This is a genomic window from Acidovorax sp. JHL-3, from assembly GCF_000526295.1.
GTDB lineage: Bacteria > Pseudomonadota > Gammaproteobacteria > Burkholderiales > Burkholderiaceae_C > Acidovorax > Acidovorax defluvii.
The window spans coordinates 2,040,001-2,155,343 of the sequence record NZ_JAFU01000001.1 but is presented as its reverse complement, the minus strand read 5'-3'; the positions used below and the strand labels follow the sequence as shown (position 1 = coordinate 2,155,343).

Here is a 115,343-nt window from a genome sequence, read left to right as displayed (position 1 = left end):
CCCGCCATGTGCAAAGCGTCGTCCTGGCGCCCCTGCACCCGTATCACCGGCAACGGCGAACCACATCCGCAGGGCCCGGCCTGCAGCGTGACCTGGTCGCCCAGGTCGTAGCGGATGAGGGGCTGAACGGTGTTGGCCAGGTTGGTCAGCAGCACGCTGCACGAGGGCTGGCCTGGGGGCACGGGGCGTTGGTGCTCGTCCACCGGCTCCAGGATCACCCAGTCGGCGTTCAGGTGCATGTGGCCATGGGCGCACTCCCAGCCCATGGTGAAAAACTCTGAAGCGCCATAGCTGTTGCGCACCGGGCAGTCCAGCCCCTGCGCGATGTGCGCGCGCACGGTGGGGCTCAGCGTTTCACCACCGGTCCACACCTCTCGCGGTGCGATGCGCAAGGCGCCGCTGCCCGCCTCGTCGGCCAGCAGCGCCGCTGCAGTGGGGTAAGTGGCCAGCACCGTGGGTGCGAAGTCGTTGAGGGCAGCCACCAGCTCGGGCGTGGGCACCTGGATGGAGAAGCTGCGCGTGTTGCCCGCCAGCCAGGGGTTGAGCGCGCGCAGCCGCTGCACCGAGACATAGCTGGCGAAATGCCCGCTGGTCGCGCCCACAAAGGCAATGCGCTCGGCCAGGCTCAGCGGGTCCAGCCAGCGCGCCAGCGGGCGCGGTGCGCAGCGGCGCAGCGCCTCCAGCGCGTCGTACACGGCCATGGCCTGCGCGTCCTGCACAAAAATGCCCGGCTGGCCACTGGTGCCCGAGCTTTCCCACACCATGTAGCGGCCCTGCCAGGGCTGGGCGATGCGCGACGGGTCGGCAGTGAAGGCGCGCAGCGCATCCAGCGTGAGGCAGGGGTCGGTCACCCAGTCATCAAAGCGATCCATCAGCTGCCCGCGCGTCACCACCGGCAAGTCCTGCAGCGGTGTGCGGGCCGTGGTGCGGGCGGCCAGCAGCTGCCGGTATAGGCGCGAGCCGGCCAGAGCCGCATCCAGCAGCAACGCCAGCCGCGCCTGCTGGCGCCGCGCCACGCCCTGGGCCGAATCACGGTTGACCGCCATCACATCCAGCGACACCGCCGACATGCGCAGCGGGTCGAACACGGTGGTCATTGCGGTGCCGCTCCGGCGGGCCAGCCCACGGTCTGCGCCAGCAACACCTGCTGGTTGGTTCCAAGCCCCATGGCCTGCGCCAGCGCAGGGCGGTCGAGCCAGGCCCGGATGACGGTGGCAAGCCCCGCAGAGGCCGCCTGCAGATAGACGTTTTGCGCCATGGCACCCGCAGCAGCCGCGGCATAGGTGCTGCGCTGCTCGGCCGGCACCAGCTTCATGCGCGCATGGTCGGCCACATAGACGAGATCGAGCGGCGCGCTGTCCACAAAATCCTGGTACCCCGTGACACGCCGCGCATCGGCGGCCACCGTGCGCTGCAACGCGTGGGCATGGGGGTCATAGAGGTACAGGCCTTCGGGCAGGGCCACATACAGGTCCACCTCTTGTGCGTTCATGGCGCTGGGCGCGGTGCGCCCACCACTGTCGGGCCGGTTGACGCCCGCTGCAGCCCACAGCAGGTCCGACAGCACCGGCAGCGGCAGGGCCACGGGGTCGAATTCGCGCTGCGACTGGCGCCGGGCCAGCGCCTGCATCAGCGGCAGGCCGCCACCCTGCCGTGGCGGCGGCAGTGCCAGCACGGGGCTGCCATCGCCCGTGGGGGGCTCGGGGCGCAACTGCCCGATCAGCCCCAGCGCCATCTTGGTCAGCGGGTTCATGTTCACTCCTTTGCAGAGGACCACCAGCCACCATCAGAACACAGCACCGACAGCCTGCCTACCCGAATCGCGCAAGCCTGCGCCACCGGTGGGTGGATCACACGCCAGGGGTTTCAGGTAAAAATCGCCTCCAGCCCTTTATCCATGAGCGCGAGAAGCTATTATTTTCATAGCATTAGACGCAACGCTGGCAGGGCATACCTGCCGGATCTGGTCGAGAACTTCAGCGGCGCCCCAGGGCCTGTTCTACGCCGCGGTTGGCCAGGGCATCGGCGTGCTCGTTGCCCGGGTCACCCGAGTGCCCGCGCACCCAGCGCCAGTCAATGCGGTGCCCGGCGTTGGTGACCAGCGCATCCAGCCGCTGCCACAACTCGACGTTTTTCACGGGTTGCTTGGCGGCGGTGCGCCAGCCCCGCGCTTTCCAGCCGTGAATCCACTCGGTGATGCCTTTGCGCACGTATTCGCTGTCGAGGTACAGCGTCACCGCGCAAGGCCGCTTGAGCGCAGACAGTGCCTCGATGACGGCCATCAGTTCCATGCGGTTGTTGGTGGTGCCAAGCTCCCCGCCAAAGAGTTCTTTTTCGATGGTGCCCGAGCGCAGCACAACGCCCCAGCCGCCGGGACCCGGATTGCCCTTGCAGGCGCCATCGGTGTATATCTCGATCTGATTCAAACTTTTTTCCTGTCTGTGGTGCCCGCCACTGCGGCGGGTACCAGGCTGGTGCGTTGAGAGGGTTTTTGGGTGGTGGCCCGGTTGGTCACGGGCACCGACGCGGCAGAGCGCTGCGGTGCCGTGCGCCAGGCAGGTTCAAGCAGGCGCATGCCATGCACGCGCTTGACGGCCACCAGAAAGTACGCGGCCCCGAGTATCGGCCACCAATGCTCACCCAGGCGGTCCATCCAGGCAAATCTTTCCAGCCAGTGGTTGCTGCGCACGGCAGGCCGGTAGCAGCCAAAGCGCGCCGACTCCACCTCGAAGCTCAGCAACCGCAGCCAGTCGCGCAGACGGTGGTAGCCGATGAACTCGCCCGCATCCGGCAGATACAGCCGGCCTCGTCCCATGCGCTGGTAAAGGCGCGCCCGGTGCTGGCGCAATGCCCACAGGCTGACCGGATTGAGCCCGCTGATCACCACCCGCCCCTCGGGCACCAGCACCCGCTCCACCTCGCGCAGCGCGGCATGCGGGTCCAGGCTCTGCTCCAGCGTGTGGGGCAGCAGGACGAGGTCCAGGCTGTTGTCCGCAAAGGGCAGCGCCACCGGGTCGGCCAGCAGGGCCAGAAGGCGCAGGGAATCGGGCCCGGCCACGGCATCGGTGGTCGGCCGGGATGCAACGCCAGCACCCGGCAACATGGCCAGGCCTTCTTCGCCCAGGGCCAGCCAGTGGTGCGGCATGCGGTTGGCGCGCAGGCCGTCCAGCATCGGAATGCCCAGCTGCAGGCCGTGGAAGCCAAAGATGTCCACCACCGCCTCGTCAAAGCGCTCTTGCTCCCACGCCAGCAGGTAGCGGCCAGGCGGGGAGTCGAACCAGTGGTGCAAACCTATAATTTGATTGCTCATGAACTTGCTGCCGCTGCCCGCCTTTACCGACAACTACATCTGGATGCTGCACAACGCGCGGCAGGCCATTGTGGTGGATCCCGGAGACGCCACGCCCGTGCTGCAAACACTGCAGGCACAGGGACTGCAACTGCAGGCCATTCTAGTCACGCACCACCATGCCGATCACGTCGGCGGCGTGGATGCCTTGCGCGCGGCCACCGGCGCCCAGGTGTTCGGCCCGGCGCGCGAACGCATCCCCGAGCCGCTGATGCGCCTGGCGCAGGGCGACACCGTGGAGGTGCTGGGACTGCGGTTTTCGGTGCTGGATGTTCCGGGCCACACGGCCGGCCACATCGCCTATTACTGCCCCGACATGCAGGGCGCACCCCTGCTTTTTTGCGGCGACACCCTTTTCTCGGGAGGTTGCGGACGCCTTTTTGAGGGCACGCCCGCGCAAATGCTGGCGTCCCTCGACCAGCTCGCCGCCCTGCCGGGTGACACCCGCGTATGCTGCACCCACGAATACACGCTCTCCAACCTGCGATTTGCGCGTGCGGTGGAACCTGGCAACCAGGCGCTGCTCCATTACAGCAGCCACTGCGAAAGCCTGCGTGCCCGGCAACTGCCCACGCTGCCCTCGCGCATGGCGCTGGAGCGTGACATCAACCCCTTTCTGCGGGTCCGCGAAACTGCGGTCGCTGCAGCCGCCCAGGGCTTTGATGCCCGGGTCCCACAACAAGACGCCGTGGCGGTGTTTGCCGCCCTGCGCCAATGGAAAAACGACTTCTGATGAAAATTCTGCACTTCGCCTGCCTGGCAGGTCTGCTCTGGCTGACCGGCTGCGCAACCAATGGCACCCCAGGTACCTCTGGCAACGGCCCGTTCAACAACGAATCTTCATCAGGCGCTACCAACCACACCCCCGTCATCCCCAACGGGCCTTTGCGCCCGATCACGGCCGGCCAGGCCGCAGGCAGCGAAGTGGCCTCGCTGTCCACCCCCGCCGACATGTGGGACCGCATTCGCCGGGGCTTTGCCATGCCCGACCTGCAGCACGAACTGGTGCAGGACCGCGAGCAGTGGTATGCCAGCCGCCCCGATTACATGCAGCGCATGACCGAGCGCTCCAGCAAATACCTGTTCCACATTGTTGAAGAGCTCGAACTGCGGGGCATGCCCACCGAACTGGCGCTGCTGCCCTACATCGAGAGTGCCTTCAACCCACAGGCGGTGTCCAGCGCCAAGGCCGCCGGCATGTGGCAGTTCATGCCCGCCACCGGCAATTATTTCGACCTCAAGCAAAACGCCTTTCGCGACGACCGCCGCGATGTGCTCGCCTCGACCCGCGCCGCGCTCGACTACCTGCAAAAACTCCATCGCATGTTTGGCGACTGGCACCTGGCCCTGGCTGCCTACAACTGGGGCGAAGGCAGCGTGGGTCGGGCCATTGCCCGCAACAAGAAAGCAGGACTGGGCACCCGCTACACCGACCTGAACATGCCGGCCGAAACCCGCATGTATGTGCCCAAGCTGCAGGCCGTGAAGAACATCGTGGCCAACCCTGACGCGTTTCGCACCGAGTTGCCGCTGATTGAAAACCACCCCTATTTCCAGACGGTGGACATCACCCACGACATCGATGTAGCGCTGGTGGCCCAGCTGGCCGGTGTGCGCGAAGCAGACTTTCGTGCGCTGAACCCCTCGTTTCACCGGCCCACCATTTTTGCCGCAGGAACCCCCCAGATCCTGCTGCCATGGGACAACGCACGGGTGTTCCAGCGCAACCTGGAAGCCAAAAACCAGGGGCAATACGCCAGCTGGACGGTGTGGACGGTGCCCACCACCATGAGCGTGGCCGACGCCTCCCAGCGCACGGGCATGAGCGAAAACGACCTGCGCAGCCTCAACAACATTCCGCCACGCATGCTGATCAAGGCGGGATCGGCGCTGATGGTGCCGCGCACCACCACCACCCGCCAGGACGTATCGGCCCACCTGGCAGACAACGGACAGATTGCCCTCACGCCCGAAATAGTCACCCGCCGCGCCACCGTGCGCGCCGGCAAGCGCGACACCGTGCGCAGCATTGCAAAGCGCTACCGGGTGAGCGCCGACAATGTGGCGGACTGGAACGATGTGAAGGCCAGCGCGGCTTTCAAGGCGGGCCAGCAGGTGGTGGTTTACCTGCCAGTGCGCATGGGCAAGGGCCCGTCGGCAAGCCGCTCGACCAATCGCATGGCCGGCAAAAAAGCACCCGCCCCCACGCGCAAGGGCGGCAAGCCCGCCAGAAAGCGCCGCTGAGCGAGTGCGCGCCGCACCGTGCTGCGGCGCTGCACTAAGCACTTACAAGCGCAGGCTGTGCATGCCCAGCAACCCCAGCACACCGATCACGATCAGGTAAAGCGCCACGATGGTGCTGAGCAGACGCGGCATGACCAGGATGAGGATGCCGGCGATCAGGGAGACGAGGGGGCCGATGCTGAGACTCAGCGACATGAGAAAGTCCTTTGAAACACAGTGAAAGGAAATGGCAGGCGCCGCGTTCAACCACGGCGCCCTGCATTCTCACCCACCGCGCAACGTGCGCAGGACAAGAGCGGTCGGCACAACGCAGTCTGTGACCGCCCGCCATCCCCACCCCGCACCGCCATGGCGTGCCAGATGGCACGCACGGTTTACACCCCAAATTTTTGCCGCGCCTTGCGGGCCAGGTCATCGGTAAAAGTGCGCGGCAGGCTGACCCGTGGGCTGGCCATGTGCGGATATGCCTGGGCCAATGCCCGCAGGGCTGTTGCCGGGCCATCCTCGGGCATGAGCCCATTGGGCGAAAAAGTCTCGCGCACCCGATTGAACGCGGCCAGATAGACGGCCCTGTCACCCAGAACATAGCTCGCTGGCACCGCCTTGATCAGATCGGCCGGCGAAGCGGTCTGCAGCCACTTGAGCGCATGCACGATGGCGTTGGTCAGCGCTTGCGCCACCATGGGCTCCTTGTGCAGAAATGCCTGGGGTGCGTACAGGCAGCTGGCGGGCATGGCCCCGCCAAACACCTCCTGCGCGGCAGTGAGCGTGCGCAGGTCACTGACCAGGCGCACCTCGCCGCGGTGCTCCAGCAGGGACATGATGGGATCGGCATGGCACAACGCATGAACGCGACCCGTGCGCAGGGCCGCCACGGCGGTAGCGCCCGTTCCAACGCCCACAAAAGACACCTCGCGCGCATCCACACCCGCTCGCGCCAGCAGCACACTGGCCATCACCTGGGTGGACGAGCCCGGTGCCGAAACACCGATGCGCCGCCCACGCAGATCGGCCGGCCGGCGATAGCCCGGCTGTGCCCGCACCGACACACCCAGCGCCTGCTGCGGCGCCCGACCCTGCACCACGAAGGCGCGGAAATCATGGCCCTGGCTTTGCTGGAGAAGGGTATGCTCATAGGCCCCCGAGCAGACATGGGCCGCGCCGTCGTGCACCGCCTGCAACGCCAGCGCGCCACCAGCGAAGTCCCGCACGTGCACATCCAGCCCCTCGGCCTGAAAAAAACCCAGCCGGTCTGCAATGGTCAGGGGCAGGTGGTAAAGCACCGCCTGCCCACCCACCGCAATGGTGATGCGCCCACCAGTGGAACCTGGCGCCTGCGCCCACGATGCGCCCGTGCACGCCGCCACTGCCGACAAAGCAGACAGGGCGCCAAAGGCTCGGCGGCTGACAGGAGGAAAAACCATGGGAATCGAAAGAAAGGGCGTATTGCTGCAATGCAACAATCGTGCCGCAACCCCCGCATGGGCGCATCAGGGTCTACCCCCTGGGATTTCTACGTACCCCGGTGCGGGCCGCAGCCCGCACGCTTTACCGGTAGCCGATGAAGAAAATGGCGATGTTCACCATGAAGCCCGCGCCCCAGACCATGCTGCGGGCCTTGGGCATGTCGGAGACATACATCATGATGTAGAAAATGCGCAGCATGACGAACAAGAACGCCAGGATATCGAGCAAGGTCTGCCCTGCCCTCAACTGGTGCGCAATGATGACGGCGCCCATAAAAAACGGCAGCGCCTCGAAACTGTTGGCCTGGGCTGCGTTGGCGCGGGCATGCCAATCGGTCTGGCGGGCCATCCAGGCACGCGGGTCGTGGTTGTCATAGCCACCCTCGCGGCGCGGCTTGCCAAAGCCGCCGCTCTTGGCCAGCCAGGCGCACACCAGGGGCAGCAGCACGGCGACGAAAACGCACCAGTAGGCCACCGTGAAACGCGCCACATGCAAGGAATTCATTTTTGCCCTTAGACGGATCTAGCGCAGCACCGACAAGCGCTGTCCGCTATTAATTCGGGAGTATTCTAGCGACCAAAGGGCTATCGGCGGTCTACCAGTGCATGGGCGATGGTGCCCAGGTCGACATACTCGAGTTCGCTGCCCACGGGCACGCCCCGTGCCAGCCGCGTGACATGCAGGCCCCGGCTCTTGAGCGTCTCACTGATCACATGGGCCGTGGCCTCGCCCTCAGCGTTGAAGTTGGTGGCAAGGATCACCTCCTGCACCACGCCGTTGGAGGCGCGCTCCATGAGCTTGTGCAAGCCAATTTCCTTGGGACCGATACCGTCAAGCGGGCTGAGCCGCCCCATCAACACAAAATACAGCCCCTTGAAGGCGCCCGTGCGCTCCAGCGCCGACTGGTCCGCCGGTGTCTCGACCACGCACAGCCGCGTCGCATCCCGCTCCGGGTCCAGGCAGGTGCTGCAGATATCGTCTTCGGTGAACGTGTGGCAGCGTGCACAGTGATGCACGTTCTGCACCGCATGGTGCAGCGCCATCGACAAGGCCTCTGCCCCATCGCGGTCATGCTGCATCAAATGAAACGCCATGCGCTGCGCAGATTTGACCCCCACCCCCGGCAAACGGCGCAGCGCCTGGATCAAGACTTCAAGGGCGTTGGTGGAGGACATGGGTGGGCAGGCAATCCGGGTGACATTGGGAGGTGTATGCGGAACCAGGCTCCGACAAGCTCAGCCCGACCGATGGAGTGTTGCAGCCCCGGCTTGATTCAGCCCGAACGAGAGTGAGAAAAAAATCTCCCCGCCTTCACACCCCACCCTCAAGGGCGTAGCGAGCGGGATGAGCTGCTAGGCGGCCGGAGCGCAGCCACCGGAACGTACTTCCTGTACGTGAGGATGGCGAGCACCGCCCAACGACGCAGATCGCCCGCTCGGTAGCCAGCCTCAGAACGGGAATTTCATGCCGCCGGGGAGGCCTGGCATGCCTTGCGTGAGCTTGCCCATCTTCTCCTGCGAAGTCTCCTCGGCCTTGCGCACCGCTGCATTGAACGCAGCCGCCACCAGGTCTTCCAGCATGTCCTTGTCTTCGGCCAGCAGGCTGGGGTCGATGGTGATGCGCTTGACATCGTGCTTACAGGTCATCAGCACCTTCACCAGGCCAGCGCCCGATTCGCCTTCCACCTCGATGAAGGCCAGTTCGTCCTGGGCCTTCTTGAGATTGTCCTGCATGGCCTGGGCTTGCTTCATGAGGCCGGCGAGTTGTCCCTTGTTGAACATGGTGTGGTTTCCTTTTCAGTTTCTGTTGAATGGGTTGAATGGTGGTCGGTCATGCAGGCTTGATGCTGCCCGGCACGATTTTCGCGCCGTAGTCGCGCACCAGCGACTGCACGTAGGGGTCGTTCATCACGATGTCTTCGGCCACACGCTGGCGCTCGGCGGCGGCGGCGGCGTTGCGGCGGGCGGGGCTGTCAATCACCACGCCCAGTTCCACACTGATCTGGCTGGCATGGCCCGCAGCCTCCAGTGCGGCGCGCAGGCGTTCGCGGGCCTGCGGCTGGTTGAGCGATTCGCGCTCGACGCGCAGCAGCCAGTGCCCGGCATCGCGCGCCACCAGCTGGGACTGCAAGGCCAGTTCGCGCACCAGGGCAGAAATGGCCTCGGCCGCCACGAGCTGCTGCACCGCGCTGTGCCACACCTCGCCTTCTTCGGTGGGGGTGTAGCGTGCAGAGACGGGGATGGGCGCAGAGAGCGGCAGCGGTTGCAGCCGCTCGCCGGGCTCGGGCGATTCACGCACCGGGATAGCTACAAATTCAGGAGCACTTTGCGCTTGTACTGATTGCGTTGAGCGTTGATTTTGTTCAAATCTTCCAGTTGTCCGCACCGGCAGCGCTGTGGTGACTGACGCAGTGGACGCCGAAGCGCCCGGCTCGTCCGAGCCCGGCCAGGGAGGCGGCTCAGAGGAGTCGGCAGACTTGGAGGATGTGTCTTGCACCAATGACGGCGCCCGCTCTGAGGCCGTTGCTGCTGGAAGCGTTTGCGCCGCAGGCACAGGTGCTGCGGCTGCCGCAAGAGCCTGCGGTGCAGGAGCCGTCACCGTTCGGACCAAATGCGTTGTCAAGGCGGCGGCAACGGTTGCGGGCACCGCCAAGACCGCCGGTGTCGGGCCGGAACGAGCCGTCTCAGGCCGCGTCAGAGTTTTTTTTTCAGCCGGTTCGCCCTGGGGCTTGAATGCCAGCAGACGCAGCAGCACCATGGTCAGCGCTGCGTATTCATCGGGCGCCAGGCCCAGCTCGCCGCGCCCATGCAGGCACAGGCTGTAGAGCAGCTGGGTTTCATCGGCTGGCATCAGGGCTGCGAGGCGCGCGGTTTCTGCCGCTTCGGGGTCATCGGCGTCCACCGCGCCCGCCATCTGCGGCACGGCCTGGTAAACGGCCATGCGCTGGAGCACGGCGCTCATCTCTTCCAGCGTGGAGGCGGCCGACAGGCCATTGAGGCGCAGCGTGTCCGAGGTTTCCACCACGGTTTTGCCATCGCCCTGGGCCAGCGCATCGATGAGCCGGAACACATACGAGCGGTCCACCGCCCCCAGCATCTGGCGCACGGCGGCTTCCTGCAACTGGCCGCTGCCAAAGGCAATGGCCTGGTCGGTGAGCGACAGCGCATCGCGCATGGAGCCCCGCGCCGCGCGCGAGAGCAGGCGCAGGGCTTGGGGCTCGGCGGATACGTTCTCGGAGGCCAGCACCTGCGTGAGGTGCGACAGCACGGTTTCGGGCGCCATGGGGCGCAGGTTGAACTGGAGGCAGCGGCTCAGCACCGTGACTGGCACCTTTTGTGGGTCGGTCGTGGCGAGCACGAACTTGAGGTATTCCGGCGGCTCTTCGAGCGTCTTGAGCATGGCGTTGAACGCCGTGTTCGTGAGCATGTGCACTTCGTCGATCATGAAGACCTTGAAGCGGCCCTGCACCGGCTTGTAGACCGCCTGCTCCAGCAGGCTCTGCACTTCGTCCACGCCCCGGTTCGATGCGGCATCGAGCTCGGTGTAATCGGGAAAGCGGCCACTGTCGATGTCCGTGCACGCCGAGCACACGCCACACGGCGTGGCCGTGATGCCGCCCTGCCCGTCCGGTCCCTGGCAGTTGAGCGACTTGGCAAGGATGCGCGACACCGTCGTCTTGCCCACACCGCGCGTGCCGGTGAACAGATAGGCGTGGTGCAGGCGCTGCTGCGTGAGCGCGTTGGTGAGGGCCTGCACCACATGCTCCTGCCCCACCATTTCGGTGAAATTGCGGGGGCGGTACTTGCGGGCGAGCACGATGTAGGACATGCCGGCGATTCTACGGCCCATGACCAGTTGGGTTTTGGTACGGCTCCCCGCAACCTCTTACGCCTTCCGCCACCCGACACTGGCGCGCAATATGCAAGGGATGCCGCGTATGGGCCGCCTCGCCGCGGCGACTTCGTCCCCCTTCCCCTGCGAAGCGCGAGAGAAAGGGCTGAAGACTGCGGCCCTGAGCCTGCCTGGACAGATTGAAGATCCCCGCCTCTGGCGGCGGGCACCGAACGGCGCAGCCATTCAGGGGGTAGAATCTCATCCTGACGGGCCTCCCCGCATGGTGAAGCGGCCAACCGGGTCAGGTGGGGAACCAAGCAGCCCTAACTGTGGAGCCAGTGCCGGGGGTAAGGCTCGTCAACTTATTTCAGATAATGCGACAGGCAGGGTTGCCCAAACCCTGAAGCCACCACACAACCGACGAGGTGCCCGTGTTCGCAGACAACTTCAATCCCCTGGCGGCCCTGGCCGTTGCCAAGTGCCCCCGCTGCCACGCCACAGGGCTGGTGGAAATCGACGGAGAAGCCCATGACAAGGCGCCGGAGACCGACAAGCATCAAGCCAAGTTTCACGTCAATGCCAGTCTCTACGCACAGTGTCCGGCCTGCGGCCTGGTCGGCGAGTGGCCCGGAATGAGTGACCATTGACAACGATGCGTCGTGTTTGCAGCCCCTTGCTGGTTATTTCGTCCGCCTTGCCCCGCTGCCCTGGAACCCCTGCGAATCTGTGCACAGCGTTGCTGGCGCTATGGCTGGCAGTGTTCCCCCCCATGCTGGGCGCCACACCCTGGCTGGTGGATGGGCGCCCCGCGCCCGCCGCGCAGCAGGCCGTGAACATGCTGGCGGCGGCCGCCGCCGAAGGTCTTCAACCCGAGGATTACCAGGCCGCATGGCTGGCACAGGCCGTGGCGGGGGCGGCCCAGGGCCCCGCGTTGGGTGCTGACGCTGCGCTGCAGCTCGAAGACGCGCTCACCACCGCCGTGCAGAGCTACCTCAGTGACCTGCGCTCGGGTCGGATCGATCCGCGCCAGATTCACCAGAACTACACCCCCACAGCGCTCCCGGTCTCCGCGCCCGCCACTGCCGTGCAGGAAGCTATCGCACCGCCCCCCGCACTGGCCGATGCCGTGCGTGCGGCCACACCCAAGGTGCCGCTGTATGCCAGCCTGCGCGGCGAGCTGGCCCGCTACCGGGCCCTGAGCAATCCTGCCGCCTGGGACACGCCCCTGCCGCCGCTGCCAGGCCGCAAGCTCGAACCAGGCCAGGCCTGGGCGGGCCTTGCGCAGTTGACGCAGCGCCTGGTGGTGCTGGGCGACCTGCCACCGGACGCACAGGCCCCCGCCCTCTACGACGAAGCATTGCAAAACGGCGTAAAGGCCTTTCAGGAGCGCCACGCCCTGGCCACCGACGGCGTGATCGGCAAGGGCACGCTGGATGCACTGGCCGTTTCGCCCGCAGCCCGCGCACACCAGATTGCGCTGGCCATGGAGCGCCTGCGCTGGACGCCCCTGCTGCGCGGTCCACGCATGATCGTGGTCAACATCCCCGAGTTCATGCTGCGCGCCTACGAGGTGCAAGACGGCCGGGTATCGCTGCAACTGGCCATGAAGGTGATCGTGGGCAAGGCCCTGGACACCCGCACGCCCCTGTTTGACGAGGACATGCGCTTCATCGAATTCAGCCCCTACTGGAACATTCCGCCGTCCATCGCGCGCAGCGAAACCATTCCCCGGCTGCGGCGCGACCCCGGCTATCTTCAGCAGCAAGGCATGGAGTTTGTGGGCGCCAATGGGCAGGTGCACACCACGCTGGCAGCCGAGCACCTGGACGCCGTGCTGCGCGGGCAGATGCGCATCCGCCAGCGTCCCGGGCCAAAAAACGCGCTGGGCGACATCAAGTTCGTGTTTCCCAACAACAACCATATTTACCTGCACCACACGCCCGCGCCGCTGCTGTTCCAGCGCGACCGGCGGGATTTCAGCCATGGCTGCATCCGCATCGAAGACCCTGTGGCGCTCGCCCGGTTTGTGTTGCACAACGATCCTGCCTGGCCCGAACCACGCATCCGCGAGGCCATGGCCCGCGGCCAGTCGGCCACGCTGCGCCTGGCCGATCCGCTGCCTGTGGTGATTGCCTACAGCACCGCCATCGTCAAGCAGGGAAAGACACACTTCTTTGCCGACCTGTACGGCCAGGACAAGTTGCTCGACCGGGCCCTGCGCCAGCAGTCCGAACAGCGTCGCCTGCGCGCCAGGCCCGGCCTGTGAGCCACTGCACAATGTACAAACAGGTTTCACCGATTTTTTGGGACATGCCATGACACAGCCTCTTGCCCCCCTGAAACCCGGCCGTCGCCGTTTTCTGGGCACGGGCGGCCGCTGGCTGATGACCGGGGCCCTGCTGCCGCTGGCGCAGCCCGCCCTGGCCAGCCTGCCCGGTGCGCGCAGCCTGGCGTTTGACCACACCCACACCAGCGAACGCCTGGCCCTCGTGTATGCCCTGGGCGAGCAGTTTCTGCCCGAGGCGTTGACCAGTCTCAACCACTTCCTGCGCGACCATTACAGTGGCGAGGCGGGCCTGATGGACCCCCGGTTGTTCCACCTGCTGCACCAGATCCGCCAGGAATTGCGGGTGCAGCAGCCGTTCCAGGTGATCTCCGGCTACCGCAGCCCTGCGACCAACCACACCCTGCGCACCACGCGGGGCGGTGGTGTGGCCAAGCGCAGCCTGCACATGGACGGCAAGGCCATCGACGTGCGCCTGCCCGGCGTGCCGCTGGCCGACTTGCGCGATGCGGCGCTGTCGCTGGGCATGGGCGGCGTGGGGTTTTACCCGCGCGAGCAGTTCGTGCATGTGGACACGGGCCCGGTGCGCCGCTGGTAGGCCTGGTCGCCAGCCCCATCAACGGCTCAACGCGGTCATGTCAGGTGCGAGGTGACTGCGCCTGCGATGGGCCCGTCCGGCACCGGTGCGGGCGCATCGTCTGCCCCCGCATCGAATGCTATATTTTTTATAGCTATTAGCGCTTTACCATCAAGCGCCAGAGCCCAAAAATGCCAAAACTCCGCGCCCTGCCTGCACGCCGCTGGCCAGACTGGCTGTGAGCAGGTAACCACCGGTGGGCGCCTCCCAGTCGAGCATTTCGCCGGCGCAGAACACGCCGGGCGCGGCAGTGGCCATCAGGTGCTCATCCAGCGCCTCGAACGCCACACCGCCCGCCGTGCTGATGGCCTCGTCCAGCGGACGGGTGGCCACCACGGTGATGGGCAATGCCTTGATCGCGTGGGCCAGCGCCACCGGGTCGTTCATGCCGTCCTTGCCCAGGTGTTCGTACAAAACGCCCGCCTTGATGCCATCCAGCCCCAGACGGCTCTTGAGGTGGCTGGACAGCGAGCGTGAGCCACGCGGGTGGCGCACCTCGACCAGCACACGCTCGGGGCTGTGGTCGGGCAACAGATCCAGATGGAACGTGGCGTGGCCATGGGCCTCGATCTCGTCGCGCAGCAACTGCGATGCGGCATAGACCAGGCTGCCCTCCACCCCCGTGGCCGTAACGACAAACTCGCCCCGCCGGTTGAAGCTGCGGCCCTGGCTGTCGGTGAAGCTGAGCGCCACGGTCTTGAAAGGCTGGCCGACAAAACGCTCGGCAAAATGCGGCGACCAGCCCACTGCGGGTGTGGGCGTGCGGCCGATCAGCTCCTGAAAAAACGCACGGCGGGTTTCACCCACGGGCGCATCAGCCCGCAACACATCAAAGCCACAGTTGGACGGACGCAGCGGCGCCACGGCCACGCCGCGCTGTGCCAGCAGCGGCACCCAGGCGCCGTCGGACCCCAGGCGTGCCCAGCTGCCACCGCCCAGCGCCAGCACCACCGCCCTGGCCGTCACCTGCACCTCGCCTGCAGACGCGGCAAAACGCAACGCACCGCCATCGGCCCAACCCAGCCAGCGGTGGCGCATGTGGAACTGCACACCCTGCGCGCGCAGGCGCTGCAGCCAGGCGCGCAGCAGGGGCGCGGCCTTCATGTCGGCCGGGAACACGCGGCCCGATGTGCCCACGAAGGTTTCCACCCCCAGCCCCTGCGCCCAGGCCCGCACCTCGGGGCCACCAAACGCCCGGATCAGCGGCTCGATCTGCGGCTGGCGCCCGGCATAGCGGCTGGCAAAAGGCTCATGCGGCTCGGAATGCGTGAGATTGAGCCCGCCCTTGCCCGCCAGCAAAAACTTGCGGCCCACCGAGGGCATGGCATCGAACAGGTGCACGGCCACACCGGCCTGCGCCAGCACCTCGGCCGCCATCAGCCCTCCCGGGCCGCCGCCCACGATGGCGACGTCGCAGCGCAGATGGGAGGCCACATCAGGAGTCAGGTCGGAAGGAGCATTCATGAGAAAACCTTTGAATCATTCGAAAACGCGCAGCGTTCAGAACAGCGAGCCCTGAACAGCGCTCTGAGATGGGCCACCACCTGCGCCGTCCATGCCGGGCGCGGCCGGTGGCGCGTGTGTGGATGCCGCCGCAGTGGACTGCGCAGCGGGGGCGAGAGTATGCCGCACGCTCCCCGCCCCCTGCCCGGTGCCCGCCACCAGGGCACCCTCGTCGGCGGGGCCGGCATCGCCATGCACGCGCACCATGCGCCCGTCGCCCGTCAGAAAGGCTGCCCACACGCGCTCGCCAGGAACTTGCCCCGACACCGCCGCACGGTAGCGCTGCAACTGGGCCATCAAAGCGGGCTGGCGCTCGGGCTCGGCGGCACTTTTGTAGTCCAGCACCCACCAGCCCGCGCGCTCGGGCGGCTGGTGGCAGTGCACCAGGCGGTCGATGCGCAGGCTTTGGCCCTGGTAGCGCAGCGGAGCTTCGTTGATGGTGGTGTCCACCATGGTGGCATCCCAGGCCCAAGCGCCCTCGCCCGCCAGAATGCGCTGGGCGGTCTGGGCGGCAGTGCGCGCGGCGCCCGCCGTGATGTCAAAGTCCTGCGCCAGCCGCGCCACGCGGGCCGCTGGCCAGCCCTGGCTGCGCAGGTCGGCCAGCGGGGCCCCCGCTACACCGGCCTGCTCCAGCAACTGGTGCATGGCCTCGCCCAGGCGTGATGATGGGGTGGACAGGGATGCCCCGGAGTCGGCCGCATCCAAGCCTTCGTCCACACCCTCGGCCACGGCACGGGGTGCGGCACGCAAGTGCGCCGGGAGCACGGGCAGTTCGGCCAGGGTGAAATGGTCGTGCGCCCCGCTCGCAACCGCATCACCGTCGCCGCCAGGCACCTCAGCCGCGCCCGCCACGCCCAGCACCTGCGCATCCGCCAGCAGCGGCTCCAGCCGGTTCCACCAACTGCCCGGCGCTGACACGCTGGGCAACACGGACGACAGCGCCAGGCAGTGTTTGGCGCGCGTCATGGCCACGTAGAGCATGTTGAGTTCTTCGCGCTGGCGGGCTTGCTGCTCAGCGGCCAGGGCGGCTTCGGCGCTGGGCGGCGGGCTGGATTCGCTGGCCAGAAAGACAAAGCCTGCGGGTTCGGTCTTTTCGCCGGGCCAATCGACCAGCACGCCCATGGTCTCGGCCTTTTGCGGGCGGGTGTCGGTGTCCAGCAGCAGCACGCAGCGCGCCTCCAGCCCCTTGGCGCCGTGCACGGTGAGCAGGCGCACGGCCTGCGCATCCACCCGGCCGGGCGCGCGCACGCCACCTTTTTTCATGGCGCGCACGAAGGCGTAGGGCGTGAGGTAGCGGCCGCCATCGTGCTGCAGCGCGGCTGACAGCAGCGCGCGCAGATTGGCCAGCACCGCCATGCGCTGCGCCGCCGGGGCGGCGGCGGCAAAGCGGGCCAGCACGTCGCCATGCTGGTAGATGGTGTGCAGTGCGTCGTGCGGCGGCAGGGTATCCACCCAGGCCTTGTATTGAGCCAAATTGGCCGCTAGCGCTTGCGTATCAAGCGCTAGTAGCTCACTTTTTAGAAGCAAGTCAAACCAACTGCTGCCTGCGTGCTCAGGCTGGCGGCGCAGCGCGGCCAGCGCCACGAGGGCGTCGTCGCCTAGGCCGAACAGCGGCGACTTGAGCGCGCGGGCCAGCGACAGGTCGTGCCCGGTGGACACCAGCGCATCGAGCAGCGCCACGATGTCCTGCACCTCGGGCGCGTCGAACAAATCGGCCTTTTCGGGTTGCACGCAGGGAAGGTGAAGCGCGCGCAAGGCATCCTGCATGGCGGCGAGCCGGTCGCGCTTGCGGGCCAGCACCAGCACTTCGTTGGGCGGCGTGCCGGCGGCGATTTGCGCGGCCACCCAGGCGGCGGCCTGTGTGCATTCACGCATGCGCTGGGTTTCTTCGGGCTCATGGCGCGGCTCTGTCAGGCTGTCGCGCCAGGCCAACGGGTCGGCGCTGCCACCACCGGCGCTATCCGGGGGCAGGATGGCGGGCAGGCGCAGCAACACGCCGGGGTCTTTGGATTCGGTGGTGTGATCGCGGAACCCGCTGGTCTCGCCCTGCGCCTGGGCCGCGCCCATCACGTGGTTCACGGCGGCGATCACGCCCGTCGCGTTGCGGCGCGTGTGGTCACAGCTGAGCAGGTCGCCACCCAGCCCGTCACGCACAAAAGCCTGTGCGGCAATGAACACCTGTGGCTCGGCACGGCGAAAGCGGTAGATGCTCTGCTTGGGATCGCCCACGATGAACACACTGGGCGGCTTCTGGCCACTGGCGCCGCCGCCCGAGCCCGCATAGCCAGACAGCCACGCATGCAGCGCCTGCCATTGCAGCGGGTTGGTGTCCTGAAACTCATCCACCAGCAGGTGGCGGATGCGCGCATCCAGCCGTTCTTGCACCCAGCCCGAGAGGATCGGGTCAGCCAGCATGACCAGCGCGGTGCGCTCCACATCGTTCATGTCCACCCAGCCATGCTGTTGCTTGACGGCGGCAAACTCTGCAATCAGGCAGCGCGCGAGCCGGGCCATGCGCTGCTGGTGCTGCCAGGCGTCGTGCTGGCGGCGCGCGGTGAGCAGGCGCTGCAGCTCGGGCTCGGCCTCCTGCGCGGCGGGGAATTTTTCGAGGTTCTTGGAAAGGCGGTCTTCCTTGGCGACGAACATGGCTTTGCGCAGCATGTCCAGGCGCTGGTTCAGGTCGCCGCAGGCCAGCGCATCGATGATGGCGTCGGCCGCCTTCTGCGGTGTCTTGTTGGCCTCGGCCCCCAGCGCCTTGGCGCGGGCCAGCCAGCGCTGGTGGCAGGCGTCGCTCTGCAGCGCGTCGGCGGGCTCGTTGAAAGCCCCCAGTTCCGGGCAGTGCACCTGGAACGGCGGCACCGAGGCATCGACCACACCCGCCCCATCGGCCAGGTCAAACTCCACCCGCTTGGACAGCGCCGCTGCCAGCGCCTTGTGCATTTGCGACCGGCCATGGCGGGCCACCACGGCCTCGTAGTCGGCGCGCAGGCTGGCGCTGGTGGCAACGGCGTGCAGGAACGACCCCCACACCTCGCGCACGGCCTCGGCATCGTCTTCGAGCAGCTCAAAGTTGGCGGGCAGGCCCTGCGCCTGCAGCAGCGCCAGCGGGGCCGTGCCGAGCAGCGCGGCAAACCAGCTGTGGAAGGTGCGGATCTGCACCGGGCGGCCGCTGGCCAGCATCTGGCGGTATAAATTTTGTAGCGCCTCGCGCTTATCCAGAGCGCGCTGGGGGCTGATTCCCCTTGCAACCAGCTCACGCGTCAGCTCATCCAGCGGCGCTTCAGCAAAGGCCTCCAGCCATTCCTGCAGGCGCTGGCGCATTTCGCCCGCCGCCTTCTTGGTGAAGGTGATGGCCAGAATCTCGTGCGGCGCGGCACCGTCGAGCAAGGCCCGCAGCATGCGCGAGACCAGCATCCAGGTCTTGCCCGCGCCCGCGCAAGCCTCCACCGCCACGCTGCGCGCGGGGTCGCAGGCGATGGCGTAAAACGCCTCGCGTGAGACGGGCTGGCCGTTGTGTTCGTACGCGGCTTGTTCAGTCATTCCAGAAGTCTTTTCGGCAAAGGCCGCGCGCGGCGCAGTAGTCGCACACGGCGCCCTCGCCCAGGGCGGGCATCGGTGCACCTGCTGCAATGCGAGCGAAGTCGTGCTGGATGCCTTCGACCAGCAGGTCGCGCAGGTGCACCACCTCGTCCTGTTCGTGCATCTGCGTCTCGCCGCGTTCACCCACATTCACATAGGCGGCGCGCAGCGTGTCGTGGCTCAGCAAGGCGGCGTAGAACGCGAGCTGGGTGTCTTCAGCGCCCGCGCCAATGCGTTTGCGCGTGACGGTATCGTTCTCGGTCTTGTAGTCGATGACCAGCGGCGTGGGCTCACCGGTGGACGAGACGGCATCGATGCGGTCGATGGTGCCCACCAGCTGCAGGGCGCCCAGCGGCTGGGTGGTCTGCACCTCGGCCTGCCGGAAATGCCCCCCGGCCTGCTCATGCTGCGCAAGCCAGCGCAAATAGCCATCGCGCACCTGCGGCCAGCCTGCGGCGAACGGCAAGAAATCGCCCTCTCCCAGGCCTTGCTGCCGCGTGACGGCTTGCGCCGCGCTGTCCATGCGGGCCACGCGGGTGGCAGCGTCGTCCGTCGGGTGGGCCAGCAGTTCCTCATGAAAGTGCTGCAGCACCGCGTGCAGCCAGTTGCCAAAGTCGCGCTTGTCCACTTCAGCCGCCAGTTCGTCGGCCTCTTGCAGGCCCAGCTGGCGCAGTGCAAAAAAGCGGTAGGGGCAATGCCGCAGGTCGGAGTACGCGGTGGACGACAGGCGCACCACCGGCAGCGCGCTGCCATCAGGCAAGGGCCGCGCTGTGGGGTGGGCCACGACCGCGCGCTGGCTGCGGCCATCCGCGCCCTTGCTGACCGTGCCATCGAGGTGCAGCGCCAGCACCAGCGCGCTGGCCAGCAAGGGCTCACCGCCTTCGTCGCCCGTGCGCCAAAGCACATCCACCGCCGGTGTCTGCAGCGCGTACTGCCACGCGGCGCGCTGGGCGGCTTCCAGCGATTCGCGCGTGGGCAGGCCCCAGGCCTGGCGCTGCGCCTGGGTCCAGTCGCCCAGGGGCTCGGGCGAGGGCTGCAGGCGTTTTTCATCGCAGCCAGGCAGCACCAGAGCGGCAAATGGCCGGGCCAGCAACTGGGGCATGGGCAGAACAATGACCAGCGCGTCCCCGTCCAGGGCGGGGACAAAACGCGCAGCCTCCAGCACCTCGTTGGCCCAGCGGGTGAACTCGGCAAGCGACATGCGGCGTCCCGCGCTACTCCAGTCCTCCAGCTCGGCCTCCTGGCCCGTCTGCAGGCGCAGCGCCGTCAGCACACGGGCGCCTGCGGCATCCGCCTCCAGCAACGGCCATTGGCCACTGGCCATCAACAGGGCACGCAAGGCCTGCAGCCACTGCGCCAGAGGGCGCGGCGCACGCAGGCCCTCGCGCCAGCCCTGGGCCAGTTCCACGCAGGCGGCCAGGGCGGGTTTGTCCGCCCAGTCGCGCGCAGCAGCGCCCGTCCACGAGGCCACTGCGGTCTTGCGCAGCGCACGCTCCAGGGCATTGAGGGTCGACGACTCGATCACCGGCGTGTGCTTGAGCCAGTCCAGAACCTCATCGGCCGATGCATTCCAGGCGCAGGCCTTGAGCGCGGCCATCAATTGCGAGGCCGCCCGCGTGGTGGAAAGCGTCCAGCCGTTTTCATCACGCACCGCCACGCCACTGCTGGCCAGGTGCGCGCCAATGCGGCGCGTGAGGGCGCGGTCGTTGGCCGCCAGCGCCACCGGGGTGCGGCCGGCCACCACATGGGCCAGCACACAGGCAGCGGCGCACTGGGCTTCGTCTTCGGCATCCTGCGCCGCGTGCAGGGCGATGTGGGCGGAAACCGCGCCATCCGTTGCCGCAGGCGGCAACGCCAGGGCCACCGCCTTGTCGCCCCAATGGGCCTGCAGAGTCTGCGCCAGCGGCTCCACCTGAAAGCCTTGCAGCACCACCAGGGCATCGACCGACTGGCGCACGCCGGGCTCGAACAGCACATCGGTGGCATGGCGCGAGGCCAGCACCCATTCCAGCGCAATGCGGGCCACCACGGCCTCGAAACGCAGGGTGCTGCCTTCGTCGGGCTCTGGCAAGAGGCTGCGTGCCTGGATGCCCCAGGCCTCGCGCTGCGCAGGCGCAACGGCCGCCACTGCAGCCGCCAGCTGGGTGGCCGCCTCTTGCAACGGCACTGCCAGCACATCGCGCTGCGCGGCCAGGCCGGCACGATCGAGCAAGGTGCGGGCAGTGAGGGTGTCGCGTGCCACATCCCCGGCCAGATCATCGCCCTGCGGCACAAAGGCGGCCAACTGGCGGGCCCAGTTGCGCGTGGTTTCAAAGCGGGGCGCAAATCCGTCGGCGTGGTGCAAGGCCCAGTAACGCTGCGCCCATGGCATGAGCTGGGCATAGGGAACCAGCACCACCGTGCGCGCAGGATGGGCCGCCAGCCCGTGCAGGTGCGCCTGCACCTGTGCCAGCACGCGCAGCCACAACGCCGCGCATTGATCGCTTTTCGCTATGACTGTCATAGCGTCGCAAGGCCCGGCCACACCGGTGAACGTGGGATTGGTTTCTGTCACAATGCCCAGACTTTAAACGTACACCGGTCGCAACCCGCTCAAAATCAAGGAATCCGCAATGGCCAGCGAACTCATCAAACATCTCTCTGACGCCAGCTTCGAAGCCGATGTGCTCAAGGCCAGCACCCCGGTGCTGGTGGACTACTGGGCCGAATGGTGTGGCCCCTGCAAGATGATTGCCCCCATCCTGGACGAAGTGGCAGGCACCTACCAGGGCAAGCTGCAAATCGCCAAGATGAATGTGGACGAGAACCGCGAGATTCCCGCCAAGTTCGGCATCCGTGGCATCCCCACGCTGATGCTGTTCAAGGACGGACAGCTCGCCGCCACCAAGGTGGGCGCCATGAGCAAGGCCCAGCTCACCGCATTCATTGATCAGCAACTGGCCTGATTCCGGACTGCCTGCCAGCGCCCTGGTTTCGGGGTCGCTGGCCAGGTCAAGGCCCTGTTTGTTTTTTGCCTGACACCGCCATCGTTGTGCATCGCGGTCGGCACGGATTTTTTTCCTGTCATAATTTCACCAGATCACCGGCTTGCACGCATTGGCAACCGGTTCGAGATCCCCAGGCAAGCCGGGGCTGCAAACAGCGGCTCTCCCAGCTTCCGCCTCTCCCCCAAGATTCACACCAGCTCCGCCAAGGAGTCACTCCATGCACTTAAACGAACTCAAGGCACTGCATGTGTCTGAAGTCCTGAAGCAAGCCGAAGAACTCGAAATCGAAAACACGGGCCGCATGCGCAAGCAGGAGCTGATGTTTGCGATCATCAAGAAGCGGGCCAAGACCGGGGAACAAATCATTGCCGACGGCGTGCTGGAAATTCTGCCCGACGGTTTCGGCTTTCTGCGCAGCCCCGACACGAGCTTCACGGCAAGCACGGACGATATCTACATCAGTCCCAGCCAGGTGCGTCGTTTCAACCTGCACACCGGCGACATGATCGAAGGTGAAGTCCGTACACCCAAAGACGGTGAACGTTACTTCGCACTGAACAAACTCGACTCCGTCAACGGCGGCTCACCGGAGCAGAACAAGCACAAGGTGATGTTCGAAAACCTGACGCCCCTATTCCCCAAGGAGCAGATGCGCCTGGAGCGCGACGTCAAGAGCGAAGAGAACATCACCGGCCGCATCATTGACATCATTGCCCCCATCGGCCGTGGCCAGCGCGCACTGATCGTCGCTCCGCCCAAAAGCGGCAAGACGGTGATGATGCAGCACATCGCCCACGCCATCACGGCCAACAACCCCGACGTGCACCTGATGGTGCTGCTGGTGGATGAGCGCCCTGAAGAAGTGACCGAAATGCAGCGCACGGTGAAGGGCGAGATCATCGCCTCCACCTTCGACGAGCCCGCTGCACGCCACGTGCACGTGGCCGAGATGGTGATCGAGCGTGCAAAGCGCCTCGTCGAGTTGAAAAAAGACGTGGTGATCCTGCTGGACTCCATCACCCGCCTTGCCCGCGCCTACAACAACGTGGTGCCGTCATCCGGCAAAGTGCTGTCGGGTGGTGTGGACGCCGCCGCACTGCAGCGCCCCAAGCGCTTCTTTGGCGCGGCGCGCAAGGTCGAAGAAGGCGGTTCGCTCACCATCATCGCCACGGCGCTGGTCGATACCGGCAGCCGCATGGACGAAGTGATCTTTGAAGAATTCAAGGGCACTGGCAACTGCGAAATCCACCTGAACCGCCGCCTGTACGAAAAACGCGTGTTCCCCGCCATCGAACTCAACAAGAGCGGCACGCGCCGCGAAGAGCTGCTGCTGGCGCCAGAGATTCTGCAGAAGACCCGCATCCTGCGCCAGTTCATGTACAACATGGACGAGATCGAGTCGATGGAACTGATGATCAAGAACATGAAGGCCACCAAGAGCAATGTCGAGTTTTTCGACATGATGCGAAGAGGCGGGTAAGCCCCCTGAGCCGCCACCGGCGTCATCCCCCCAGGGGGGGCGCCACCGGTGGCCTGGCAGAGCCAGTTCCACGGTGGCAGTGGCATGAGCGCGGCTCGGAGTTAAGCGCCACGGGAAAAGTGGCGCAGCAATCCACCCAAAATGACGTCAACCGCGTCTATGCCATAATCGTGGGCTTTTTCTGCGGAAAGTACGCTGGATGTTTCACGAGGCAAAGGTTGCCTCGGGTCCCGCACGGCTCCCGCACTTGACAAGGATTGATCATGAAAGAAGGCATTCACCCCAACTACCGCGAAGTTCTGTTCGTGGACCTGTCCAACGGTTTCAAGTTTGTGACCCGCTCTTGCGCGAACACCAAGGAAATGGGCAAGACCGACGACGGTCGTGAGCTTCCCATGTTCAAGCTGGACACCTCCAGCGAATCGCATCCTTTCTATACCGGTACGCAAAAGTCCGTGGACAACATGGGCGGCCGCGTGGAGCGTTTCCGCAACCGTTTCGGCAAGACTGCAGCCAAGTAATTCGCCGCATTTCCGCCAAGAAGGCAGCACGGGCAACCGCGCTGCCTTTTTGTTTGGATTTGCCTTTATTCTCGGCAGTCAGCCATTGCCCTTCCTCTGACGCGTGAACTCTCCCACCCCCGCCATCGTTACCCAGAACGCCGCTCGCCCGCTTCCCCGCTGGGCCTTGCTGTTGCTGTGCCTGGCTTATGTCGTGCCGGGCTTTGTGGGCAGGGGCCCCTGGAAGAACGCCGATGTTGCGGCTTTTGGCTACATGCAAGAGCTGGCGCACGGGCACACCGCATGGCTGCGGCCACTACTGGGCGGCATGCCCCCCGAAACCGACGGTCTGCTGCCGTATTGGCTGGGCGCCTGGGCCATCCAGATCACACCCGATTGGCTGATGCCCCCCGAAATGGCGGCGCGACTGCCGTTCATGGCGCTGCTGGTGCTGACGCTGGCAGCAACCTGGTACGGCGTTTACTACCTGGCGCGCAGTCCGGGTGCCCAGCCGGTGGCGTTTGCCTTTGGCGGCGAGGCCAAGCCCTCGGACTACTCCCGCGCCATCGCCGATGGCGCCTTGCTGGCCCTGATTGCCTGCCTGGGTCTGGCACAGCTTTCGCACGAAGCCACGGGCTATCTGGCACAGCTTGCATGCGCAACATTGATCTTCTTTGCCGTGGCCACCCTGCCCTATCACACCGTGGCACCGGCCGTGGCCATGGTGGCGGGCATGGCGGGGCTCACACTGGCCGGCGCGCCCGCACTCGCCACCTTGCTGGGCGTGGGCAGCATCGCGCTGGTGGCTTTTGCTCCGGCCACCCCCTCTGAGCGGCGTCTGCGCTGGGCGGTGATGCTGGCCATCGTCACGGTGCTGGCGGCCATGCTGGCGTGGCAACTGGATTTGTGGCGCTGGCGCCTGCTCGACACGGCCACCCAGGGCAAAGAGTTCAAAAGCCTGGCGCGGCTGCTGCTGTGGTTCGGGTGGCCTGCATGGCCCATGGCCGCCTGGACGCTGTGGCGCTGGCGCAAACAGCTGTTCAACCGCCAGGTGCACCGCCACCTGTGGCTCCCCCTGTGGTTCTCAATTGTTTCGGTGGGCGCCACGCTCACCACACAACCGGCAGACCGGGCCCTGCTGGTGGGCTTGCCGGCCATCGCCACACTGGCGGCATTTGCGCTGCCCACATTCCGCAGCAGCATGGCGGCGCTGATCGACTGGTTCACTTTGCTGTTCTTCAGCATCTCGGCCCTGGCCATCTGGGTGATCTGGTTTGCCATGCAGACAGGCGTGCCGTCGAAGCCCGCAGCCAACGTGGCCAAGCTTGCTCCGGGGTTCACGCCCGAGTTCTCATGGCTCGCGCTGGCGGTGGCACTGGCGGCATCGCTGGCCTGGTGCAGGCTGGTGTGGTGGCGCGCGGCGCGCAACCGCGCCGCCATCTGGAAAAGCCTGGTATTGCCTGCCAGCGGGGCGGCGCTGGGCTGGCTGTTGCTGACCACCCTGTGGCTTCCGCTGCTGGACTACGCCCGCAGCTATGCCCCCCAGGCGAGCCAACTCGCATCCGCACTGGGCCCCGAACCGAGCTGCGTGCAGATGGTTGGCCTGAGCAGGGCCCAGGTGGCCGCGCTGCAATACCACGCCAAGCTGCGCCTGCAGCCGGCCAGCAGGAACACCGACTGCCCCTGGCTGGTGGCAGACAACGAAGCATGGCCAGCGCCCGAAAATCTGGTGAACCCTGACCTCTGGACACGGGAAGCCACCATCGGTCGCCCCACCGACAGGAAAGAGTTCATCTTGCTGTTCCGGAGAGCAGCATCGCCCGACTGATGTCGGAGTCGTCCACCATTTCCCGCCACGCCCTGACCGTGCTGACGGGGCAACTGGCCGTAATGGCCTTTGGCGTGACCGACACCGTCGTGGCCGGACGCCATGGCGAAGCCTCCCTGGCGGCTCTGTCGGTGGGCTCGGCAATCTTCATCAGCGTCTATGTTGCACTGATGGGGATCTTGCAGGCCCTTTTGCCCGTCTGGGCCGAACAGCGGGGCGCGCGCAACCCCGGTGCCATCGGAAAATCGCTGCGCCAGGCACTTTACCTGTGTGCTGTGGCATCGGCAGTGGGCATGTTCATCCTGCTGTCGCCCGGTCCGCTGTTGCGCTGGACCGAGGTGCCACAGGCATTGCGCACCGATGTGGGGCGATACCTGGCGGTGCTCGCCCTGGCGCTGCCGCCCGCACTGCTCTTTCGCATTTACAGCACACTGAACCAGGCCATTGGTCGCCCGCAACTGGTGACCTGGCTTCAGGTGGGCTCGCTGTTCATCAAATTGCCGCTGTCGATATGGTTCACCTTTGGGGGCGCAGGCCTGCCGGCGCAAGGCGTTGTGGGCTGTGCATGGGCCACATTGGTGGTCAATGTCAGCATGCTGGTGCTGGCGTTCTGGCTGCTGCGCACCCAGGACCTCTACGCACCACTGCGCATCTGGCAACGCATGGAACGCCCCCATTGGCCCACCATCCTCGGCTTTGCCCGACTGGGCGTTCCTGCGGGGCTTGCCATCCTGGTAGAAGTGACTTCGTTCACATTGATGGCCCTGTTCATTGCGCGCCAGGGCACCGTGGCCACCGCAGCACACCAGATCGCGGCCAACGTGGCGGCCGTACTGTACATGGTGCCACTGTCGCTGGCCATTGCCACCAGTGCGCGGGTGAGCTATTGGCTGGGGGCTGGCAACACAGCCCAGGCCCGCGGCGTCGTTTTTATAGGTTTTAGGCTTTCAGCCCTTATGGGTGTTGCGCTAACAGCTATATTATTAATAGCAAACGAGGCCTTGGCAGGCCTGTATTCCAGTAGCGCCGCCGTGGTGGGCGTCACCGGCGGGCTGCTGCTGTGGGTTGCGGCCTACCACGCTGCCGACGCCGTGCAGACCCTGTGTGTCTTTGTGCTGCGCAGTTATCGCGTCACCATCGCACCCCTGGTGGTGTATTGCCTGTTGCTGTGGGGTGCCGGACTGGGCGGTGGCTATGTGCTGGCGTACCACGGGTTTGGCCCATGGGCGCCCATGGGGTCTCCGGCGCCGTTCTGGGCGGCCAGCGCGCTGGCGCTGGCCATCACGGCAGGGCTGTTTGTGCTGATGCTGTGGGTTGCAATCCGTCCGGCAGCGCAGGGCGACGAAGCCGGTTCGCGGGAAACGTGACCGAGAAGACCGATCCCTTGCCGAGCGCACTGGTGATATCGAGCGTGGCGCCATGGCGCTGCACTGCATGTTTGACGATGGCAAGCCCCAGGCCTGTGCCACCCGTTTCCCGAGACCGGCTGCGGTCCACGCGGTAGAACCGCTCGGTGATGCGCGGAATATGCTCTGGCGCAATGCCTGGCCCGGTGTCGCTCACGGAAAAAATGGCGTTGCCGTCGGCCGTGTAGCGCCACTGCACGGTGATGGTGCCCCCTGCAGGTGTGTAGCGCACGGCATTGCTGATGAGATTGGACAGCGCGCTTTGCAACTCGGACGGCACGCCGGCAATATCGCCCGCGGCACGCAAATCCTGCGCAGCAGGAAACTGGAGCACATGGTGACGCTGGTGGTTTTGCGTCAACACGGCCGAAAGGGCCCGACTCTCTTCTTCACAACGCTGCATCAGGGCCTGCACCGGCGTCCATTCGGACATGCCCGGCAAGGGGCTGCCCTCCAGGCGCGAGAGCGTCAGCAGATCGTGCACCACGCTTTGCATGCGCGCCGCCTGCTGGGCCATCATCGCCAGATACCTGGCACGCTCTTCTGCGTCCAGTTGCAGGGTTTGCAGGGTTTCCACAAAACCGGTGAGCACCGTGAGCGGCGTGCGGATTTCGTGCGAGACATTGGCCACGAAATCACGGCGCATGGCGTCGGCCTGCTCCAGGGCCGTGACATCCCGGGTCAGCAGCAGCTTGCGGCCATCGCCATACGGATGCAGGTGTACCGAAATGCGCACAGGCCGCGATGGCGTGCTGTCCCGCCCCGGCAGCACCACCTCGTGGGTGAAATCCTGGGCGGCATAGTAAGCACTGAAATCGGGGTCGCGCACCAGGTTGCCAATGGACTGCATGACATCGCGCTGGGCATCGAACCCGAGCTGCGCCGCCGCAATCTGGTTACACCACTCAATGCGCCCCTCGGCGTCCAGCAAGACAACGCCGTTGGGCGTGGCCTGAAGCGCCGCCAGAATTTCCTGCAGGCGCTGATCGCTGTCCCTGACCTGCGCCTGGTGCTGGCGCAGCAGGCGCCGCGCCCGGTCCGTGGCCTCACCCCACATGCCAAATATGGACGGCACCGCTGACAGGTTACCCGAACGCAGCCACTGCAGCACACGCGCGCCCCGCCACAAATCGCCGCCAAACCAGAACCAGGCGGCCACCGCAGCCCCTGCCGCAGCGCCCCAGGGGCCCTCCAGCCACCAGCCGAGCGCCCCCCCGGCAAGCTGCAAGGCCAGAAAATACCCAAAACGCCAGAATATGCGCACTCACTCTTTCCCGGTAGTCACAGAGGCCGTTGCGCCCCCGCTTGAAACAGTCAGGCCCGTAACAGTGCAGGCGGCTGCGCCGTGAGGCGATAACCCGCGCCGCGCACGGTTTCCACCATCACGCCAGCGGCTCCCAGGGCCTCGCGCAGCCGCTTCACATGCACGTCCACCGTCCGCTCCTCGATGAAAACATGGTCACCCCAAACCTTGTCGAGCAGCTGCGAGCGGCTGTGCACGCGCTCGGAATGCTTCATGAAGAAATGGAGCAACTTGAACTCGGTAGGCCCCACCTTGAGTGGCTGCCCCTGAAAGGTGACACGGTAGGTGCCCGCATCCAGCGCCAGATCTCCGATGGTGACGCTGTCACTCACCTGCTCGGGTGCACGGCGCCGCAGCACCGCCCGGATGCGTGCCAGAAGCTCTTGGGTGGAAAACGGTTTGGTGATGTAGTCGTCCGCCCCGGCGTCAAGCCCCGCCACCTTGTCGGGCTCGTCCCCCCGCGCTGTCAGCATCAGGATGGGAATGGGTTTGGTGCGGCTGTCCGCACGCCACTTGCGCGCCAACACAAGGCCGCTTTGGCTTGGCAGCATCCAGTCCAGCAGGATTACGTCGGGCAGAACGGCATCGAGCTCGCGCTGGGCCGATTCGCCGTCTTCGGACCAGATCGGCTGAAAACCGTTGTGGCGCAGGTTGACGGCAATCAGCTCGGCAATTGCCGGCTCGTCCTCGACAATCAATACGCGGGGTAGCTTTTTCATGTCAACGCCAATCGGTCACAAAAGCACAGCAGATTCAATTTCATCCATCGTCGTATGCCGCACGTCTTTGCCTTTGACGAGGTAAATGACGAGCTCGGCAACGTTCTTGGAATGGTCGCCAATGCGCTCGATAGCCTTGGCCAGGAACAGCAGATCCAGGCTGGCAGAGATCGTGCGGGGGTCTTCCATCATGTAGGTGATGAGCTTGCGCACAAAGCCATCGAACTCCTTGTCGATAAGGTCGTCCTCCTTGAGGATGGCCAGCGCCGCCTTGGTGTCCAGCCGTGCGAAAGCATCCAGCGCCTTGCGCAGCAGGCCCGAGGCCATGTCGGCGGCAACGCGCAGGTCACTCGATGGCAGCGAACGGGCGGCACCACTTTCAATAATCGACTTCACCATGCGGGCCATCTTGTTGGCCTCGTCACCCATGCGCTCCAGATTGGCGGTGGCCTTGGAAATCGACAGCAGCAGCCGCAGATCGCGGGCTGTGGGCTGGCGCCGGCCAATGATGGATGCGAGTTCGTGGTCGATCTCGACTTCCATACCATTTACGCGCTGCTCAATCAAACCTACCTGCTCTACTGCTTCGAGGCTGAAATGCGAAAGGGCGTAAATGGCCTGGCGAATTTGCGACTCCACCAGGCCGCCCAGTTCCATGACGCGGGCAGAAACGCCGTTGAGTTCGCTGTCGAACTGCGATGAAAGGTGTTTATCAGCCATCTATTTGCCTCCTCAGCCGAAACGGCCGGTAATGTAGTCTTCGGTTTCCTTGCGCTGGGGCTTGAAGAACATCTGTTCTGTTTCCCCGAACTCCACCAGGTCTCCCAGATACATGTACGCGGTGTAGTCGCTGCATCGTGCCGCCTGCTGCATGTTGTGCGTGACGATGACCACCGTGTAGTCTTCCTTCAGCTCTGCAATCAGTTCTTCGATCTTGGCAGTAGAGATCGGATCAAGGGCCGAGCACGGCTCGTCTAGCAACAGCACCTCCGGCTTGATGGCGATGCCGCGGGCAATGCACAGACGCTGCTGCTGCCCGCCTGACAGGCTGGAACCGCTCTGGTTGAGCTTGTCCTTGACCTCATTCCACAGCGCTGCCTTGCGCAAGGCCCACTCCACGCGGTCATCCATGTCGGTGGCACTGAGGCTTTCAAACAGCTTCACACCAAAGGCGATGTTGTCGTAGATGGACATGGGGAAAGGCGTGGGTTTCTGGAACACCATACCGATCTTGGCCCGAACCAGCGCCACATCCTGTTTGGTGGTCAGCAGGTTTTCCCCATCCAGCACGATCTGGCCCTCGGCGCGCTGCTCGGGATACAACTCGAACATGCGGTTGAAAGTGCGCAGCAGGGTGGATTTTCCGCAACCCGACGGGCCAATGAAGGCCGTCACCTTGTTCTGGGGAATATCCAGGTTGATGGACTTGAGGGCATGGAACTTGCCGTAGTAGAAGTTCAGGTCACGTACCGTGATCTTGGAAGGTCCGGGGGGCGAGTTCTTGAGATTGGAGGGCATGAAAGTCTTCCTTGCTTATTTCTGCCGGGTCAAAACCCGTGCGAGGATATTGAGTCCGAGAACGGCCACAGTGATCAGGAACACTCCCGCCCAGGCCAGGTGTTGCCAGTTCTCGTAGGGGCTCATGGCAAATTTGAAAATGGTGACAGGCAAGCTGGCCATGGGCTTGGACAAATCCGAGTTCCAGAACTGGTTGCTCAAAGCCGTGAACAGCAAAGGCGCCGTCTCACCGGCAATGCGCGCCACTGCCAGCAATATCCCCGTGATCACACCAGCCCGAGCCGCCCGCAGGGTCACCATGGTGATCACGCGCCACTTGGGCGTACCCAGGGCATAAGCGGCCTCACGCAGGCTGGCTGGCACCAGGATCAGCATGTTTTCGGTGGTCCGGATAACGACTGGAATCACGATCAATGCAAGTGCAAAAATCCCGGCGTAGGCCGAAAAGCTCTTGAAGCGTGCCACCACGACGGCATAGACAAAAAGGCCGATCACGATGCTGGGCGCCGACAGCAGAATGTCGTTCACGAAGCGTGTGGTGGATGCCAGCCAGCTGCGCACGTCGTACTCCGCCAGGTAAATGCCCGCCATGATGCCGATGGGGGTGCCCACGAAGGTGGCCAAAAACACCATCACCAGCGACCCGTAGATGGCATTCGCGATGCCCCCGGCTTCGTTGGGCGGCGGCGTCGATTCGGTGAAGAGCGCCAGGTTCAGCCCACCCACCCCCAGGCGCACGGTTTCCCACAAAATCCACACCAGCCAGAACAGGCCAAACGCCATGGCGGCCAGCGACAAGGTCAGGGCAATCTGGTTGACCCGCTTGCGACTGTTGTAGCGAGCCTGCCGCGCCTGATTGACATCAGCCGCCGAAATAAGACGCTGCGAGGTGGTCATGTGCGGGCTCCTTCATTCTTTTGAAGGCGTGACAGCAATATCTTGGACAAGGTCAACACCACAAAGGTGATGAAGAAAAGCACCAGCCCCAGATAAATCAGGGATGCTTGATGGAGGCCTTCGCCAGCCTCTGCAAATTCATTCGCAAGTGCCGACGTGATGCTGTTGGCGGCCTCAAACATGGACAGCGAATCGAGTTGGTTCATGTTGCCAATGACGAACGTCACCGCCATGGTCTCACCCAGTGCGCGCCCCAGTCCCAGCATGATGCCGCCGAGCACGCCCGTCTTGGTGTAGGGCAGCACAACTTTCCACATCACCTCCCAGGTCGTGGAACCCAGACCATAGGCCGATTCTTTGAGCAGCGCCGGCGTAACGTCGAAAACATCGCGCATCACGGACGCGATGAACGGAATGATCATGATGGCCAAAATAATGCCCGCAGACAAAATACCAATGCCAACCGGAGGCCCGGAAACAAACGCTCCCAGGTAAGGGATGTCAGCGAACATGGCCTGCAAGGGCTGCTGCACAAAGCGTGCGAGGATGGGGCCAAACACCATCAGACCCCACATGCCATAAACAATTGAGGGCACAGCGGCCAACAATTCAATTGCAGTCCCCAGGGGCCGTTTCAGCCACGCAGGAGACAGCTCTGTGAGAAACAGCGCGATACCAAAGCTCACGGGCACGGCAATCAACAGCGCAATGAATGACGTGGCCAGCGTGCCATAAATCATGACCAGGCCGCCGTATTCGTCCTGAACGGGGTCCCAAACGCTGCGCGTGAGGAAGCTCAGGCCGTAGTGGGAAATGGAGGGCCATGCCCCCGCCACCAGCGAAGCCAGGATACCGAACAGCAACAGCAAGGTAAGAATGGCAGCGCCACGCGCCAGCCATCCAAAAATACGGTCCGCCAACATGCCCGATATCAACGAATTTTTAGGTGGAGGTGTGGTCCGTTGGGTACCAGAGGCCACCTCGGAGGGTGGGCTCTGGCGGACCGGCATCGTAGTGGACACGTTGGTAGCCTTGAAAAGTGAAATCAAAAAGGCCGGCACTGTGCCGGCCCGGGGATTGATTACTTGAACGACACAGCCTTGCCGGATGTGTCCTTGATGTCAGCCCAGGATTTCAGGATGTTGGCCTTGACAATGTCAGGCATGGGCACGTAATCCAGGTCCGCAGCCGTTTTGTCACCCGACTTGAAAGTCCAGTCAAAGAACTTCAGCGCTGTGGCGGCATCAGCTGGCTTTTCTTGTACTTTGTGCATCAGGATGAAAGTCGGGTTGGTAATGGGCCAGGTGGCATCACCAGGCTGGTTCGTCAGAATCAGGTAGAAGTTCTTGGGCCAGACAGCACCAGCAGCCGCGGCCTTGAAACCAACGTCGTCCGGGGTGGCAAACTTGCCCGCTGCGTTTTGCATCAGCGTGTACGTCATCTTGTTTTGCTTGACATAGGCATACTCCACGTAACCAATGGAGTTGGGCAGGCGGCCCACAAAAGCGGCCACGCCTTCGTTGCCCTTGCCACCGGCACCCACGGGCCAATTCACCGCCGTACCCTCACCCACCTTGGTTTTCCACTCTGGATTGACCTTGCTGAGATAGTTGGTAAAGACAAAGGTGGTGCCCGAACCGTCAGCGCGACGCACTGGCGCAATGGTGGCATCCGGCAGCGGCACCGAAGGATTCAGCGCCTTGATGGCGGGATCGCTCCAATTGGTGATCTTGCCCAGATAGATGTCACCCAGCACCTGTCCCGTCAGCTTGATCTGCCCCGGATTGATGCCCTTGATGTTGACCACCGGCACCACACCACCAATCACGGTAGGGAACTGCACCAGACCCTTCTTTTCAAGATCCTCGTCCTTCAGGGGCATGTCGGAGGCACCGAACGCCACGGTCTTGGCATCAATCTGGCGCAAACCAGCACCCGAGCCCACCGACTGATAGTTGACCCTCACGCCAGTGGCCTTGTTGTAGTCAGAAGCCCACTTGGAATACAGCGGCGCCGGAAACGTGGCGCCAGCGCCCGTAACCTCTTGCTGCGCCATGGCACCAGAAAATGCTCCAGCAGAAGCCACACCAGCCACCAGAACACGAATCACGGACATTTTCATGAAGATACCTTTTGGGTTGAAAAAGTTGAGATGTCGCGACTCTAGATTTCCGATATGACATTGTCGTGACAATTATCCCCGTCTGTCACACACCCATTTCTCCGAGTCTCAGATGGGAGATTGAATCAAATCGTCACATCTTTGTCACGACTGCTGCGTAGTCTGCGGCGACCGACATGCGTCGGCTATCCACTTTCAGGAGAATTCCATGTTTCGCCGCTATGCACTTCAATCTGCACTCGCCCTGGTGGCAGTGACCGCCCTGGGCGCCTGCGCCACCCGCGCCCCCGCACCCCAGACCTTGGCCGAAACGGTTGCCAAGACTTCCTCGTTGCAGACGTTCAACACCCTGGTGGCAGAAGCCGGCATGACGGAAACGCTCAAGGCTGCAGGCCCTTACACCGTTTTTGCACCATCTGACGCAGCCTTCAAGGCGGTTCCCGCGAAGACGCTGACAGCACTCAAGGCAGACAAGGCCATGCTGAAGTCTGTGCTGAGCTATCACATCGTGCCATCACGCATGGAATCCAAAGACGTGAAGCCAGGCAACGTCAAGACTCTGGGAGGCGCAATGATCGCTTTGGCGCGCGCCGGCAATTTTGTCACTGTGGAGGATGCCATGGTGGAGCAAGCTGACATCGCCGCCAGCAATGGCGTTGTCCATGTGGTGGACCGCGTCATGATGCCGCCCAAGAAGAAATAACCTTTCTTAGCGCATCGAATCGCCATGTATCTTCCCGATTGCCCAGCGGCTTCGCTGAATCGCCGCCAATGGATTGGTTGGACCGCTGCCGCAAGCGCCATGATGGCCGGCGAAGCCATGGCCCAGCCCCTGCCAGCCAGCGCCCCCCGCAACGCAGAGGGGGAAAGCTCGCTGGTGGTGGCTCAAATAGTGGATTTGACTTTCAGCCAACAGGACGTCAGCCGTGACTTTCTGGTCGGCTCCCGATCTGCCTGGCAGGACTTGAATGCGCGCGGCGGCGTGCGTGGCCGTGCTGTGCAGCATGTCACCCTGGAAACCGATGGCACGCCAGCAGGCCTTAAAGCCGCGTGGCAAGCGGCCCATCGACAAACTGGCTGCATGGCATTGTCGGGCTGTGTGGGCAACACCGCCGCCGCAGGGCTTGTCGCCTTGCAGTCTTCGGCCGACGTGGCTTCGCCCCTGGCAATGGTTGCCCCGTGGTTACACAACGCGGTGACGGACGCCCAAGCCGAGGCGACATTTGAGGTATTCCCCGACCACCAGCTACAGATTGCGCACGCCATCAAGACCCATGCGTCCCTGGGCGTAAAGCAGATCGGCGTGGTCTTTGCCACCGCACAGGTGCAACAACAGTCGCAAGCCTATGTCCTCCAGGCCGCGAGAAACCTGGATCTGCAAGCCCAGATACTGCCACTGCCGGGCGCAGGTGGTCCTGCGGACAGCCAGCTTACCAACCCATCACAGACCATTATTTTGTTTGTAGGAGGGACGCCAGAGCTGCATGCGTTTACCAGCAACCTGGTCGCCCCACCGGGTCGACAGTGCTTTGTTGTGGCGCTGGCCGATGTGAACCTGCAGGTGCTCGCCCAGATGGGGGGCATGCCCAAGGGCACGTCCATCATCGCCACCCAGGCAGTTCCTTTGATCACCTCCAGCCTGCCCGTGGTGCGCGCTTACCGTGACGCACTGAGCCGCTTCTTTGATGAAGCCCCCTCGCCGCAAGGCTTGGCAGGGTTCATTGCGGCGCGCTACACCGCTGAAATTCTTGGCGGCATTTCAGGCCCCATCACCCGCGCCAGCATGCTCGCGGCGTTGCAGCGGCGTAATGATGTGAACGTCGGCGGATATGTGGTGGCCTACCAAGGGAAAAAACGGTCCAACGCCTACGTGACGCAAAGCATGTTGACGCAGGACGGCCGCATCATCGGCTGACACCGCTCTGGACACCGGTATGCGGGTGCTATGCTGCCCGCTTGAGATCAAGCGCATCACGCGCAGAAACATGCACAACGGAACACTGCTCGCAGCTGTAGATCTGGGATCCAACAGCTTTCGCCTTGAAATCGGCCGCTTCGAGCATGGCCACATCCAGCGAATGGAATATCTCAAGGAAACCGTGCGACTGGGCAATGGTCTTGACGAAGAGTTCAATCTGACACGGGAAGCCATGCAGCGCGGTTGGGACTGCCTGGCGCGCTTTGGAGAGCGGCTGGCGGGTTTTGAGCGCGCCCAGGTGCGCGCCGTGGCAACGCAGACCCTTCGTGAAGCCCGCAATCGAGAAGAATTTCTGGCCCGTGGCGGTGAAATTCTGGGTTACCCCATCGATGTGGTTTCGGGCCCCGAGGAAGCCCGGCTGATCTACCAGGGGGTTGCGCGCCTGCTTCCTCAGTCAGACGAGCGCCGTCTGGTGGTGGACATTGGTGGCCGATCCACCGAGTTCATTCTTGGCCAGCAATTCAGGCCCCACACCGTGGCCTCTTTCAGGGTAGGCAGCGTGGCATGGTCCACGCGTTACTTTGCCGACGGGCAGTTCACAAGGCAGGCCTTTCTTGCCGCTGAAATTGCCGCCAAGGCGGTGCTCGATGAGGCTCTTGGCACCTTCCGACCGGACACCTGGGATGTGGCCTACGGGTCTTCCGGTACCGCTGGAGCGGTGGGCGACATCCTCGCAGCTGCGGGCGGCCCTGAGGGGCTCATCACGGCGGAGGGCCTCGACTGGCTCCAGGACCGCCTGTTGCGCTCACACCAGGCGGACCGCGTGCGACTGGAGGGGCTCAAGGAAGACCGGCGGCCCGTGATTGGCGGTGGCATCAGTGTGCTGCGGGCAGTGTTCGACCTCCTGGAGATCCGTCAGATGCATGTAGCGCAAGGCGCGCTGCGCCAAGGGGCACTCTACGATCTGCTGGACCGCGAGCAGCCCGAGACCGACTTGAGAACCACCACGGTGAACGGCCTCATGCAGCGCTTCTCGGTGGACATAGCCCAGGCCGAACGGGTGGCCCGTGTTGCATCAACCCTCTTCACGCAGGCGACACCCCAGACCAGTGAGCGTGCCGCACGCAAGCTGGAATGGGCCGCTCGCCTGCATGAGATTGGCGGCATCATCTCGCACAGCGACTACCACCGCCATGGCGCCTACATTCTTGACCACGCCGATGCGGCGGGGTTTGCGGTTTCAGAGCTGCACAGGCTAGGCGCACTGGTGCTGGGACAGCGGGGAAAGGTCCGCAAGCTTGAAATCGAACTGATCAATGACCCAGGGTTTTGCCTGCAACTGTTGAGTCTTCGCGTGGCGGTTGCGCTGTGCCACGCCCGTCGAGACCCGGATGTGGATGGCCTGTCGTTGCGGGCATTGGGCTCACGCCACACGATCAGTACCCGTGCAGGGTGGGCTGCCGCCTACCCGCAATCTGCCCACCTGCTGCGCGAAGAAATTGTGGCCTGGCAAAAAACGCCCTGGGAGCTGGAGCTCAATCTGGGATGACTGGGCGCAAAAAACGATATAAACTGTTTATATCGTTTATTCATCCATTCACCATGACCACATCCAACCCGACCCCCAGCCAGAACGCTGCTTCAACGACCGCCCAACAGGCAGCCAAAACCACTACGGCGGGCACACATCCAGCGCCAGCTGCCTCCAAGGTAAAAAAAGCGGTGGTGCAAGAAACCAAGACAGTGGTTAAAGCGCCGGCAAAGAAGCCTTCCAAGCGTCCCGCAGATACCGCCCCCGCCAAGGCGAAGGCTGCTGCTCCTGCGCCAGCGCTGCCAGCCAAGGAAGTCCGCGCCAAAAAGCCCAAACTGGTGCGCGACAGTTTCACCATCCCCAAGGATGAGTACGCAGTAATTGAGGCCCTGAAGCAACGGGCAAACGCGCTCGCCCAACCAGTCAAGAAAAGCGAGTTGCTGCGCGCCGGGTTGAAGATGCTGGCGGGGCTGTCAGATGCAGCATTGCGCTCGGCACTGCAGGCGGTGCCCTCCATCAAAACGGGCCGCCCCAAGGCTGAAGCCCCTGCCACGAAACCATCGACCAAAACTACCCGCAAGTAAGTTGAGCCTGCTGGAGAGTGTTCCAGCGCCATCCAAGACCGAGAGTCATAGGAATTCGGGGGACTGCACCGTCATGAGCACGGTCTGGCAACGGTCCAGCCGTTCGCGTTGGCGAAGCCACCACACGGCGCCTTTGCGTACGGCGCATTCCGGTGCCTGCAAACCCAGCAGTTGCGCAATTGTCTGCCCAAGCACGGGTTGATGACCAACGATCAGCACTGCCCCACGCGCGCGTGGCCATTGGGCCAACTCCAGCAATTCCTCTACGCTGCCGCCGGGCAGAAGTTCGGCGCGCATCTTGAACTTGCGTCCCAGTGCCCTGGCCGTCTGCTCCGTTCGCCGCGATGGGCTTGAGAGCACCCTCAAACCTTCGGGCAGTTGCCTGTCCAGCCACGCGGCCATGCGGGCCGCCTGTTTCTCGCCCTTAGGGGTGAGGGCACGGGCTGTATCGTCCATTCCATCTGCCGCTTCTTCGGCTTCTGCATGACGCCAGAGGATGAGGTCCATCATGCCAGCCCCTGATCAGTTCGCCCTGCAGGCGAAGGCGCGCTGTATCGCCCCATCAGCGCATTCTGGGCACCCCGACCGGTTACGGGATGGCGAGCACGCTCATAGGTTCCATCTGCATTGAGCGTCCATGCGTCCTTGTCGTCGTGAAGATAGGCCACCAGGCACTCATCCACGATCTGCTGGCGCAGCACCGGATCTGTAACCGGCCACGCCAGTTCCACTCGACGCATCATGTTGCGGTTCATCCAGTCGGCGCTGGAAAGATACAAATCCTCCTGCTCCCCTGATCGGAAATAAAACACCCGCGTGTGCTCCAGAAACCGGCCAATCACCGAACGCACACAGATGTTGTCGGTGACACCGGGCAACTGGGCCGGCAACATGCAAGCGCCCCGCACGATCAGGTCAATCCGTGCCCCCCGCTGACCGGCAAGAATCAGCGCCCGGATCAAGGCTTCGTCGGTCAGGGCGTTCATCTTGGCAACGATGCGTGCATCTTCTCCACGACTGGCCGCAAGACCCACCTGCTCGATCTTTTCCACCATGCGGCGTTGCAAGTGAAACGGCGCCAGCAGCAGCCGGCGCAACTTGGGCGGGCGATTCTGACTGGCCAGATGGTTGAACACCCCGTCCATGTCTGCGGTGGTTTCCTCATCCGCAGTGAGATAGCTCAGATCGGTGTACAGCCGTGCAGTGCGCATGTTGTAGTTGCCCGTGGACAAATGCCCGTAGCGCCGCAACTGACGTCCTTCCCGTCGCGTAACCAGCAGCATTTTGGCGTGGGTTTTGAGCCCCACCACACCGTAAACCACCTGGGCACCAATGGACTCAAGCGCTTCGGCCCAATTGATATTGGCTTCTTCATCAAAGCGGGCTTTGAGCTCCACCACCGCCATGACCTCTTTGCCGCGCCGCACCGCCTCGGTCAACAGATCCATAAGCTCCGAGTCTGAACCCGTGCGGTAAATGGTCTGCTTGATCACCAGGACCTGGGGGTCATTGACTGCCTCGCGCAAAAAGGCCAGCAAACCGTCAAAGCTCTCGAACGGCTGGTGCATCAAAATGTCCCGGTGGCGCAATTGCTCAAGGATCGAAACACCGGGCTGCATCTGCCGCGGCCAGACGGAGCGCCAGGGCGGAAACAACAACGCGGGGTCGTTGACCAGATCCACCAGCTGCGTTAGCCGCACGAGATTGACCGGCCCACCAACACGGTAAAGCGCGGCACCCGGCAAGTCAAACTGTTCCAGCAAAAAGTCCGAGAGAAACACAGAACAACCGGCAGACACTTCCAGACGCACTGCCTGGCCGTAGTGGCGGTGCTGCAAGCCCTGGCGCAAGGCAGTTCTCAGGTTGCGGACATCTTCTTCGTCGAGCGCCAGATCGGAGTGGCGCGTAACGCGGAACTGCGAAAACTCGGTGACCTCACGCCCCGGAAACAGGTCGTGCAGATGCGCCCGCACGATGCTGGAAAGACTGACGAACAAGGCCTCCTTGGGAGCAACCTTGGGCGGCATGCGAATCAGCCGCGGCAAGGCACGGGGCACCTTCACAATGGCGATTTCGTTTTCGCGACCAAACGCATCACGGCCCTTGAGGCGCACAATGAAATTCAAGGACTTGTTGGCGACCTGTGGAAACGGATGGGCAGGATCGAGCCCCACGGGAATGAGCAACGGCCGCACTTCGCGCATGAAATAGTCATGAACCCAGCGCTTCTGGCCCTCAGACCGTTCACCGTGCGGAACAATGCGAATGCCCTGTGCTGCAAAAGCGGGAACCAGCGATTCGTTGTACAGAGCGTACTGGCGCGCAACAAGATCGTGCGCCTGGGCTGACAGGGCTTCAAAGGATGCTTCTGTATACAGACCTTTGGTCTCACCGTTTTTGGCCGCGGTGATGTGCGGCGCAGCCCTCACCTCAAAAAACTCGTCCAGATTGGAAGACACAATGCACAGATAGCGCAACCGCTCCAGCAGCGGCACATCGGTGCGAACGGCCCAATCAAAAACACGCTCATTGAAAGCCAGAATGCTGTGATCCCTGTCCAGGAGTTCTACCGGCGGCTGCTGTCCTGATTGCGTTCCAGACTTGCTGTCGGGCGTCTGTGCGGCGCCGGCACCTGTCTTAACGACAGGCAGGTTGGCGACCAGCGAGGCCACGGCAGCTTCATGGGACAGTGGAGACATGGGCGCGCAATATCTGGTTGTACAAAACCCTTTCAGTATTTAACACATACATGACAGCGCTGTGACACCTTATATGACAGACACAAGGCGACTCAACCCGCCTGAACGGGCTGGCACCAGATACTGAACGAAGAGCCCGGTCGCCTTTGTCCACGTGAAATCCATTGCACGGCGACGCGCTTCGTGCCGGGGCACCGCCAACGCTGCCTGACAAGCAGACAGCAGATCGGTGTTCAAAATACCACCCCGCGCACCTTGCGGCTCGAAAGCCCCAAGAACCTCCAGCGGCCCATCCACCGGGTAAGCAGCAACAGGGGTCCCACAGGACATCGCTTCCAGCATGACCAGCCCAAAGGTTTCCGAGCGGCTGGGAAACACAAACACATCCGCAGCGGCATACAGTGCAGCAAGGGATTGCCGATCCAAAAGCCCGACCCAGCGCACCTCGGGGTAACGCTCCTTCAACCGTCGCTCAAGTGGACCCACGCCACACACAATCTTGGTGCCAGGCATCTTCATCTGCAAAAAGGACTCAAGGTTCTTTTCGTACGATATTCGCCCCACAAAAAGGCTCACAGGATGCGCCAGCGCACCCACCAGAGGACTGGGCACAGCTTCCCCCTGAAACGGGAATGCCTGCGTATCGACGCCATGTGTCCACTGGCGCAAATTGCGAAAGCCACGGTGCTCCAGCATCTGCAGGACCCCTTGGGTGGGTACCATGATTCCCGAAGATGGGCGATGGAAGTGCCGAAATAACGCATATCCCCACGCCAGCGGAACACGCAAGGCGGCATTCAGGATTTCAGGAAACCGCGTGTGAAATGCCGTAGTGAAGGCGAGCTTGCGCCGCAGACAGTAACCACGGGCGGCCCATCCGAGGGGGCCCTCCGTGGCAATGTGTATAGCGTCTGGACGTATGGTGTCCATGGCTCGACCCAAAGGCCCTGCCGGTCGCACTGCAAGATCGATGCCCGCATAGCCTGGACACGGGCGGGTCCGAAACTGGCCAGGGTGGATCACATGCACCTCATGCCCCAATACCTCCAGGTGCCGCACCAACTCCACGAGTGTGGTCACCACTCCGTTCACCTGCGGATGCCACGCATCGGTCACCAGCGCAATCTTCATGTGGCCACTTCCACAATCGGGGCGGTGGACAGCGCCCTGCAAAGGACGGGCCATTGCAACAACTCCAGTCGACCATCCATGTGTTCGACCAGCGCAGTGTGGCTCTCGACCCAGTCGCCATCGTTGCAATACAGAATACCGTCGATCTCGCGCATCTCCGCGCGGTGGATGTGTCCGCACACCACGCCATGGTGTCCACGCCGGCGCGCCTCGGCTGCAACCGCCACCTCAAAATCCGTCACATAGTTGAGCGCCTTTTTGACTTTGCCCTTGAGGTATGCAGACAGCGACCAATACGGCAGACCCATGCGCGCCCGCAACGAATTGAGATACCGATTGAGCTTGAGAGTGAACTCGTACAGATTGTCCCCCAGATATGCCAGCCACTTGGCGCACTGGATGACACCATCAAAGTAGTCACCGTGGGTCACCCAGAGCTGCCGGCCATCGGCTGTCAGGTGCACGGCATCTTCAACCACCTCGATCCCGCCAAATGAATGCCCCACGAACGCGCGGGCAAACTCGTCGTGATTGCCCGGCACAAACACTACGCGGCACCCTTTGCGGGCACTGCGCAACAATTTTTGCACCACATCGTTGTGCGCCTGTGGCCAGAACCATCGGCGACGCAGTTGCCACCCGTCCACGATATCTCCCACGAGATACAGCGTTTTGCTGGGGTGGTGCTTCAGAAAATCCAGCAGGGCCGTTGCCTGGCAGCCTGGCGTTCCCAGGTGCAAATCGGAAATAAACACGGCCCTGAAACAATACGGTTCTGGCACATGCGATTCATCTGCGTTGCTGGTGACCTCCGCCATTCCGGCGGCAGCGCCCCAAGCCCCCAAGGCGTCAAACGCCGCGCGCATCAGGCCCCCAGAAAATGCTTGCGGTAGCGGGACGGCAAATCGGCAATGCGCATCAGCATCGGAAGGTCGGCGGTATTGAAATCCGGGTCCCAGGCAGGCGCCCCCAAAACCCGGGCGCCCAGACGCAGGTAGCCCTTGATCAAGGCGGGTGGTTCGATCAGCAGAGATCCGTCGAGCTGTTCCACCGGCAATGGCAACCGAGGCCGCACATGAAAATCAATCGGCGCCATATGGGTCTGGCGCAACTGCTGCCAGATGCTTGCCGCAGCGTCGCCGCTCACAACACCGTTGTGCAGCATGGGAATGCTGGCGCAACCAATCATGGTGTCGAGTTGATTGCGCACCATGAAGTCAGCCAAAGCCCCCCACAACGCCAAGATGACACCCCCATGGCGGTGATCCGGATGCACGCAGCTGCGGCCCAACTCAACCATGCGGGGCCGCAAACTGCGCAACCGGGTCAGGTCAAACTCATTGTCGCTGTAGGTGCCCCCCACCCGCTTCGCTTGCGCCGGGGTGAGCACGCGATAGGTGCCAATCACCTGCTGGCTTGTCACATCGCGCACCAAGAGATGCTCACAGTAGTCGTCAAACAGATCGATATCGTGGCCGGGCAAGGTCGTTGACAGACGCGCACCCATTTCTGCAGCAAAAACATCAAATCTCAGCCGCTGTGCCTGACGCACTTCGTCCAGGTGCCGTGCCCAACCCACCTGCACATTCCCCTGCACCTGCACCAACGGAGATACGCTGCTTTTGCCGTCTGTGCGACCAGGCTCCCCTGCTGACAGGGAAGCCGATAAAAGCGGCAGATGCAGGCTGGGCGACTCATTCATGGGACGGCTCCTAGGGAAAGGAAGGGGGTTTTTCCGGAAATCGCTACCCATGGACAGGCATCGCTTCCTCGCAGTGCAGTCTGAAAGCCTGCTGTGACAAGGCCATGTCTGCGCCATGTCGGAACCGTGACGCATGGACTCCGCAAACACTGGCATTGCAGGGTTTTCTCCGCAGGCAATACAACACCGACGGCGAGAGGTGGCAATGCCCCGCTTCGGTATCTGACCCCCTGCTCCCCCTTTAGCCAGCCACCGGAACCATGGCGCACGCTGGATTGCCATCAATACACCGCTTGAATGGCTGCTGCTACACTTTGGAACAGATTTGTGGGCCTCCTGGCTCCTTGACCATCACGGTTTCATGCCCTCCCCGCACAGCACCCCAGAATTGCAGTCTTTCGGCGCGGTGCCTGACACGCAACTTGAGCGCACCCTGCGCGAACAGCAGATCCTGCTGGACAGCGCAGGGGTGGGCATCGTTTTCATGCGACAGCGGGTACTGGTGCGCTGCAACCAACGTTACGCCGAGATTTTTGGCTATGCGTCACCGCAGCAGATCATTGGGCTCAGCAGCGAAGTCCTCTACCCGAGCCGTGAGGAATTTCGCGAACTGGGGCGCAGCGCTTATCCCACCATGGCACGGGGCCAGACCTACCGCGTGGAGCGCCAGATGCGCCGCTGCAACGGAGAACTGTTCTGGGGCAACCTGACAGGCCGCCTCATCAACCCCCTGGACACGACCGAGGGATCCATCTGGATACTGGATGACATTGATGAGCAAAAGCGGGCCCAGGCACAACTGAGCGATGCGCTACGAGAAAAACAGCTGCTGTTCGACCATGCCATGGTCGGTATTGTTTTTCTTCGTGAACGGCACCTTACGCGTTGCAACCGCCATTTCGAGCAAATGCTGGGATACGCCCCCGGTGAACTGGCCCAAGGCCCATCCAGGCGCTGGTATGCCAGTGATGCGGTGTGGGAAGACGTTGGCCGAAGGTGCTATCCAATGCTGGCTGCTGGCCAAGCCTTCGAGGGGGAGGTGGAAATGTGCCGCAAGGACGGCACGCCCGTGGTGTGCGAGGTGCGCAGCAAATCCCTTGACCCTGACGACCCGTCCCAAGGCTCGGTCTGGATCGCCATGGATGTCACCGAACGCAAGCAAGCCCAGGCAGCGCTTGCCATGGCACACGAGCGACTTGAGCAACAGGTGCAGGACCGCACGCGTGAACTGCGCGACACCGTGGACAGCCTGCACAGCGAAATCCGCGACCGCAAAGCGGACCAGGAACGCATTTACTGGCTCGCCCACTACGACCCTCTCACCGGTCTGCCCAACCGGACACTGCTGGCGGAGCGCGCAGAATGCGCCATCCGCCTGGCCAAGGAGGCCGGCACGCCGTTGGCGGTGATTTTTCTGGATCTTGACCATTTCAAGCATGTGAATGATTCGCTGGGGCATCGCGTGGGGGATGCCCTGCTGGTTGAAATTGCAGCGCGGCTGCGGGCTGTGGTGCGCGACAAGGACACAGTGTCGCGTTTGGGCGGCGATGAGTTCATCCTGCTGCTGCCTGGCGCTAGCGCCCATGGCGCAGCCCACGTCGCCGGAAAGCTACAGGAAGCGTCTCGCCACCACTACGAGATCGACCACCACGAACTCACCGTGGCCCCGTCCATGGGCATCGCGTTATTCCCCGGCGATGGAGAAGATTTCGACACCCTCACCCAGTCGGCAGACGTAGCCATGTACCAGGCCAAGTTGGACGGGCGCAACACCTTCCGGTTTTTTACGCCCGAAATGCAGGCGCAGTCAGTGCGGGTGCTGCAACTCCAAAATGCCTTGCGCCGGGCGCTTGAACGCAACCAGCTCAGCGTGCACTATCAACCCCAGGTGGACCTGCCGACGGGAAGAGTGCACGGCGTGGAAGCCCTCCTGCGCTGGCAGCACCCCGAGTGGGGCACCATTGCGCCCTCCGAATTCATCCCCATTGCAGAAGACAGCGGGCAGATCCTTCCGATCGGTGAGTGGGTGCTGCGCACTGCACTAACGCAACTCAAGGCCTGGCGTATGAGCGGCATCACCGGTCTGACCGTGGCCGTGAATCTTTCGGCCGTTCAGTTTCGCCAGCCGCAACTGCCTGAAATGGTGGGCCAAATACTTGCAGCCTGTGACGTTCCTGCCCAGGCGCTAGAACTTGAATTGACCGAGGGCGTGGCGGTCGATGATCCGCAGGCGGCAGCCGCCACGATGGACCAGCTTCATGCGCGTGGTGTGCGGATGGCGATGGATGACTTTGGCACGGGCTACTCGTCGCTCAGCCAGCTCAAGCGGTTCCAGATCTTCAAGCTCAAAATCGACCAATCATTCGTACGAGACCTGGAACACGACGCCAACGACCGCGCCATCGTGAGTGCCGTCATCCGCATGGCACAGGCGCTGGGAATGCGCACCATCGCGGAGGGGGTGGAAACCGAAGGTCAACTCACCTTCCTGCGCGAGCAAGGTTGCGATGAAGCCCAGGGTTACTACTTCAGCCATCCATTGCCGGCGCCCGAGGTGGAAACCTTCATCCGCCAGCGTCTGGGCTAAGCAGGCAAATCCACCCCCGCCCGTCCGGATATTCTGAGTCGGCCCGAGCCACTTAACCCGCACGCGCCGCATCGGCCAGCCGCTGGGCGCAGGCACTGGCCATTTGCGCATCGCGCGCCTCCACCATCACACGCAGCAAAGGCTCGGTGCCACTTGCACGAATCAGGAGCCGCCCGGTGCTACCCAGTTCCTGCTCAACGGCATGGGTCGTTTGTGCCAACAACTTGTTGGCCTTCCAGTCCTGCCCCGGCGCCAGGCGGACATTCAGCAGCACCTGCGGATAGAGCACCACATCGGCCAGCAGTTGCCCCATGTTTTGTCCACTGCGCACGCACGCCTGCAGCACCTGCAAGGCGCTGACGATGCCGTCACCCGTGGTGTGGCGGTCCAGCGCCAGCAGATGCCCCGAGCCCTCGCCACCCAGCACCCAGTGGTGGCGGGCCAGTTCCTCCAAAACGTAGCGGTCGCCCACGCGTGCCCGCACAAGCTTCACACCGCGCGCCTGCAACGCGACTTCAACGGCCATGTTGGTCATCAAGGTACCAACCACGCCGGGCACATGCTCGTCACGTCCCATGCGATCGGCCGCCATGAGGTAAAGCAACTCATCACCGTTGTAGAGACGCCCGGTCGCGTCCACCATCTGCAGACGGTCGGCATCGCCGTCCAGTGCGATGCCATAGTCAGCATGATTGGCGCGCACAGCACGCACCAGCGCGTCCGGATGGGTGGCACCGACCTCGTGGTTGATATTGACGCCGTCAGGAGCACACCCAATCGCCAGCACCTCAGCACCCAGCTCATGAAACACCTTGGGGGCCACCTGGTAGGCAGCGCCATGGGCCGCATCCACCACAATTTTGAGGCCCTTGAGGGTCAGATCCGACGGAAACGTGCTCTTGCAAAACTCAATGTACCGCCCTGCTGCATCGTCGAGTCGGCGGGCCTTGCCCAGCGTGGCAGAGTCAGCCCACTTGGGCGGCTCCTCCAGCGCAGCTTCTACCGCCAGCTCCCACGCGTCCGGCAGCTTGGTCCCCTGTGCACTGAAAAATTTGATGCCGTTGTCCGGGTACGCGTTGTGACTGGCACTGATGACCACTCCCAGGCTGGCGCGCTGCGCCCGCGTCAGATATGCCACACCCGGAGTGGGCAGGGGCCCCAGCAGCACCACATCGACCCCCGCCGAGTTAAAACCAGACTCCAGTGCGCTCTCGAGCATGTAGCCTGAAATACGAGTGTCCTTGCCGATCAGCACCGTGGGGCGCTCTTCAGTCTGTTTGAGCACTCGCCCGACAGCATGCGCCAGACGCAAGACAAAGTCAGGGGTGATGGGCGCCTGGCCAACGGTGCCGCGAATGCCGTCGGTACCAAAATATTTTTGAGTCATGGGAGTCGACTTTACGCTGCTGTTTTATTTCACATTTGAGTCTAGCGCACGGCGCAGCCGCCGCCTTGCGAGCCCACATCAGTCCAATCCCGGCTTGACGCCCAAGGCTGGCCGGAAAGCAAGGGCCCCAATCGGGACTGGGCGTTTCAAGGAAGTATTACAGCACCGCTGGACTCGCCTTTGTCCCGCCCAACATCAGCGAAGCCGTGCTGCCCTGCCAGCATGAGCTAATGCACTACTCCGGTCAAAAGGGCCATGACAGACAAGGCAAAAAAATCCTTGAAAAATGGCCTTTCAGCGTCCACGGGAGCAAACACTATGGCGCCCCTACCGCCTCGCTCGACTCCATGGCACGCCATACGGCGAGGGCCTGCACTGTTTCGCGCACGTCATGCACGCGCACAATGCGCGCACCGCGCTCCACTGCAAGCAGCGCCGCAGCCACGCTGGGCTGCAGCCGCTGGTCCACATCCAGCCCTGTGACTGCACCCAATGATGACTTGCGCGACCAGCCGGCCAGCACGGGATAGCCCAGCGCCAGCAGTTCGCGCTGGCGCGCCAGCAGCGTGAAATTTTGCGCGACGGTTTTGCCAAAACCAATGCCCGGGTCCACAACAATTCGAGTCTTTTCGACCCCTAGCGCTTGCATGGCTTGCGCTAATAGCTCCAAAAATGATAGCACTTGTTGCAGTACATCACCCGCCATGGGCGCTGCCTGCATGGTCTGCGGATCGCCGTGCATGTGCATCAGGCACACACCGCACCGCGGGTGCCGCGCCACCACCTGCGCGGAACCTGGCTGGCGCAAAGCCCAAATGTCATTGACGATATCGGCACCGAGGTCGAGCACAGCCTGCATGACCTCGGGTTTATAGGTATCCACTGAAATCGGCACACCAAAGCCAACGGCACCGCGCACCAGGGGCAGCACACGCGCCAGTTCCTCCTCCAGCTCCACAGCCGGGCTGCCAGGGCGGGTGGATTCGCCGCCGATATCCAGGATATCGGCACCATCCTTCAAAAGCTGCTCACAGTGGCGCAAAGCAGAGGCCGTCGAGCCATGGCGTCCCCCGTCGGAGAAGGAGTCTGGCGTCACATTGACAATGCCCATGGTCTGCGGGCGTGTCAGGTCTATGGTGAAACGGGTGGTTTGCCAGAGCATGGGCTTCCAATAAAAACAAACAAAAACGGGGCCGCAAGCCCCGTTTTTGTAGTGAACACGCTCCCCGGCGTCAGGCGACGGTGGGGGCTGGCTCTGTGGCAACGGCAGGCGATCCGCCGCTGGGGCCGTCACCCGAGGACGGAGGCGTACGCGGCGTCCAGTCTTTGGGCGGACGAGGCGCCTTGCCGGCCATGATGTCGTCAAGCTGGTCGGTATCGATGGTTTCCCATTCGAGCAAGGCCTTGGCCATAGCGTGCATCTTGTCGCTGTTTTCTTCAATCAGACGGCGGGCCAGGTTGTATTGCTCGTCGATGATGCGGCGCACTTCCATGTCCACCTTTTCCATGGTCTGCTCGCTCATGGTGGTGGTCTTGGTCACCGAACGGCCCAGAAACACTTCGCCTTCGTTCTCGGCGTACACCATCGGGCCCAGGGCGTCAGTCATGCCATAGCGGGTAACCATGTCACGGGCAATGTGCGTGGCGCGCTCAAAGTCATTGCTGGCGCCGGTGGTCATCTGGTTCATGAACACTTCTTCGGCGATACGGCCACCAAACAGCATGCTGATCTGGTTGAGCATGTACTCGCGGTCGTAGCTGTAGCGGTCCTGCGCAGGCAGGCTCATCGTCACACCCAGGGCACGGCCACGGGGAATGATGGTGACTTTGTGCACGGGGTCGCACTTGGGCAGCAGCTTGCCAATAAGGGCGTGTCCAGACTCGTGATAGGCCGTGTTGCGGCGCTCTTCCTCGGGCATGACCATGCTCTTGCGCTCGGGACCCATGAGAATCTTGTCCTTGGCCTTTTCAAAGTCTTGCATCTCCACGGTGCGTGCGTTGCGGCGCGCAGCCATCAGGGCAGCTTCGTTGCACAGGTTGGCCAGGTCGGCGCCACTCATACCGGGCGTGCCACGGGCAATGATGCCTGGGGCCACGTCCTGGCCGATCGGGATCTTGCGCATGTGCACGTTCAGAATCTGCTCGCGGCCACGAATGTCGGGCAGCGTCACATACACCTGGCGGTCAAAGCGGCCGGGGCGCAACAAGGCGGCGTCCAGGATGTCGGGGCGGTTGGTGGCAGCCACAACAATCACACCCAGGTTGGTCTCAAAACCATCCATCTCGACCAGCATCTGGTTCAGGGTCTGCTCGCGCTCGTCATTGCCACCACCAAGGCCAGCGCCACGCTGGCGGCCCACGGCATCAATCTCATCAATGAAGATGATGCAGGGGGCGTTCTTCTTGGCGTTGTCGAACATGTCGCGCACACGGGATGCGCCCACGCCAACGAACATTTCCACAAAATCGGACCCCGAAATACTGAAGAACGGCACCTTGGCTTCGCCAGCAATTGACTTCGCCAACAGGGTCTTTCCGGTTCCGGGCGGCCCTACCAGCAGCAAGCCTCGGGGAATACGACCACCGAGTTTCTGGAATTTCTGTGGATCTTTCAGGAAGTCGACGACTTCCTTCACTTCTTCCTTGGCTTCATCGCAACCAGCGACGTCGGCAAAGGTCACGGTATTGGTGTTCTCGTCCAGCAAACGCGCCTTGCTCTTACCGAAACTAAATGCGCCGCCCTTGCCGCCGCCCTGCATCTGGCGCATGAAGTACACCCACACGCCGATCAACAGCAGCATGGGGCCCCAACTGACCAGCAGAGTCATGAGCAGGGAACCTTCTTCGCGGGGCTTAACGTCGAACTTGACGTTGTTGGCAATCAGGTCGCCGACCAGGCCGCGGTCGAGGTAGGTGGCAGTCGTGCGCACTTTGCGGTCATCGTTGGTGACTGCAATGATCTCGGTGCCGCCCTGGCCTTCCTGGATGGTGGCACTCTTGATGCGACTGTTTCGAACTTCCTCCAGGAACTCCGAATAGCCGACATGGCCAGCACTGGCGCCTGTGCGGGTATCAAACTGTTTGAATACAGTGAACAGCACCATGGCAATGACCAGCCACACGGCAATTTTTGAAAACCACTGATTGTTCAAGCAGGACTCCAGTCGCGGAAAAAACGGTCACGAAGCCGTCATGGCATACGTGTGGACCATTTTATGTGTTTCAAGCCTTGGGAGGAGGCTTATTCCCCCTCCCGGCCATGGACTCAGCGCGGGCTTTAAGCCCCATGGCACAAAAAATGATGGAGCGGTTTACCTCAAGCCAGTGGTTTGAGACCCATGCCCACCAGAAAAGTTTCGGAGGATTTGTCGCGCGATGCCTTGGGCTTGAGCGGTTTGACGGTTTTGAAACGGCTCTTGAAAAGCACTACCAACTCGCCATAACCGCTACCGTGGAACAGCTTGACCACCAGCGCACCCTCGGGCTTCAGGTGCTGGCAGGCGAAGTCCACGGCAAGCTCCACGAGATGCGCAATGCGCGCCGTGTCAGCCGAATCAATTCCGGACAGGTTGGGCGCCATGTCGGACACCACCACATCCACCGGCCGCCCCTGCAAAGCGCCTTCCAGCTGCTGCAATACCTCGGACTCCCGGAAGTCTCCTTGCAGGAAGGTCACGCCCTCGACCGGCTCCATCGGCAAGACGTCCAGCGCGATGATGCAGCCATTGAGTTGCCCGGCAGCTGCACCGGTAGGAGACAGGCGCCTGCGTACATACTGGCTCCAGGCGCCCGGGGTTGAACCCAGATCCACCACCGTATGTCCCGGCTTGATCAACCCCAGCTGCTCGTCGATCTCCTTGAGCTTGTAGGCCGCGCGGGCCCGATAACCCTCTTTGTGGGCCAGCTTGACGTAGGTGTCATTGACATGGTCGTTCAACCAGGCCTTGTTGACCTTCTTGCTTTGGGTTTTTACTTTCATACGGCTCCATTGTCTCTCGACAATCGGTACCGCCGATTGCGTCCGGGGCTCATTTCGCGAAGCGACACGAAGATGCGCCGCAACCAGCCGCAGACATAATACGGCCATGTCCCAAATTCAACTGACTCCCGCAGAACGCCGGGAACATCGCGCCAATGCCCACCACCTCGACCCCGTGGTCCTTGTGGGAGGAGATGGCCTGACCCCCGCAGTGCAAAAAGAAATTGATGCCGCCCTTAACGCCCATGGGCTGATCAAGGTGCGCATATTCAACGACGACCGGGCCGCCCGAGAGCTGATTTACCAGCAGCTCGCCGCAGATCTGAACGCCGCACCCATCCAGCACATCGGCAAGCTTCTGGTGCTCTGGCGTCCGCAGCCCCCCAAGGAACGCACGCCCGACGAAGACCGCATGCCCGGCCCACGCGACGTCAAGGTGCTCAAATACAGCAAGCGCGGTGGCCAGCGACCCGAAATCAAGCAACTGCGCGTGTTGGGCAACCAACGCCTCACGCCCGGAGGGCAGATCAAGCGGGCCAAGAAGCCCAAACTCAAATCGGTCAAGAAACGCCAGGCTGACTGAGCCGCATGACAGCCGCAGTATCGGCGCATGAGCGCCACGTCATCTGCATGAAATGGGGCACGAAATACGGCCCCGAATATGTCAATCGCCTTTACGCGATGGTGCGACGCCACCTGAGCGGGGACTTCCGTTTCGTCTGCCTCACGGACGACAGCACAGGCATACGCAGCGAAGTGCAGTGTTTGCCCATCCCGCCCCTGGATTTGCCCGCCGGCATTCCGGAACGGGGCTGGACCAAGCTGGCCACGTTCAGCGCCGATCTGCACGGACTGCGGGGCACTGCGCTGTTCCTGGATGTGGATGTGGTGATTACCGGTAGCCTGGATGAGTTTTTCACCCAGCCCGGTGAGTTTTTGATCATCCACGACTACAAGCGGCCTTGGCGCATCACCGGCAACTCGTCTGTGTACCGGTTCGAACTGGGCGCCCACCCAGACGTGTTGGAATATTTTCGGGGCCATTTCGACACCATTCGCCAGCAGTTTCGCAACGAACAGGCTTACTTGTCAGATTTTCTGCACAAACAAGGCAAGCTGCAGTACTGGCCCGCCGCATGGTGTCCGAGCTTCAAATACCACGGCATTCCCCGCTGGCCCACCAATTACTGGAAGGCCCCCTTCGTTCCGCCAGGCGCGCGCATCGTGATCTTTCATGGGGAGTGCAACCCCCCGGATGCGCTGGCAGGACGGCGCAATCGCCGTTTTCGCTACATCCGCCCCGCCACCTGGGTGGCCGAGCACTGGCACGAGTGACCGGGGAACACGGCGGCAGAGACTGCTGCCGCCTGAAAAGGCCCTGAACCGGGCCTTGTCAGGTGGGTGCTGGCGTGGCCCGCAAGGTTCGCCAGAGCACCACCAGGGCACAGCACCACTGCAGGGCATACATCACGCTACCCACCGAGTGCCACAGGCGCAGATCCTGCCGGGCGACAATGCGAGGCGCCACACCAAACTGGACCAGCAAGGCCAGCAGCAACCCGCCAACTATAAAAACCATAGCTGCTTGCGCCCATGGATATTGGGTTACCTCGCCTTTTGGCCTTGACATCAGCAGCAACAGCACGCAACACACCACCGTCACCCAGGTCTGTGCGGCAAACAGCCGTGCCGCCATGCCGCCCGCCATTGCGGGAGAAGGCAAGTGCGCAAACAGCAGCGGCACGACCAAGAACCCGATCGTTGTCAGGCTGCCCCACCACAGGGCGGCCAAAAGTGCAGGAAGGCGGCTGAGCATGGCGCCTGGCGTCACAGGTAGCTGACAGCCACCACTTCGTAGCGCCGCACACCGCCCGGCGCCAGCACTTCCGCCGTGTCGCCCTCTTCCTTGCCAATCAAGGCCCGGGCAATCGGGCTGGAGATATTGATCAGGCCTTGCTTCAGGTCGGCCTCGTCCTCGCCCACGATCTGGTATTTAACCGTGTCGCCAGACTCTTCGTCTTCCAGCTCGACCGTGGCGCCAAAGACCACCTTGCCACCGCCGTCCACGCCGCTCGGATCGATGACCTGCGCGACCGAGAGCTTGCCCTCGATTTCCTGAATGCGCCCCTCGATGAACCCCTGGCGGTCCTTGGCGGCATCGTAGTCGGCGTTTTCGCTGAGGTCGCCCTGCGCTCGCGCTTCGGCAATGGCCGTGATCACGGCGGGCCGCTCCACGGTCTTGAGGCGATGCAGCTCTGTCTTGAGCTTTTCAGCGCCGCGCTTGGTAATGGGAATGGTGGCCATTCTGTTGAGTCTCCATCAATCAAAACGGTGAAGCGGCACAGCAGCCCCACCGGTCAGTCACCCGACATGGCCACGGAATTTCCGTGCCAATGCCACTGGCGACCCTACAAAAGGAAACCGCCGCACGTTGCCGCGCGGCGGTGTCTGGTCAGCGGCAGATTATGCCGCGTTTGCCGGGGCTCAGGCCACCAGCTGGGCGTGCAGCTCCTGCACCGAATACACATCGAGCTTGTCGAGAAACTTCATGCCCTCGACGGCGGCTTCGGCACCAAAGATGGTCGTGAACGTGGTCACGCGCGCCAGCAGCGACGACGTGCGAATGGCACGCGAATCGGCAATGGCGTTGCGCCGCTCTTCCACCGTGTTGATAACCATGACAATCTCGTCGTTCTTGATCATGTCCACGATGTGCGGGCGACCTTCGGTCACCTTGTTGACCACCTGCACCGGCACACCAGCCGCCTCAATGGCCGCCGCCGTGCCCTTGGTGGCCACCAGCTCGAAGCCCAGGGCCACGAGCTGGCGTGCGATGTCCACGGCGCGTGCTTTGTCGCTGTTCTTCACGGTGAGGAAAACCTTGCCCGAGGTGGGCAGCTTGGTGCCCGCGCCCATCTGGCTCTTCACGAAGGCTTCGCCAAAGGTCTTGCCCACGCCCATGACTTCGCCGGTGGACTTCATCTCGGGGCCGAGGATGGTGTCCACACCGGGGAATTTGACGAACGGGAACACGGCTTCCTTCACGCTGAAATATGGCGGCGTCACCTCCTTGGTGATGCCTTGCGAGGCCAGTGTCTGGCCTGCCATGCAGCGTGCCGCCACCTTGGCCAGCTGGATGCCCGTGGCCTTGCTCACGAAGGGCACCGTGCGCGAGGCGCGCGGATTCACTTCGAGCACGTAGATGATGTCCTTGCCGTCGGCTTCCTGAATGGCGAACTGCACATTCATCAGTCCCACCACATTCAGGCCCTCGGCCATCGCGGCCGTCTGGCGCTTGATTTCATCCACCGTGGCCTTGGACAGGTAATACGGCGGCAGCGAGCAAGCCGAGTCGCCGCTGTGCACGCCGGCCTGTTCGATGTGCTCCATCACGCCGCCAATGAATGTCACGCCGGTCGAATCACGCACGCAGTCCACGTCGCACTCGATGGCGTTGGAGAGGAAGCGGTCGAGCAGCACGGGCGAGTCATGGCTCACCTTCACGGCCTCGCGCATGTAGCGCTCGAGGTCGCGTTGCTCGTGCACGATTTCCATCGCGCGGCCGCCCAGCACGTAGCTGGGGCGCACCACCAGCGGGTAACCCAGTGCGGCGGCCTTTTCCAGGGCCTCGGGCTCGGTGCGCGCCGTGGCATTGGGCGGCTGGCGCAGTTGCAGCTTGTGCAGCAGCGCCTGGAAGCGCTCGCGGTCTTCGGCGGCATCGATCATGTCGGGGCTGGTGCCGATGATGGGCACGCCTGCGGCTTCCAGATCGAGTGCCAGCTTCAGCGGCGTCTGACCGCCGTACTGCACGATCACGCCCACCGGCTTTTCCTTGTCGACGATTTCCAGCACGTCTTCCAGCGTGACGGGCTCGAAATACAGGCGGTCCGAGGTGTCGTAGTCGGTCGAAACCGTTTCAGGGTTGCAGTTGACCATGATGGTTTCATAACCATCCTCGCGCATGGCAAGGGCCGCGTGCACGCAGCAATAGTCGAACTCGATGCCCTGCCCAATGCGGTTGGGGCCACCGCCCAGCACCATGATCTTCTTGGCGTTGGTCGGCTCGGCTTCGCATTCTGCGACGCCACCGTGAGCGGCGTTCTCGTAGGTCGAATACAGGTAGGCCGTGTTGGTGGCGAACTCGGCGGCGCAGGTGTCCACGCGCTTGTAGACAGGGCGCACCTTGAGCGCGCGGCGCGCTTCGCGCACGGCCTTTTCCGTGGTCTTGAGCAGCTTGGCCAGACGGCGGTCGGAAAAGCCCTTCTGCTTGAGCGTGTGCAGCGTGGCGGCATCGAGTGCAGCCAGGGCTGCATCGCCCTTTTCCACTGCCAGCTGGTCCAGCTCCAGTTCGATCTTTACGATCTGCTCGATCTGCACGAGGAACCACTTGTCGATCTTGGTGAGGTCGAACACCTCGTCCACCGACAGGCCCATGGCAAATGCATCGCCCACATACCAGATGCGCTCGGGGCCGGGCTCGCCCAGTTCCTTTTCGAGCACTTCGCGGTCCTGGGTCTTTTCGTTCATGCCGTCCACGCCCACTTCCAGGCCGCGCAGGGCTTTCTGGAACGATTCCTGGAAGGTGCGGCCCATGGCCATGACTTCGCCCACCGATTTCATCTGCGTGGTCAGGCGGCTGTCGGCCGTGGGGAATTTTTCGAACGCGAAACGCGGGATCTTGGTGACCACATAGTCGATCGAAGGCTCGAACGACGCGGGCGTGGCGCCACCCGTGATTTCGTTCTTGAGCTCATCGAGCGTGTAGCCCACGGCCAGCTTGGCCGCCACCTTGGCAATCGGGAAACCCGTGGCCTTGGAGGCCAGCGCGGACGAACGCGACACGCGCGGGTTCATCTCGATCACGACCATGCGGCCGTCTTTGGGGTTGATCGAGAACTGCACGTTGGAGCCGCCCGTGTCCACACCGATCTCGCGCAGCACCGCCAAAGAGGCGTTGCGCATGATCTGGTATTCCTTGTCGGTCAGCGTCTGCGCAGGGGCCACGGTGATCGAGTCGCCCGTGTGCACACCCATCGGGTCCAGGTTCTCGATGGAGCAGATGATGATGCAGTTGTCCGCCTTGTCTCGGACCACTTCCATCTCATACTCTTTCCAGCCGAGCAGCGACTCTTCGATCAGCAGCTCGTTGGTGGGCGAGGCTTCCAGACCGCGCTTGCAGATGGTCTCGAACTCTTCAGGGTTGTAGGCGATGCCGCCGCCCGTGCCGCCCAGCGTGAAGCTGGGGCGAATGACGGTGGGGAAGCCCACGCTCTTTTGCACGGCCCAGGCCTCGTCCATGCTGTGGGCGATGCCGGAGCGCGCGGAGCCCAGACCGATCTTGGTCATGGCGTCCTTGAACTTCAAGCGGTCTTCGGCCTTGTCGATGGCTTCAGGCGTCGCACCGATGAGCTCGACCTTGTATTTGTCGAGCACACCGTTGTGCCACAGGTCGAGCGCGCAGTTGAGCGCGGTCTGGCCACCCATGGTGGGCAGAATCGCGTCGGGGCGCTCCTTGGCGATGATCTTCTCGACCGTCTGCCAGGTAATGGGCTCGATGTAGGTGACGTCGGCAGTGGCCGGGTCGGTCATGATCGTGGCGGGGTTGCTGTTGATCAGGATGACCTTGTAACCCTCTTCGCGCAGCGCCTTACAGGCCTGCACGCCGGAGTAGTCGAACTCGCAGGCCTGGCCGATGATGATGGGGCCGGCGCCGATGATGAGGACGCTTTGGATGTCGGTGCGCTTTGGCATTATTTTTTCTCCTGGGCCGTGGCCATCAATGCCGTGAAGCGGTCAAACAGGTAGGCAATATCATGCGGGCCGGGCGAAGCCTCGGGGTGACCCTGAAAGCAGAACGCCGGCTTGTCGGTGCGCACCAAGCCTTGCAGCGTGCCGTCGAACAGGCTGATGTGCGTGGCACGCAGGTTGGCGGGCAGCGACTCCATCTCCACCGCAAAGCCGTGGTTCTGGCTGGTGATGCTGACGCGGCCCGTGTCCAGGTCTTTCACCGGGTGGTTGGCGCCGTGGTGGCTGTGCTGCATCTTGAACGTCCGGGCGCCCGAGGCCAGGGCCATGATCTGGTGACCCAGGCAGATACCAAAGGTAGGAACGCCACTCTCGATGATCTGTTGCACCGCGGTGATGGCGTAGTCGCAAGGCGCCGGGTCGCCAGGGCCGTTGGACAGAAACACGCCGTCGGGGTTCATTGCCAGCACTTCGGCGGCTGGCGTTTGGGCAGGCACCACCGTCAGTTTGCAACCGCGCTCTGCCAGCATGCGCAGGATGTTCAGCTTCACACCAAAGTCGTAGGCCACCACATGAAAGCGGGGCGACTCCTGCTTGCCGTAGCCCGTGCCCAGCTTCCACTCGGTCTGTTCCCAGGGATATGCAGCGGCGGTGGTGACCACCTGGGCCAGATCCAGGCCCTTCATGCTGGGCGCCGCCTTGGCAGCGGCCAGCGCGGCGTCGATGTGCGCCTGCGTCACGGTTTCACCGGCCGCCAGGCCGACGATGGCGCCGTTTTGCGCGCCCTGGCTGCGCAGCAGGCGGGTGAGTTTGCGGGTATCGATGTTGGCAATCGCCACTGTCTGCTCGCGCACCAGGTACTGCGAGAGGGTTTCGGTCTGTCGGAAATTGCTGGCCAGCAGGGGCAGGTCCTTGATGATCAGGCCTGCGGCATGGACCTTGTCAGCTTCGATATCCTCGGTGTTGACGCCGTAGTTGCCGATGTGCGGATACGTGAGTGTCACGATCTGCTGGCAATAGCTGGGGTCGGTGAGGATTTCCTGGTAGCCGGTGATGGAGGTGTTGAACACCACTTCGCCGACGGTGGTGCCGGTGGCACCAATCGAATTGCCGATAAAGACCGTGCCGTCTGCGAGCGCCAGGATGGCGGAGGGGAATTTTCCCTGTAGAGACAAAAGCACTGGATTCTCCGGATGGTTACGGTCGCCCGGTGCCTGCAGGCCGCTCGCGCAACGAATGCCGGCGGCTGCTCTCAGATGGGTTGTTGCTTTGGGTGCGATCGGGCGACGCTGTTGCGAGAAAAGCCCCTGATTATACCCGGCGACACTCCGTTCCGAATGCCCTCATGCCGCTGTGCAGCATCTGCGCGCGGGCTGCTGCACTGCGCCCAACGTGCTTCCTTTTCCAGTCTGACCCGCCGGCAAAGTTCAAATTTCAGCGCACGGCGCCGCTGGCATGCAGGCAAATGGCTGCGGCGGCGGCCACATTCAGTGACTCCTCGCCGCCCGGCTGCGCAATGCGTATGCGCAGGGCGGCCTGCGCCTCCAGCGCGGGGGAAACGCCCTGCCCTTCATGGCCCAAGACCCAGGCGCAAGGCCAGGGCAATGCGGCGCGGTGCAAAAAATCCCCGGCGTGCGAGCTGGTAACCAGCAGCGGCACATCCAGAGCGTGCAAATCATCCAACGCGAGCCCCTCCACCAGATCCAGCGCAAAATGCGCGCCCATGCCCGCGCGCAGCACCTTGGGGGCCCACAGCGCCGCACTGCCCTTGAGCGCCGCCACCTGCCGAAAGCCAAACGCCGATGCGCTGCGCAGGATGGAACCCACGTTGCCCGCATCCTGCACGCGGTCCAGCACCACCGTGGCCACACCCGACTGCAGCGCCCTTGGCGCGGCGGTGTCCACCAGAAAACCCATGGCCGCCGGCGACTCCAGACCACTGATATCGGCAAACAAGGCATCGGCAACTACTATTACTTTAATAGCTGCTTTCGCATATACAGCGGGGGCTATAGGCCAAAAAGACTCTGAAAACACTGCAATGGCGGGCTGCACGCCGCGCTGCAGGGCGGCGCTGCACAGGTGGTCGCCCTCCAGCCAGACCCGGCCCTGCTTGCGGTAGGCCGTGCTGTCCTGCGACAGCCGACGCAAGTCTTTGACAAAAGCGTTGTCACGCGAGTGAATGACGGTCAGGGGAGCGGAGGTCATGCGGTGTCCGGGGCGGGCAATGAAAAGGCAAGCGGCAACAAGGAACTCAGACCAGCACCTTGGCCACGGGTGCAAAGCTGCGCCGATGGTGAATGCAAGCGCCGTGCTCGCGCAGCGCAGCCATGTGCACGGCCGTGCCGTAGCCCTTGTGCCCGGAAAAGCCGTATTGAGGGTACTGCTCATCGACCTGCACACACCAACGGTCGCGGTGCACTTTGGCCAGGATGGAGGCGGCCGAGATGGCGGGCACCAGCGCATCACCCTTGACAATGGCCTCGGCGGGGATGTCCAGCGTGGGCAGCCGGTTGCCATCGACCAGAACCATCTTCGGCTTGAGCCGCAGGCCCAGCACGGCGCGGCGCATGGCCAGCAGCGTGGCCTGCAGGATATTCAGGCGGTCGATCTCCTCGACGCTGGCTTCGGCAATGCTGAAACACAGCGCCCGGGCGCGGATCTCGTCAAACAGGGCCTCGCGCCGCGCGGCAGTGAGCTTTTTGGAGTCGGCCAGGCCAGCAATGGGATGGAGGTCATCCAGGATGACCGCAGCAGCCACCACGGGCCCGGCCAGCGGGCCACGGCCAGCCTCGTCCACCCCGGCGACCAGGCCGGGGGCGTGCCAGGGCAGGCGGGCCTGCTCAGGCGGCGAGGATTTTGCGGATCGCATCGGCAGCCAGTCGGGACGTGTCGCGCTGCAGGCTTTCGTGCAGGGCGGTGAAACGTTGCTCAAGCGCGGTGATTTTTTCACGCTGGTGCACGCGGGCGTCAAACCACTGCAGCGTGGCCGCGCTGAGCGCCTGCGGCGTTGCGGCATCCTGAATGAGCTCAGGCACCACAAAATCGCGGCAAAGAATATTGGGCAGCCCCACCCAGGGTTGCAGCTGCTTGCGCCGCATGAGCCACCAGCTCAAGGGGTGCATGTGGTAGCCAATCACCATGGGGCGCTTGAACAGCGCAGCCTCCAGGGTGGCCGTGCCGCTGGCGATCAGCGTGACATCGCAGGCAGCCAGCACGGTGTGGGATTGGCCGGTGACGATTTGCAGGGCATCGCCCAGTCCGCTGGCATGGGCCAGCTGCTCAATGCGCTCCCGCAGGGCGGGCACGGCGGGTACTATTAATTTAATAGCTGGACGCGCTTTAAGGATAAGCGCTGCAGCCCGAAAGAAGGGCAAGGCGATGTATTCGACCTCGGCCGACCGGCTGCCCGGCAAAATGGCCAGCACCTCATCGCCATCGTGCAGCCCCAGTTGCGCCCTGGCGGCATGGCGGTCTGGCACCATGGGGATCACACTTGCCAGCGGATGCCCCACATAGGTCGCGGCAATGCCATGCTGGGCCAGCAATTGCGGCTCGAAGGGAAAGATGCACAGCACATGGTCTGCACTGCGGCGGATTTTTTCGACCCGATCAGCCCGCCAAGCCCAGATCGAAGGGCAGACAAAATGCACGGTCTTGATGCCGGCAGCGCGCAGGTCGGCTTCGAGGCCCAGGTTGAAATCGGGTGCATCCACGCCAATGAACACATCCGGCCGATCGTGCAGCAGGCGCGCTCGCAGCTGCTTGCGAATCCCCATGATTTCCCGCAACCGGCGCAGCACCTCCATGCTGTAGCCATGCACCGCCAGCCGCTCGCTGGGCCACCAGGCCGTGAAGCCCCGGCGCTGCATCTGCGGCCCGCCAATGCCCTGCGCCTGCAATCCGTGCCACTGGGCCTGCAGTCCATCGAGCAGCAGCCCTGCCAGCAGATCACCCGATGTTTCGCCCGCCACCATGGCGACCCGGGGAGATGCACTCATCACCGGCCCTTCAGCGCGCGATGCCGCGCGTGGCGTCGGCCAGGAACTGCTCCATCATCGCCACGTCGCCAGCGGCCTCGGGCACCGACTGCAGGAGGTCCGCGATGGCCGCACGCGCAGCCTCCAGCGTGAGGCCTTGGCGATAAAGCATCTTGTGCATCTGCTTGACAGCGCCCAGCCGCTCGGCAGAAAAGCCCCGGCGACGCAGCCCCACCAGGTTGTAGCCGCGCACGGCCAGCGGGTTGCCGTCCACCAGCATGAACGGCGGCACGTCTTGCGCCACCGCGCTGGCAAATCCCACCATGGCATGTGCCCCGATCTTTACGAACTGGTGAATGCCGGTGAGGCCGCCCACCGTCACCCAGTCACCCAGGTGCACATGTCCGGCCAGCGTGGTGTTGTTGGCCAGCGTGGTGTGGTTGCCCACATGGCAATCGTGGGCGATGTGGGTGTAGGCCATGATCCAGTTGTCATTGCCCACCGTGGTGATGCCGCCGGCCTGGGGCACCCCGAGGTTCAGGGTACAAAACTCGCGGATGGTGTTGCGGTCGCCAATCACCAGCTCGGTGGGTTCGCCCGCATACTTTTTGTCCTGGGGAATCGCGCCAATGGAGTTGAACTGGAAGATATGGTTGTCGCGGCCCAGCGTGGTGCGCCCGTCGATCACGCAGTGCGGGCCCACGGTGGTGCCCGCCCCGATGACCACATGGGCACCGATCACGCTGTATGGCCCGATGCTGGCCGTCGCGTCGATTTCAGCGCGCGGATCGACGATGGCTGTGGGATGGATGTTGCTCACGGCTTGCAAAGGCGCACTCAGCCAACGCTGCGCATCGTGCACATGAGTTCGGCCTCGCAGGCCACTTCCTCGCCCACACGCGCCACGCCCTTGAACTTCCAGATGCCACCACGCACGCGGTCGATCGTGATTTCCAGGATCAACTGGTCACCGGGCTCCACCGGGCGCTTGAAACGCGCACCGTCGATGCCGACAAAATAGTAGATGTTGTTTTCATCGGGCACCTTGCCCATGGCGTCAAACGCCAGCAGACCCGCCGCCTGCGCCAGCGCTTCCAGGATCAGCACCCCCGGCATCACAGGGTGTCCGGGAAAGTGCCCCATGAAATAAGGCTCGTTGAACGTTACGTTCTTGATCGCCTTGATGCGGGTGTTGCTCTCAAGCTCGATCACCTTGTCCACCAGAAGAAACGGGTAGCGGTGAGGCAGTTGCTTGAGAATTGCGTGAATGTCCATCATCGAGTTGTTCTTCCGTTCATGCTGCCTTGAGAGCCTGCTCCAGCGCCTTGACGCGCTCTCGCAAGCTGTACAGTTGTTTGAGTGTGGCAGCGTTTTTTTCCCAGCGCGCATTGTCGTCGATGGGAAACATACCGGTGTATTGACCCGGCTTGGTCAGCGAGCGCGTGACAACCGTGGCTGCAGAGATGTGCACGTTGTCGGCCAGTTCGAGATGGCCCAGCACGATGGCGCCGCCACCGACAGTGCAGTGCGCGCCAATGGTGGCACTACCGGCCACCCCCACGCACCCGGCCATGGCCGAGTGCTTGCCAATGTGAACGTTGTGGCCGATCTGGATCAGGTTGTCGAGTTTGACGCCGTCTTCAATGACGGTGTCTTGAAGCGCACCACGATCAATGCAGGTGTTGGCGCCGATTTCCACGTCGTCGCCAATGCGCACCGCACCCAGCTGTTCAATCTTGATCCATTCACCGCCCTGTGGCGCAAAGCCAAAGCCATCGGCGCCTATCACCACACCCGCGTGCACAATGCAGCGCGCGCCAATGTGGCAGTTTTCGCCCACCGTCACACGCGACTTCAGCACCGTGCCTGCACCAATGTGCGCGCCGCGCTCCACAACGCACAGCGGGCCCACCGACGCACTGGGATGCACGACCGCGCCGACATCCACCACGGCGCTGGGATGCACGCCGGGTTGCACGGCAGCACCATGGTGCTGCCGCCAAAGCTGCGTGACCCGTGCGAAATAGACGTAGGGGTTGTCCGCCACAATGCATGCCCCCCGCGCCAGCGCAGGCTCGCGCATGGCGGGCGCCACAATGACACAGGCCGCCCGGGAGGCGGCCAGTTGCTGCTGGTAGCGCGGGTGGCTCAGAAAACTGATGTCCCCTGGGCCGGCGGTTTCGAGCGGCGCGATCCGGAGCACCGCGGTGTCCCGCAGCCCTCCTTCCAGCGATCCGCCCAGCGCGTCAACAATGTTCCCAAGGAGCAAGCTCACGCGCCACCCACCCTGCGCCGCAGCTCACTTGCCTGCAGCATTCAGCGCCTTGATCACCCGGTCAGTGATGTCGTGCTTGGGGTTGATATAGACGGCTTCCTGCAGGATGACGTCGTACTTCTCAGCTTCGGCAACCTGCTTGACCACCTTGTTGGCACGCTCGAGAACCTGGGCAAGTTCTTCGTTCTTGCGCACGTTCAGGTCTTCCTGGAACTCACGGCGCTTGCGCTGGAACTCGCGATCCTGGTCCACCAGCTGACGCTGGCGCGTGGTGCGCTGGCTTTCGGCCATGGTGGGAGCCTCGCGCTCGAATTTTTCGGTGGCGGACTTCAGGGCATTACCCGACTCGATCAGTTCCTTCTCGCGACGGGAAAACTCCTGCTCCAGCTTGGCCTGGGCCGCCTTGGCGGTAGTGGCCTCGCGGAAGATGCGGTCGGTGTTGACGAAACCGGCCTTGAACTCTTGTGCCTGCAGCGCAGGGGAAGCCACGGCCAGCGCGCTCAGCAGCAGGGCCAGTGTGAAATGACGGGAAAGTGATTTCATTAGAAGGACGTACCAATCTGGAATTGAAGTTTCTGAATTCTATCGCCGGCGAACTTGCGCACCGGTTGTGCATAGGCAAGACGCAGCGGACCCAAGGGAGAAATCCAGCTCAAGCCCACACCCGCTGACGCGCGCATGTCGCTGAAACTGACCTTGTCATTTTCACCATACACATTGCCCACATCCACAAAGGTGAACAGGCGCAGCGTGCGGTCATTGCCAGCGCCTGGAAACGGCACCATCAGCTCGGCATTGAGCGTAACTTTCTTCGGCCCGCCCAAAGAGGCGCCCGTCACATCGCGCGGTCCCAGGGTGCCTTGGTCAAAACCACGCACTGAACCCAGGCCACCGGAGTAGAAGTTCTTGAACACCGGAAACGGACGACCATTCATGCCCTTGCCATAACCCAGCTCGCCATTGAAGGCCACCGTGAACCGCTTGTTCAACGGGATGTATTGCTGGTACTGGTAGTTCGCCCGCAGGTAGCGCGCGTCACCCGCCACAGACCATTCGGAATTGAGCCGCTGGTAACGACCCGAATTTGGAGCCAGCGCGCTGTCACGGTCATCGCGCGACCAACCGATGGTCAGGGGAATGGAGCTGCTGCTGAAGCCGTAGGTGTCTGCGTAGGCAAGGTACGCGGCCGGGATGTTGGTGCCAGGCTTGATCTTGGTCTGCTCTATGCCGCCCCCGAAGAATACGGTATCGGTCTCACTGAAGGGCACCCCGAAACGCATGGATGCACCCGTAGTGACCAGCTGGTAATTGCCACCCTGGTCTTCATAGGGCTTGTCGGTGCGGTAGTAAAGGTCCAGCGTTCGAGAGATGCCATCCTGTGTGAAATACGGGTTGGTGGTGCTGAACACCAAAGTACGGCGGTACTTGCTGGTGTTGACATCCACCCCCAGGTAGTTGCCTGAACCGAATACGTTTTCCTGCTTGACGGCAAATGACAAGGACACCTTTTCAGCGCTGGAGAAACCCGCACCGAGCTGCAAAGACCCGGTGGGTTTTTCGGCGACGCTGATCACAAGGTCAACCTGGTCCGGCGATCCGGGCACTTCCTGGGTTTCGATTCCCACCTCGGTAAAGTACCCGAGACGGTCCACACGGTCCCGCGACAGGCGGATCTTCTCGCCGTCGTACCACGAAGACTCATACTGCCGGAATTCGCGGCGCACGACTTCATCACGGGTGCGGTTGTTGCCGCTCACATTGATGCGCCGCACGTAAGCCCGGCGGGCCGGTTCGGCCTGAAGCACCAGCGACACGCGGTTGTTTTCGCGGTCAATGTCCGGCACCGCCTCGACACGCGCAAACGCAAAACCGAATCGACCAAAGTATTCGGAGAAGGCCTTGGTGGTTTCGGTGACCTGATCAGCGTTGTAGGGCTCGCCGGGACGGATGGCGACCAGCGATTTGAACTCGTCTTCACGATCGAGGTAGTTGCCTTCGAGCTTGACTCCCGACACCACAAACCGCTCGCCTTCGGAGACATTGACCACAATGGAAATGTCCTGCTTGTCAGGCGAGATGGCCACCTGGGTGGAGTCCACGCGAAACTCAAGGTATCCGCGCTGGAGATAGTAGGAACGCAGCGTCTCCAGATCGGCATTGAGCTTTGCGCGGGCATAGCGGTCCGACTTGGTGTACCAACTCAGCCAGCCGCCGGTGTCCTGGTCGAACAACCCCTTGAGCGTGGACTCGCTGAAAGCCTTGTTGCCCACAATGCGCACTTCCTTGATGCGCGCCGGCTCGCCCTCCACCACCGTGAAGGTGAGGTTGACACGGTTTCGCTCAATGGGCGTCACGGTGGTAACCACCTCGGCCCCGTACAGGCTCTTGTTGATGTACTGGCGCTTGAGCTCCTGCTCGGCCCGGTCGGCCAGTGCCTTGTCATAAGGCCGGCCTTCTGTCAGCCCCACGTCGCGCATGCTCTTCTTGAGGGCCTCCTTGTCGAACTCCTTGGTGCCCGCAAATTCGACATCGGCAATGGTGGGACGCTCTTCGACCACGACGACCAGCACGTTACCCGTGGCCTCCAGCCGGACGTCCTTGAAAAGCCCCAGACCAAACAGGGCCCGAATGGCGGCGGCGCCCTTTTCGTCGTTGTAGTCATCGCCCACGCGCAGTGGCATGGATGCGAAGATGGTGCCGGGCTCCACACGCTGCAGCCCCTCCACCCGAATGTCCTGCACCTTGAAGGGCTCCAGGGCCCACGCCGCATTGGCGACCAAAACCATGGCGGCAACGGCCGATGCAGTGCGCACGCCCAGGCGATTGATGTGTTTTTTCATGAGTGAAGCGGGAGCCGCAAGTCGCAGGGAAATGCAGCAAAAAGTTTAGCCAAAGAGCCGGGTGATATCGTTGAACAGGGCAATGGACATCATGAGAAGAAGAACCGCCACGCCACCGCGCTGCAGGTGCTCCATCCACGCATCCGACACCTTCCGGCCCGTCACGCCCTCCCAAAGATAATACATCAGGTGCCCACCATCGAGGACAGGCAAGGGCAGCAGGTTCAGCACCCCAAGGCTGACGCTGATGAGCGCCAGGAAAACCAGATACTGTGTAAAGCCCATGCTGGCCGAGCGGCCCGCGTAGTCGGCAATGGTGAGGGGCCCGCTCAGGTTCTTCAGCGACGCCTGACCCACGACCATGCGGCCCATCATCCGCAGAGTCAGGACAGACACATCCCAGGTACGCGCTATGCCGTTCCACGCCCCTTCCAGCGGGCCGTACTGCACCGTGACAAACTCGGGCGGCGCGCCGACATAGGCGCCGATGCGGCCCACACTGCCGGTTTGTTCCTTGTGAACGTCGGGCATCACGTCCACGGTCATCTGCTGGCCGCCGCGCTCGATACGCCAGGGCTGCACTACGGCCGAGTCGGCGCGCACGGACTGGCGAATCAGCTCACGCAGCTGCTGGCCATCCACCACCTCCACTGCGCCTATTTTCTGTACCACGTCGCCCTGGCGGAGTCCCGCGCGCTGCGCAGCGCTATCGGCCATGATTTCACCCAGCACGGGCCGTGTCCAGGGGCCTAGAAGCCCCACCTTGCGAAAGAGTTGCGCATCTGCTTCGCGCGCATCGATCTGCTCCATGTCGAGCAATACCTCGCGGTGCAGAGCTCCAGGCGTCGGTTCAACCTCCAGCCGGACCCGTTCGCCTTCCAGGGCGCCGCGGGTCAACAACCAGCGCAGGTCTTCAAAAGAACGCACTGGCTCCAGTTCGCCCGAACCGAGGGCCGCACCGTGCACCAGCTCCCCGCCACGCAGACCTGCAGCCTGCGCTACCGAGCCCGCTACCGGGCTGGCCAGCAGCGCTTTGGGCTCCTGGACACCGCTCCAGTTCACCACCGAATACAACAGCACTGCCAAGAGCAGGTTGGCAATGGGGCCCGCCGCCACGATGGCTGCGCGCGAGCGCAAGGGCTGCGTGTTGAAGGCAAGATGCCGCTCGGCCTCGGGCACGGGCGCCTCACGCTCATCGAGCATGCGCACATAGCCGCCCAACGGAAACGCGCTCAAAACAAACTCGGTGGGCGAGCCCTTGGGTTGCCAGCGCAGCAGAGGCTTGCCAAAACCCACCGAGAACCGCAATACCTTGACACCGCACGCCACGGCCACCCGGTAATGCCCATACTCATGGGCAGCGATCAGCAAGCCCAGGGCAACAACAAAAGCGACGAGGGTCAGCAGCATGCGAAAACTCCGTGAATCAACCGCACTCAGGCCGCCAGTCGGCCGATGGCCTGCTCGGCAACACTGCGCGCCTGGGCATCCAGGGCCAACAAGGCATTGAGCGAATCGGGGTTCGAGGGAGAAACCGCCTCTAAAGTTGCAATATTGAGGTGGTGAATCTGATCAAACCGGATACGACGCTCTAGAAAGGCCGCCACCGCCACCTCGTTGGCCGCATTCAGGACCGCTGTGGTGCCCTGCGGAGCCGCCAAGGCATCCCACGCCAGCTGCAATCCAGGAAACCTGTCGCGATGCCCATGGCTATCAATGGCCTCGAAAGTCATAGCCGAGAGTGCGTGAAAATTCAGCGCTGCGGCCCCTGACTCAACCCGCTCAGGCCACGCCAGACCATAGGCGATGGGCACCCGCATGTCGGGGGTACCCAGCTGCGCCACCACCGAGGTGTCGCGGTACTGCACCATGGAGTGGATGATGCTTTGGGGGTGGATCACCACATCCAGCTGCACCGGAGCCAGACCAAACAGATAGCGCGCCTCAATCACCTCCAGCGCCTTGTTCATCATGGTCGCCGAATCCACCGAAATCTTGCGCCCCATGTTCCAGTTGGGATGGGCACAGGCCTGCTCTGGCGTGACATCACGCAGCGAATCAGGCGTGCGGGTACGAAACGGCCCCCCCGATGCAGTCAGAATGATTTTTTCTACCCGCTGCGTCCAGGTGGCCGGATCTTCGGGCAGGGACTGAAAAATGGCCGAATGCTCGCTGTCGATCGGCAGCAACGTGGCCGCCCCTTCGCGCACCGCGTCCAGAAACACGTCGCCTCCCACCACCAGCGCTTCCTTGTTGGCCAGCAAAAGACGCTTTCCTGCCCATGCCGCAGCGAGACAAGGCGCCAGCCCTGCCGACCCAACAATGGCTGCCATGACCGTGTCCACATCGTCGTTGGATGCTATTATTTCAAGAGCATCTGACGATTGGAGGACGGTGGTTTTCAGCCCATTTGCCTTGATTTTTTCGGCCAGCAGGCGGGCATGGGGAGCGCTGGCCATCACCGCAAAGCGCGGACTGAATTGAGCGCACTGCGCCAGCATGAGATCGACCTGGGTGGCGGCACTCAGGGCAAACACCTCAAAACGGTCGGGGTGGCGCGCCACCACGTCGAGTGTGCTGGTTCCAATCGAACCGGTAGAGCCCAGAACAGTGAGTCGTTGTTTCATAGAGGTGTTGTGAGGCGGGTCAGCATCAGGGCCAGTGGAAGCGTTGGCAACAAGGCATCCACCCGGTCCAGCACTCCGCCATGACCCGGCAGCAGGCCGCTGCTGTCTTTCACGCCTGCGCTGCGTTTGATGAGCGACTCCACCAGGTCACCCGCCACGCTCATGGCCACCATGAACAGAACCGAGATCACCAGCAGCCATCCACCCTGCTGTGCCAGACGGCTGTAGAAACTGGGCACAGCGGCTTGCCAGTGGGCATCTGCGGCTGTCCAGACAAATGCCAGCACAACCACGCCCGCCAGCCCGCCCCACACACCTTCCCAGCTCTTGCCGGGACTGATGGAGGGCGCCAGCTTGTTCTTGGTGAACCGCAAGCCAAAGGCACGGCCCGCGAAATAGGCAAAAATGTCGGCCACCCACACAAGCACCAGCACAGACAACAGGAAATTGACACCAAGATGGCGCGCCTGCACCACGGCAAGCCAGGCAAGCCACAGCGCGAGCACTCCCGCCACCAGGCGCAACGCGGCAGGAATACGCGCCCAGCCCGGCACACCGGCATGCAGAAGCCATGCGGCGCCCAGCACCCACAGGCCGCCGCCAACAATCCACAGGGCGGTCAGCGGCTGGTCAATCCAGCCCAGCGCCCACGACGCTCCACACAGGGCAACGCAGGCTGCACCCACGGCGAGCGAACCGGCTTGGCCATATCCGCTCAGCCGCCCCCACTCCCACGCACCAGCCGCCATGAGCGCCAGCACTACCAACGTGAACGGCACCGTGGATGGGTAGAAAAGCGCTGGCAGCAAAATGGCCAGCAGGACAAGAGCGGTGATGACACGCTGTAGAAGCATGGGGCCTTTTCAGCCGTGCACCGGGGCAGGATGCGCGGACAGGATTTGTTCGGATGTTTTGCCAAAACGGCGCTCGCGACCGTTGAAGGCGGCAATCGCCTCGTCCAGCGCCGACTCGTCGAAATCCGGCCACAGCCGGTCGCTGAAAAACAACTCGGAGTATGCGGCCTGCCACAGCAGGAAGTTGCTGATCCGCATTTCGCCCCCGGTGCGGATCACCAGATCCGGATCAAGCACATGGGCCAGGGCCATCGCGCCATTCAGACTGGCCTCGGTAATGGGCTCGCCGCGCGCCGCCAGCGATGCAGCCGCCTGGGCAATGTCCCAGCGGCCGCCATAGTTGAAGCACACATTGAGAACGAGGCGCGTGTTTTCCGCCGTGGCGGCCTCTGCCTGCGCCAAGCCGTCGCGCACTTTGGGCGACAGGCCCGCGCGCTCACCTACGAAACAGACGCGGACACCATCCTTTTTGAGCTGCGGCACTTCGCGGGCCAGCGCCATGGCCAGCAACTCCATGAGACCCGAGACCTCATCGACCGGACGATTCCAGTTTTCAGATGAAAAAGCAAAAACGGTCAACACCGCCACACCCCGCTGCACGCAGGCGCGTGCGCAGCGGCGCAGCGAATCAACCCCTTGTTTGTGGCCCGCCAGGCGCGGCAAAAACCGGCGCGTGGCCCAGCGGCCGTTGCCATCCATGACGATGGCGATGTGGTGTGGCACCACCAGTGGTACAGACATGTAAAACGATGAGCGCCGTGAATCGGGGCTCAGACCGCCATGATTTCCTGTTCTTTGCCCGCCACCAGCGAATCGATCTCGGCGATGTGCTTGTCGGTGAACTTTTGCACCTCAGTTTCAGCGCGCTTTTGGTCGTCTTCGGACGCGAGCTTGTCCTTGACCAGCTTCTTGACGGATTCGTTGGCATCGCGGCGCAGGTTGCGCACCGCAATCTTGGCGCTTTCGCCTTCGTTGCGCGCCAGCTTGGTCATTTCCTTGCGGCGCTCTTCGCTCATGGGCGGCATGGGCACGCGGATGAGGTCACCCATCGATGCGGGGTTCAGGCCCAGGTCGCTTTCGCGGATGGCTTTTTCAATCTTGGCGCCCATACCCTTTTCCCAGGGCTGCACGCTGATGGTGCGCGAATCCAGCAGCGCCACGTTGGCGACCTGGCTCAACGGCACGAACGAGCCGTAGTATTCCACCTGCACGGTATCCAGCAGCGCCGGATTGGCACGACCCGTGCGAATTTTCTGCAGGTTGTTCTTGAACGCAGCGATAGACTGGTCCATCTTGGTTTCAGCGTTTTTCTTGATGTCGGCAATCGTCATTGTTTCTCCTCAGGGCAGGCAGGCGGCAGGTGGAACCTGGTGGTCAGGCATAAACCAGCGTGCCTTCGTCTTCACCCATAACAACCCGCTTCAGCGCTCCATGCTTGATGATGGAGAACACGCGCACGGGCAACCTTTGGTCACGGCACAACGCAAACGCCGTTGCATCCATGATGCCCAGGTTGCGCGACATCGCCTCGTCAAAACTGAGTTTTGTGTAGCGCGTTGCCGTGGGATCCTTGTGCGGGTCGGCAGTATAAACGCCGTCAACCTTGGTGGCCTTGAGAACAACCTCTGCACCAATTTCTGCGCCGCGCAGGGCCGCTGCCGTGTCGGTGGTGAAGAACGGGTTGCCCGTTCCGGCCGCAAAAACGACAACCTTGCCCTCTTCGAGATACTGCAAGGCCTTGGGGCGGACATAGGGCTCTACGACCTGCTCGATGGCAATGGCTGACATCACGCGGGCCACGAGGCCCTGCTTGTCCATGGCATCGGCCAGGGCCAGCGCATTCATCACGGTGGCCAGCATGCCCATGTAGTCGGCGGTAGCGCGGTCCATCCCGACCGAGCCGCCCGCGACTCCACGAAAAATATTACCCCCACCAATCACCACGGCCACCTGGACGCCCAGGCGGGTCACTTCGGCAATTTCCTCCACCATGCGAACGATGGTGGCGCGGTTGATACCGAAAGCGTCATCCCCCATCAACGCCTCACCAGACAGCTTGAGCAGGATGCGCTTATGGGCTGGTGCAGCGTTGGACATGGGAAGTTTCTCCAGTGATGAATAGGGGGCTTGGGGGGTTGCGGAAAAAATCAGGCAGCGGCCTTAGCAGCGGCAACCTGTGCAGCCACTTCTGCGGCAAAGTCGTCCACCTTCTTCTCGATGCCTTCGCCAACCACATACAGGGTAAAGCCCTTGACGGTTGTGTTGGCAGCCTTGAGCATCTGTTCGACGGTCTGCTTGCCGTCCGCTGCTTTCACGAAAACCTGGTTGAACAGCGAGACTTCCTTGAGGTACTTCTGCACGCCGCCTTCGATGCGCTTGGCAACGATTTCGTCGGACTGCACGGGCTTGCCTTCGGCAGTGGCCTTGGCAGCGTCTTCTGCCGCCTTGGCAGCCGCCACCGAACGCTCTTTTTCGATCAGGTCGGCAGGCACGTCAGCGCTGGCCAGGGCCACAGGCTTCATGGCGGCAATGTGCATGGCCACGTCCTTGGCAGCCACTTCGTCGCCTTCGAACTCGACGACGACGCCGATGCGCGAGCCGTGCAGGTAAGAGGCCAGCTTGCTGCTGCCGCCAAAATACTTGAAGCGGCGGAAAGACATGTTTTCGCCGATCTTGCCGATCAGACCCTTGCGAACGTCTTCCAGCGTGGGGCCAAAGCTGTCCTGGCTGTAAGGCAGAGCGCCCAGGGCAGCCACGTCGGCAGGGTTGTGCTTGGCCACGAGTTCGGCAGCCGCCTTGGCCAGAGCCATGAAGCTGTCGTTCTTGCTAACGAAGTCGGTTTCGCTGTTGACTTCCACCAGGGCACCCTTGGCGCCGTCGATATAGCTCGCCACCACGCCTTCGGCAGTGATGCGCGATGCGGCCTTGCCGGCCTTGGTGCCGAGCTTGACACGCAGCAGTTCTTCCGCCTTGGCCATGTCGCCATCGGCTTCGGTCAGTGCCTTCTTGCATTCCATCATGGGAGCGTCGGTCTTGCCACGCAGTTCGGCAACCATGCTTGCGGTAATTGCAGCCATCATTATTCCTTCAGTGTTCAGTTCAGTCAGTTCAGATTCGGGCTAAAAAAAAGGGGGCTCACCAGGGGCCCCGCTTTTATTCGCGATACATCGCGCAGCCGGGACTTCAGGCAGCGGACTCTTGCACTTCCACAAACTCGTCGCTACCTTCAGGAGCAACCGCCTTGACCACTTCGTTCACGGCGTTCGCACGGCCTTCGATGATCGCATCCGCGATGCCACGGGCGTACAGCGTCACGGCCTTGGCCGAGTCGTCGTTACCGGGGATCACGTAGTCGATGCCTTCGGGCGAGTGGTTGGTATCAACCACGCCAATCAGCGGGATACCCAGCTTCTTGGCTTCGGCCACGGCAATCTTGTGGAAACCCACGTCGATGACGAAGATGGCATCGGGCAGGGCAGCCATGTCCTGGATGCCGCCGATGTCTTTTTCAAGTTTGGCGATTTCGCGGCTGAAGGTCAGCTGCTCTTTCTTGCTCAGGCTATCGAGGCCGGTTTCCAGTTGAGCCTTCATTTCCTTCAGACGCTTGATCGAGGTCTTGACGGTCTTGAAGTTGGTCAGCATGCCGCCCAGCCAGCGCTGGTCAACGAAAGGCACACCAGCGCGCAGGGCTTCGGTGGACAGGATTTCACGGGCTTGGCGCTTCGTGCCAACCATCAAGATGGTGCCGCGGTTGGCAGCCAGTTGCTTGGCGAACTTTTGGGCTTCCTGGAACAGTGGCAGCGACTTTTCCAGGTTGATGATGTGAATCTTGTTGCGATGACCGAAGATGTAGGGGGCCATCTTGGGGTTCCAGAAGCGGGTCTGGTGACCAAAGTGGACACCGGCTTCCAGCATTTCGCGCATGGTAACGGACATAAAAATACTCCAAAGGTTGGGTCTAAAATCCAGCCCCAATACTTGCGCCGCCGTGATTTGCACGAAGACGCAACACCTTGACAGGGCTGGTTTGCGATTGGTTTTGCCGCCTTCGCCGCGCATACACCACCTAAGGCATTGCACGCGCCGCTACTCTCAGCAAAACCCAAATATTCTAGCACAGCCATGCTTATTGACCTGATCGCCACCCGCCAACGCCTGCAGGAAGGCACCAGCACCGCCCCCGCCGAACTGGAGCAGTGCCTTGAGGTGGCGCAATCGGCCGCCTGCGACCACGCCTTTGCGCGCCTTTTGCCCGAAGCGGCACGCACCACGGTGGTGCAAAGCGATTCCTCCCGACTGCCACTGGCCGGGCTGGCGGTATCGGTCAAGGACTTGTTTGACATCGCAGGTGAGCCCACAGCCGCCGGCTCCACGGCCCTGTCCGACGCCGCGTCGGCGCTGCAGGACTGCCCCGCAGTCGCCCGCCTGCGGTCGGCCGGGGGCACGGTCATCGGCCGCACGAACATGGTGGAGTTTGCGTTCTCGGGGGTGGGTGTGAACCCGCACTTTGGCACGCCAGCGGCCTGGGATGGGTGCTTTGGCGCGCTGCCGGGTGTGCCACGCATTCCCGGAGGTTCGTCGTCCGGGGCGGCCGTTTCGGTGGCCACCGGCGCAGCGTTTGTGGGGCTGGGCTCGGACACGGGCGGCTCCATCCGCATCCCCGCCGCGCTCAATGGCATTGTGGGGTTCAAGAACACCGCCCGCCTTGTTCCCACAACGGGCGCCATTCCGCTTTCCACCACACTGGACACGGCCTGCGCCATGACGCGCAGCGTGCGCGATGCCATCGTTGTGCACGAGGTGCTGGCCGCACGGCGCGTCACGCGCAGCCCCGCGCCCCTAGGCCTGTGGCGTCTGGCGGTGCCCTCCACCACCTTCCTCGACGAGCTGGATGCCCCCGTGGCCCGGGCGTTCCACCGCACGCTGGACACCTTGCGCCATGCGGGCGCACACATCGAGGAAATCGCCCTGCCCCTGACGGCAGAACTGGGGCCCATGCAGGCCAACGGCAGCCTGTCCGCAGCCGAAAGCCACGCCTGGCACCGCCCCCTGCTGGCCACGCGCGCATCGCAATACGATCCGCGCGTGCGAAGCCGCATTGAGCGCGGCGCCACCATGTCGGCCTCTGATTACATTGACCTGCTGAACGCACGCCAGCACTGGATTGTCCGCATGGAGGCCGCACTGGCCCCCTTCGACGCCCTGCTCTCGCCCACGGTGCCGCTGGTGGCGCCGCCCATCGCCGATGTGGCGCCCGGTGCCGAGCGCGACGCCGAGTTCTTTCGCGTCAACGCCCTGCTGCTGCGCAACACCAGTGTGGTGAACATGCTCGATGGCTGCGCCCTGTCGCTGCCCTGCCACATGGCCGGGGAACTCCCGGTCGGGCTGATGGTCTGGCACGGTGCCCTGCACGACGATGCAGTGCTGAACGTGGGCCTGCAGATTGAGCAGATACTACAAAAATAATAGCTGCCAACGCTTTACCATCAAGCGCTAGAGCCCTAAAACATTCAAACTCATGAAAATTGCCATCGTGGGCGCCGGCATTGTCGGCGTGTCCACCGCATACGAGCTGGCCCGCGACGGCCACGAGGTCACCGTCTTTGAGCAACGCAACGCCGCAGCCGAGGAAGCCAGTTTTGCCAACGCCGGCCTGCTATCGCCGCACCTGCTCACCCCCTGGGCCGCACCCGGCCTTGGCAACCCCCTCAAGGTCATGGGGCGGCGCGCCACGCTTCGGCTGACCCAAGGCGTGCGGGGGGCCGACCTGGCATGGCTGTGGCGCTGGCAGCGTGCAGCGCGGCGCGGCGCGCAGGCGGCGCAACTGTCGGCGCTCGAGGGACTGGCCCGCTACAGCCAGCAACGCCTGCAGCAGATCGCCGCTGAGCACGAGCTTGACTTTGAAAACAGCCAGGGGCGACTCGTCCTGCTGCGCACTGCGCAGGAGCAGGCCCGGTGGCAACCTGCCCTGCAGGTCTTGCGCGATGCCGGAATTGCGCTGCGCGAGATCGATGCCTCAGCCGCACGCCGGATCGAACCCGGGCTATCCCCCGAAGCCCCGCTCGCAGGCGCCCTGCACCTGCCCGACGCCATGGCCGGCAACTGCCGGCTGTTCGCACAACTGCTGCGCCAGGGCACGCAGGCCGCCGGCGTGCAGTTTGCGTTGGGCACCCGCGTGGCAAGGCTGACATCCCAGCCCATGGGAGTGCAGGTGCACGGTGAAAGAAGCGCACGGCCCTTTGACGCCGTGGTGCTGTGCGCCGGCATGGCCTCGGCCGCCCTGCTGCGTCCACTGGGCTTGCGCCTGCCCATGGTGGCGGTGCATGGATATTCCGTCAGCGCACCGCTGCGCGAGGCGCTGCACGCGCCCGTGGCCAGCGTGGTGGACAGCCTGCACCAGATCACCATCACCCGCCTGGGCCAGCGCGTGCGCATTACCGGCGGGGCCGAGCTGGGCGGGCAAGATGCCCCCCACCACGCACCCACGCTGCAGCAGCTCTATCTCGGCATGAACGAATGGTTCCCGGGCGGTGCCCTGCTGTCTTCGGGGCTGCAGGTGTGGCGCGGCGCACGCCCCACGCTGCCCGATGGCGCGCCCGTGGTGGGCGCCAGCGGCGTTCCAGGCCTGTGGCTCAACACCGGGCACGGTGCGGGCGGATGGGCACTGGCCAGCGGCAGCGCCCGCGCCGTGGCCGACCTGATCGCCCAGCGCAGCCCCGATGTCAGCCTGGATGGGCTGGGGATCCAGCGCTTTTGAACCACCACAAAAAAAGGGCTTGTGGCCCTTTTTTCGCACAGACAGAGTCGCCTTACTTCGCCGTCGGCATCACGAATTCGGCCCCCTTGGGCGTGCTCTCGGGCCAGCGCTGCATGATGCTTTTTTGCTTGGTGTAGAAACGCACGCCTTCTTCTCCATAGGCGTGCATGTCTCCAAACAGGCTGCGCTTCCAGCCACCAAAGCCGTGCCAGGCCATGGGCACGGGAATCGGCACGTTGATGCCGACCATGCCCGCCTGGATGCGGCGACCGAACTCGCGGGCCACATTGCCGTCGCGCGTGAAGCAGGCCACGCCGTTGCCGAATTCATGGTCGTTGACCAGCTGCACGGCCTCGCCAAAATCCTTGGCGCGAACCACCGCCAGCACGGGGCCGAAAATCTCTTCCTTGTAGATGCGCATGGCGGGCGTGACATGGTCAAACAACGTGCCCCCCAGCCAGAAACCGCCTTCGCAGCCTTCGCCCGCCTGCTTGCCGTCAAAGCCACGGCCATCCACCAGCAGCTGTGCGCCCTCTTTCACGCCCAGGTCGATGTAGCCCGAGATGCGCTCGTGGGCGGCACGGGTGACGATGGGGCCCATCTCGGCCGCCAGGTTGGTGCCATTGAGCACCTTGAGCGCCTTGGTGCGCTCGATGAGCTTGGGCACCAGCTTGTCGGCGGCATCCCCCACCAGCACGGCCACGCTGATGGCCATGCAGCGCTCACCGGCCGAGCCGTAGCCCGCGCCGATGAGGGCGTCCACGGCCTGATCGATGTCGGCATCGGGCATGACAATCATGTGGTTCTTGGCGCCCCCCAGGGCCTGCACGCGCTTGCCGTGGCGGGCACCGGTTTCATAAATGTAGTTCGCAATAGGGGTCGAACCCACAAAGCTCACCGCCTTCACGTCGGGGTGCTCGATAAGCGCATCCACCGCCTCCTTGTCGCCCTGCACCACGTTGAACACACCGTCGGGCAGCCCTGCCTGCTTGAACAGGTCGGCCATCAGCAGCGAGGCCGTGGGATCGGTGGGGCTGGGCTTGAGCACGAAGGTGTTGCCCGCAGCGATGGCCACCGGAAACATCCACATCGGCACCATCACCGGGAAGTTGAACGGCGTGATGCCCGCCACCACGCCCAGGGGCTGGCGCAGCGTCCAGTTGTCGATGCCCGTGCTCACCTGGTCGGTGAAGTCGCCCTTGAGCAGCTGCGGAATGCCGCAGGCAAATTCGATGATGTCGATGCCGCGCGCCACCTCGCCCTGCGCATCGGTGAACACCTTGCCATGCTCGGCCGTGATGGCATGGGCCAGCGCGTCCTTGTGCTGGTTGACCAGCTCCAGAAACCTGAACAGCACGCGCGCGCGGCGGATCGGTGGCGTGTCGGCCCAGGCCGGAAAAGCAGCCTGCGCCGCAGCCACGGCCGCATCCACATCGCCGCGGTTGGCCAGCGCCACGCGGCCCGTCACCGCGCCTGTGGCGGGATTGGTCACCTCCTGGCTGCGGGTGCTGGTGCCGGCGGCGCGCTGGCCCTGGATGTAGTGGCCAATGGTCGGCTCGGTGGCTGTGGTCATGCAAACCTCTTTAAAAATCAGTGGGAAGTGGCCTGCAGTCTAGAAGCCGCACCCCGCCCCGCCAAGACCGCCACCGTGAATTGATTGTTCACCATGGTGAACAATAGCGCCATGAAATCATCCACCCGCGCCACCCCCGAAACCCTGTGGTCCCACCTGCACTGGCTGGTGGTGCTGGGCGAGCAAGGCAGCTACACCGGCGCGGCGGCACGCCTGGGCGTGAGCAAGGCCGCCATGAGCCAGCACATTGCCGAGCTGGAGCGCGCGGCAGGCGTTCCGCTGGTGCGGCGCACCACGCGCAGCGTGGGCCTGACCGAAGCGGGCCGGCAACTGGTGGACGACACGCGCGGCGCCTTCGAGCGCATCGCCGAGAGTTTTGCCGGCGTGTGCGACCGCGCCGGCGTGCCCCATGGCCGCCTGCGCGTGACCGCCCCCGTGGCACTGGCACGCCAGCAACTCATGCCCCGGCTACCGGCCTTCTTGCGCTCCTACCCGGAGGTGCGGCTGGAGCTGGACATGTCGGACAACCTGCGCTCGCTCACCCTCGAAGGCCTGGACCTGGCCATTCGCCACACCGCCGTGGCGCCCGACACCCATGTGGCCTGGCTGCTGTGCACCACGCAATCCGTGCTGGTGGCCAACCGCGCCTACCTGCACCGCACCGGCATACCCACGACCCCGGACGACCTGCGCCAGCACGACTGCCTGCACTACCCCCGCACCCAGGAGGCCCCGGCATGGACGTTCGAGCCTATGGTGCCGGGGGACTCCCCGCGCCTGACCGTGCCCGTGACCGGCCCGCTGGCCGCCAACAACAGCGAGGCCCTGCGCGATGCGGCGCTGGCGGGCCTGGGCATCGCCCTGGTGCCCGACTTCAGCGCGCAGGCGGCGCTGCAGGCGGGCAAGCTCGTCGAAGTGCTGCCGGATTGGCGGCCGGTCGGCACCTTCAGCGAGACCATCCATGCGATCCGCCCCTACTCGGCCCATGTGCCACGCGCGGTGGCGGTTTTCGTGGAATGGCTGCGGGAAGCCTTTGCACCCGGTTTCAGGGCCTGACGCAATAATGGCTCGCCACTGCTTTGTGATTGACTGCCCCCCATAGAAAACGCTGCCATGCACCCCATCCCCCCCCAGCAGCCCCACCCCCTGTTCAACACGGCAGCCACCCGGCGCCTGGAGCAGCAGGCCGCAGCAGCCCTGCCGCCGCACACACTCATGCAGCGCGCCGGCCTGGCGGTGGCCCGGCTGGCGCAGGCGCTGGCGCCCCATGCGCGCACCGTGTGGATTGCCTGCGGCCGCGGCAACAACGGTGGCGACGGGCTGGAGGCAGCCATGCACCTGCAGCGCGATGGACGGCGGGTGGTGGTGACATGGCTCGGCACCCCGGAGCACGCACCCCCCGATGCCCGCCAATCGTGGCAACGCGCACTGGACGCTGGAGTGACCTGGGCCGATGAGGCGCCCTCCGACATGACCGCCGCAGACCTGTGCATCGATGCCCTGCTGGGAATTGGCGTCTCATCCGCCGCCCCAGCGCGCGCGCCAGACCTCCGGCTGCTGGGCGTGCTGGTGGCCTTGCAGCACAGCCCGGCCCCCGTGCTGGCCGTCGATCTGCCCTCGGGCCTGGATGCGGACACGGGCCAGTTCGCTGCAGGCTTTGCCTTGCCGACAGGGCCGATATCCAGGCAGCATCCAAAATCACGCCACACGCTCAGCCTGCTGACGCTCAAACCCGGCCTGTTCACCGCCGCGGGGCGAGACGGAGCAGGCAGCGTGTGGCTGGATGATCTGGGCGTCTCCCCCGAACCAGAGTCCCCCAACGCATGGCTGGCTGGCCCCGCCCTGCCCACGCAGCGCAGCCACGCCAGCCACAAGGGCAGCTACGGTGATGTGGCCATCGTGGGCGGCGAAGGCCTGGCGGCGCGAGGGCTGGGCATGACGGGCGCAGCGCTGCTCGCAGCCTCTGCCGCATTGCATGCCGGCGCGGGCCGGGTGCTGGTGGCCTTGCTCGACGATGGCCAGATGGCCATCGATATGGCGCAGCCCGAGTTGATGTTTCGCCGCTTTGACGCACTGGCGCTGGAACAGCTCACGGTGGTGTGCGGCTGTGGCGGTGGCGAGGCCGTGCGCGCAGTGCTGCCCGCCGTGCTGGCACGGGCCGCCCGGCTGGTGCTGGACGCCGATGCGCTCAACGCCTTGGCAACCGAAGCCGCGCTGCGCGCGGAGGTAGTGTCTCGCGCCGCGCGGGGGCTGCCTACGGTGCTGACACCCCACCCGCTCGAAGCGGCGCGGCTGCTGGGCATGTCCGCCGCCGAGGTGCAGGCCAACCGGTTGAACGCGGCACAGCAGCTGGCAGAGCAGTTCGATTGCGTGGCCGTGCTCAAGGGCTCTGGCACCGTGATCGCGGCACCAGGGTACCCGCCAGCCATCAACCCCACCGGCAACGCACGGCTCGCCACGGCTGGCACAGGCGACGTGCTGGCGGGCATGGTGGGCGCGCACCTGGCAGCGGGCGCCGAAGCGCAGCCTGCTGCATCACAAGCCGTGTACCAGCACGGTCTTGCCGCCGATCGCTGGCCTGCAGGCCACCAGCTGACGGCCAGTGCCCTGGCGCGCCACATTACCCAATTTTAAGCATGAAAATAGCCGATAGCCCTTATTGGTAAAGCGCTAGCAGCTATTAATAATATAGCAATTCAAACACCGGCGCAGCGCGGTGGGCTACCTGGGGTTCAACTGCGGCGCGGCTTTCGGCTCTTGCTTTTGCCGGTGGTGCCGCTGGAGGCAGTCTTCTTGGCAGATGCCTTTGCCTTGCCGGGGGAGCGCGCAGCCTGTTCCCGGGTCATTGAGGCACGCTCGGTCGCCGACGGCTCAGGCGCCTGGGCACGCTTGCGGTCGCCGGAGCGCCCACCCGCCTTGCGTGCACCGGCGGACTCCGGCGCCACGCCCTTGTCCTTGAGCGCGCGGCCCACCAGCTCCTCGCCCTCTCGTATCAGACGGAAGTCGATCTTGCGTCCATCCAGATCCACGCGGCTGACCTGCACGCGCACCCGGGTGCCAATCGAATACCGGATGCCCGTGCGTTCACCGCGCAGCTCCTGGCGTGCCTCGTCGAACTTGAAGTATTCGCCGCCCAGTTCGGTGATGTGCACCAGGCCTTCCACATACATCGCATCCAGCGTCACGAAGATGCCGAAACTGGTGGCCGCGCTGACCACGCCACCATATTCTTCGCCCAGGTGCTCGCGCATGTATTTGCACTTGAGCCAGGCCTCGACATCGCGGCTGGCCTCGTCGGCGCGGCGCTCGTTGGCGCTGCAGTGCAGGCCTGCGGCTTCCCAGGCCTGCGTATCGCGGCAGGGCGGCACCACATCCTTGCGCGGTTTGGTGCCCGGCGCTGCCACGCGGGCCGCCAGGCGCTTGGCCAGCTTGGCGTGCGCTTCGCCCGGCGTGGGCAACGAGGGCAGCTTGTATTTGCTCTTGCCCAGAATGGCCTTGATGACACGGTGCACCAGCAGGTCGGGGTAGCGCCGGATGGGGCTGGTGAAGTGCGTATAGGCATCGAATGCCAGGCCGAAGTGACCGCTGTTGACCGGCGTATAGATGGCCTGCTGCATGGAGCGCAGCAGCATGGTGTGGATCTGCTGCGCGTCAGGCCGGTCTTTGGTGGCCTCGGCAATCGCCTGAAATTCTGACGGATGGGGGTTATCGCCAATCGTCATGCCCACCGCCATGGCCTTGAGGTAGCCGCGCAGAATTTCCTGTTTTTCGGGCGTGGGGCCTTCGTGCACACGGAACAGGCCGGGCTGGCCGCCCTGCGCGATGAAGTCAGCACTGCACACATTGGCGGCCAGCATGGCTTCCTCGATGAGCTTGTGCGCATCGTTGCGCGTGCGGGGCACGATCTTTTCGATGCGGCCGTTTTCGTCGCAGACGATCTGCGTCTCGGTGGTTTCAAAATCTACCGCGCCGCGCGCCTGGCGTGCGATGAGCAGCGCGCGGTACACGTCGTGCAGGTTGAGCAGGTCCTTGACCCGGTCCTTGCGCTTGCTGGCCTCGGGGCCGCGCGTGTTGGCCAGGATCGCCGCCACCTCGGTGTAGGTGAAGCGTGCGTGGCTGAACATCACGGCCGGGTAGAACTGGTACGCGTGCACCTCGCCCTTGGCAGTCACCAGCATGTCGCAGACCATGCACAGGCGCTCCACCTCGGGGTTCAGAGAACAGAGCCCGTTGCTGAGCTTCTCGGGCAGCATGGGGATCACGCGGCGCGGAAAGTAAACGCTGGTGGCGCGGTCGTAAGCGTCAATGTCGATGGCGCTGCCGGTCTCCACATAGTGGCTCACATCGGCAATGGCCACCAGCAGGCGCCAGCCCTTGCTGCGCCCCACCTTGGCAGGCTCGCAATAGACCGCGTCGTCGAAATCGCGGGCGTCTTCGCCGTCGATGGTGACCAGGGGCACGTCGGTCAGGTCCACACGGTGCCTCTTGTCCTGCGCGCGCACCTTGTCGGGCAGCTCTTTCGCTTGCGCCAGGCATTCGGCAGAGAACTCGTGCGGCACACCATATTTGCGCACCGCGATTTCAATCTCCATGCCCGGGTCGTCCACCTCGCCAAGCACCTCGGTGATACGCCCCACGGGCTGACCAAACAGCGCGGGGGGCTCGGTCAACTCGACCACCACCACCTGCCCCGGCTTGGCCGCGCCGGTGGCCCCCTTGGGAATCAGCACATCCTGCCCATAACGCTTGTCTTCAGGAGCCACCAGCCAGACGCCGCTTTCCTGGAGCAATCGGCCGATCAGCGGCTGCGGCGGGCGCTCGATGATTTCCACCACGCGCCCCTCGGGACGGCCGCGGCGGTCCTGGCGCACGATGCGCACACGCACACGGTCTTTGTGCAGCACGGCGCGCATCTCATTGGGGGGGATGAAGATGTCGCCTTGGCCATCGTCGCGAATGACGAATCCATGGCCATCACGGTGCCCCTGAACGCTGCCTTCAATCTCGTCGGACAGATGCGCAGCGGGTGCGTCGGGGGTGGTTTTTTTGATATACAATCTTAGACTTTCCTGAAATGCCCAGGTGGCGGAATTGGTAGACGCACTAGTTTCAGGTACTAGCGAGTAACATCGTGGAGGTTCGAGTCCTCTCCTGGGCACCAAGTTTAACGAGAACCGGGTATGGTTTTCAAACTATTCAAGCCGCTGCAGCCGCAGCGGCTTTTTTATTTTCTGCAGCCGAAATGCTTGCGTGGCCTGCGCGTGCCCGAGCGCAACCCTAAATACAAAAATCTTCGCACCCTAACCTGCGGCCTCATAAAGTTGTTCTATAATTTGATTCTTTCCTGAGATGCCCAGATGGCGGAATTGGTAGACGCACTAGTTTCAGGTACTAGCGAGTAACATCGTGGAGGTTCGAGTCCTCTTCTGGGCACCAAAACACAAAAAAACCCGTTGCAATTGCAACGGGTTTTTTCGTTTTGGCCGCCACTATTGGCGGTCAGCCCATTGCCATCCAGAGCACAAGAACTCAAAGGTCGGGAATCAGGCGCTTGCCCAGACTAAAGGCATCATCCCTGGCGTAGCCCAGCTTTTCATAGAACGCTATCACCTGCACATTGGTGGTGCGCACCAGCACATTGATCTTTGGGCAGCCCATCGCCAGCAATTGCTGCTCGACCCGCTCCATGAGGCTGCGGCCAATGGCAAGCCGCTGCCTGCCTGGCGCCACTGCCAGGTAATAGACCGAGCCGCGATGGCCGTCATAGCCGCCCATGGCGGTCCCGACGAGCACGTTCTCCCGAACCCGCCCCTGGAGCAGAGCCACCAGAAAAAGCCCGGGCTGCACGGCCTGCTTGCGCGCAATATCTTTGTGGGGGTCATTCCACGGGCGCAGCAAGCCGCAGTCGCGCCAGAGTGCCACCGTAGCAGACTCGTCCCCCGCTTCAAAGGGACGTATCTGCAATGCGGTGGTCATGCGCTCACTTGCGCAGCAGTGTTTTCAGTACGTTCTGCAGACGTCGCGCACTGGCGGGGTGATTGGCACTGGCAAGCACACGCGCAGCATCTTGACCCCAGGTCTGGGCGGGCGCAGGATCGTTGCGCCGGGTGAGCAATTGCAATTGCAAGAAACGGCGGGCGTCGATGTGTTCTGCCGGGGTTGGCGCTTCGGCTGCCATCTCCAGCCGGAGCAAGGCTTCGGCTGCGTCGCCGGCTGCGGGGGCAGACAACGCCTGCGCCCATGCGCCACGCACGGCCCCTGTCACCCGGCCACCCAGCTCCTGTGTGCTTGGCAACAGCGCCGCGTCGCGCTTTTCCCACGCTGTCAGCAGTTGCGTCAGCGCTTCACCGTGGGCCTGCGCCGCCAGCTTCTTGAGCGCGAGCTGTGCGTGCTCCATGGCGTCGCGCTGGGCACGGAAAGCCGTGTCACCCAGGCGCGGTCCGCGGTCTTCGTAAGCGGGACGATCACCGAAGCGGCCACCACGGTCATTGCGATCACCAAAATGACCGTCTGCACGCGGGCCACGGCCTGCATCGCGATCACCACGGCCCTCTCGGCGATCGCCCGGGCGCCCGCCACGACCTTGCGCTGCGGGGGCATCTTTCTTCATGCCTGGGCGATCATCGCCGCGCACCGCCACCACCGGGCGCGCAGCCGGCTTGGGCGCAACAGGGACGGGAGCAGGAGCTTCTTCGGAACCTTCCGAGGAAGCATCAGGCGCTACATTTTCAGGAGCATCAACCGCTGCTGGATTGTGCGCTTGAAGCTGATTTGGCTCGTTGTTCTGTGCCGACGCCACAGCCTGTACCGCCTGCGCCTGCCCGTGCAGTGCGGCCTCCAGTGCCTGCATGGCCGTGCGAATTTGCTGCACATCGCCGCTGGCATTGGCCGCTTCCAGCGCCTTGGAGGCCTCCAGCACCACACGATCACGCGCACTCAGTTCAGTCACAGCCTTTTCGCGGTCTGCCGATTTGCGGTTGAAGGCTTCGTCAATCGGCTTGCGGAAGGCATCCCACAGCTTTTGCTCATGCTTGCGGTCCAACGGCACGGTCTGGGCTTCGGCCTGCCAGCGCTGCTGCAAGGCTTTGACCGCATCAATGCGCAGCGTGGGAGCAGCGCCCAGTGCCACCGCTTCATCAATCATGGCGTGGCGACGGGCAAGGCTCTCTTTTTGCGCGTTCTCCAGCGGTGCAGCGGCAGCGGCGATGGTCTGCTTCCAAAGCGGCTGCAGTTCGGCAAAGATCTTTTCGCCGACATGACCGCCTTCACGCCAACGGTCGCCAAACTGGTGCAGTGCGCGGTTGATGGCCTTCCAGTCACCAGAGGCGGCATGCTCTTGCGCCCAGGCCTTGACCTCTTCGATCAGGGCCATGCGCTGGGCCTTGTGCTCGGCAGCTTCGGTGCGGATCTTTTCGAGCCAGGCTTCCACCACCTTGTGCGCGGCATTGCACGCCTCATCAAACTTTTTCCACAAGCCGTGGTTGGCTGCACCGCCCTGATCCGACTGCTTCCACTGTTCGCGCAACTGGCGCAGTGACTCCTGCATCTTGCGGCCACCCAACGCCTGACCGTCAGGACGATGCAGCAGGGCTTCTGCCTTGGCCACCAAGTCTTCACGGACCTGGTCTGCACTCCAGCGCTGCCAGCCTTCCAGCTCACCCGCTGCCACCAGGGCAGCGTGCACCTGGTGCTCCAGCGCGGAGTCAATGTGCTTGCCATGGACCTTCAGCACGGCGCGCAGTGCCGCAGCAGCGCCCGCACTGGCCTTGCCATGCCCTTCGGCGGTTTCCTTTTCCAGCGTTGCCAGGGCTTCGCGCACGACTTGCACGGCCTTCTCAACCACCTCAGGTGCGACTTTGGGCTTGACCACTCGGGCGGGCTTGGCAGCGACTGCGGCAGCCGCCTCAGTTGGCAGCCCGCGCACAACACGCAATTCATCGGCCCACACGGGTACGGGCGGCAATGGGGCAGCCGCGTCCTCGGCAGCCGCAGCGGCTTGCGCCACGGCGGGCTGGAAGGCGTCCCACACCACAAGCAACTGTGTGCGCGAGGCCTCCAGCAGTAACGGAAAGCGCGCCTCCACGCTGACCCAGCTGGCGTCTCCGGTCAACTCCTGGGCTTGCTCCTGCCAGCGCGCAACGTCGGCACGCAGCAATTCCAACGCAGCATGCGCATCTTTCCAGGACTTGGTGGAGAGCACCTCGATGCGTTGGGCCAACAGCACGGCGGCTTCTCGTTGCACCTGCACACGGTGCTGCAGGTCTTCGATCACCTTCACGCGATCGGCGACCTGAACCTTGAGCAGCGAAAGAGGTTCGCGCGAAAGGGGCGCGCCCGCCTTGGCCGCATCGCGCTGCCACGCCAAGGCGTCGGCAATGTTGAGCTTTGGAGCCGCCAGCAATGCGTGGGCCTTCTCGGCCCACTCGGCCGCAATGGCCTCCTGTCCTTTGGCGCGGCGGATTTCATCCAGCCGTTCGCGTACCGCGCGTGCAGCCCCCTTGTCGCGCCCGCTCAGTTCCTTAAAAACCTCTTGCAGTTGCTCGGGCGCCGGCTGGGTGGCGAGCCAGTCACGGATGCGGGAAGCCCGCTCACTTGACGTGGCGGCCGAGAAAGCGCCACCAGTCAGCGCATCCAGGGGATGCGACTCTTGGGTTTTGGCCGGGGCCGGATTCACTTCAGGTACGTCGGACATTTTGCTGCGAGAAAAAAAAGGAAACATGGATCCAATGAATGAGAGGACCGGACAAGCCACTTGGGGGAAAGCTGGACGCTGCGGCCAAATGCGTGAGCGCTTGCGAGCGGGAGTGCCATTTTCACCGGGTTCCAGCAAAAGACCACGCCATGGCGTCGGGCCAAGCATCAAGAAATGATCTGGCGCAAGCTGGTCAGATCGACTGACACGGGCAGGTCGGTTGATGAAATCCACTCTCCCGGCGCAACGAGGCCAGCCATGGAGAACCCCGCCCATTATCCCTATATATATGCAACCGGCGAACTGCCCCCCGCAACCGGCCAAAACACAGACACAACACCCGGCATGGATGCACCAACAAGAAAGCCCGGTGGACAGACCTCATGGCCTGCCCACCGGGCTTGACGGCTGACGCAACGGTCTTTGCCATCGGTTCGCAATCTGGAGTTGAAAGTCCACATTGCGAGGAGACAAGGTATTGCCTCCAAGGTTTGCCATAAAAGCTGCATCTGCTGCACCTGGGCACTGCATGCCTTCAGCGGGAGACTTTGCCTTGTCTGGCGATGCCTGAAATCGACAGGCAACGCAACCTTACCAAACTCACTCGCCCAACTCAAATTGCATTCTCAATGGCTCACAACACAGCGATTGAAATTGACACACAGTGGTCACAGAACATGCGCTTCCATGCCAGCCGAAATTGCAAAAATAGGCGCTTTACTGAGGTTTTTTACAGCTTTATCATAACAATTATGTATTTTGAATAACTTTGTTAGTATTGACTTGGCATTAAGTGACCTCCTAGAATCCGCCAGCCCCCAACAGGGCTAGTAAAAACCCCAACCCGCTGCCGAACCCGGCTAAGTCAATTCATCGCTCGAGTCATGAACGAAGCACGGAATTGATGGCGTACCAATCCAGGTGACTCCCTGAGCCGATGCTGTCGTTGACGACGGTATCGCACGCAGGCGTCGCTTCAGAAAGGAAGAGCTATGACAGCGTCAGGAAAAATAGTCTCCGGCGTGCGGACCTTCGTGGCCGACGTGACCGAAGGTTTCCTTGAAATCACCCACAACAGTTTTGCCCTCATCGGGCTGGCCGTTGCCTTTGTTGTTTTGACCCTTACGGCCCGCCCCGACCTGCGCCAGGCAGGCGAGGCGCATCTGATGGACTGGCTGCAGTCACGTCAGGTGGCCCTGCTGGAAATGCCAGTGGAGCTGGGTGCCATCGAACGCGCCACTGCCAGCAACCCCAAGGATCTGCCAAAAGAGCAGGCTGCGGTGGCTTACTGGCTGAGCAAGAAATACCGCGTTGCGCCAGAACCCCTGAGCGCACTGGTGGCTGAAGCTTATGAAACCGGCGCACGCACCAAGATCGATCCGACCCTGATCCTGGCCATCATGGCCATCGAATCCAGCTTCAACCCCTTTGCCCAGAGCTCCGTGGGCGCTCAGGGCCTGATGCAGGTGATGACGCGGGTTCACACCGACAAGTACGAAAATTTTGGCGGTCACTTTGCAGCGTTCGATCCGGTTACCAACCTGCGCGTCGGTGTGAAGGTGCTTCAGGAATGCATAGCCCGGGCTGGTTCGGTGGAAGGCGGGCTGCGCTATTACGTGGGCGCGGCCAATCTGCCCGATGACGGCGGATACACCGCCAAGGTGCTGGCCGAGCATTTCCGGCTGCGCCAGGTCGCTGGCGGACGATCCACTCCCATGAACCCGCCCGCCACCCTGTCGACCCAGGCCCCGGCCCCGGCCCGCACCGTACCGGTTGTCGCGCCCGCCGATGCCCCCGAAGCCGCAGGCGACAAGCTCGCGCTGCTTTAAGGTCTTTGAAAACGGGCATCCCATCGAGTGATGAGGCGCCGGTCAGCTACACTAGAGGCGTACGCGACTGGCGATAGGCGTGGCTCCCCACAAGGTGCCGCCGCTGACGTGGAAACCGGCAAGGGCATGCCTCTTGTGAACCACTAGGGAGCGTGCCGCAAAGGCTCAGGGCCTTCTGCGTTCCGCCGTTCGCCTGGGCAGCCCTTGTTTCAAGGGACACAAGTTCATAGGACTGCCAATCATGTACAACCGCAATATTCTTGTCGAACAAACCGATCCCGAGCTGTTTGCCGCCATCCAGGCTGAAAACGCCCGGCAAGAGCATCACATTGAGCTCATCGCCAGCGAGAACTACGCCTCCCCCGCAGTGATGTGGGCTCAGGGCACGCAACTCACCAACAAATACGCCGAAGGCTACCCCGGCAAGCGCTACTACGGTGGCTGCGAGCATGTGGACGTGGCCGAGCAACTGGCCATCGACCGCGTCAAGAAAATCTTCGGCGCCGAAGCCGCCAACGTGCAGCCCCACTGCGGCGCATCCGCCAACGAGGCGGTATTCCTGGCATTCCTCAAGCCCGGCGACACTATCATGGGCATGAGCCTGGCCGAAGGCGGCCACCTGACACACGGCATGCCACTGAACATGTCCGGCAAGTGGTTCAACGTCATCTCCTATGGACTCAACGCCCAGGAAGCCATTGACTACGACGCGATGGAAGCCAAGGCACGGGAACACAAGCCCAAGCTCATCATTGCCGGTGCCTCGGCCTACAGCCTGCACATCGATTTCGAGCGCTTTGCAAGAATAGCCAAGGAAATCGGCGCCATCTTCATGGTGGACATGGCCCACTACGCCGGGCTGATTGCCGCCGGCGTCTACCCCAACCCCGTGCCGCACGCTGACGTGGTCACTTCCACCACCCACAAGAGCCTGCGCGGCCCCCGTGGCGGCATCATCCTGATGAAGGCCCAGCACGAAAAGGCCATCAACAGCGCCATCTTCCCCGGCCTGCAGGGCGGCCCGCTGATGCACGTCATCGCGGCCAAGGCCGTGGCTTTCAAGGAAGCGCTGCAGCCCGAGTTCAAGGCCTACCAGGAACAAGTGGCCAAGAACGCCAAGGTGGTGGCCGAGACGCTGACCGCACGCGGCCTGCGCATCGTGAGCGGCGGCACGCAAAGCCACGTGATGCTGGTGGACCTCCGCGCCAAGGGCATCACCGGCAAGGAAGCCGAGGCCGTGCTGGGCGCCGCTCACATGACCATCAACAAGAACGCCATCCCCAACGACCCTGAAAAGCCGATGGTGACCAGCGGCGTGCGCATTGGCACCCCCGCCATGACCACGCGCGGTTTCAAGGAAGAAGAAGCGCGCATGACGGCCCACCTGATCGCCGACGTGCTGGACAACCCGCGCGACGAGGCCAACATCGCCGCCGTGCGTGCCAAGGTCAACGCGTTGACGGCCCGTTTCCCTGTTTACGGTTAAGCCCAGCGCACTGCCCCATGAAGTGCCCCTTCTGCAGCCACCAAGAGACGCAAGTCGTTGAAACCCGGGTGTCTGAGGAGGGGGATTTTGTTCGCCGTCGGCGCCGGTGCAGCGCCTGCGAAAAACGCTTTACCACCTACGAGCGCCCCGAGGTGAACTTCCCGGTGGTGGTCAAAAAAGACGGCCGCCGCATTGAATACGAGCGCAGCAAGTTGCTGGCCTCGTTCAATCTGGCTCTGCGCAAGCGGCCCGTCAGCACCACCCAGATCGACAGCTCCATTGAGCGCATCGAGGAAAAGCTGCTCAACATGGGGCAACGTGAAGTGCTTTCCAGCCACATAGGCGAGCTGGTCATGCGCGAGCTCAAGAAGCTCGACAAGGTGGCTTACATCCGCTTTGCCAGCGTGTACCGCAGCTTCGAAGACATCGACGATTTCCGCGCAATGGTCGATGAGGTTGGCAAGTAATCCGCGTCTGATTTAAAGCTTTTTTAGCCTCAAGCGCTTATCTATCAAGCGCATACAGCTATTAATTAAATAGCAGATCATGACCCGATGGTGGCGCCAGCAGGCCGCACGGCGGCCATGCGGCTCACCTGCCTCCCGCCACCAATCACTATCAAAAATAGAGCTACTGGCGCTTGATGCATAAGCGCCAGGGGCACTTTTTGGCCTTATTGGTTGGACCCGGTGACCTGTGCACTCCGGGTGATGCGGTTCGTCGCCGGGGGTGCCAAGGGGCTGCTGGCGCGGAAATAGGCCTCCAGTGCGTCCAGGTCCTGGCCCCCGCCCAGCATGTCCGGCACTTGGGCAAACACCGTGAAATTGTCGCCACCGCCCGCCAGGTAGTTGCTCATTGCGACACGCACACGGGCCTCATCGGTCAGTGGCTGGCCGTGCAGCGCCATGTGGCTGATGCGCGCACCGGCGGGCCGCGAGAGGTCGTAGGAATAGCCAAACCCCGCCGACACCGACAGCACGCGCGGCCGCTCGGGCGTGTTGGTGCCACTGTCAAACTGCTGCTCCAGCGCCGCACGCAGCTGCGCCCCGGTGAAGGTCTTGACGACCAGGTGGTTGCCAAAGGGTTGCACGGCAAACAACTGCCCGTAGCGCACCAGCCCCTGCTCGTCGGGCACCAGGTCGGCGCGCACGCCGCCGGGGTTCATGAAGGATATCTGCGCCCCGCCCTGCCCGGGTAGGCGCGTCGCATGCAGCTGGGCATCGGCAATCAGGTTGCCCAGCGGCGATTCGAGCGACGGGCCGGGTTGCCGCAGGATGGCAGCGGTGACCTGCCCCACGGGCCGCTGGGCCAGCGGCACGGCCGCCGCATGGTAAGTGGCCACCAACTGCTGCACGCCGGTGTCGACGGGAAACACGGGCACAACGGCGCTCGTGTCCACACGGCCCTGCGGGCCCGTGAACCCTTCGCCCTGCACGATGACCTGGCGCGCCGCCTTGCGCACCACGCGGCGTGTGCGGGTGTCCACGCGCAGGGCAATGTCGGTCACCAGCGTGCCATACAGGCCCGCGCTGGTCAGCAGAAATGGGCGCTGCGGGTTCACGCTGGCGTAGTCGCACACATAGGCCCGATGGGTGTGGCCCGACACCACTACGTCGATCGCCGGGTCCAGCCGCTCAAGGATGGGCACGATGTCGCCGCTGAGCCCCGCGCAACTGGTCTCGGTGATGCCGGCCGCGGTGCCTCCGCCCTCGTGGATCACCACCACGATGACATCGGCGCCCTGGGCGCGCAACTGCGGCACCAGCGCGTTGGCAGTGGCGGCCTCGTCCTCGAACCGCAGCCCGACTACGCCAGCGGGCGACACCATGGTGGGGGTGGCCTTAAGCGTGAGACCGATGAACCCCAAGGTAATCGTGGCGCCCCCATCGTGAAACCGCTTGAGCCCCGTGGGCGGCAACAGCGTCTGACCATCCTCGCGCACGGTGTTGGCGGCCAGAAAACCGAAGCGGGCGCCCTCAAACGGACGGGATATCTGGCAGGGCGTGCGCACAGTGAACTGCTCGCAACCGCCATGCTGCAGCCGTAGCAGCTCGCGCCAGCCACGGTCAAACTCGTGGTTGCCCACGGCGTTGAAGTCGATCTGCATGCGGTTGACGGCCTCGATGGTGGGCTCGTCCAGAAACAGGGCCGACACCAGCGGCGAAGCCCCCACCATGTCACCGGCAGACACCACCGCGTGGTGCGGATTGCTGGCCTTGAGCGCCGCAATGGCGCTGGCCAGATAGGCCGCGCCACCGGCCGGCACGGCAACAGCACCGTCAGGCCCCGGCACGCGCACCACCAGGCGGGGCGGCTCCAGATGGCCGTGCAGGTCGTTGAAACCGATCAGCGTGATGTCGATGTGCTGCGGCGCCGGTGCCACGGCGGCACAACCCGCCAGGGCCGCCAGCATGCCCAGGGCAAAGGCGGTGCCCAGGCCCCGGCGCGATAATCCCCGTGCCATCGCAGGCAAACGGGCCACCGGAGCCCTTAAAGGAAAGAGGCCCGGATGGGCGCCACGTTGGCCACCACATCGGCGCACTGGGCGCGGTGGCGCAACGCGTGGTCCATCACCACCAGCGCCAGCAAGGCCTCGGCAATGGGCGCGGCGCGAATGCCCACGCAGGGGTCGTGGCGCCCCTTGGTGATGACCTCGGCGCTGTGGCCGTGGATGTCAATCGACTCGCGCGGGCTGATGATGGAGCTGGTGGGCTTGATGGCAATGCTCACTTCCAGGTCTTGCCCGGTGCTGATGCCGCCGAGCACGCCACCCGCGTTGTTGCTGCGAAAGCCTTGCGGGCTCATGGAATCGCCGTGCACGGTGCCGCGCTGGGCCACGCTGGCAAAGCCGGCGCCAATCTCCACGCCCTTCACGGCGTTCAGGCCCATCATGGCGTAGGCGATGTCGGCGTCGAGCTTGTCGAACAAGGGCTCGCCCAGCCCCACCGGCACGCCCGTGGCCTGCACGCGGATGCGTGCGCCGCACGAGTCGCCGGCCTTGCGCAGCCCATCCATGTAGTCCTCGTACTGCGCGACATCGGCCACTGGCGCAAAAAACGGATTGTTGCGCACATGCTCCCAGCCCTCGAACGGGATGGCCAGCTCGCCGAGCTGCGTCATGCAGGCCCGAAACTGGGCGCCGTATTGCTGGGCCAGCCACTTCTTGGCCACGGCACCCGCGGCCACCGTGGGCGCTGTCAGGCGCGCTGACGAACGGCCGCCACCGCGCGGGTCGCGAATGCCGTATTTGTGCCAGTAGGTGTAATCGGCATGGCCGGGCCGAAAGCTCTCGGCGATGTTGCTGTAGTCCTTGCTGCGCTGGTCGGTGTTGCGGATCAGCAGGGCAATCGGCGTGCCGGTGGTCTTGCCCTCGTAGACGCCGGAAAGAATTTCGACCGCATCGGGCTCGCTCCTCTGCGTGACGTGCCGACTGGTGCCGGGGCGGCGACGGTCGAGGTCGGCCTGGATATCGGCCTCGGCAAGCGGCATGCCGGGCGGGCAGCCGTCAATCACGCAGCCAATGGCCGGGCCGTGGGATTCACCAAAATTGGTGACTGCGAATAAGGTACCGAAGGTGTTGCCGCTCATGGCGCAGGATTATCCCAGACGACCACCCACGCAAAGACACAGCGCACGAGAAAAGCCCCCACCGCCTGCGCCCGCGCGGCCCAGGCCAGAGCCACCGCGCAAGGGCCGCCCCGCCGCGCCGGTGGCGTCCCCCTTTCCGCGTTGCGCAGCAATGCGAGAGAAGGGGGAAGGCGCCGAAGGCGACTGAGGGGTTGTCGCCTCAGGGGGTTGTCTTTTCCTCCGGCCAGTCGCGGATGTAGGCCTTGAGCATCTTGTTCTCGAAATTCTGGGCGTCCACCACGGCCTTGGCCACATCGTAGAAGCTGATCACGCCCATGAGCATTTTCTTGTCCATCACCGGCATGTAGCGCGCGTGGCGATCGAGCATCATGCGGCGCACCTCGTCCATGTCGGTTTCGAGCGTGCAGGTCAGGGGATGGTCGTCCATGGCCGAGCGTACGCGCAGGGCACCCACGCTGCCGCCGTTGCGCACGGTGGCCTGGATCACTTCGCGGAAGGTGAGCATGCCCACCAGGTCGCCCAGCTCCATCACCACCAGCGAGCCGATGTCTTTTTCAGCCATCACGCTCAAGGCAACGGCAAGGGGTTCGTCCGGTGTCACGGTGTAGAGGGTGTTCCCCTTGACGCGAAGGATGTCGCTGACTTTCATGGTGTTGTCTCCGAGGGCGCGCTGGGCGCAACAGGCTGATTCACGGCAAATATAGCCCACAATGCCCGGCTGCACAGACAACCTTGGAGACACAAGATGCCCGGTTACTCCGACCCCGGCTTTGACACGCTGGCGCTGCACGCAGGCGCCTCGCCCGACCCCGCCACCGGCGCGCGTGCCGTGCCCATCCACCTGACCACCTCGTTCGTTTTTGAATCGAGCGAACACGCCGCCTCGCTGTTCAACCTCGAACGTCCGGGCCATGTCTACAGCCGCATCAGCAACCCCACCAATGCCGTGCTGGAGCAGCGTGTGGCGGCACTCGAAGGCGGTGTGGGCGCCATCACCACGGCCAGCGGCCAGGCGGCCCTGCACCTGGCCGTCGCCACGCTGATGGGCGCTGGCAGCCACATCGTGGCCAGCACGGCGCTGTATGGCGGCTCGCAGAACCTGCTGCACTACACCCTCAGCCGCTTCGGCATTGAAACCACCTTTGTGAAGCCCGGCGACATTGATGCCTGGCGCGCGGCCGTGCGCCCCAACACCAAGCTGTTCTTTGGCGAAACCGTGGGCAACCCTGGCCTGGAGGTGCTGGACATCCCCACCGTTTCTTCAATAGCCCACGAGGCCGGCGTACCGCTGCTGGTGGACTCCACCCTCACCTCGCCGTGGCTCATCAAGCCGTTCGAGCATGGCGCAGACCTGGTCTACCACTCGGCCACCAAGTTCCTGTCGGGCCACGGCACCGTGGTGGGCGGCATCGTGGTCGACGGCGGCAGCTTTGACTGGGATGGCCCGAAATCCGCCGGCAAGTTTGCCGAGCTGACCCAACCCTACGACGGTTTTCACAACATGGTGTTCACCGAAGAAAGCAGCGTGGGCGCCTTTCTGCTGCGCGCCCGCCGCGAGGGCCTGCGCGACTTTGGCGCCTGCATGAGCCCGCACACCGCCTGGCTCATCCTGCAGGGCATCGAAACCCTGCCCCTGCGTATGCAGCAGCACATGCGCAACACCGAAAAAGTGGTGGAGTTTCTGGCAGCACAACCCTTTGTAGCGCGCGTGGGCCACCCCATGCTGGCATCGCACGGGAGCCACGCGCTCGCGCAAAAGCTGCTGCCACGCGGCGCTGGCTCGGTGTTCAGCTTTGACCTCAAGGGCAACCGCGAGCAGGGCAAGAAGTTCATCGAAACCCTCAAGGTCTTCAGCCACCTGGCCAACGTGGGCGACTGCCGCAGCCTGGTGATCCACCCGGCCAGCACCACGCACTTCCGCATGAGCGACGAGGCCCTGGCCGATGCGGGCATCACCCAGGGCACGATCCGCCTGTCCATTGGCCTGGAAGATGCCGATGACCTGATCGACGATCTCAAGCGCGCGCTGAAAGCCGCCGAGAAAGCGGGGGCCTGACCATGCACATTCAAGTCAACGGCGCTGCCATTTATTGCTACACCGGCGGCAAGGCGTTTGATGCCGCCAAGCCCACGGTGGTGTTCATCCACGGCGTGCTCAACGACCACAGCGTGTGGGCCTTGCAAAGCCGCTACATGGCCAACCACGGCTGGAACGTGCTGGCCGTCGATCTGCCCGGCCATTGCCGCAGCGGCGGCGATGCGCCGGCCAGCGTCGAGCAAGGCGCTGCGTTTGTGGCGGCGCTGCTCGATGCCCTGGGCATTGACCGCGCCGCGCTGATCGGCCACAGCTGGGGCTCGCTGATTGCGCTGGAAGCGGCAGCCCAGCTGGGCCCACGCGTGAGCCATCTGGTGCTGGTGGGCACGGCCTACCCCATGAAAGTGTCGCCCGCACTCATTGAATCGGCATTGAACGAGCCCGAGAAGGCGCTGCGCATGGTCAACGTGTTCTCGCGCAGCACGCTGGCACCGCCCTCGGGTGCGGGCTTTTGGGTGTATGGCGCGGGCATGGCGTTGGGCCGCAAGGTGCTGCGCAGCAACCCGCAGGTCAACCTGTTTCACCGGGGCTTCGTGGCCTGTGACCGCTATGCCAACGGCGAACAGGCCATGGCCCAGGTGCAGTGCCCGGTGCTGTTTGCGCTGGGGGCACAAGACCAGATGACGGCACCCAAGGCCGCGCAGGGGCTGATCGCCATTGCCCGCAACGCGGGCCGGGCCGTACAGGTGGTCAACCTGCCCGTTGGGCACCACCAGATGACCGAGGCCCCCGACGGCACGCTGATGGCCATCCGGGATTTTCTCGCCCGCTGAACACCGGCCATCACCCTGCCGGCGGCCAATCCGCTGGCAGAGCATGGTGGCGAGGTGCTCACCGTTTTTCCGAATAATACAAGTCAAAAATGCCGCTAGCGCTTATCCAGAAAGCGCTATCAGCTATTCTTTTTGAAGCAAATCCGACAGATGCAGTTGCGCTAACCCGGCGTTGCTCCACAGCGGCTCCAGGCTGCCGGAGCGGTCCAGCAGCAGGCGCTGCAGCAAAGGCGCCAGCAGGGTTCGTTCGGGATCGGCCAGCAGCACATAGCGCGGCTCGGGGTCGTCGGCCGCGCTTTGCGCCGGGTCGCTGGTGCGCCCCGCCCAGTCCAGCGCGGTCAGGGCATCGAGCACCGGCGCCAGTTGCAGCACATCCACGCGCAGCAGCTGCGCGAGCTGGCTGGCACGCAGGCCTTTGCCGATGTGGCGGCGCGCGCGCTGCAGCTCCTGCAGCACCTCCACCGCCAGCTGAAAAGTCCAGCCCGGCACCGTGCCGCGCCGCGCGACGCCGGCAAGCAGGCTGGGCAGGTAGGCCGCCACCACCGCCCCCAGCAGCACGATGACCCACGCCACATAGATCCACACCAGCAAAATGGGCAGCGTGGCAAAGGTGCCATACACCACCGAATAGGTGGGCACCTTGCCCAGGTAAATGGCCAGCACCTTCTTGGCCAGCTCGATACACACTGCCACAAACAGGCCGCCCGCCCAGGCGTGGCGCCATTTCACGGGCGTGTTGGGCACATAGTGGTAGAGCGCCGCCATGCCCAATGCCAGCACCAGGAACTCGATGGAGTCGAACAGCAGGCGCAGGCCATCGGGCACGGCCCGCACCAGCCCGCCCGAGGCCGACATCACATACGACGTGAGCGCCAGGCTGGCACCCAGCACCACGGGCCCCAGCGTGATCGCGGCCCAATAAATCAGCACCCGCTGGCCCAGCGGCCGCAGACGCCGCACGCGCCAGATGTTGTTGAGGGTGCGGTCAATGGTCAAAATCAGCGCCAGCGCCGTCACCAGCAAAATGCTGAACCCCGCCACCCCCAGCCGGCTGGCCTGGGCAGCAAACTGCGTGAGGTAGCCCAGCACCTGGCGCGAGATGCTGTCGGGCACCAGGCTGTCCACCAGCCAGCGCTGCAGCACCACCTGCAGCTCGCCGAAAATGGGAAAGGCCGTGAACAAGGCCAGCGCCACGGTCACAAAAGGAACCAGGGCCAGGATGGTGGTGAAGGTGAGGCTGCTGGCCGTCAGGCCCAGGCGGTCTTCACGAAACCGCTCGCGCAGCGTCTGGGCGGTGGTTGCCCAGGGAAAGCGCGACAACTCGGCCACCAAAGCCTGCAGGCGCTGGACCACGGTCTGTGGGGTCAAGGACATGGCCGATATGATCCTAGGCCCGGCCACGGGCCGTTTGGTTACTGTAAAAACGCTGCATGGACACGGATTATTGATGGATCCGGCCCGTTGAAATCTCCAATACCGCTCAGGCGGTTCAGGCGGTGCTTGTCGAAGCCCTTCGACAAGTTCCGGGTGAGGGGTTCAACGGGCATCGGACCGAATTGCATTGATCGAGCGCGCATTGTGGGCCCAACCACCTGGCTTGTGCGCCACCGGCACCGCCCATTTTTCTGACAACACACGCCATGAACCTTTCCTTGTCCCCCCCTGGCAACGCCGTTGCCGCCACCCGCTGGCTGGCCGCAGGCAGCCTGCTGGCGCTGATTGCGCTGTGCCTGGCCTGGGAGCTGTTGCTGGCACCGCTGCGTCCCGGTGGTTCGTGGCTGGCGCTCAAGGCGCTGCCACTGTGCGTTCCGCTGGCCGGCATCCTCAAAAACCGCATGTACACCTACCGCTGGGTCAGCCTGGTGATCTGGTTGTATTTCATTGAAGGCGTGGTGCGCGCCTGGAGCGACGCCCGGCCCAGCTCATGGCTGGCAATGGGCGAGATCGTGCTGTGCCTGGTGCTTTTCACGGCCTGCACGCTGCATGTGCGGCTGCGCCAGCGCAACGCCCGGGTGCACGCGCAGGCACAGGCCATTGCAGAAACCACGCCTGCGGTTTCGCAGTAACCAGCCCCTGCGCCGCCCGCACGCACCAAAACCCACTGACCGATCACCTGAAAGACCACCATGTCGAACCTGATTGACGCCCTGCAACGCATAGTGGGTGCCCCCCATGTCCTGACCGACGGCGACCTCAGCGCCTGGGAACAGGACTGGCGCCGCCGCGAGCACGGCAAGGCGCTGGCCGTGGTGCGCCCGGGCAACACCGACGAGGTGGCGGCCGTGGTGCGTGCCTGCGCCGCTGCAGGCACATCCATCGTGCCGCAGGGCGGCAACACCGGTCTGGCCGTGGGCTCGACACCCGACACCTCGGGCACGCAGGTGGTGCTGAGCCTTGCGCGCATGAACACAGTGCGCGCCCTCGACAAGGACAACCTCACCATGACGGTGGATGCCGGCTGCATCCTGCAGAACGTGCAGGACGCGGCCAGCCAGGCGGGGCTTTTGTTCCCCCTGTCGCTGGCGGCCGAGGGCAGCTGCACCATCGGCGGCAACCTGGGCACCAATGCGGGCGGCACGCAGGTGGTGCGCTATGGCAACGCCCGCGACCTGTGCGTGGGCCTCGAAGTGGTCACGCCGCAGGGCGAGGTGTGGAACGGCCTCAAGGGCCTGCGCAAGGACAACACGGGCTACGACCTGCGCGACCTGTTCATTGGCAGCGAAGGCACGCTGGGCGTCATCACCGCCGCCACGCTCAAGCTCTATCCCCGGCCCGCCGCGCAGCTCACCGCCTGGGCCGCTGTGCCCTCGATGGAACATGCCGTGGCACTGCTGGGCCTGGCGCACCAGCACCTGGGCGCGGGGCTCACGGGCTTTGAAGTGATGGGCCGCTTTGCCCTGGGCCTGGTGCACAAGCACATGCCACAGTTGCGCGTGCCTTTTATCGAGCAGGAGGACGTGCCTTATGGCGTTTTGCTGGAAAACTCCGACAGCGAGTCCGAAGACCACGCGCGTGCACGCTTTGAGGCGCTGCTCGAAACCGCTTTCGAGGCCGGCTGCGTAACCGACGCCGTGGTGGCAGAAAACCTCTCGCAGGCGCACAACCTGTGGCATATCCGCGAGAACATTCCGCTGGCACAGGCGGAAGAAGGGCTCAACATCAAGCACGACATCTCGGTGCCCATTTCCCGCATTCCGGCGTTTGTCGAATATGCCGACGCCATGATGGTGCGCGAGATTCCTGGCGTGCGCCTGGTCAACTTCGGCCACCTGGGCGACGGCAATCTGCACTACAACGTGCAGGCCCCCGAGGGCGGCGACGCCAAGGCCTTCCTGCGCGAGCAGGAAGAGCGGGTGAACCACCTCGTCTACGAGGCGGTGGCGCAGTTCGGCGGCTCGTTCTCGGCCGAGCACGGCATTGGCGCACTGAAGGTGGACAAGCTGGAGAAATATCAGTCGCCCACGGCGCTGGCCATGATGCGCGCCATCAAGGCGGCGCTCGATCCGCGGGGCACCATGAACCCGGGGCGCGTGCTGGGCACCGCATGAGCCTCATCCAAGACCTGCCCCCGGGACCGCTCGACATCGTCGGCGACATCCATGGCGAAATCGACGCGCTGCACTCGCTGCTGGCCCACCTGGGCTACGACGCCCAGGGGCGGCACCCGGATGGCCGCACGCTGGTCTTTGTGGGTGACTTTTGCGACCGGGGCCCCGACAGCCCTGCGGTGCTCGCGCGGGTGGCGCACCTGGTGGCCAGCGGCCGCGCCGTGGCCGTGATCGGCAACCACGAGATCAACCTGCTGCGCAACGACGCCAAAGATGGCGCCGGGTGGTACTTCGATGCCCGCCTGGCGTCCGACCACGACAAATACGCACCCTTTGCCCGCCCTACGGCCAGTCAGCGCGCCGCCATCGTGGCGTTTCTGGGCACGCTGCCCGTGGCACTGGAGCGGCCAGACCTGCGCATCGTGCACGCCGCATGGCTGCCCGCCCAGATTGCCGCAGTGCGCCAGTTGCCGCCCGGCAGCGTCCGCGCCGAGTACGACCACTGGGAAGCCGAGGTGCGCCGGCAGGCGCAAGACGGCACACTGGCCCGGCGCATGGCCACCGAGCGCCAGCAGTGGCCGCACGACCTGGAAGACCCGCTGCACAAGCCGCCGTTTTTGCAGGCCCATGCCGACAACGAGCTGCTCAAGGCCATGCTGAACCCGCTCAAGGTACTCACCTCGGGGGTCGAACGCCAGGGCACCGACCCTTTTCATGCGGGCGGAAAATGGCGCTTTGTCGAGCGCATGGCATGGTGGGACAGCTACACCGACGCCACCCCGGTGGTGATGGGCCACTACTGGCGGCGCCCCGTCGTGCCCACACCCGATGCCCTGGCCGCCCTGACACCCGAAGAGGCAGGCCTGTTTGGCCACACGCCGCCCTTTGCCTGGCACGGCCAGCGCCACAACGTCTTTTGCGTGGACTACTCGGTCGGCGGACGCTGGCGGGCGCGCAAGGCCGGCACGCCCCACGACCCGCAATACCAGCTGGCCGCACTGCGCTGGCCCGAACGCACGCTGCTGTTCGAGAACGGAACAACCGTAGCCACCACGGGGTTTGGCTCCTGAGACGTCCCGGGCACACCCCGCAGCCCGGCCGCCCCGCTGCCACGACACCCGCCCAGGCCATCGGTGGCACACTATCGGCCCCGACGGCACAGCCCGCCGCCGCCCTTTGTCAAACGCTTCCAACGCCTGGTTTTTCCCATGACTTTCGCCCCAACCCAGCGCCCCGTCCGCACGCAATACGAAGACTTCATGCGCCATGTGTTCACGCACGGCGTGGACAAAGGCGACCGCACGGGCACGGGCACCAAGAGCGTTTTTGGCCACCAGATGCGCTTTGACCTGCGCGAGGGTTTTCCGCTGGTCACCACCAAAAAGGTGCACCTCAAGAGCATCATCGTGGAGCTGCTGTGGTTCCTCACCGGGTCGAGCAGCAACCTCTGGCTCAAAGAGCGCGGCGTCACGATCTGGGACGAATGGGCGCGCCCCGATGGCGACCTCGGCCCGGTCTATGGCGTGCAGTGGCGCAGCTGGCCCACGCCCGACGGTGGCCACATTGACCAGATCAGCCAGGTAATCGACACGCTCAAGACCAACCCCGACTCGCGCCGCATCATCGTGAGCAGCTGGAACGTGGCCGAGCTGCACAAAATGGCGCTGATGCCGTGCCATGCCTTTTTCCAGTTTTATGTGGCCCCCGCCACCACACCCGGCGGCAAGGGCACCCTGAGCTGCCAGCTTTACCAGCGCAGCGCCGACATCTTTTTGGGCGTGCCCTTCAACATCGCCAGCTACGCGCTGCTCACGCACATGGTGGCGCAGCAGTGCGACCTGGAGGTGGGCGACTTCATCTGGACCGGCGGCGACTGCCATATCTACAGCAACCACACCGAGCAGGTGCAAACGCAGCTGGCGCGCACGCCCTACCCCTACCCCACGCTGCACATCAAGCGCCGGCCCGACAGCATCTTTGACTACCAGTTCGAAGACTTCGAGGTTGTCGGCTACGAGCACCACCCGGCCATCAAGGCGCCGGTGGCGGTGTGAAGTGAAGCACCCCCCTGAGTCGCCTTCGGCGCCTTCCCCCCGCTCTCGCAGCGCTGCGCGCCACGGGCAGGGGGACGCCGCCAGCGCGGCGGGGCGGCCCTTGCGCGGCGGCACTGGACTGCGGCGCGCCGGTTTCTTACGCAGCCGATACAGCGTTTGATGAATGGACAACCACATGGACATCGCTCTCATCTACGCGCGCGCCGCCAATGGAGTCATCGGCAAGGACGGCACCATGCCCTGGCACTTGCCGGAAGACCTGGCGCATTTCAAACGCCTCACGCTGGGCTGCCCGGTCATCATGGGGCGCAAGACCTGGGACTCGCTGCCCGAGCGCTTTCGCCCCCTGCCGGGGCGCATCAACATCGTCATCACGCGCCAGCCCGATTGGCATCAAGATGGCGTGCAGCGCGCATCCAGCCTGCGCGAGGCGCTACAGTTTTGTGCTTCTTCTGAAACCGTGTGGGTGATGGGCGGCGCGCAAATCTACGCCCAGGCCCTGCCACTGGCCCAGCGCATCGAAGTCACCGAAATTGCGCAAAACGTGGACGGCGATGCTTACGCGCCCGTGCTCGGCCCCGAATGGACCGAAGCCGCACGCGAGGACCACACCAGCGCCAGCGGGGTGCCGTTCAGCTTTGTACGCTACGTGCGCGCCGCCTGACAGCGCAGCACCTTCAACACCAATCACTCATTTATTGATAGCTAATAGCGCTTAATGGATAAGGGCTAAAGGCCAAAAACCATGCAAATTGCCACCTGGAACGTGAATTCTCTGTCGGTGCGCCTGCCCCAGGTGCTTCAATGGCTGGCCGCCAACCCGGTGGACGCGCTGTGCCTGCAAGAGCTCAAGCTCACCGACGACAAATTTCCGCACGATGCGCTCCAGGCCGCGGGCTATGAAGCGGCCGCCTTCGGGCAAAAAACCTACAACGGCGTTGCGATTTTGAGCCGCCACCCGCTGCGCGATGTGGTGCGCAACATTCCGGGCTTTGGGGACGAGCAGGCCCGCGTGATCGCTGCCACGCTGGACACCCCCACAGGCCCGCTGCGGTTGATCAATGGCTATTTTGTGAACGGACAGGAGCCGGGCTCCGAAAAGTTTGCCTACAAGATGCGCTGGCTGCAGGCACTGCAGGACATGGTGCGCGCCGAAATGACAGCGCATCCGCGCCTGGTATTGGTGGGTGACTTCAACGTGGCGCCGCAAGACCGCGACTCTTACGACCCCGTGGGTCTGCGCGAAACCATTCACCACACCACTGAAGAGCGGGCGCACTTCCAGGCCCTGCTGGCGCTGGGGCTGACAGATGCCTACCGCATGTTCGAGCAGCCCGAAAAAAGCTATTCGTGGTGGGACTACCGGATGCTGGGCTTTCAGAAAAACCGGGGCCTGCGCATCGACCACATTCTGGTGAGTGAGGCCTTGCGCGGCTCGGTGAGCGCCTGCACCATCGACCGCGCCCCACGCAAAAACCCCCAGCCAAGTGACCACGCTCCGGTAGTGGTGACATTGGGCTGAGGATTGCAGGCAAAGCCGCGCACGACGCCTTGTGATGGCAACGCAAGCCGCCGCAATGTGCACCGATACCCACGGCATCGGCGCTTTGCTCAGTTAGCGCGACACGGCGGCGAAGCGATCGCGCAGCGCCCGGACTTCATCGTGATTGCGCCGGGCTCCCTGGGCCTGGCGCTCGATCAGGGCGCGCACTTCAAAGGGCAGCGTGGCTTTGAGGGCCGCCCGGTAACGCGCCACGGCAGCGTCTTCTCCTCGCTCGCACTCTTCCAGCACGGCCTTGTCGTCCTGCGTGCTCAGCGCTGTCTTGACCGACACCCAGCCCCGATGCAGCGCACCGGCCACTGTGCCACCGCTGGCAGGCTCGCCACCCCGGGTGCGGACTTCACGCTCCAGTTCAGCGGCAGCCACCGCACATTCGCGCGCGTGCCGGTTGAAAATTTCCTTCAGGTCGGCGGCGTCTGTGTTTTCGGCGCAGGCCTTGAAGCCGTATTCGCCGTCGCGGCACGATTCAAGCAAATCGTTCAGCACACTGATCACGCCATCTTGGTCAACCACCTGCGCCGAACGAACCCGCGCTGCGCGGTCCCACGCTGCGCGCGTGGCGGGACGCACATCGGTCCGCGACAGACCAGAATCGGCATGGCGGGCGCGCCAGTCATCGGCCAGGCGCGGCTCGATGGCGTCAAAGTCACCGTCGTAGCGGGTCACCGAGCTCCAGCCCAGCTCATACGCCGGCTGGTATTGCTCATAAGTGCGGCCACTGACGTAATAGGGTTCACGAACATAGGCATCGCGCCAGTACGCGTCTTCATGGGTAGGGTTCAGCGCCTCAGCAGCGGCCTTGCCTGCAAGCCCACCTGCGACGGCGCCGACCACACCGCCCACAGCCGCCCCGGCTGGGCCCGCCATTGCGCCCACGGCAGCACCGGTGGCGGCTCCACCCATGGCAGCGCCCAGCCCGGTTCCGACGGGGTGTGCACCCGGTTCGTTGGTCAGGGGGTCACGGTTGGCCTGGTTGTATTCCGACATGAAAATCTCCGGTTGGTTAACAGTGATTTCATTGTCAGAAGCGAGAGCGGCCCCGCGGGTCGGCCCATGGAGAACATGCCTGTAGGACGATGCCCGCATGGCACGCCCGCCCAGCGCGTTGCCTTTGGACACCACCCTGCCCCGCTGGCAGAGCGTGTCAACTCACTATCTTATTAATAGCTACAAGCGCTTGCCACACAAGCGCACAAAGGCCATTTACCCCTCATCCGGTGCATCAAGCCCCAATTCCTGAATTTTGCGGGTGATGGTGTTGCGGCCTATGCCCAGCCGCTGCGCAGCTTCCATGCGCCGGCCATGCGTGGCTGCCAGCGCAGTGCGGATCAGGCGCGATTCAAACCGCCGCGTGAGGGCATCCCACACCTCGGGCTGACCGCCCGCCAGCAGCCTTTGCGCTTCGCTTTCCAGCGCGTGCTCCCAGCCACCGTTTGTTGTGCCATTTGCCGTGCCATTGATAGTGACATTGGCCCCGCCATACCCGTTGACCGGCGCCGCCCCATCGTCCCTGGAAAGGTGGGTTGCGCCCGACCCGGCAGTAGCTTGAGGTACCGATTCAGTCGCTGTGCCCGAAGCCACCGTTGCAATGGTCGCAACCTCAGGGGACTCGTGGCGCTCGGCCACCACCGCCGCGGCAGGCCCTGACACGCCACGCGTGGTCGGCTGGTAAACGGGCGCTTCCAGTACCTCGGGCGGCAGGTCTTGGAGCGAGATCACCTGGGCTGGCGCCATCACCGTCAGCCAGTGGCAGATGTTCTCCAGCTGGCGCACGTTGCCCGGAAACGCAAACTGTTCCAGCCGCGCGAGGGCCGATTCGGCAATGCGCTTGGGCTCTACACCCAGCTGACGCGCGCTTTGCTGCAAAAAGTGGCGCGTGAGCATGGGTACGTCCTCGTGCCGCTCGCGCAGCGCAGGCAGACGAAGGCGGATCACGTTGAGGCGGTGGAACAAGTCTTCGCGAAAGCCGCCTTCCTTGACGCGCTTTTCCAGGTCCTGGTGGGTGGCAGCAATCACGCGCACATGCGCCTTCACGGCCGCGTGGCCGCCCACACGGTAAAACTGGCCGTCCGACAGCACGCGCAGCAGGCGGGTTTGCAGATCAAACGGCATGTCGCCGATTTCATCAAGAAACAGCGTGCCGCCCTCGGCCTGCTCGAATCGGCCGCGCCGCTGGGTTTGTGCACCCGTGAAGGCGCCGCGCTCGTGGCCAAACAACTCGGATTCGAGCAGATCCTTCGGGATGGCAGCGGTGTTGATGGCCACAAAGGGGCCGTCTGCGCAGGGCGAATGCTTGTGCAGGGCACGGGCCACCAGCTCTTTGCCCGATCCCGATTCACCCGTGATCAGCACCGTGACCTGGCTCTGGCTCAGTCGGCCGATAGCGCGGAACACGTCCTGCATGGCGGGCGCCTGGCCCAGCATTTCCGCGTTGACGGCCTGGCGCTCTTCGGTGACTTCCTCGCGCTGGCTTTCTTCGACTGCACGGCGGATCAGCTCCACGGCCTTGGGCAGATCGAACGGCTTGGGCAGGTATTCAAAAGCCCCGCGCTGAAAGGCCGAGACGGCGCTGTCCAGATCGGAATACGCCGTCATGATGATGACGGGCAGCCCTGGCTGCAATTCGCGCACTTTTTCCAGCAGCTGCAACCCCGAGCCACCGGGCATACGGATGTCACTGACCAGAATCTGGGGGCCTTGCCGCGCGGGGTCGCCCGCGGGGATCTGGGTCAGTGCTTCCAGCACCTCGCGGGGGTTCGTGAAACTGCGCGTGGGCAGGTTCTCGCGGGCCAGCGCCTTTTCCAGGACGAAGCGGATCGAGGGGTCGTCATCTACTATCCAGATCGGCTTCATATGTTTTTCTTACCTTCCCTGTGGTTGCGTGTCAGGGACCATCATGCGCTGTCAAGGCAAGGGGATCAGGAATCGGAAGTCGGTGCGCCCCGGTACGCTGTCGCATTCGATCAACCCATGGTGGCGCTGCACGAAGGTTTGCGCCAACGTAAGCCCCAGCCCTGATCCGCCGTCCCGGCCCGACACCAGAGGGTAAAAAATACGCTCCTTGATGGCATCGGGCACGCCCGGTCCGTTGTCAATGACATGCAATTCCAGTGCCAACCGATAGCGCTGGCGACCAAACGTTACCTGTCGGGCCACTCGGGTGCGCAGCGTGATCACCGCATCCCCCGCAGCAATGCGCTCTGTGAGGGCCTGGGCAGCGTTTTGCACCACATTGAGCAGCGCCTGAATGAGCTGCGCGCGGTCGCCACGGAATTCGGGGATGGAGGTGTCGTAGTCGCGCTGCACCTTGAGGCCCTGCGGATACTCGACGAGCACCAGCGAGCGCACGCGCTCACACACCTCATGGATATTGACGTCTCCCACCAGATGCGGATGGCGGTGGGGCGCCAGGAGCCGGTCTACCAGGCTTTGCAGGCGGTCGGCCTCATGGATGATGACCTGGGTGTATTCGGTGAGCTCGCGGCTTTCCAGCTCCATCTCCAGCAGCTGCGCCGCACCGCGGATGCCGCCCAGGGGATTTTTGATTTCGTGGGCCAGGTTGCGAATCAGTTCCTTGTTGGCCTGGGCCTGGTCGCGCAGGCGCTCTTCGCGATCCTGGCGGGCGTGCTGTTCCAGGGGCCATAGCTCCACCAGAATTTCGCCCACCTGCTCGGCATCGGCCACGTTGACATGCACGGGCACAGGCTCCTGGTGCAGGCGCTTGAGGCTGGCTTCATAGCGGAGCGCAGCAAAGTCCCTGCCGCGCGCACCGGCCAATGCCGTCTGCAGCAGCGCCGGGTCGGTAAAGAAAGAAGAAAAATCTGCCCCTTCCAGCGTGCGCCGCGACAAACCCAGCGTGTTCTCCAGCGCCGCATTGGCAAACTGCACGGCACCGTCCGAGCGCAGCACCGCCACCAGTGTGGACATCAGGTCCAGCGAGTGAAAGCGCTCTGTTTCTGCTGCGAGTGAATCAGGCACCGAGCGCTCCACCCTGTTTACTTGGCACCGCTGGAGGGGGCGACGCGTGCCAGTTCACGCCGGATTCCGGCCAGATCACTCTCGCTGCGCGCCACGCTCGCCTTGAGCTCGGCAGTGCGCTCCATGTAAAGCTGGGGATTGCGCAACTCCAGCGCATTGCGCACGGGTGCGCCGTCGTTGTATTCCCTCAACAAATCGGCATGGCGCGCCTCGGCCTTGCGCAGCTCGGACTCCAGAATGGCACGCGCATCGGCATCGCGGGCGCGCTGGTCATTGTTGTCGATCCGAGGGGCTCCGGCTGGCGAGGCGGTGGCCCCACTCGGCGCCGCAGCGCCCGATGCCTTGGGGCTGGGGCGGACACCCTGTATCACGGTGACGTTTCCGCCCTCGACCAGCTTGCAGCCGCGCTCCTTGGCCTGTGCGGCGTTGTTGGTGTATTCGTTGCCGCAGCGATAAATGCGGTCCTGCGCCCAAGCGGCGGGTGCCATGGCAGCGATGACTATCAGGGTAGTGAGCGTTTTTTTCATTCAGTTTCCTCGCACTTGCTAGGCAGGGGTGTTGTTGAGTATCCCCTAATCACCGCGCATCACCAATTGGGCAGCCGTAGCCACCACAGGCTATTGTGGAAGGATGCAACAGATGATGGCTTGGTTCCGGATCCAGCCCCCAACCTACCGTGGCACCATGAAAAAAGGCGGCTTGCGCCGCCTTTGGATGCAATGGCCTGCGGGCAGGCGATTAGAGCGAGTAGTACATGTCGTATTCGACCGGATGCACGGCCATGCGAAAACGCGTGACTTCGGTCATCTTCAGCTCAATGTAGGCGTCGATCATGCTCTCGGAGAACACACCACCCTTGGTCAGGAAGCCGCGGTCCTTGTCCAGCGCTTCCAGCGCTTGGTCGAGACTGTGGCACACAGTCGGCACCAACTTGTCTTCCTCCGGCGGCAGATGGTACAGATCCTTCGTGGCCGCTTCGCCGGGATGGATCTTGTTTTCCACGCCGTCCAGACCCGCCATCAGCAGGGCGGCAAAGCCCAGGTAGGGGTTCATGAGCGGATCGGGGAAGCGGGCTTCCACACGGCGACCCTTGGGGTTGGCCACGTAAGGAATGCGGATCGAGGCAGAACGGTTCTTGGCCGAATAAGCCAGCTTCACCGGTGCTTCGAAGTGGGGCACCAGGCGCTTGTAGCTGTTGGTGCCGGGGTTGGTGATGGCGTTCAGCGCACGGGCGTGCTTGATGATGCCGCCGATGTAGTACAGCGCAAAGTCCGACAGACCTGCATAGCCGTCGCCTGCGAAAAGGTTTTTGCCGTCTTTCCAGACCGACTGGTGCACATGCATACCCGAACCGTTGTCACCGTGGTAGGGCTTGGGCATGAAGGTGGCGGTCTTGCCGTAGGCATTGGCAACGTTATGGATCACATACTTTTGCAGCATGGTCCAGTCGGCGCGTTCGACCAAGGTGCTAAAACGCGTGCCGATTTCGTTCTGGCCTGCACCCGCCACTTCGTGGTGGAACACTTCAACCGGAATGCCCAGAGATTCGAGGATCAGCGACATTTCAGCGCGCATGTCTTGCGTGCTGTCGACCGGCGGCACGGGGAAGTAACCACCCTTGACCGTGGGACGGTGCCCCCGGTTGCCACCTTCAAGCTTGGCGCCGGTGTTCCACGGTGCTTCGTACTCTTCGATTTCGTAGAAGGTGTTGTTGGGCTCGGTGCTCCAGCGCACGCCGTCGAAAATGAAGAACTCGGGCTCGGGACCGAAGAATGCCGTGTCACCCAGACCAGAGGCCTTCAGGTACGCTTCGGCCCGCTTGGCGACCGAGCGGGGATCGCGGTCATACGACTTCCCATCGCTGGGCTCGATCACGTCACAGGTCAGGATCAGCGTCGTTTCTTCGAAAAACGGGTCGATATTGGCCGAATTCGGGTCGGGAATCAGCTGCATATCGGAGGCTTCGATCCCCTTCCATCCGGCAATTGAAGAGCCGTCAAAGGCATGGCCCGAAATAAACTTGTCTTCGTCAAAATGCGAGACGGGCACCGTGGTGTGGTGCTGTTTGCCACGGGTATCGGTAAAGCGGAAGTCCACGAATTTGACTTCGTTTTCCTTCACCAGTTTCATCACGTCTGCAACGGTCTTGGCCATCAGGTTCTCCTGGGTAAAGCGCTTGTTAAAAAATCTTCCAAACGAAAAGCAGTTTGCGTGCCAGGTCAGTGCTTTCATGCACAGGGACGGAGCACTCAAGGTGATACAAGAGTACTTCGGCACCCCGCCTCACCAAAACAGTGCACGCAAGCGTGCAAAGACGACTACCGGAGTTTTCGCACCAATTCAGGGCCGCAATTCGCACCAACATCGTGCAACCCCGCCAGCAAATCTGTCCAAGCGGCCGGAACGTCCGCTGCAGATCCCTTCACGCCCAATTCTATGTGGCGCCCGTATTGTGGATGATCGACGCTGGGCAGACTGAATACCCGGATGTCGGGGTGCTGCTGCTCAATGCGCTCCATCAGGGGTGCGAGCGCCGACTCCATGGCACCAAAGACAATGACAGACTGCTCTGTCTGCGGAGACCGATTGAAAAGGTGTGGGTATTCATGGTCCAGCACCCACTCGATCATGGGCCATGCCATCACCGGGAATCCCGGCACGAAATGCACTGCGCCGCCTCCGGGGCCGTTGCAGCTGAAACCAGGGATTTTGTTGTAAGGATTGGGCACAATGCGTGCGCCCTCCGGGAACACCCCCATATTGAGGCGATGTACGTTGTCCGGCCGATCTGTCTCGTAAGGCACGCCCTGCTCGCGGGCGGTGCCCTGCATGCGCTCGCGGATAAGCACCTCGGCCTGGGGGTGCAACACCAGATCCACACCCAACGCCCTTGCCGCGCACTGGCGCGTGTGGTCGTCGGGGGTGGCGCCAATCCCGCCGCACGAGAAGACGATATCGGCTGACGAGAATGCACGGTGCAGCGTGGCCGTGATGCGCTCGGGGCAGTCGCCCACGTAGTCGGCATACGACAGGGCCAGTCCGCGCGCTGACAGCAACTCGATGACCTTTGGCATGTGCTTGTCAGCACGCTTGCCCGAGAGAATTTCATCCCCCACGATGATCAGGCCGATATGCGAATTCATGGCATTTTGTTTTCTGAAGTGAAGGCGGCAGGGGTGAAGTCAGAACTGGCCGCAATGGCAACAGCGGCTGGATCGCCGACAGGGACAACCGATGCAGACAGCGCACTACCCTCAGAACGCAAACGCTCCAGAGCGGCAAGGCAATAGTGTGCAAACCAGAGGGACGAAAACGCAAAAACCAGGGTGTAAATCCAGATCGCCAGTGGCACCAAAATGAAAAAAGCGGCGGCAAAAATAACCCCCGAGGCCCATACAAGACTTGGCGCAGCCCCCAAATACCCGGTCAATATGCCAATCCCCAATAAACGGGTTCGATGGCGTTGCAAAATCTCACGGCGCTCTTCCTTGCTGGCATGTTCAGCCAGCGCATCAAACGCCATCACACGGTAGGTCAGCCAACCCCAGATCAACGGCGGCAGTACCAGCACCAAAGGCGGCACCAGCCACAATGGCACAGACACTACCAGTGCAAGAACCGCCAAAAAGCTGGAGCCCAGTGACCACACTGCGCTCGCCCAGAATGAGCCACCCTTCTTTCGTTCGAGATGGGGAAAACGGCGTTGCGCTACCAGTGCGACCAATGCAGGTGTCATCAGCAGCGCTACCGCCAGCAGCGAAAACACCACCAATACGGGTGTCACCGCCAGAATAACCATGAGAGGCGCCACGACTGCGGTCACGTCACCCACGCCCCAAGTCTGCAGCCAATCCCAAAAGGCCGTGAGCAGACTAGAAGACTCCAGCAACGAGCGCATGCCCCTTACAGCGCCATCCCAGCAAAAATAGCCCCAGGCACCGCCCAGCACCCCGATCAGCAGCAAGGGCGCCAACGACAGCATGATCACGCGCGGGCGCAAGCAATACACCGCCGCACGCCAGAAAGAATCAACCAAGAGTCCCATGTTCATTAGCATACCCCGGGCTTCAGCGTACTCCGGCAATCTGTCCCATCGTGACCCCCTCAGGAAGTGGGTGTCAGCTTCAGCAGGTCAGCGGAAGAAAGCCATTTCCACTGTCCCGGGGCCAAGTCAGAGGGAAGTTCAAGTGTTCCGATCCGCGAGCGATGCAACGCCTCAACGCGATTCCCCACAGCGGCCAGCATACGCTTAACCTGGTGGTACTTTCCTTCTGTCAGGGTGAGATCCAGACAATCGCTGCCTACAGCAATGCAGGCGGCGGCACGCACGGGTTTGGGGTCATCATCCAGCACAACGCCTGCCAACAGTCTCTCAATTTGCTGATCGTCCACAGGATGTTTGGTCACCACACGGTAGACCTTGGGCACATGCTTTTTCGGTGAGCTCATGCGATGGATGAATTGCCCATCATCACTGAGTAACAAAAGGCCGGTCGTATCCTGATCAAGACGTCCCACAGCTTGCACACCCTGAATGGCACTCTTGCACGGGCGCTGCCGCAGCGGTGCTGGAAGCAAAGTGTAGATGCTTGGATACGTAGACGGTTTCTGCGAACACTCCGTGCCCGCAGGCTTGTGCAGCATCACATAAGCTTTGGCGTGATAGGGCCACTCCACCCCCTGAACACGCAACCGCAGGTCAGCAATGTCGAGATCCAGCGTTGCCTCGGTACAGGGGATGAAGGGAGCGAGAGGATCCAGGCGAGCAGTCTCTACCCACCCATGTTGCACCAAGCCCGCGCATACACGGCGAGTACCAAACCCTTGGGAGTACAAAATATCTTGAAGTTGCATAGCTCTCTGCTGACAGGGTTACCGCTTCGTTTCACTATAAATAAAGTGCGTACTGCCAAAGCAGAAACGCCCCCTTCTGATCACAGAGGGGGGCGTTGCTGGGCTGTAAGAGCCTGACGATGACCTACTTTCACACGGGAACCCGCACTATCATCGGCGCAAAGTCGTTTCACTGTCCTGTTCGGGATGGGAAGGAGTGGTACCAACTTGCTATGGTCATCAGGCATAACTGAGTGCTGAGCTGTTACTGGAAGAGCTCGGCGAATTCATAGAGTTTGGAATCAGATTGTGTGTTTTTTTGAATGCGTCAACTTGGCATAACAATCTTTGAAGAGAATGTCTGACACATCTTTGGGGGATGTGAAGACAGGCTGTCAAAGTTATAGGGTCAAGCCGCACGAGCAATTAGTATCAGTTAGCTTAACGCATTACTGCGCTTCCACACCTGACCTATCAACGTCCTGGTCTTGAACGACTCTTTAGGGGGCTCAAGGCCCCGGCAGATCTCATCTTGAAACGAGTTTCCCGCTTAGATGCTTTCAGCGGTTATCTCTTCCACACTTAGCTACTCGGCAATGCCACTGGCGTGACAACCGATACACCAGAGGTGTGTCCACTCCGGTCCTCTCGTACTAGGAGCAGGCTTCCTCAAATCTGCAGCGCCCACGGAAGATAGGGACCAAACTGTCTCACGACGTTTTAAACCCAGCTCACGTACCTCTTTAAATGGCGAACAGCCATACCCTTGGGACCGGCTACAGCCCCAGGATGAGATGAGCCGACATCGAGGTGCCAAACACCGCCGTCGATATGAACTCTTGGGCGGTATCAGCCTGTTATCCCCAGAGTACCTTTTATCCGTTGAGCGATGGCCCTTCCATACAGAACCACCGGATCACTATGTCCTGCTTTCGCATCTGCTCGACTTGTCAGTCTCGCAGTTAAGCACGCTTATGCCATTGCACTATCGTCACGATGTCCGACCGTAACTAGCGTACCTTCGAACTCCTCCGTTACGCTTTGGGAGGAGACCGCCCCAGTCAAACTGCCTACCATGCACTGTCCCCGATCCAGATAATGGACCTAGGTTAGAACCTCAAACACACCAGGGTGGTATTTCAACGTTGGCTCCATGAGATCTAGCGACCTCACTTCAAAGCCTCCCACCTATCCTACACAGATCTGTTCAAAGTCCAATACAAAGCTACAGTAAAGGTTCATGGGGTCTTTCCGTCTTTCCGCGGGGAGATTGCATCATCACAAACATTTCAACTTCGCTGAGTCTCAGGAGGAGACAGTGTGGCCATCGTTACGCCATTCGTGCAGGTCGGAACTTACCCGACAAGGAATTTCGCTACCTTAGGACCGTTATAGTTACGGCCGCCGTTTACTGGGACTTCAGTCAAGAGCTTGCACCCCATCATTTAATCTTCCAGCACCGGGCAGGCGTCACACCCTATACGTCCACTTTCGTGTTTGCAGAGTGCTGTGTTTTTATTAAACAGTCGCAGCCACCGATTTTTTGCAACCCCTTTGGGCTCGCCTTGTACAGGTTCACCTACTTGGGGCATACCTTCTCCCGAAGTTACGGTATCAATTTGCCGAGTTCCTTCTCCTGAGTTCTCTCAAGCGCCTTAGAATACTCATCTCGCGCACCAGTGTCGGTTTGCGGTACGGTCGTGTGTAGCTGAAGCTTAGTGGCTTTTCCTGGAAGCAGGGTATCACTCACTTCGGCTGCAAGCAGCCTCGTTATCACCCCTCATCTAAGCCCGGCGGATTTGCCTACCGGGCACGACTACAGGCTTGAACCAACATATCCAACAGTTGGCTGAGCTAACCTTCTCCGTCCCCACATCGCACTACACATCGGTACAGGAATATTGACCTGTTTCCCATCAGCTACGCATCTCTGCCTCGCCTTAGGGGCCGACTCACTCTACGCCGATGAACGTTGCGTAGAAAACCTTGCGCTTACGGCGAGGGGGCTTTTCACCCCCTTTAACGCTACTCATGTCAGCATTCGCACTTCTGATACCTCCAGCATCCGTTACCAGACACCTTCACAGGCCTACAGAACGCTCTCCTACCACGTGCAATAAATTGCACATCCGCAGCTTCGGTAACTGGCTTAGCCCCGTTACATCTTCCGCGCAGGACGACTCGATCAGTGAGCTATTACGCTTTCTTTAAATGATGGCTGCTTCTAAGCCAACATCCTGACTGTTTTAGCCTTCCCACTTCGTTTCCCACTTAGCCAATTTTAGGGACCTTAGCTGGCGGTCTGGGTTGTTTCCCTCTTGAGTCCGGACGTTAGCACCCGGTGCTCTGTCTCCCAAGCTGTACTCGTCGGTATTCGGAGTTTGCATAGGTTTGGTAAGTCGCCATGACCCCCTAGCCTAAACAGTGCTCTACCCCCGACGGTAATACTTGAGGCACTACCTAAATAGTTTTCGGAGAGAACCAGCTATTTCCAAGTTTGTTTAGCCTTTCACCCCTATCCACAGCTCATCCCCTAGTTTTGCAACACTAGTGGGTTCGGACCTCCAGTACCTGTTACGGCACCTTCATCCTGGCCATGGATAGATCACTTGGTTTCGGGTCTACACCCAGCGACTGATTCGCCCTATTCGGACTCGATTTCTCTACGGCTTCCCTATTCGGTTAACCTTGCCACTGAATGTAAGTCGCTGACCCATTATACAAAAGGTACGCAGTCACCCCTAAGGGCTCCTACTTTTTGTAAGCATGCGGTTTCAGGATCTATTTCACTCCCCTCCCGGGGTTCTTTTCGCCTTTCCCTCACGGTACTGGTTCACTATCGGTCGATTACGAGTATTTAGCCTTGGAGGATGGTCCCCCCATATTCAGACAGGATTTCTCGTGTCCCGCCCTACTTGTCTCTACCTTAGTACCACACGTCTGTTTTCGCATACAGGGCTATCACCTGCTATGGCCGGACTTTCCATTCCGTTTTGCTAACAGTCGTGCTATCAATAGAAGGCTCTTCCGATTTCGCTCGCCACTACTTTCGGAATCTCGGTTGATGTCTTTTCCTCGAG

98 protein-coding genes, 2 tRNA genes, 2 rRNA genes, 1 other RNA gene and 1 riboswitch (2 of these 104 only partly in view) are annotated in these 115,343 nt (G+C 63.2%); of the genes, 36 read left to right on the top strand and 67 right to left on the bottom strand.

Features of this window, described 5'->3' with window-relative positions; genetic code table 11:
* The 4 genes from K226_RS0110120 to K226_RS0110105 all read right to left on the bottom strand — a co-directional run.
* Positions 1-1,097, bottom strand: partial view of a phenylacetate--CoA ligase family protein gene (locus K226_RS0110120; RefSeq protein ID WP_024814698.1) — the 5' portion only. Its footprint begins 292 nt before the window's first position; the window shows 1,097 of its 1,389 coding nt (coding positions 1-1,097); it begins with the start codon at positions 1,095-1,097; its stop codon lies beyond the left edge, outside the window.
* A complete protein-coding gene (locus tag K226_RS0110115) occupies positions 1,094-1,753 on the bottom strand; it encodes a nitroreductase family protein (RefSeq protein ID WP_024814697.1) in 660 nt (219 codons plus the stop codon). The genes K226_RS0110120 and K226_RS0110115 overlap by 4 nt, the downstream gene beginning before the upstream one ends.
* Positions 1,754-1,976: 223 nt before the next feature.
* Positions 1,977-2,426, bottom strand: coding sequence for a ribonuclease HI (rnhA, locus tag K226_RS0110110; protein WP_024814696.1), 450 nt, complete (start codon positions 2,424-2,426; stop codon positions 1,977-1,979).
* Positions 2,423-3,310: a class I SAM-dependent methyltransferase gene (locus tag K226_RS0110105; RefSeq protein ID WP_081739355.1), complete on the bottom strand. Its 888-nt coding sequence runs from the start codon at positions 3,308-3,310 to the stop codon at positions 2,423-2,425. The genes rnhA and K226_RS0110105 overlap by 4 nt, the downstream gene beginning before the upstream one ends.
* Here K226_RS0110105 and gloB point away from each other — a divergent pair.
* Together gloB and K226_RS0110095 are read left to right on the top strand one after the other, a co-directional pair.
* Positions 3,309-4,082: a hydroxyacylglutathione hydrolase gene (gloB, locus tag K226_RS0110100; protein WP_024814694.1), complete on the top strand. Its 774-nt coding sequence runs from the start codon at positions 3,309-3,311 to the stop codon at positions 4,080-4,082. The two genes, K226_RS0110105 and gloB, sit on opposite strands and share 2 nt — an antisense overlap.
* Complete coding sequence (locus tag K226_RS0110095; RefSeq protein WP_024814693.1) at positions 4,082-5,593, top strand: transglycosylase SLT domain-containing protein; 1,512 nt, start codon at positions 4,082-4,084, stop codon at positions 5,591-5,593. The genes gloB and K226_RS0110095 overlap by 1 nt, the downstream gene beginning before the upstream one ends.
* A gap of 42 nt (positions 5,594-5,635) precedes the next feature.
* Here the strand turns inward: K226_RS0110095 and K226_RS19490 are convergent, their stop codons facing one another.
* The 6 genes from K226_RS19490 to dnaX all read right to left on the bottom strand — a co-directional run bounded on the left by K226_RS19490 (position 5,636) and on the right by dnaX (position 10,888).
* Positions 5,636-5,788, bottom strand: coding sequence for a DUF3096 domain-containing protein (locus K226_RS19490; protein ID WP_081739354.1), 153 nt, complete (start codon positions 5,786-5,788; stop codon positions 5,636-5,638).
* 179 nt (positions 5,789-5,967) lie between these two features.
* Positions 5,968-7,017 (bottom strand): ABC transporter substrate-binding protein, encoded by a 1,050-nt coding sequence (locus K226_RS0110085; RefSeq protein ID WP_024814692.1) that lies wholly within the window; start codon positions 7,015-7,017, stop codon positions 5,968-5,970.
* A 124-nt stretch (positions 7,018-7,141) separates the two neighbouring features.
* Complete coding sequence (locus K226_RS0110080) at positions 7,142-7,564, bottom strand: MAPEG family protein (RefSeq protein ID WP_024814691.1); 423 nt, start codon at positions 7,562-7,564, stop codon at positions 7,142-7,144.
* An 80-nt stretch (positions 7,565-7,644) separates the two neighbouring features.
* A complete protein-coding gene (recR, locus tag K226_RS0110075) occupies positions 7,645-8,235 on the bottom strand; it encodes a recombination mediator RecR (protein WP_024814690.1) in 591 nt (196 codons plus the stop codon).
* 273 nt (positions 8,236-8,508) lie between these two features.
* Positions 8,509-8,841 carry a YbaB/EbfC family nucleoid-associated protein gene (locus K226_RS0110070; RefSeq protein WP_024814689.1) on the bottom strand — a complete coding sequence of 111 codons (333 nt, stop codon included), beginning with the start codon at positions 8,839-8,841 and terminating at the stop codon, positions 8,509-8,511.
* A gap of 49 nt (positions 8,842-8,890) precedes the next feature.
* Positions 8,891-10,888 (bottom strand): DNA polymerase III subunit gamma/tau, encoded by a 1,998-nt coding sequence (gene dnaX / locus K226_RS0110065; protein ID WP_024814688.1) that lies wholly within the window; start codon positions 10,886-10,888, stop codon positions 8,891-8,893.
* 271 nt (positions 10,889-11,159) lie between these two features.
* On the opposite strand from dnaX, the gene ffs reads away from it, so the two are divergent.
* The 4 genes from ffs to K226_RS0110050 all read left to right on the top strand — a co-directional run bounded on the left by ffs (position 11,160) and on the right by K226_RS0110050 (position 13,776).
* Positions 11,160-11,256, top strand: an RNA gene (gene ffs, locus K226_RS19485) — signal recognition particle sRNA small type.
* Positions 11,257-11,325: 69 nt separating this feature from the next.
* Complete coding sequence (locus K226_RS0110060) at positions 11,326-11,541, top strand: hypothetical protein (protein WP_155886507.1); 216 nt, start codon at positions 11,326-11,328, stop codon at positions 11,539-11,541.
* A 5-nt stretch (positions 11,542-11,546) separates the two neighbouring features.
* Positions 11,547-13,160: a murein L,D-transpeptidase gene (locus tag K226_RS0110055; RefSeq protein WP_081739353.1), complete on the top strand. Its 1,614-nt coding sequence runs from the start codon at positions 11,547-11,549 to the stop codon at positions 13,158-13,160.
* Positions 13,161-13,209: 49 nt separating this feature from the next.
* Positions 13,210-13,776, top strand: coding sequence for a DUF882 domain-containing protein (locus tag K226_RS0110050; RefSeq protein WP_024814685.1), 567 nt, complete (start codon positions 13,210-13,212; stop codon positions 13,774-13,776).
* A 150-nt stretch (positions 13,777-13,926) separates the two neighbouring features.
* Here the strand turns inward: K226_RS0110050 and K226_RS0110045 are convergent, their stop codons facing one another.
* Genes K226_RS0110045 through K226_RS0110035 form a run of 3 tightly spaced genes read right to left on the bottom strand, consistent with a single transcriptional unit; the run spans position 13,927 to position 21,400 of the window.
* Entirely contained in the window at positions 13,927-15,279 is a 1,353-nt protein-coding gene (locus K226_RS0110045; protein WP_024814684.1) for a TIGR03862 family flavoprotein, read from the bottom strand.
* Positions 15,280-15,315: 36 nt separating this feature from the next.
* The gene (locus K226_RS0110040) at positions 15,316-18,858 is read right to left on the bottom strand and encodes an exodeoxyribonuclease V subunit beta (protein ID WP_024814683.1); all 3,543 of its coding nucleotides are present in this window, start codon (positions 18,856-18,858) and stop codon (positions 15,316-15,318) included.
* Entirely contained in the window at positions 18,851-21,400 is a 2,550-nt protein-coding gene (locus tag K226_RS0110035) for a PD-(D/E)XK nuclease family protein (protein WP_024814682.1), read from the bottom strand. The genes K226_RS0110040 and K226_RS0110035 overlap by 8 nt, the downstream gene beginning before the upstream one ends.
* A gap of 109 nt (positions 21,401-21,509) precedes the next feature.
* Between K226_RS0110035 and trxA the strand changes: the two genes are divergently transcribed.
* From trxA to K226_RS0110010, 5 genes are all read left to right on the top strand, one after another.
* Complete coding sequence (trxA, locus tag K226_RS0110030; RefSeq protein ID WP_024814681.1) at positions 21,510-21,842, top strand: thioredoxin TrxA; 333 nt, start codon at positions 21,510-21,512, stop codon at positions 21,840-21,842.
* 259 nt (positions 21,843-22,101) lie between these two features.
* Positions 22,102-23,364 carry a transcription termination factor Rho gene (gene rho / locus K226_RS0110025; RefSeq protein WP_024814680.1) on the top strand — a complete coding sequence of 421 codons (1,263 nt, stop codon included), beginning with the start codon at positions 22,102-22,104 and terminating at the stop codon, positions 23,362-23,364.
* Between the two features lie 263 nt (positions 23,365-23,627).
* Positions 23,628-23,885 carry a type B 50S ribosomal protein L31 gene (locus tag K226_RS0110020; protein ID WP_024814679.1) on the top strand — a complete coding sequence of 86 codons (258 nt, stop codon included), beginning with the start codon at positions 23,628-23,630 and terminating at the stop codon, positions 23,883-23,885.
* Positions 23,886-23,988: 103 nt separating this feature from the next.
* Positions 23,989-25,692, top strand: coding sequence for a glycosyltransferase family 39 protein (locus tag K226_RS0110015; protein WP_024814678.1), 1,704 nt, complete (start codon positions 23,989-23,991; stop codon positions 25,690-25,692).
* Positions 25,692-27,059 (top strand): MATE family efflux transporter, encoded by a 1,368-nt coding sequence (locus K226_RS0110010; RefSeq protein WP_024814677.1) that lies wholly within the window; start codon positions 25,692-25,694, stop codon positions 27,057-27,059. The genes K226_RS0110015 and K226_RS0110010 overlap by 1 nt, the downstream gene beginning before the upstream one ends.
* On the opposite strand, the gene phoR is transcribed toward K226_RS0110010, so the two are convergent.
* Genes phoR through pstC form a run of 6 tightly spaced genes read right to left on the bottom strand, consistent with a single transcriptional unit; the run spans position 26,974 to position 32,458 of the window.
* Positions 26,974-28,356: a phosphate regulon sensor histidine kinase PhoR gene (gene phoR / locus K226_RS0110005; RefSeq protein ID WP_024814676.1), complete on the bottom strand. Its 1,383-nt coding sequence runs from the start codon at positions 28,354-28,356 to the stop codon at positions 26,974-26,976. The two genes, K226_RS0110010 and phoR, sit on opposite strands and share 86 nt — an antisense overlap.
* A gap of 56 nt (positions 28,357-28,412) precedes the next feature.
* Positions 28,413-29,120: a phosphate regulon transcriptional regulator PhoB gene (phoB, locus tag K226_RS0110000; protein ID WP_024814675.1), complete on the bottom strand. Its 708-nt coding sequence runs from the start codon at positions 29,118-29,120 to the stop codon at positions 28,413-28,415.
* 15 nt (positions 29,121-29,135) lie between these two features.
* The gene (phoU, locus tag K226_RS0109995; protein ID WP_024814674.1) at positions 29,136-29,840 is read right to left on the bottom strand and encodes a phosphate signaling complex protein PhoU; all 705 of its coding nucleotides are present in this window, start codon (positions 29,838-29,840) and stop codon (positions 29,136-29,138) included.
* 12 nt (positions 29,841-29,852) lie between these two features.
* Positions 29,853-30,638, bottom strand: a complete 786-nt coding sequence (gene pstB / locus K226_RS0109990) for a phosphate ABC transporter ATP-binding protein PstB (protein WP_024814673.1) — start codon at positions 30,636-30,638, stop codon at positions 29,853-29,855.
* Positions 30,639-30,653: 15 nt separating this feature from the next.
* Complete coding sequence (gene pstA / locus K226_RS0109985; protein WP_024814672.1) at positions 30,654-31,535, bottom strand: phosphate ABC transporter permease PstA; 882 nt, start codon at positions 31,533-31,535, stop codon at positions 30,654-30,656.
* Positions 31,532-32,458 carry a phosphate ABC transporter permease PstC gene (pstC, locus tag K226_RS0109980; protein ID WP_369795428.1) on the bottom strand — a complete coding sequence of 309 codons (927 nt, stop codon included), beginning with the start codon at positions 32,456-32,458 and terminating at the stop codon, positions 31,532-31,534. The genes pstA and pstC overlap by 4 nt, the downstream gene beginning before the upstream one ends.
* Here pstC and K226_RS20230 point away from each other — a divergent pair.
* Positions 32,457-32,624, top strand: coding sequence for a hypothetical protein (locus K226_RS20230; protein WP_238324215.1), 168 nt, complete (start codon positions 32,457-32,459; stop codon positions 32,622-32,624). The genes pstC and K226_RS20230 overlap by 2 nt on opposite strands.
* Here K226_RS20230 and pstS read toward each other — a convergent pair.
* Positions 32,617-33,657 (bottom strand): phosphate ABC transporter substrate-binding protein PstS, encoded by a 1,041-nt coding sequence (gene pstS / locus K226_RS0109975; RefSeq protein WP_024814670.1) that lies wholly within the window; start codon positions 33,655-33,657, stop codon positions 32,617-32,619. The genes K226_RS20230 and pstS overlap by 8 nt on opposite strands.
* A gap of 208 nt (positions 33,658-33,865) precedes the next feature.
* Between pstS and K226_RS0109970 the strand changes: the two genes are divergently transcribed.
* The 4 genes from K226_RS0109970 to K226_RS0109955 all read left to right on the top strand — a co-directional run bounded on the left by K226_RS0109970 (position 33,866) and on the right by K226_RS0109955 (position 37,690).
* Positions 33,866-34,360, top strand: a complete 495-nt coding sequence (locus K226_RS0109970; RefSeq protein ID WP_024814669.1) for a fasciclin domain-containing protein — start codon at positions 33,866-33,868, stop codon at positions 34,358-34,360.
* Between the two features lie 24 nt (positions 34,361-34,384).
* Positions 34,385-35,572, top strand: a complete 1,188-nt coding sequence (locus tag K226_RS0109965; protein ID WP_024814668.1) for an ABC transporter substrate-binding protein — start codon at positions 34,385-34,387, stop codon at positions 35,570-35,572.
* 70 nt (positions 35,573-35,642) lie between these two features.
* Positions 35,643-37,124: a Ppx/GppA phosphatase family protein gene (locus K226_RS0109960; protein WP_024814667.1), complete on the top strand. Its 1,482-nt coding sequence runs from the start codon at positions 35,643-35,645 to the stop codon at positions 37,122-37,124.
* Complete coding sequence (locus K226_RS0109955) at positions 37,121-37,690, top strand: hypothetical protein (RefSeq protein ID WP_369795427.1); 570 nt, start codon at positions 37,121-37,123, stop codon at positions 37,688-37,690. Before K226_RS0109960 ends, K226_RS0109955 begins: the two co-directional genes overlap by 4 nt.
* A 45-nt stretch (positions 37,691-37,735) precedes the next feature.
* On the opposite strand, the gene sixA is transcribed toward K226_RS0109955, so the two are convergent.
* The 5 genes from sixA to K226_RS0109930 form a co-directional block, all read right to left on the bottom strand.
* Entirely contained in the window at positions 37,736-38,200 is a 465-nt protein-coding gene (sixA, locus tag K226_RS0109950; RefSeq protein ID WP_024814665.1) for a phosphohistidine phosphatase SixA, read from the bottom strand.
* The gene (gene ppk1, locus K226_RS0109945; protein ID WP_024814664.1) at positions 38,197-40,389 is read right to left on the bottom strand and encodes a polyphosphate kinase 1; all 2,193 of its coding nucleotides are present in this window, start codon (positions 40,387-40,389) and stop codon (positions 38,197-38,199) included. The genes sixA and ppk1 overlap by 4 nt, the downstream gene beginning before the upstream one ends.
* Before the next feature lie 69 nt (positions 40,390-40,458).
* Positions 40,459-41,520 carry a glycosyltransferase family 1 protein gene (locus K226_RS0109940; RefSeq protein ID WP_024814663.1) on the bottom strand — a complete coding sequence of 354 codons (1,062 nt, stop codon included), beginning with the start codon at positions 41,518-41,520 and terminating at the stop codon, positions 40,459-40,461.
* Positions 41,517-42,338, bottom strand: coding sequence for a UDP-2,3-diacylglucosamine diphosphatase (locus tag K226_RS0109935; protein WP_369795467.1), 822 nt, complete (start codon positions 42,336-42,338; stop codon positions 41,517-41,519). The genes K226_RS0109940 and K226_RS0109935 overlap by 4 nt, the downstream gene beginning before the upstream one ends.
* Positions 42,339-42,385: 47 nt before the next feature.
* On the bottom strand, positions 42,386-43,222 hold the full coding sequence (locus K226_RS0109930; RefSeq protein ID WP_024814661.1) for a GNAT family N-acetyltransferase: 837 nt from the start codon (positions 43,220-43,222) through the stop codon (positions 42,386-42,388).
* Between the two features lie 361 nt (positions 43,223-43,583).
* Here K226_RS0109930 and K226_RS0109925 point away from each other — a divergent pair, with 361 nt between their 5' ends.
* Positions 43,584-45,809 carry a bifunctional diguanylate cyclase/phosphodiesterase gene (locus K226_RS0109925; protein ID WP_024814660.1) on the top strand — a complete coding sequence of 742 codons (2,226 nt, stop codon included), beginning with the start codon at positions 43,584-43,586 and terminating at the stop codon, positions 45,807-45,809.
* A 52-nt stretch (positions 45,810-45,861) separates the two neighbouring features.
* On the opposite strand, the gene glmM is transcribed toward K226_RS0109925, so the two are convergent.
* The 4 genes from glmM to K226_RS0109905 form a co-directional block, all read right to left on the bottom strand.
* Complete coding sequence (gene glmM, locus K226_RS0109920; RefSeq protein WP_024814659.1) at positions 45,862-47,196, bottom strand: phosphoglucosamine mutase; 1,335 nt, start codon at positions 47,194-47,196, stop codon at positions 45,862-45,864.
* A gap of 316 nt (positions 47,197-47,512) precedes the next feature.
* Entirely contained in the window at positions 47,513-48,358 is an 846-nt protein-coding gene (folP, locus tag K226_RS0109915; RefSeq protein ID WP_024814658.1) for a dihydropteroate synthase, read from the bottom strand.
* Positions 48,359-48,428: 70 nt separating this feature from the next.
* Positions 48,429-50,348, bottom strand: coding sequence for an ATP-dependent zinc metalloprotease FtsH (ftsH, locus tag K226_RS0109910; RefSeq protein WP_024814657.1), 1,920 nt, complete (start codon positions 50,346-50,348; stop codon positions 48,429-48,431).
* A 164-nt stretch (positions 50,349-50,512) separates the two neighbouring features.
* Positions 50,513-51,175 carry an RlmE family RNA methyltransferase gene (locus tag K226_RS0109905; RefSeq protein ID WP_024814656.1) on the bottom strand — a complete coding sequence of 221 codons (663 nt, stop codon included), beginning with the start codon at positions 51,173-51,175 and terminating at the stop codon, positions 50,513-50,515.
* A 106-nt stretch (positions 51,176-51,281) separates the two neighbouring features.
* On the opposite strand from K226_RS0109905, the gene K226_RS0109900 reads away from it, so the two are divergent.
* On the top strand, positions 51,282-51,758 hold the full coding sequence (locus K226_RS0109900) for a YhbY family RNA-binding protein (RefSeq protein WP_024814655.1): 477 nt from the start codon (positions 51,282-51,284) through the stop codon (positions 51,756-51,758).
* Positions 51,759-51,763: 5 nt separating this feature from the next.
* Positions 51,764-52,510, top strand: coding sequence for a hypothetical protein (locus K226_RS0109895; RefSeq protein WP_024814654.1), 747 nt, complete (start codon positions 51,764-51,766; stop codon positions 52,508-52,510).
* A 58-nt stretch (positions 52,511-52,568) separates the two neighbouring features.
* Here K226_RS0109895 and K226_RS0109890 read toward each other — a convergent pair whose 3' ends face one another.
* From K226_RS0109890 to rpsB, 20 genes are all read right to left on the bottom strand, one after another.
* Positions 52,569-52,991 carry a DUF4149 domain-containing protein gene (locus K226_RS0109890; protein WP_024814653.1) on the bottom strand — a complete coding sequence of 141 codons (423 nt, stop codon included), beginning with the start codon at positions 52,989-52,991 and terminating at the stop codon, positions 52,569-52,571.
* 11 nt (positions 52,992-53,002) lie between these two features.
* Positions 53,003-53,479 (bottom strand): transcription elongation factor GreA, encoded by a 477-nt coding sequence (greA, locus tag K226_RS0109885; RefSeq protein WP_024814652.1) that lies wholly within the window; start codon positions 53,477-53,479, stop codon positions 53,003-53,005.
* A 180-nt stretch (positions 53,480-53,659) separates the two neighbouring features.
* A complete protein-coding gene (gene carB / locus K226_RS0109880; protein WP_024814651.1) occupies positions 53,660-56,926 on the bottom strand; it encodes a carbamoyl-phosphate synthase large subunit in 3,267 nt (1,088 codons plus the stop codon).
* The gene (gene carA, locus K226_RS0109875) at positions 56,926-58,101 is read right to left on the bottom strand and encodes a glutamine-hydrolyzing carbamoyl-phosphate synthase small subunit (RefSeq protein WP_024814650.1); all 1,176 of its coding nucleotides are present in this window, start codon (positions 58,099-58,101) and stop codon (positions 56,926-56,928) included. Before carA ends, carB begins: the two co-directional genes overlap by 1 nt.
* Positions 58,102-58,354: 253 nt before the next feature.
* The gene (locus tag K226_RS0109870) at positions 58,355-59,128 is read right to left on the bottom strand and encodes an RNA methyltransferase (protein WP_024814649.1); all 774 of its coding nucleotides are present in this window, start codon (positions 59,126-59,128) and stop codon (positions 58,355-58,357) included.
* Positions 59,129-59,174: 46 nt separating this feature from the next.
* Positions 59,175-59,792, bottom strand: a complete 618-nt coding sequence (gene rnhB, locus K226_RS0109865) for a ribonuclease HII (protein ID WP_024814648.1) — start codon at positions 59,790-59,792, stop codon at positions 59,175-59,177.
* Entirely contained in the window at positions 59,764-60,921 is a 1,158-nt protein-coding gene (gene lpxB, locus K226_RS0109860; RefSeq protein WP_024814647.1) for a lipid-A-disaccharide synthase, read from the bottom strand. Before lpxB ends, rnhB begins: the two co-directional genes overlap by 29 nt.
* A 10-nt stretch (positions 60,922-60,931) precedes the next feature.
* Positions 60,932-61,720, bottom strand: coding sequence for an acyl-ACP--UDP-N-acetylglucosamine O-acyltransferase (gene lpxA, locus K226_RS0109855; protein ID WP_024814646.1), 789 nt, complete (start codon positions 61,718-61,720; stop codon positions 60,932-60,934).
* 17 nt (positions 61,721-61,737) lie between these two features.
* Complete coding sequence (gene fabZ, locus K226_RS0109850) at positions 61,738-62,178, bottom strand: 3-hydroxyacyl-ACP dehydratase FabZ (RefSeq protein WP_024814645.1); 441 nt, start codon at positions 62,176-62,178, stop codon at positions 61,738-61,740.
* 16 nt (positions 62,179-62,194) lie between these two features.
* Positions 62,195-63,175 (bottom strand): UDP-3-O-(3-hydroxymyristoyl)glucosamine N-acyltransferase, encoded by a 981-nt coding sequence (gene lpxD, locus K226_RS0109845; RefSeq protein ID WP_024814644.1) that lies wholly within the window; start codon positions 63,173-63,175, stop codon positions 62,195-62,197.
* Positions 63,176-63,199: 24 nt separating this feature from the next.
* Positions 63,200-63,718 (bottom strand): OmpH family outer membrane protein, encoded by a 519-nt coding sequence (locus K226_RS0109840; RefSeq protein WP_024814643.1) that lies wholly within the window; start codon positions 63,716-63,718, stop codon positions 63,200-63,202.
* Positions 63,718-66,015 (bottom strand): outer membrane protein assembly factor BamA, encoded by a 2,298-nt coding sequence (gene bamA, locus K226_RS0109835; RefSeq protein ID WP_024814642.1) that lies wholly within the window; start codon positions 66,013-66,015, stop codon positions 63,718-63,720. Before bamA ends, K226_RS0109840 begins: the two co-directional genes overlap by 1 nt.
* A 45-nt stretch (positions 66,016-66,060) precedes the next feature.
* Positions 66,061-67,425, bottom strand: a complete 1,365-nt coding sequence (gene rseP, locus K226_RS0109830) for an RIP metalloprotease RseP (RefSeq protein ID WP_024814641.1) — start codon at positions 67,423-67,425, stop codon at positions 66,061-66,063.
* A 26-nt stretch (positions 67,426-67,451) separates the two neighbouring features.
* Positions 67,452-68,642 carry a 1-deoxy-D-xylulose-5-phosphate reductoisomerase gene (gene ispC, locus K226_RS0109825; protein ID WP_024814640.1) on the bottom strand — a complete coding sequence of 397 codons (1,191 nt, stop codon included), beginning with the start codon at positions 68,640-68,642 and terminating at the stop codon, positions 67,452-67,454.
* On the bottom strand, positions 68,639-69,496 hold the full coding sequence (locus K226_RS0109820; protein ID WP_024814639.1) for a phosphatidate cytidylyltransferase: 858 nt from the start codon (positions 69,494-69,496) through the stop codon (positions 68,639-68,641). The genes ispC and K226_RS0109820 overlap by 4 nt, the downstream gene beginning before the upstream one ends.
* Before the next feature lie 9 nt (positions 69,497-69,505).
* Entirely contained in the window at positions 69,506-70,237 is a 732-nt protein-coding gene (gene uppS / locus K226_RS0109815) for a polyprenyl diphosphate synthase (RefSeq protein WP_024814638.1), read from the bottom strand.
* A gap of 29 nt (positions 70,238-70,266) precedes the next feature.
* Positions 70,267-70,827 (bottom strand): ribosome recycling factor, encoded by a 561-nt coding sequence (frr, locus tag K226_RS0109810; RefSeq protein WP_024814637.1) that lies wholly within the window; start codon positions 70,825-70,827, stop codon positions 70,267-70,269.
* Between the two features lie 43 nt (positions 70,828-70,870).
* Positions 70,871-71,593, bottom strand: a complete 723-nt coding sequence (gene pyrH / locus K226_RS0109805) for a UMP kinase (protein WP_024814636.1) — start codon at positions 71,591-71,593, stop codon at positions 70,871-70,873.
* Between the two features lie 50 nt (positions 71,594-71,643).
* Positions 71,644-72,573, bottom strand: a complete 930-nt coding sequence (tsf, locus tag K226_RS0109800; RefSeq protein WP_024814635.1) for a translation elongation factor Ts — start codon at positions 72,571-72,573, stop codon at positions 71,644-71,646.
* A 106-nt stretch (positions 72,574-72,679) separates the two neighbouring features.
* Entirely contained in the window at positions 72,680-73,432 is a 753-nt protein-coding gene (gene rpsB, locus K226_RS0109795) for a 30S ribosomal protein S2 (RefSeq protein WP_024814634.1), read from the bottom strand.
* Between the two features lie 186 nt (positions 73,433-73,618).
* Between rpsB and K226_RS0109790 the strand changes: the two genes are divergently transcribed.
* Both K226_RS0109790 and K226_RS0109785 read left to right on the top strand, forming a co-directional pair.
* Complete coding sequence (locus K226_RS0109790) at positions 73,619-74,962, top strand: amidase (protein WP_024814633.1); 1,344 nt, start codon at positions 73,619-73,621, stop codon at positions 74,960-74,962.
* A gap of 52 nt (positions 74,963-75,014) precedes the next feature.
* Positions 75,015-76,253 carry an FAD-dependent oxidoreductase gene (locus tag K226_RS0109785; RefSeq protein WP_024814632.1) on the top strand — a complete coding sequence of 413 codons (1,239 nt, stop codon included), beginning with the start codon at positions 75,015-75,017 and terminating at the stop codon, positions 76,251-76,253.
* 52 nt (positions 76,254-76,305) lie between these two features.
* Here K226_RS0109785 and K226_RS0109780 read toward each other — a convergent pair whose 3' ends face one another.
* Positions 76,306-77,826, bottom strand: a complete 1,521-nt coding sequence (locus K226_RS0109780; protein WP_024814631.1) for a CoA-acylating methylmalonate-semialdehyde dehydrogenase — start codon at positions 77,824-77,826, stop codon at positions 76,306-76,308.
* Positions 77,827-77,937: 111 nt separating this feature from the next.
* Here K226_RS0109780 and K226_RS0109775 point away from each other — a divergent pair, with 111 nt between their 5' ends.
* Both K226_RS0109775 and K226_RS0109770 read left to right on the top strand, forming a co-directional pair.
* Positions 77,938-78,882, top strand: a complete 945-nt coding sequence (locus K226_RS0109775; protein ID WP_024814630.1) for a LysR family transcriptional regulator — start codon at positions 77,938-77,940, stop codon at positions 78,880-78,882.
* Between the two features lie 57 nt (positions 78,883-78,939).
* Entirely contained in the window at positions 78,940-80,460 is a 1,521-nt protein-coding gene (locus tag K226_RS0109770) for a bifunctional ADP-dependent NAD(P)H-hydrate dehydratase/NAD(P)H-hydrate epimerase (protein WP_024814629.1), read from the top strand.
* A gap of 98 nt (positions 80,461-80,558) precedes the next feature.
* On the opposite strand, the gene rnr is transcribed toward K226_RS0109770, so the two are convergent.
* Positions 80,559-82,883, bottom strand: a complete 2,325-nt coding sequence (gene rnr / locus K226_RS0109765) for a ribonuclease R (protein WP_024814628.1) — start codon at positions 82,881-82,883, stop codon at positions 80,559-80,561.
* 19 nt (positions 82,884-82,902) lie between these two features.
* On the opposite strand from rnr, the gene K226_RS0109760 reads away from it, so the two are divergent.
* Together K226_RS0109760 and K226_RS0109750 are read left to right on the top strand one after the other, a co-directional pair.
* Positions 82,903-82,987: transfer RNA gene (locus K226_RS0109760), tRNA-Leu, on the top strand.
* A gap of 190 nt (positions 82,988-83,177) precedes the next feature.
* A tRNA-Leu gene (locus tag K226_RS0109750) sits at positions 83,178-83,262 on the top strand.
* A 93-nt stretch (positions 83,263-83,355) separates the two neighbouring features.
* Here the strand turns inward: K226_RS0109750 and K226_RS0109745 are convergent.
* Both K226_RS0109745 and K226_RS0109740 read right to left on the bottom strand, forming a co-directional pair.
* Positions 83,356-83,802, bottom strand: a complete 447-nt coding sequence (locus tag K226_RS0109745; protein WP_081739352.1) for a GNAT family acetyltransferase — start codon at positions 83,800-83,802, stop codon at positions 83,356-83,358.
* A gap of 4 nt (positions 83,803-83,806) precedes the next feature.
* A complete protein-coding gene (locus K226_RS0109740; protein WP_024814626.1) occupies positions 83,807-86,545 on the bottom strand; it encodes a DUF349 domain-containing protein in 2,739 nt (912 codons plus the stop codon).
* A 965-nt stretch (positions 86,546-87,510) separates the two neighbouring features.
* Between K226_RS0109740 and K226_RS18855 the strand changes: the two genes are divergently transcribed.
* The 3 genes from K226_RS18855 (at position 87,511) to nrdR (ending at position 90,300) form a co-directional block, all read left to right on the top strand.
* Positions 87,511-88,347 carry a lytic transglycosylase domain-containing protein gene (locus K226_RS18855; RefSeq protein WP_035240977.1) on the top strand — a complete coding sequence of 279 codons (837 nt, stop codon included), beginning with the start codon at positions 87,511-87,513 and terminating at the stop codon, positions 88,345-88,347.
* A gap of 53 nt (positions 88,348-88,400) precedes the next feature.
* Positions 88,401-88,553, top strand: a riboswitch (ZMP/ZTP riboswitch).
* Positions 88,554-88,588: 35 nt separating this feature from the next.
* On the top strand, positions 88,589-89,833 hold the full coding sequence (gene glyA / locus K226_RS0109730) for a serine hydroxymethyltransferase (protein WP_024814625.1): 1,245 nt from the start codon (positions 88,589-88,591) through the stop codon (positions 89,831-89,833).
* Between the two features lie 17 nt (positions 89,834-89,850).
* Positions 89,851-90,300 (top strand): transcriptional regulator NrdR, encoded by a 450-nt coding sequence (gene nrdR / locus K226_RS0109725; RefSeq protein ID WP_024814624.1) that lies wholly within the window; start codon positions 89,851-89,853, stop codon positions 90,298-90,300.
* A gap of 206 nt (positions 90,301-90,506) precedes the next feature.
* Here the strand turns inward: nrdR and K226_RS0109720 are convergent, their stop codons facing one another.
* The 3 genes from K226_RS0109720 to K226_RS0109705 all read right to left on the bottom strand — a co-directional run bounded on the left by K226_RS0109720 (position 90,507) and on the right by K226_RS0109705 (position 94,070).
* On the bottom strand, positions 90,507-92,297 hold the full coding sequence (locus K226_RS0109720; protein ID WP_024814623.1) for a bifunctional metallophosphatase/5'-nucleotidase: 1,791 nt from the start codon (positions 92,295-92,297) through the stop codon (positions 90,507-90,509).
* A 26-nt stretch (positions 92,298-92,323) separates the two neighbouring features.
* Complete coding sequence (gene aroC, locus K226_RS0109715) at positions 92,324-93,421, bottom strand: chorismate synthase (protein WP_024814622.1); 1,098 nt, start codon at positions 93,419-93,421, stop codon at positions 92,324-92,326.
* Between the two features lie 199 nt (positions 93,422-93,620).
* Positions 93,621-94,070: a CBS domain-containing protein gene (locus tag K226_RS0109705; RefSeq protein ID WP_024814620.1), complete on the bottom strand. Its 450-nt coding sequence runs from the start codon at positions 94,068-94,070 to the stop codon at positions 93,621-93,623.
* Between the two features lie 96 nt (positions 94,071-94,166).
* Here K226_RS0109705 and K226_RS0109700 point away from each other — a divergent pair, with 96 nt between their 5' ends.
* Together K226_RS0109700 and K226_RS0109695 are read left to right on the top strand one after the other, a co-directional pair.
* Positions 94,167-95,477, top strand: coding sequence for an O-acetylhomoserine aminocarboxypropyltransferase (locus tag K226_RS0109700; protein ID WP_024814619.1), 1,311 nt, complete (start codon positions 94,167-94,169; stop codon positions 95,475-95,477).
* 2 nt (positions 95,478-95,479) lie between these two features.
* Complete coding sequence (locus tag K226_RS0109695; RefSeq protein WP_024814618.1) at positions 95,480-96,289, top strand: alpha/beta fold hydrolase; 810 nt, start codon at positions 95,480-95,482, stop codon at positions 96,287-96,289.
* 123 nt (positions 96,290-96,412) lie between these two features.
* Here K226_RS0109695 and K226_RS0109690 read toward each other — a convergent pair whose 3' ends face one another.
* The gene (locus tag K226_RS0109690) at positions 96,413-97,663 is read right to left on the bottom strand and encodes a YihY family inner membrane protein (protein ID WP_024814617.1); all 1,251 of its coding nucleotides are present in this window, start codon (positions 97,661-97,663) and stop codon (positions 96,413-96,415) included.
* Positions 97,664-97,929: 266 nt separating this feature from the next.
* Between K226_RS0109690 and K226_RS0109685 the strand changes: the two genes are divergently transcribed.
* From K226_RS0109685 to xth, 6 genes are all read left to right on the top strand, one after another.
* Positions 97,930-98,355: a DUF2069 domain-containing protein gene (locus tag K226_RS0109685; RefSeq protein ID WP_024814616.1), complete on the top strand. Its 426-nt coding sequence runs from the start codon at positions 97,930-97,932 to the stop codon at positions 98,353-98,355.
* Between the two features lie 60 nt (positions 98,356-98,415).
* Complete coding sequence (locus tag K226_RS0109680; RefSeq protein WP_024814615.1) at positions 98,416-99,837, top strand: FAD-binding oxidoreductase; 1,422 nt, start codon at positions 98,416-98,418, stop codon at positions 99,835-99,837.
* Positions 99,834-100,907 (top strand): metallophosphoesterase, encoded by a 1,074-nt coding sequence (locus tag K226_RS0109675; protein WP_024814614.1) that lies wholly within the window; start codon positions 99,834-99,836, stop codon positions 100,905-100,907. The genes K226_RS0109680 and K226_RS0109675 overlap by 4 nt, the downstream gene beginning before the upstream one ends.
* 138 nt (positions 100,908-101,045) lie before the next feature.
* Positions 101,046-101,891 carry a thymidylate synthase gene (locus tag K226_RS0109670; RefSeq protein WP_024814613.1) on the top strand — a complete coding sequence of 282 codons (846 nt, stop codon included), beginning with the start codon at positions 101,046-101,048 and terminating at the stop codon, positions 101,889-101,891.
* A 175-nt stretch (positions 101,892-102,066) separates the two neighbouring features.
* The gene (locus tag K226_RS0109665; protein ID WP_024814612.1) at positions 102,067-102,555 is read left to right on the top strand and encodes a dihydrofolate reductase; all 489 of its coding nucleotides are present in this window, start codon (positions 102,067-102,069) and stop codon (positions 102,553-102,555) included.
* A gap of 81 nt (positions 102,556-102,636) precedes the next feature.
* Positions 102,637-103,413, top strand: coding sequence for an exodeoxyribonuclease III (gene xth / locus K226_RS0109660; protein ID WP_024814611.1), 777 nt, complete (start codon positions 102,637-102,639; stop codon positions 103,411-103,413).
* A gap of 93 nt (positions 103,414-103,506) precedes the next feature.
* Here the strand turns inward: xth and K226_RS0109655 are convergent, their stop codons facing one another.
* From K226_RS0109655 to K226_RS0109610, 10 genes are all read right to left on the bottom strand, one after another.
* Positions 103,507-104,439: a PA2169 family four-helix-bundle protein gene (locus K226_RS0109655; RefSeq protein ID WP_024814610.1), complete on the bottom strand. Its 933-nt coding sequence runs from the start codon at positions 104,437-104,439 to the stop codon at positions 103,507-103,509.
* 216 nt (positions 104,440-104,655) lie between these two features.
* On the bottom strand, positions 104,656-106,305 hold the full coding sequence (gene ntrC / locus K226_RS0109650; protein ID WP_024814609.1) for a nitrogen regulation protein NR(I): 1,650 nt from the start codon (positions 106,303-106,305) through the stop codon (positions 104,656-104,658).
* Positions 106,306-106,356: 51 nt separating this feature from the next.
* The gene (gene glnL / locus K226_RS0109645; protein ID WP_024814608.1) at positions 106,357-107,379 is read right to left on the bottom strand and encodes a nitrogen regulation protein NR(II); all 1,023 of its coding nucleotides are present in this window, start codon (positions 107,377-107,379) and stop codon (positions 106,357-106,359) included.
* Positions 107,380-107,447: 68 nt separating this feature from the next.
* Complete coding sequence (locus K226_RS0109640) at positions 107,448-107,957, bottom strand: hypothetical protein (protein WP_024814607.1); 510 nt, start codon at positions 107,955-107,957, stop codon at positions 107,448-107,450.
* A 211-nt stretch (positions 107,958-108,168) separates the two neighbouring features.
* Positions 108,169-109,584, bottom strand: coding sequence for a type I glutamate--ammonia ligase (gene glnA / locus K226_RS0109635; protein ID WP_024814606.1), 1,416 nt, complete (start codon positions 109,582-109,584; stop codon positions 108,169-108,171).
* Between the two features lie 164 nt (positions 109,585-109,748).
* Complete coding sequence (locus tag K226_RS0109630; protein WP_024814605.1) at positions 109,749-110,573, bottom strand: molybdopterin-binding protein; 825 nt, start codon at positions 110,571-110,573, stop codon at positions 109,749-109,751.
* Positions 110,570-111,487, bottom strand: a complete 918-nt coding sequence (locus K226_RS0109625) for an EI24 domain-containing protein (RefSeq protein ID WP_081739351.1) — start codon at positions 111,485-111,487, stop codon at positions 110,570-110,572. Before K226_RS0109625 ends, K226_RS0109630 begins: the two co-directional genes overlap by 4 nt.
* 47 nt (positions 111,488-111,534) lie before the next feature.
* A complete protein-coding gene (locus K226_RS19310; RefSeq protein ID WP_051463468.1) occupies positions 111,535-112,284 on the bottom strand; it encodes a 16S rRNA pseudouridine(516) synthase in 750 nt (249 codons plus the stop codon).
* 111 nt (positions 112,285-112,395) lie between these two features.
* Positions 112,396-112,508, bottom strand: a 5S ribosomal RNA gene (gene rrf / locus K226_RS0109615).
* Between the two features lie 160 nt (positions 112,509-112,668).
* Positions 112,669-115,343 (bottom strand): 23S ribosomal RNA (locus K226_RS0109610); it runs 204 nt beyond the window's last position.

Excerpts from the sequence above, each read along its gene's own strand:
- K226_RS0110115 (WP_024814697.1), bottom strand. The coding sequence starts at position 1,753 with ATGAACCCGCTGACCAAGATGGCGCTGGGGCTGATCGGGCAGTTGCGC.
- gloB (WP_024814694.1), top strand. The coding sequence starts at position 3,309 with ATGAACTTGCTGCCGCTGCCCGCCTTTACCGACAACTACATCTGGATG.
- K226_RS0110105 (WP_081739355.1), bottom strand. The coding sequence starts at position 3,310 with ATGAGCAATCAAATTATAGGTTTGCACCACTGGTTCGACTCCCCGCCT.
- K226_RS0110095 (WP_024814693.1), top strand. The coding sequence starts at position 4,082 with ATGAAAATTCTGCACTTCGCCTGCCTGGCAGGTCTGCTCTGGCTGACC.
- K226_RS19490 (WP_081739354.1), bottom strand. The coding sequence starts at position 5,788 with ATGTCGCTGAGTCTCAGCATCGGCCCCCTCGTCTCCCTGATCGCCGGC.
- K226_RS0110085 (WP_024814692.1), bottom strand. The coding sequence starts at position 7,017 with ATGGTTTTTCCTCCTGTCAGCCGCCGAGCCTTTGGCGCCCTGTCTGCT.
- K226_RS0110080 (WP_024814691.1), bottom strand. The coding sequence starts at position 7,564 with ATGAATTCCTTGCATGTGGCGCGTTTCACGGTGGCCTACTGGTGCGTT.
- recR (WP_024814690.1), bottom strand. The coding sequence starts at position 8,235 with ATGTCCTCCACCAACGCCCTTGAAGTCTTGATCCAGGCGCTGCGCCGT.
- K226_RS0110070 (WP_024814689.1), bottom strand. The coding sequence starts at position 8,841 with ATGTTCAACAAGGGACAACTCGCCGGCCTCATGAAGCAAGCCCAGGCC.
- dnaX (WP_024814688.1), bottom strand. The coding sequence starts at position 10,888 with ATGTCCTACATCGTGCTCGCCCGCAAGTACCGCCCCCGCAATTTCACC.
- K226_RS0110055 (WP_081739353.1), top strand. The coding sequence starts at position 11,547 with ATGCGTCGTGTTTGCAGCCCCTTGCTGGTTATTTCGTCCGCCTTGCCC.
- K226_RS0110050 (WP_024814685.1), top strand. The coding sequence starts at position 13,210 with ATGACACAGCCTCTTGCCCCCCTGAAACCCGGCCGTCGCCGTTTTCTG.
- K226_RS0110045 (WP_024814684.1), bottom strand. The coding sequence starts at position 15,279 with ATGAATGCTCCTTCCGACCTGACTCCTGATGTGGCCTCCCATCTGCGC.
- K226_RS0110040 (WP_024814683.1), bottom strand. The coding sequence starts at position 18,858 with ATGACTGAACAAGCCGCGTACGAACACAACGGCCAGCCCGTCTCACGC.
- K226_RS0110035 (WP_024814682.1), bottom strand. The coding sequence starts at position 21,400 with ATGACAGTCATAGCGAAAAGCGATCAATGCGCGGCGTTGTGGCTGCGC.
- trxA (WP_024814681.1), top strand. The coding sequence starts at position 21,510 with ATGGCCAGCGAACTCATCAAACATCTCTCTGACGCCAGCTTCGAAGCC.
- rho (WP_024814680.1), top strand. The coding sequence starts at position 22,102 with ATGCACTTAAACGAACTCAAGGCACTGCATGTGTCTGAAGTCCTGAAG.
- K226_RS0110020 (WP_024814679.1), top strand. The coding sequence starts at position 23,628 with ATGAAAGAAGGCATTCACCCCAACTACCGCGAAGTTCTGTTCGTGGAC.
- K226_RS0110010 (WP_024814677.1), top strand. The coding sequence starts at position 25,692 with ATGTCGGAGTCGTCCACCATTTCCCGCCACGCCCTGACCGTGCTGACG.
- phoB (WP_024814675.1), bottom strand. The coding sequence starts at position 29,120 with ATGAAAAAGCTACCCCGCGTATTGATTGTCGAGGACGAGCCGGCAATT.
- phoU (WP_024814674.1), bottom strand. The coding sequence starts at position 29,840 with ATGGCTGATAAACACCTTTCATCGCAGTTCGACAGCGAACTCAACGGC.
- pstB (WP_024814673.1), bottom strand. The coding sequence starts at position 30,638 with ATGCCCTCCAATCTCAAGAACTCGCCCCCCGGACCTTCCAAGATCACG.
- pstA (WP_024814672.1), bottom strand. The coding sequence starts at position 31,535 with ATGACCACCTCGCAGCGTCTTATTTCGGCGGCTGATGTCAATCAGGCG.
- K226_RS20230 (WP_238324215.1), top strand. The coding sequence starts at position 32,457 with ATGCCCGATATCAACGAATTTTTAGGTGGAGGTGTGGTCCGTTGGGTA.
- pstC (WP_369795428.1), bottom strand. The coding sequence starts at position 32,458 with ATGTTGGCGGACCGTATTTTTGGATGGCTGGCGCGTGGCGCTGCCATT.
- pstS (WP_024814670.1), bottom strand. The coding sequence starts at position 33,657 with ATGAAAATGTCCGTGATTCGTGTTCTGGTGGCTGGTGTGGCTTCTGCT.
- K226_RS0109970 (WP_024814669.1), top strand. The coding sequence starts at position 33,866 with ATGTTTCGCCGCTATGCACTTCAATCTGCACTCGCCCTGGTGGCAGTG.
- K226_RS0109965 (WP_024814668.1), top strand. The coding sequence starts at position 34,385 with ATGTATCTTCCCGATTGCCCAGCGGCTTCGCTGAATCGCCGCCAATGG.
- K226_RS0109960 (WP_024814667.1), top strand. The coding sequence starts at position 35,643 with ATGCACAACGGAACACTGCTCGCAGCTGTAGATCTGGGATCCAACAGC.
- K226_RS0109955 (WP_369795427.1), top strand. The coding sequence starts at position 37,121 with ATGACTGGGCGCAAAAAACGATATAAACTGTTTATATCGTTTATTCAT.
- sixA (WP_024814665.1), bottom strand. The coding sequence starts at position 38,200 with ATGATGGACCTCATCCTCTGGCGTCATGCAGAAGCCGAAGAAGCGGCA.
- ppk1 (WP_024814664.1), bottom strand. The coding sequence starts at position 40,389 with ATGTCTCCACTGTCCCATGAAGCTGCCGTGGCCTCGCTGGTCGCCAAC.
- K226_RS0109940 (WP_024814663.1), bottom strand. The coding sequence starts at position 41,520 with ATGAAGATTGCGCTGGTGACCGATGCGTGGCATCCGCAGGTGAACGGA.
- K226_RS0109935 (WP_369795467.1), bottom strand. The coding sequence starts at position 42,338 with ATGGCGGAGGTCACCAGCAACGCAGATGAATCGCATGTGCCAGAACCG.
- K226_RS0109930 (WP_024814661.1), bottom strand. The coding sequence starts at position 43,222 with ATGAATGAGTCGCCCAGCCTGCATCTGCCGCTTTTATCGGCTTCCCTG.
- K226_RS0109925 (WP_024814660.1), top strand. The coding sequence starts at position 43,584 with ATGCCCTCCCCGCACAGCACCCCAGAATTGCAGTCTTTCGGCGCGGTG.
- glmM (WP_024814659.1), bottom strand. The coding sequence starts at position 47,196 with ATGACTCAAAAATATTTTGGTACCGACGGCATTCGCGGCACCGTTGGC.
- folP (WP_024814658.1), bottom strand. The coding sequence starts at position 48,358 with ATGCTCTGGCAAACCACCCGTTTCACCATAGACCTGACACGCCCGCAG.
- K226_RS0109905 (WP_024814656.1), bottom strand. The coding sequence starts at position 51,175 with ATGAAAGTAAAAACCCAAAGCAAGAAGGTCAACAAGGCCTGGTTGAAC.
- K226_RS0109900 (WP_024814655.1), top strand. The coding sequence starts at position 51,282 with ATGTCCCAAATTCAACTGACTCCCGCAGAACGCCGGGAACATCGCGCC.
- K226_RS0109895 (WP_024814654.1), top strand. The coding sequence starts at position 51,764 with ATGACAGCCGCAGTATCGGCGCATGAGCGCCACGTCATCTGCATGAAA.
- K226_RS0109890 (WP_024814653.1), bottom strand. The coding sequence starts at position 52,991 with ATGCTCAGCCGCCTTCCTGCACTTTTGGCCGCCCTGTGGTGGGGCAGC.
- greA (WP_024814652.1), bottom strand. The coding sequence starts at position 53,479 with ATGGCCACCATTCCCATTACCAAGCGCGGCGCTGAAAAGCTCAAGACA.
- carB (WP_024814651.1), bottom strand. The coding sequence starts at position 56,926 with ATGCCAAAGCGCACCGACATCCAAAGCGTCCTCATCATCGGCGCCGGC.
- K226_RS0109870 (WP_024814649.1), bottom strand. The coding sequence starts at position 59,128 with ATGACCTCCGCTCCCCTGACCGTCATTCACTCGCGTGACAACGCTTTT.
- rnhB (WP_024814648.1), bottom strand. The coding sequence starts at position 59,792 with ATGCGATCCGCAAAATCCTCGCCGCCTGAGCAGGCCCGCCTGCCCTGG.
- lpxB (WP_024814647.1), bottom strand. The coding sequence starts at position 60,921 with ATGAGTGCATCTCCCCGGGTCGCCATGGTGGCGGGCGAAACATCGGGT.
- fabZ (WP_024814645.1), bottom strand. The coding sequence starts at position 62,178 with ATGATGGACATTCACGCAATTCTCAAGCAACTGCCTCACCGCTACCCG.
- K226_RS0109840 (WP_024814643.1), bottom strand. The coding sequence starts at position 63,718 with ATGAAATCACTTTCCCGTCATTTCACACTGGCCCTGCTGCTGAGCGCG.
- bamA (WP_024814642.1), bottom strand. The coding sequence starts at position 66,015 with ATGAAAAAACACATCAATCGCCTGGGCGTGCGCACTGCATCGGCCGTT.
- rseP (WP_024814641.1), bottom strand. The coding sequence starts at position 67,425 with ATGCTGCTGACCCTCGTCGCTTTTGTTGTTGCCCTGGGCTTGCTGATC.
- ispC (WP_024814640.1), bottom strand. The coding sequence starts at position 68,642 with ATGAAACAACGACTCACTGTTCTGGGCTCTACCGGTTCGATTGGAACC.
- K226_RS0109820 (WP_024814639.1), bottom strand. The coding sequence starts at position 69,496 with ATGCTTCTACAGCGTGTCATCACCGCTCTTGTCCTGCTGGCCATTTTG.
- uppS (WP_024814638.1), bottom strand. The coding sequence starts at position 70,237 with ATGTCTGTACCACTGGTGGTGCCACACCACATCGCCATCGTCATGGAT.
- frr (WP_024814637.1), bottom strand. The coding sequence starts at position 70,827 with ATGACGATTGCCGACATCAAGAAAAACGCTGAAACCAAGATGGACCAG.
- pyrH (WP_024814636.1), bottom strand. The coding sequence starts at position 71,593 with ATGTCCAACGCTGCACCAGCCCATAAGCGCATCCTGCTCAAGCTGTCT.
- tsf (WP_024814635.1), bottom strand. The coding sequence starts at position 72,573 with ATGGCTGCAATTACCGCAAGCATGGTTGCCGAACTGCGTGGCAAGACC.
- rpsB (WP_024814634.1), bottom strand. The coding sequence starts at position 73,432 with ATGTCCGTTACCATGCGCGAAATGCTGGAAGCCGGTGTCCACTTTGGT.
- K226_RS0109790 (WP_024814633.1), top strand. The coding sequence starts at position 73,619 with ATGCTTATTGACCTGATCGCCACCCGCCAACGCCTGCAGGAAGGCACC.
- K226_RS0109785 (WP_024814632.1), top strand. The coding sequence starts at position 75,015 with ATGAAAATTGCCATCGTGGGCGCCGGCATTGTCGGCGTGTCCACCGCA.
- K226_RS0109780 (WP_024814631.1), bottom strand. The coding sequence starts at position 77,826 with ATGACCACAGCCACCGAGCCGACCATTGGCCACTACATCCAGGGCCAG.
- K226_RS0109775 (WP_024814630.1), top strand. The coding sequence starts at position 77,938 with ATGAAATCATCCACCCGCGCCACCCCCGAAACCCTGTGGTCCCACCTG.
- K226_RS0109770 (WP_024814629.1), top strand. The coding sequence starts at position 78,940 with ATGCACCCCATCCCCCCCCAGCAGCCCCACCCCCTGTTCAACACGGCA.
- K226_RS0109745 (WP_081739352.1), bottom strand. The coding sequence starts at position 83,802 with ATGACCACCGCATTGCAGATACGTCCCTTTGAAGCGGGGGACGAGTCT.
- K226_RS0109740 (WP_024814626.1), bottom strand. The coding sequence starts at position 86,545 with ATGTTTCCTTTTTTTTCTCGCAGCAAAATGTCCGACGTACCTGAAGTG.
- K226_RS18855 (WP_035240977.1), top strand. The coding sequence starts at position 87,511 with ATGACAGCGTCAGGAAAAATAGTCTCCGGCGTGCGGACCTTCGTGGCC.
- glyA (WP_024814625.1), top strand. The coding sequence starts at position 88,589 with ATGTACAACCGCAATATTCTTGTCGAACAAACCGATCCCGAGCTGTTT.
- nrdR (WP_024814624.1), top strand. The coding sequence starts at position 89,851 with ATGAAGTGCCCCTTCTGCAGCCACCAAGAGACGCAAGTCGTTGAAACC.
- K226_RS0109720 (WP_024814623.1), bottom strand. The coding sequence starts at position 92,297 with ATGGCACGGGGATTATCGCGCCGGGGCCTGGGCACCGCCTTTGCCCTG.
- aroC (WP_024814622.1), bottom strand. The coding sequence starts at position 93,421 with ATGAGCGGCAACACCTTCGGTACCTTATTCGCAGTCACCAATTTTGGT.
- K226_RS0109705 (WP_024814620.1), bottom strand. The coding sequence starts at position 94,070 with ATGAAAGTCAGCGACATCCTTCGCGTCAAGGGGAACACCCTCTACACC.
- K226_RS0109700 (WP_024814619.1), top strand. The coding sequence starts at position 94,167 with ATGCCCGGTTACTCCGACCCCGGCTTTGACACGCTGGCGCTGCACGCA.
- K226_RS0109695 (WP_024814618.1), top strand. The coding sequence starts at position 95,480 with ATGCACATTCAAGTCAACGGCGCTGCCATTTATTGCTACACCGGCGGC.
- K226_RS0109690 (WP_024814617.1), bottom strand. The coding sequence starts at position 97,663 with ATGTCCTTGACCCCACAGACCGTGGTCCAGCGCCTGCAGGCTTTGGTG.
- K226_RS0109685 (WP_024814616.1), top strand. The coding sequence starts at position 97,930 with ATGAACCTTTCCTTGTCCCCCCCTGGCAACGCCGTTGCCGCCACCCGC.
- K226_RS0109680 (WP_024814615.1), top strand. The coding sequence starts at position 98,416 with ATGTCGAACCTGATTGACGCCCTGCAACGCATAGTGGGTGCCCCCCAT.
- K226_RS0109675 (WP_024814614.1), top strand. The coding sequence starts at position 99,834 with ATGAGCCTCATCCAAGACCTGCCCCCGGGACCGCTCGACATCGTCGGC.
- K226_RS0109670 (WP_024814613.1), top strand. The coding sequence starts at position 101,046 with ATGACTTTCGCCCCAACCCAGCGCCCCGTCCGCACGCAATACGAAGAC.
- K226_RS0109665 (WP_024814612.1), top strand. The coding sequence starts at position 102,067 with ATGGACATCGCTCTCATCTACGCGCGCGCCGCCAATGGAGTCATCGGC.
- xth (WP_024814611.1), top strand. The coding sequence starts at position 102,637 with ATGCAAATTGCCACCTGGAACGTGAATTCTCTGTCGGTGCGCCTGCCC.
- K226_RS0109655 (WP_024814610.1), bottom strand. The coding sequence starts at position 104,439 with ATGTCGGAATACAACCAGGCCAACCGTGACCCCCTGACCAACGAACCG.
- ntrC (WP_024814609.1), bottom strand. The coding sequence starts at position 106,305 with ATGAAGCCGATCTGGATAGTAGATGACGACCCCTCGATCCGCTTCGTC.
- glnL (WP_024814608.1), bottom strand. The coding sequence starts at position 107,379 with ATGTCCACACTGGTGGCGGTGCTGCGCTCGGACGGTGCCGTGCAGTTT.
- K226_RS0109640 (WP_024814607.1), bottom strand. The coding sequence starts at position 107,957 with ATGAAAAAAACGCTCACTACCCTGATAGTCATCGCTGCCATGGCACCC.
- glnA (WP_024814606.1), bottom strand. The coding sequence starts at position 109,584 with ATGGCCAAGACCGTTGCAGACGTGATGAAACTGGTGAAGGAAAACGAA.
- K226_RS0109630 (WP_024814605.1), bottom strand. The coding sequence starts at position 110,573 with ATGAATTCGCATATCGGCCTGATCATCGTGGGGGATGAAATTCTCTCG.
- K226_RS0109625 (WP_081739351.1), bottom strand. The coding sequence starts at position 111,487 with ATGCTAATGAACATGGGACTCTTGGTTGATTCTTTCTGGCGTGCGGCG.
- K226_RS19310 (WP_051463468.1), bottom strand. The coding sequence starts at position 112,284 with ATGCAACTTCAAGATATTTTGTACTCCCAAGGGTTTGGTACTCGCCGT.